Annotated in this window: 78 protein-coding genes and 1 other RNA gene; 61 read left to right on the top strand and 18 right to left on the bottom strand. The window is 57.2% G+C overall.

Annotation, left to right across the window (positions count from 1 at the left end; all coding sequences use genetic code 11):
• The first annotated feature begins 353 nt into the window (after positions 1–353).
• The 14 genes from MARLIPOL_RS14630 (at position 354) to MARLIPOL_RS14565 (ending at position 14,047) form a co-directional block, all read left to right on the top strand.
• Positions 354–1,823: an MFS transporter gene (locus MARLIPOL_RS14630; protein WP_012139012.1), complete on the top strand. Its 1,470-nt coding sequence runs from the start codon at positions 354–356 to the stop codon at positions 1,821–1,823.
• Positions 1,820–3,529, top strand: a complete 1,710-nt coding sequence (locus tag MARLIPOL_RS14625) for a bifunctional protein-serine/threonine kinase/phosphatase (protein WP_012139011.1) — start codon at positions 1,820–1,822, stop codon at positions 3,527–3,529. The genes MARLIPOL_RS14630 and MARLIPOL_RS14625 overlap by 4 nt, the downstream gene beginning before the upstream one ends.
• An 80-nt stretch (positions 3,530–3,609) precedes the next feature.
• Positions 3,610–5,160 carry a 2-isopropylmalate synthase gene (locus MARLIPOL_RS14620; RefSeq protein WP_012139009.1) on the top strand — a complete coding sequence of 517 codons (1,551 nt, stop codon included), beginning with the start codon at positions 3,610–3,612 and terminating at the stop codon, positions 5,158–5,160.
• Between the two features lie 27 nt (positions 5,161–5,187).
• A complete protein-coding gene (locus MARLIPOL_RS14615) occupies positions 5,188–6,003 on the top strand; it encodes a hypothetical protein (protein WP_012139008.1) in 816 nt (271 codons plus the stop codon).
• Complete coding sequence (rimI, locus tag MARLIPOL_RS14610) at positions 6,000–6,485, top strand: ribosomal protein S18-alanine N-acetyltransferase (RefSeq protein ID WP_012139007.1); 486 nt, start codon at positions 6,000–6,002, stop codon at positions 6,483–6,485. The genes MARLIPOL_RS14615 and rimI overlap by 4 nt, the downstream gene beginning before the upstream one ends.
• A 103-nt stretch (positions 6,486–6,588) precedes the next feature.
• Positions 6,589–8,169: a peptide chain release factor 3 gene (gene prfC, locus MARLIPOL_RS14605; RefSeq protein ID WP_012139006.1), complete on the top strand. Its 1,581-nt coding sequence runs from the start codon at positions 6,589–6,591 to the stop codon at positions 8,167–8,169.
• A 15-nt stretch (positions 8,170–8,184) separates the two neighbouring features.
• Positions 8,185–8,973: a TatD family hydrolase gene (locus MARLIPOL_RS14600; RefSeq protein ID WP_012139005.1), complete on the top strand. Its 789-nt coding sequence runs from the start codon at positions 8,185–8,187 to the stop codon at positions 8,971–8,973.
• Positions 8,974–9,172: 199 nt separating this feature from the next.
• Entirely contained in the window at positions 9,173–9,601 is a 429-nt protein-coding gene (gene rplM, locus MARLIPOL_RS14595; protein ID WP_012139003.1) for a 50S ribosomal protein L13, read from the top strand.
• A 12-nt stretch (positions 9,602–9,613) separates the two neighbouring features.
• Entirely contained in the window at positions 9,614–10,006 is a 393-nt protein-coding gene (rpsI, locus tag MARLIPOL_RS14590) for a 30S ribosomal protein S9 (RefSeq protein ID WP_012139002.1), read from the top strand.
• 242 nt (positions 10,007–10,248) lie between these two features.
• Positions 10,249–10,842 carry a ubiquinol-cytochrome c reductase iron-sulfur subunit gene (petA, locus tag MARLIPOL_RS14585; RefSeq protein WP_012139000.1) on the top strand — a complete coding sequence of 198 codons (594 nt, stop codon included), beginning with the start codon at positions 10,249–10,251 and terminating at the stop codon, positions 10,840–10,842.
• On the top strand, positions 10,842–12,074 hold the full coding sequence (locus MARLIPOL_RS14580) for a cytochrome b (RefSeq protein WP_012138998.1): 1,233 nt from the start codon (positions 10,842–10,844) through the stop codon (positions 12,072–12,074). Before petA ends, MARLIPOL_RS14580 begins: the two co-directional genes overlap by 1 nt.
• Positions 12,074–12,832, top strand: coding sequence for a cytochrome c1 (locus MARLIPOL_RS14575; RefSeq protein ID WP_012138997.1), 759 nt, complete (start codon positions 12,074–12,076; stop codon positions 12,830–12,832). The genes MARLIPOL_RS14580 and MARLIPOL_RS14575 overlap by 1 nt, the downstream gene beginning before the upstream one ends.
• 108 nt (positions 12,833–12,940) lie before the next feature.
• Positions 12,941–13,570: a glutathione S-transferase N-terminal domain-containing protein gene (locus MARLIPOL_RS14570; protein ID WP_012138995.1), complete on the top strand. Its 630-nt coding sequence runs from the start codon at positions 12,941–12,943 to the stop codon at positions 13,568–13,570.
• A gap of 63 nt (positions 13,571–13,633) precedes the next feature.
• The gene (locus MARLIPOL_RS14565; RefSeq protein ID WP_186008493.1) at positions 13,634–14,047 is read left to right on the top strand and encodes a ClpXP protease specificity-enhancing factor; all 414 of its coding nucleotides are present in this window, start codon (positions 13,634–13,636) and stop codon (positions 14,045–14,047) included.
• Between the two features lie 44 nt (positions 14,048–14,091).
• On the opposite strand, the gene MARLIPOL_RS14560 is transcribed toward MARLIPOL_RS14565, so the two are convergent.
• From MARLIPOL_RS14560 to MARLIPOL_RS14550, 3 genes are read right to left on the bottom strand one after another with little or no spacing between them, the layout of a single operon-like run.
• Complete coding sequence (locus tag MARLIPOL_RS14560; protein ID WP_012138993.1) at positions 14,092–14,682, bottom strand: SIS domain-containing protein; 591 nt, start codon at positions 14,680–14,682, stop codon at positions 14,092–14,094.
• 2 nt (positions 14,683–14,684) lie between these two features.
• Positions 14,685–15,056: a YraN family protein gene (locus tag MARLIPOL_RS14555; RefSeq protein ID WP_012138992.1), complete on the bottom strand. Its 372-nt coding sequence runs from the start codon at positions 15,054–15,056 to the stop codon at positions 14,685–14,687.
• Positions 15,057–15,084: 28 nt separating this feature from the next.
• Positions 15,085–16,983: a penicillin-binding protein activator gene (locus MARLIPOL_RS14550; protein ID WP_012138991.1), complete on the bottom strand. Its 1,899-nt coding sequence runs from the start codon at positions 16,981–16,983 to the stop codon at positions 15,085–15,087.
• A gap of 117 nt (positions 16,984–17,100) precedes the next feature.
• Between MARLIPOL_RS14550 and rsmI the strand changes: the two genes are divergently transcribed.
• From rsmI to lpxC, 18 genes are all read left to right on the top strand, one after another.
• The gene (gene rsmI, locus MARLIPOL_RS14545) at positions 17,101–17,973 is read left to right on the top strand and encodes a 16S rRNA (cytidine(1402)-2'-O)-methyltransferase (RefSeq protein ID WP_012138990.1); all 873 of its coding nucleotides are present in this window, start codon (positions 17,101–17,103) and stop codon (positions 17,971–17,973) included.
• A gap of 63 nt (positions 17,974–18,036) precedes the next feature.
• Positions 18,037–18,387: RNase P RNA component class A (gene rnpB / locus MARLIPOL_RS14635), an RNA gene on the top strand.
• A gap of 307 nt (positions 18,388–18,694) precedes the next feature.
• Positions 18,695–19,147: a division/cell wall cluster transcriptional repressor MraZ gene (mraZ, locus tag MARLIPOL_RS14540; protein ID WP_012138989.1), complete on the top strand. Its 453-nt coding sequence runs from the start codon at positions 18,695–18,697 to the stop codon at positions 19,145–19,147.
• Positions 19,144–20,130, top strand: coding sequence for a 16S rRNA (cytosine(1402)-N(4))-methyltransferase RsmH (gene rsmH, locus MARLIPOL_RS14535; RefSeq protein WP_012138988.1), 987 nt, complete (start codon positions 19,144–19,146; stop codon positions 20,128–20,130). Before mraZ ends, rsmH begins: the two co-directional genes overlap by 4 nt.
• Positions 20,131–20,132: 2 nt before the next feature.
• On the top strand, positions 20,133–20,537 hold the full coding sequence (ftsL, locus tag MARLIPOL_RS14530) for a cell division protein FtsL (RefSeq protein ID WP_012138987.1): 405 nt from the start codon (positions 20,133–20,135) through the stop codon (positions 20,535–20,537).
• A gap of 32 nt (positions 20,538–20,569) precedes the next feature.
• The gene (locus tag MARLIPOL_RS14525) at positions 20,570–22,309 is read left to right on the top strand and encodes a peptidoglycan D,D-transpeptidase FtsI family protein (RefSeq protein ID WP_012138986.1); all 1,740 of its coding nucleotides are present in this window, start codon (positions 20,570–20,572) and stop codon (positions 22,307–22,309) included.
• A 4-nt stretch (positions 22,310–22,313) separates the two neighbouring features.
• A complete protein-coding gene (locus tag MARLIPOL_RS14520) occupies positions 22,314–23,798 on the top strand; it encodes a UDP-N-acetylmuramoyl-L-alanyl-D-glutamate--2,6-diaminopimelate ligase (protein WP_012138985.1) in 1,485 nt (494 codons plus the stop codon).
• Positions 23,795–25,186 (top strand): UDP-N-acetylmuramoyl-tripeptide--D-alanyl-D-alanine ligase, encoded by a 1,392-nt coding sequence (locus MARLIPOL_RS14515; protein WP_012138984.1) that lies wholly within the window; start codon positions 23,795–23,797, stop codon positions 25,184–25,186. The genes MARLIPOL_RS14520 and MARLIPOL_RS14515 overlap by 4 nt, the downstream gene beginning before the upstream one ends.
• Complete coding sequence (gene mraY, locus MARLIPOL_RS14510; RefSeq protein ID WP_012138983.1) at positions 25,171–26,256, top strand: phospho-N-acetylmuramoyl-pentapeptide-transferase; 1,086 nt, start codon at positions 25,171–25,173, stop codon at positions 26,254–26,256. Before MARLIPOL_RS14515 ends, mraY begins: the two co-directional genes overlap by 16 nt.
• 15 nt (positions 26,257–26,271) lie before the next feature.
• Positions 26,272–27,612 (top strand): UDP-N-acetylmuramoyl-L-alanine--D-glutamate ligase, encoded by a 1,341-nt coding sequence (gene murD, locus MARLIPOL_RS14505; RefSeq protein WP_012138982.1) that lies wholly within the window; start codon positions 26,272–26,274, stop codon positions 27,610–27,612.
• Positions 27,612–28,811 carry a putative lipid II flippase FtsW gene (gene ftsW / locus MARLIPOL_RS14500; RefSeq protein ID WP_012138981.1) on the top strand — a complete coding sequence of 400 codons (1,200 nt, stop codon included), beginning with the start codon at positions 27,612–27,614 and terminating at the stop codon, positions 28,809–28,811. Before murD ends, ftsW begins: the two co-directional genes overlap by 1 nt.
• A complete protein-coding gene (gene murG, locus MARLIPOL_RS14495; protein WP_012138980.1) occupies positions 28,804–29,889 on the top strand; it encodes an undecaprenyldiphospho-muramoylpentapeptide beta-N-acetylglucosaminyltransferase in 1,086 nt (361 codons plus the stop codon). Before ftsW ends, murG begins: the two co-directional genes overlap by 8 nt.
• Positions 29,882–31,327 (top strand): UDP-N-acetylmuramate--L-alanine ligase, encoded by a 1,446-nt coding sequence (gene murC / locus MARLIPOL_RS14490; protein ID WP_012138979.1) that lies wholly within the window; start codon positions 29,882–29,884, stop codon positions 31,325–31,327. The genes murG and murC overlap by 8 nt, the downstream gene beginning before the upstream one ends.
• 10 nt (positions 31,328–31,337) lie before the next feature.
• Entirely contained in the window at positions 31,338–32,294 is a 957-nt protein-coding gene (locus MARLIPOL_RS14485) for a D-alanine--D-alanine ligase (protein ID WP_051123157.1), read from the top strand.
• Positions 32,287–33,129 carry a cell division protein FtsQ/DivIB gene (locus tag MARLIPOL_RS14480; RefSeq protein WP_036191724.1) on the top strand — a complete coding sequence of 281 codons (843 nt, stop codon included), beginning with the start codon at positions 32,287–32,289 and terminating at the stop codon, positions 33,127–33,129. Before MARLIPOL_RS14485 ends, MARLIPOL_RS14480 begins: the two co-directional genes overlap by 8 nt.
• A gap of 36 nt (positions 33,130–33,165) precedes the next feature.
• The gene (ftsA, locus tag MARLIPOL_RS14475; RefSeq protein WP_012138976.1) at positions 33,166–34,401 is read left to right on the top strand and encodes a cell division protein FtsA; all 1,236 of its coding nucleotides are present in this window, start codon (positions 33,166–33,168) and stop codon (positions 34,399–34,401) included.
• Between the two features lie 102 nt (positions 34,402–34,503).
• Positions 34,504–35,661 (top strand): cell division protein FtsZ, encoded by a 1,158-nt coding sequence (gene ftsZ / locus MARLIPOL_RS14470; protein WP_012138975.1) that lies wholly within the window; start codon positions 34,504–34,506, stop codon positions 35,659–35,661.
• A gap of 196 nt (positions 35,662–35,857) precedes the next feature.
• The gene (gene lpxC / locus MARLIPOL_RS14465; RefSeq protein WP_012138974.1) at positions 35,858–36,775 is read left to right on the top strand and encodes a UDP-3-O-acyl-N-acetylglucosamine deacetylase; all 918 of its coding nucleotides are present in this window, start codon (positions 35,858–35,860) and stop codon (positions 36,773–36,775) included.
• An 11-nt stretch (positions 36,776–36,786) separates the two neighbouring features.
• Here lpxC and MARLIPOL_RS14460 read toward each other — a convergent pair whose 3' ends face one another.
• The gene (locus MARLIPOL_RS14460) at positions 36,787–37,233 is read right to left on the bottom strand and encodes a DciA family protein (RefSeq protein ID WP_012138973.1); all 447 of its coding nucleotides are present in this window, start codon (positions 37,231–37,233) and stop codon (positions 36,787–36,789) included.
• A gap of 212 nt (positions 37,234–37,445) precedes the next feature.
• Here MARLIPOL_RS14460 and MARLIPOL_RS14455 point away from each other — a divergent pair, with 212 nt between their 5' ends.
• From MARLIPOL_RS14455 to ribA, 6 genes are all read left to right on the top strand, one after another.
• A complete protein-coding gene (locus MARLIPOL_RS14455) occupies positions 37,446–38,402 on the top strand; it encodes a M23 family metallopeptidase (protein ID WP_012138972.1) in 957 nt (318 codons plus the stop codon).
• A gap of 195 nt (positions 38,403–38,597) precedes the next feature.
• A complete protein-coding gene (secA, locus tag MARLIPOL_RS14450) occupies positions 38,598–41,336 on the top strand; it encodes a preprotein translocase subunit SecA (RefSeq protein ID WP_012138971.1) in 2,739 nt (912 codons plus the stop codon).
• A gap of 107 nt (positions 41,337–41,443) precedes the next feature.
• Positions 41,444–42,661, top strand: a complete 1,218-nt coding sequence (argJ, locus tag MARLIPOL_RS14445; RefSeq protein WP_012138970.1) for a bifunctional glutamate N-acetyltransferase/amino-acid acetyltransferase ArgJ — start codon at positions 41,444–41,446, stop codon at positions 42,659–42,661.
• 3 nt (positions 42,662–42,664) lie between these two features.
• Positions 42,665–43,621, top strand: coding sequence for a Nudix family hydrolase (locus MARLIPOL_RS14440; RefSeq protein WP_012138969.1), 957 nt, complete (start codon positions 42,665–42,667; stop codon positions 43,619–43,621).
• A gap of 99 nt (positions 43,622–43,720) precedes the next feature.
• Complete coding sequence (gene moaC / locus MARLIPOL_RS14435) at positions 43,721–44,209, top strand: cyclic pyranopterin monophosphate synthase MoaC (protein ID WP_012138967.1); 489 nt, start codon at positions 43,721–43,723, stop codon at positions 44,207–44,209.
• Positions 44,210–44,318: 109 nt separating this feature from the next.
• Entirely contained in the window at positions 44,319–44,936 is a 618-nt protein-coding gene (ribA, locus tag MARLIPOL_RS14430) for a GTP cyclohydrolase II (RefSeq protein WP_012138966.1), read from the top strand.
• A 56-nt stretch (positions 44,937–44,992) separates the two neighbouring features.
• On the opposite strand, the gene dxs is transcribed toward ribA, so the two are convergent.
• From dxs to MARLIPOL_RS14410, 4 genes are all read right to left on the bottom strand, one after another.
• Positions 44,993–46,924 (bottom strand): 1-deoxy-D-xylulose-5-phosphate synthase, encoded by a 1,932-nt coding sequence (gene dxs / locus MARLIPOL_RS14425; RefSeq protein WP_012138965.1) that lies wholly within the window; start codon positions 46,922–46,924, stop codon positions 44,993–44,995.
• A 110-nt stretch (positions 46,925–47,034) separates the two neighbouring features.
• Positions 47,035–47,934, bottom strand: a complete 900-nt coding sequence (locus tag MARLIPOL_RS14420; protein WP_012138964.1) for a polyprenyl synthetase family protein — start codon at positions 47,932–47,934, stop codon at positions 47,035–47,037.
• Positions 47,934–48,188, bottom strand: coding sequence for an exodeoxyribonuclease VII small subunit (locus tag MARLIPOL_RS14415; protein ID WP_012138963.1), 255 nt, complete (start codon positions 48,186–48,188; stop codon positions 47,934–47,936). The genes MARLIPOL_RS14420 and MARLIPOL_RS14415 overlap by 1 nt, the downstream gene beginning before the upstream one ends.
• A gap of 55 nt (positions 48,189–48,243) precedes the next feature.
• Entirely contained in the window at positions 48,244–49,020 is a 777-nt protein-coding gene (locus tag MARLIPOL_RS14410; RefSeq protein ID WP_012138962.1) for an NRDE family protein, read from the bottom strand.
• An 85-nt stretch (positions 49,021–49,105) separates the two neighbouring features.
• On the opposite strand from MARLIPOL_RS14410, the gene MARLIPOL_RS14405 reads away from it, so the two are divergent.
• From MARLIPOL_RS14405 to MARLIPOL_RS14390, 4 genes are all read left to right on the top strand, one after another.
• Positions 49,106–49,903, top strand: a complete 798-nt coding sequence (locus tag MARLIPOL_RS14405; protein ID WP_012138961.1) for a sulfite exporter TauE/SafE family protein — start codon at positions 49,106–49,108, stop codon at positions 49,901–49,903.
• Between the two features lie 10 nt (positions 49,904–49,913).
• Positions 49,914–50,702, top strand: a complete 789-nt coding sequence (lgt, locus tag MARLIPOL_RS14400) for a prolipoprotein diacylglyceryl transferase (protein WP_012138960.1) — start codon at positions 49,914–49,916, stop codon at positions 50,700–50,702.
• Positions 50,699–51,538 (top strand): thymidylate synthase, encoded by an 840-nt coding sequence (locus tag MARLIPOL_RS14395; RefSeq protein ID WP_012138959.1) that lies wholly within the window; start codon positions 50,699–50,701, stop codon positions 51,536–51,538. The genes lgt and MARLIPOL_RS14395 overlap by 4 nt, the downstream gene beginning before the upstream one ends.
• A 428-nt stretch (positions 51,539–51,966) precedes the next feature.
• Positions 51,967–52,482: a dihydrofolate reductase gene (locus tag MARLIPOL_RS14390; RefSeq protein ID WP_012138958.1), complete on the top strand. Its 516-nt coding sequence runs from the start codon at positions 51,967–51,969 to the stop codon at positions 52,480–52,482.
• Here the strand turns inward: MARLIPOL_RS14390 and MARLIPOL_RS14385 are convergent.
• Positions 52,461–53,999, bottom strand: a complete 1,539-nt coding sequence (locus MARLIPOL_RS14385) for a DEAD/DEAH box helicase (protein ID WP_012138957.1) — start codon at positions 53,997–53,999, stop codon at positions 52,461–52,463. The genes MARLIPOL_RS14390 and MARLIPOL_RS14385 overlap by 22 nt on opposite strands.
• A 195-nt stretch (positions 54,000–54,194) precedes the next feature.
• On the opposite strand from MARLIPOL_RS14385, the gene MARLIPOL_RS14380 reads away from it, so the two are divergent.
• Positions 54,195–54,983, top strand: coding sequence for an acyl-CoA thioesterase (locus MARLIPOL_RS14380; RefSeq protein WP_012138956.1), 789 nt, complete (start codon positions 54,195–54,197; stop codon positions 54,981–54,983).
• 26 nt (positions 54,984–55,009) lie between these two features.
• On the opposite strand, the gene MARLIPOL_RS14375 is transcribed toward MARLIPOL_RS14380, so the two are convergent.
• From MARLIPOL_RS14375 to MARLIPOL_RS14365, 3 genes are all read right to left on the bottom strand, one after another.
• Positions 55,010–55,909, bottom strand: coding sequence for a haloalkane dehalogenase (locus MARLIPOL_RS14375; RefSeq protein ID WP_012138955.1), 900 nt, complete (start codon positions 55,907–55,909; stop codon positions 55,010–55,012).
• Between the two features lie 124 nt (positions 55,910–56,033).
• Positions 56,034–56,282, bottom strand: coding sequence for a hypothetical protein (locus tag MARLIPOL_RS18445; protein ID WP_082446191.1), 249 nt, complete (start codon positions 56,280–56,282; stop codon positions 56,034–56,036).
• A gap of 123 nt (positions 56,283–56,405) precedes the next feature.
• Entirely contained in the window at positions 56,406–56,750 is a 345-nt protein-coding gene (locus tag MARLIPOL_RS14365) for a hypothetical protein (protein WP_012138953.1), read from the bottom strand.
• Between the two features lie 123 nt (positions 56,751–56,873).
• Between MARLIPOL_RS14365 and MARLIPOL_RS14360 the strand changes: the two genes are divergently transcribed.
• Together MARLIPOL_RS14360 and MARLIPOL_RS14355 are read left to right on the top strand one after the other, a co-directional pair.
• A complete protein-coding gene (locus MARLIPOL_RS14360; protein WP_012138952.1) occupies positions 56,874–57,950 on the top strand; it encodes an AI-2E family transporter in 1,077 nt (358 codons plus the stop codon).
• A 143-nt stretch (positions 57,951–58,093) separates the two neighbouring features.
• Positions 58,094–58,504 carry a peptidoglycan-binding domain-containing protein gene (locus MARLIPOL_RS14355; RefSeq protein WP_012138951.1) on the top strand — a complete coding sequence of 137 codons (411 nt, stop codon included), beginning with the start codon at positions 58,094–58,096 and terminating at the stop codon, positions 58,502–58,504.
• Between the two features lie 70 nt (positions 58,505–58,574).
• Here the strand turns inward: MARLIPOL_RS14355 and ilvD are convergent, their stop codons facing one another.
• Positions 58,575–60,410, bottom strand: coding sequence for a dihydroxy-acid dehydratase (gene ilvD, locus MARLIPOL_RS14350; protein WP_012138950.1), 1,836 nt, complete (start codon positions 60,408–60,410; stop codon positions 58,575–58,577).
• Positions 60,411–60,584: 174 nt separating this feature from the next.
• On the opposite strand from ilvD, the gene MARLIPOL_RS14345 reads away from it, so the two are divergent.
• Together MARLIPOL_RS14345 and MARLIPOL_RS14340 are read left to right on the top strand one after the other, a co-directional pair.
• Positions 60,585–61,841, top strand: coding sequence for an HDOD domain-containing protein (locus tag MARLIPOL_RS14345; RefSeq protein ID WP_012138949.1), 1,257 nt, complete (start codon positions 60,585–60,587; stop codon positions 61,839–61,841).
• Between the two features lie 49 nt (positions 61,842–61,890).
• The gene (locus tag MARLIPOL_RS14340; protein WP_012138948.1) at positions 61,891–62,469 is read left to right on the top strand and encodes an LON peptidase substrate-binding domain-containing protein; all 579 of its coding nucleotides are present in this window, start codon (positions 61,891–61,893) and stop codon (positions 62,467–62,469) included.
• 27 nt (positions 62,470–62,496) lie between these two features.
• Here the strand turns inward: MARLIPOL_RS14340 and MARLIPOL_RS14335 are convergent, their stop codons facing one another.
• From MARLIPOL_RS14335 to MARLIPOL_RS14325, 3 genes are read right to left on the bottom strand one after another with little or no spacing between them, the layout of a single operon-like run.
• The gene (locus MARLIPOL_RS14335) at positions 62,497–63,951 is read right to left on the bottom strand and encodes a bifunctional DedA family/phosphatase PAP2 family protein (protein WP_012138947.1); all 1,455 of its coding nucleotides are present in this window, start codon (positions 63,949–63,951) and stop codon (positions 62,497–62,499) included.
• Complete coding sequence (locus tag MARLIPOL_RS14330) at positions 63,948–64,946, bottom strand: GGDEF domain-containing protein (RefSeq protein ID WP_012138946.1); 999 nt, start codon at positions 64,944–64,946, stop codon at positions 63,948–63,950. The genes MARLIPOL_RS14335 and MARLIPOL_RS14330 overlap by 4 nt, the downstream gene beginning before the upstream one ends.
• Positions 64,943–66,001, bottom strand: coding sequence for a GGDEF domain-containing protein (locus MARLIPOL_RS14325; RefSeq protein WP_323807378.1), 1,059 nt, complete (start codon positions 65,999–66,001; stop codon positions 64,943–64,945). Before MARLIPOL_RS14325 ends, MARLIPOL_RS14330 begins: the two co-directional genes overlap by 4 nt.
• A gap of 150 nt (positions 66,002–66,151) precedes the next feature.
• Here MARLIPOL_RS14325 and MARLIPOL_RS14320 point away from each other — a divergent pair, with 150 nt between their 5' ends.
• From MARLIPOL_RS14320 to lipB, 11 genes are all read left to right on the top strand, one after another.
• Positions 66,152–67,408: a glutamate-5-semialdehyde dehydrogenase gene (locus tag MARLIPOL_RS14320; RefSeq protein ID WP_012138944.1), complete on the top strand. Its 1,257-nt coding sequence runs from the start codon at positions 66,152–66,154 to the stop codon at positions 67,406–67,408.
• 6 nt (positions 67,409–67,414) lie between these two features.
• Positions 67,415–68,065, top strand: coding sequence for a nicotinate-nucleotide adenylyltransferase (gene nadD / locus MARLIPOL_RS14315; RefSeq protein ID WP_012138943.1), 651 nt, complete (start codon positions 67,415–67,417; stop codon positions 68,063–68,065).
• Positions 68,066–68,134: 69 nt separating this feature from the next.
• Positions 68,135–68,485: a ribosome silencing factor gene (gene rsfS / locus MARLIPOL_RS14310; RefSeq protein ID WP_012138942.1), complete on the top strand. Its 351-nt coding sequence runs from the start codon at positions 68,135–68,137 to the stop codon at positions 68,483–68,485.
• A gap of 2 nt (positions 68,486–68,487) precedes the next feature.
• A complete protein-coding gene (gene rlmH / locus MARLIPOL_RS14305) occupies positions 68,488–68,958 on the top strand; it encodes a 23S rRNA (pseudouridine(1915)-N(3))-methyltransferase RlmH (RefSeq protein ID WP_012138941.1) in 471 nt (156 codons plus the stop codon).
• 8 nt (positions 68,959–68,966) lie between these two features.
• Positions 68,967–70,868, top strand: coding sequence for a penicillin-binding protein 2 (mrdA, locus tag MARLIPOL_RS14300; protein WP_036191717.1), 1,902 nt, complete (start codon positions 68,967–68,969; stop codon positions 70,866–70,868).
• Positions 70,858–71,994, top strand: a complete 1,137-nt coding sequence (gene rodA / locus MARLIPOL_RS14295) for a rod shape-determining protein RodA (protein WP_012138939.1) — start codon at positions 70,858–70,860, stop codon at positions 71,992–71,994. Before mrdA ends, rodA begins: the two co-directional genes overlap by 11 nt.
• Positions 71,995–72,129: 135 nt before the next feature.
• Complete coding sequence (mltB, locus tag MARLIPOL_RS14290; protein WP_012138938.1) at positions 72,130–73,137, top strand: lytic murein transglycosylase B; 1,008 nt, start codon at positions 72,130–72,132, stop codon at positions 73,135–73,137.
• Complete coding sequence (locus MARLIPOL_RS14285) at positions 73,134–74,027, top strand: septal ring lytic transglycosylase RlpA family protein (RefSeq protein ID WP_407638093.1); 894 nt, start codon at positions 73,134–73,136, stop codon at positions 74,025–74,027. Before mltB ends, MARLIPOL_RS14285 begins: the two co-directional genes overlap by 4 nt.
• 38 nt (positions 74,028–74,065) lie before the next feature.
• Positions 74,066–75,229 carry a D-alanyl-D-alanine carboxypeptidase family protein gene (locus MARLIPOL_RS14280; protein WP_012138936.1) on the top strand — a complete coding sequence of 388 codons (1,164 nt, stop codon included), beginning with the start codon at positions 74,066–74,068 and terminating at the stop codon, positions 75,227–75,229.
• Between the two features lie 34 nt (positions 75,230–75,263).
• A complete protein-coding gene (locus tag MARLIPOL_RS14275; protein WP_012138935.1) occupies positions 75,264–75,533 on the top strand; it encodes an HP0495 family protein in 270 nt (89 codons plus the stop codon).
• A gap of 4 nt (positions 75,534–75,537) precedes the next feature.
• The gene (gene lipB / locus MARLIPOL_RS14270; protein WP_012138934.1) at positions 75,538–76,176 is read left to right on the top strand and encodes a lipoyl(octanoyl) transferase LipB; all 639 of its coding nucleotides are present in this window, start codon (positions 75,538–75,540) and stop codon (positions 76,174–76,176) included.
• Between the two features lie 15 nt (positions 76,177–76,191).
• Here the strand turns inward: lipB and MARLIPOL_RS14265 are convergent, their stop codons facing one another.
• Entirely contained in the window at positions 76,192–77,283 is a 1,092-nt protein-coding gene (locus tag MARLIPOL_RS14265; RefSeq protein ID WP_012138933.1) for a GGDEF domain-containing protein, read from the bottom strand.
• A 262-nt stretch (positions 77,284–77,545) separates the two neighbouring features.
• On the opposite strand from MARLIPOL_RS14265, the gene MARLIPOL_RS14260 reads away from it, so the two are divergent.
• On the top strand, positions 77,546–79,000 hold the full coding sequence (locus tag MARLIPOL_RS14260) for an ABC1 kinase family protein (RefSeq protein WP_012138932.1): 1,455 nt from the start codon (positions 77,546–77,548) through the stop codon (positions 78,998–79,000).
• Here MARLIPOL_RS14260 and MARLIPOL_RS14255 read toward each other — a convergent pair.
• Complete coding sequence (locus MARLIPOL_RS14255; RefSeq protein WP_012138931.1) at positions 78,931–79,383, bottom strand: YqaA family protein; 453 nt, start codon at positions 79,381–79,383, stop codon at positions 78,931–78,933. The two genes, MARLIPOL_RS14260 and MARLIPOL_RS14255, sit on opposite strands and share 70 nt — an antisense overlap.
• A 46-nt stretch (positions 79,384–79,429) precedes the next feature.
• On the opposite strand from MARLIPOL_RS14255, the gene MARLIPOL_RS14250 reads away from it, so the two are divergent.
• On the top strand, positions 79,430–81,556 hold the full coding sequence (locus MARLIPOL_RS14250; protein WP_012138930.1) for a methyl-accepting chemotaxis protein: 2,127 nt from the start codon (positions 79,430–79,432) through the stop codon (positions 81,554–81,556).
• Positions 81,557–81,727: 171 nt separating this feature from the next.
• The coding region (locus MARLIPOL_RS14245; protein ID WP_012138929.1) for a GrxA family glutaredoxin at positions 81,728–81,964 on the top strand (237 nt) is incomplete at its 3' end.

Below are 81,964 nucleotides of genomic sequence, written 5' to 3'. Positions count from 1 at the left end.
ACCCCAGCATCTTTGATGTTGGGGTTTTTTATTGCCTGAAGGAAAGCGGGTGTCCTTGCCACAAAGCAGTGCGTCGGGTTCTCCTATCGCCTCTCAATAGTGCGATGCCATCAGTGTTGGGTTTGGTCATATCCTCTAACATATTGATATATAAAATTAAGTATCCGTTGGAACATATCTTGCTATTGCTCCGGTGAACCATTCCCCATCAGGCAATCGGCAACGGCGCCGTCGCTAGAAGTCCCCAGGTGTCGGCCAGGTCTGTTCCTGTTTCAGGTAAGTTTGCTCCGTTGATATCTGTGGGATTCGCTCAACCCGGTGGGATCATTTGCCAGGTTTTGACAGGATCAGCCATGACGGACACCGCTTTTCGCTTCCTTTCCTATGCCGGAAAAACCAAAGTGCTCCACCTGAGTTGGGTGGCCTTTTTTATCAGCTTCCTGGTGTGGTTTAACCACGCACCGCTGATGTCTGCTATCCGTGAGCAGTTCGGTCTCACTGCCGCGGAGGTCAACACGCTGTTGTTGCTGAACGTTGCGTTGACCATTCCCGCCCGAATTCTGATTGGTATGTTGGTGGATGGACTTGGTCCTCGCCGGGTGTACAGTCTGGTGCTGGTCATTTCAGGGGTCTTGTGTATAGCTTTTGCCTTGTCGACCACCTTTGAACAACTGGCTTTAAGTCGGTTCCTGCTTGGCTTTGTGGGTGCCGGCTTCGTCGTAGGTATCCGCTTGATCAGTGAGTGGTTCCCGGCCCGGGAGCTGGGGTTGGCTGAGGGTATCTATGGAGGTTGGGGCAATTTTGGTGCGGCCTTTGCCGGTCTCTCCTTGCCTGCGCTGGCACTCTGGTACGGTGGAGACGATGGTTGGCGTTGGGCTGTTGGTACCACCGGTGTGATTGCCATTCTCTACGCGGCGGTGTTCTACCATCAGGTCAGGGACACGCCCAAAGGCTCTACCTATTTCAAGCCCAAGCGCGGCGGCGCCATGGAAGTGACCAGCCGGGGAGATTTTGTCCTCTACCTGGTAATGAATCTCCCATTGTTCCTGGCTTTGGCGTTGATCGTCTGGCAACTGGGCCCGTACAAGCTCGGATTGTTGGGCGCAGCAACTACGTACGTGCTGTACGGCGTTATTCTCCTGATGCTGACGGTTCAGGTTGTGCGTATATGGCAGATCAACGGTCATGTTTTCCAGCGTGCGGTGCCAGCTTTTGACCGTTATCCTTTCAAACAAGTGGCGCTGCTGAACCTTGTTTATATGGCCAGCTTTGGTTCCGAGCTTGCCGTGGTTTCGATGCTGCCGCTGTATTTCCTGGACACGTTTGATATCTCACCATTGCTGGCTGGCATGCTCGGCGGGAGCTTTGCATTGATGAATCTGTTTGGCCGTCCTGGTGGCGGGTATCTCGCAGACCGGTTTGGTCGCAAATTCATCACGCTGGTGATGTTGGCGGGTATTGCCCTGGGCTATATGCTGATGGCTCAGATTGACAGTCATTGGCCGCTACCTCTGGCTGTCGCTCTGGTCGTGTTCTGCTCGGTGTTTGTGCAGGGCGGTTGTGGCGCGGTATATGCCTCTGTTCCACTGGTCAAGCGTCGGTTAACCGGACAAGTGGCCGGTATGGCTGGTGCTTATGGCAACGTCGGCGGGGTGGTCTTTCTGGTGGTGTTGGCGATGGTGACGCCCAAGATGTTTTTCCTGGTGCTGGGCGGCATCGCCGTGGTGATCCTGGCGTTGGTGATGATCTTTATGGACGAGCCCAGCCCGCAGACCAGTGAAGTCATGCCGGACGGTTCCGTGCGGATGATTGATGTAACATGACCCCCCAACTGCACCTGACAATTGGTCAACACAGCTCAGCAGGGCGCAAGGAGACCAATGAGGACAGCCTGGGTATCTGCTACCCGGAGGGCGAGGCGCTTGCCCTCAAGGGTGCTGTAGCCGTGATAGCCGACGGTGTCAGTGCGTCCGAGTCGGGGCGGGAAGCCGCGGAGGCGTGTGTGAAGGGCGTGTTGCATGACTATTACAGCACGCCCGATTCATGGTCAGTGGAAACATCGGTCGGGCGTGTGCTGGGTTCCCTGAATCGCTGGCTGCATGGCAAGGGGCATCGCAGTCACGGTGATGCCACCGGTATGGTGTGTACCTGCAGCCTGGTAGTGATCAAGAATAATCGTGCCTACGTTTTCCATGTGGGAGACAGTCGTGTCTACCTGTTCCGTGATGGGCGGCTGGATTGCCTGACTCGTGATCATCATGTTCTGCTGGGGTCCGATAAATCCGCATTGTCGCGTGCCATGGGCGTTGAGCTTAACGTCGAAATAGATATGAGTCGGGTCAGTTTGCAGCCGGGAGACCGTCTGGTCTTGACCACAGATGGTGTCCATGGCTATTTGAGTGACGGAGCCATGGTTGAAAAGGTCTGCGACACCGATCCTGAAGAGGCCGCCAGGGCGTTGGTGGATGCGGCCATGGAGCGGGGCAGTCCGGACAACCTGAGTGCCCAGGTGCTGGTAGTGGATAAACTGCCAGAGGAAGACATAGAGGCTCATTACGAGCGTCTCGTTGCCTTGCCGTTCCCGCCACCACTGGAGCCGGGGCAGCACCTTGATGGTTATCGAATCGTACGGGAGATTCATGCCAGCCGCCGAACCCAGGTTTACCTTGCAGAATCGCTGGAAGGTGGGGAACTGGTGGCCATGAAAACCCCGTCTCCAAACTATGTGGACGATGCAGCCTACATTGACCGCTTTCTCACAGAATCCTGGGTGGCCAAGCGGATTCAGAGTCCCCATGTCGTTCGTTTTCTGGACCCGCCTAAAAGTCGTCAGTGTCTGTACTGCGTTACCGAGTTTATCGATGGGCAGACGTTGCGAGAGTGGATGAATGATAATCCAATGCCAGAACCGTCCGTGGTGCGGGGCATCGTCAGACAGATCGTGGCAGGGTTGCGCACTCTGCATCGTCTGGAGATGGTTCATCAGGATCTGAAGCCGGAGAACCTGGTGATCGATCGTCAGGGCACCCTCAAGATCATCGATCTGGGTGCGGTTCGTATTCGTGGTATAGAGCAGATTGACGTGCCCTGGGGGCACGATGTACAGCTGGGAACCGAGAGTTACGCTGCGCCTGAGTGCCTGGAGGGGGAGCTCGCCACTGCGGCCTCTGATCGCTATTCCCTGGGCGTCATCGCCTATGAGTTGTTGACCGGGCGCCTGCCCTACGATAAACCTCCAAAACCTTCCAATCGTCGTAAGCTCGTGTATCGCAGTGCCAGGGAGGCCAACCCCGATTTGCCAGTTTGGCTGGATGCTTGCCTGCAGAAAGCAGTGGCGTTAAAACCGGAGGCCCGGTATCCAGCGTTGTCGGAATTTTTGCGGGATCTGGAATTCCCCAATCCGGCTCTCGCTCCGTCCTCCAGGGCTCCCCTGGTGGAGCGGGTTTCAACCCGGGACTGGCGTTTCATTGCGAGTCTATCGCTTCTGCTTAACCTGATCTTGCTGTCATCGCTGCTGGTCAAGGGGTAGTCCCCTTCAGCGAGTTTTCGGCAATCAGTGATATACTCTCCACACACAACATTGAGCCGTTGCCTGCTGATGGAGAGCCTATGTCCGCGCAAGATCACCTGGTCATTTTTGATACTACCCTGAGAGATGGCGAGCAAAGCCCTGGTGCCACCATGACCAAGGCTGAAAAACTTCGTATCGCCAAAGCCCTGGAGAAACTGCGTGTTGATGTGATCGAAGCGGGGTTCCCGATTGCCAGCCAGGGTGACTTTGAAGCGGTCAAGTCTATTGCCGAGACCATCAGGGGCTCCACCATTTGCGGTCTGGCGCGCGCAACGGATGGCGATATTGATCGCGCGGCTGAAGCTATTCAGCCGGCGGAAAGTGGTCGTATTCACACTTTCATAGCCACCTCTCCGATTCACATGCAGCATAAGCTGCAGATGCAGCCGGATGAGGTTATAGAACAGGCTGTTCGGGCGGTAAAAAGGGCGCGCGGTCACGTTGACGATGTTGAATTCTCCTGTGAGGATGCCGGTCGGTCGGAACTGGATTTCCTGTGCCGGATTATTGAGGCGGCCATTGATGCCGGAGCCCGCACCATCAACATCCCCGACACCGTTGGCTACGCCATCCCGGAGCAATTCGGGGAAACCATCCATCAGTTGTTGAACCGCATTCCCAACGCAGATAAAGCCGTTTTTTCCGTGCATTGTCATAACGATCTCGGCCTGGCGGTGGCCAACTCGCTGGCTGCGGTTTGTCAGGGCGCGCGTCAGGTGGAATGTACAATTAACGGTCTCGGTGAGCGGGCGGGGAATGCCTCTCTGGAGGAAATTGTCATGGCGGTGCGTACACGCCAGGATCTGTTCTCCATTGATACCCGCATTGACACCCAGCACATTGTTCCTGCATCCCGCCTGGTATCCACCATTACCGGCTTCCCGGTTCAGCCCAACAAGGCCATTGTTGGCGCCAATGCCTTTGCCCATGAGTCCGGCATTCACCAGGATGGCGTACTCAAGCACCGGGAAACCTATGAAATCATGCGGGCCCAGGACGTAGGTTGGCACACCAACAGTCTGGTTCTGGGCAAACATTCAGGGCGTAATGCGTTTCGTACCCGCCTGTTGGAGTTGGGCATCCAGTTTGAGACAGAAACCGAACTGAATGAGGCCTTCACCCGGTTCAAGGCACTGGCGGATCTGAAACATGAGATCTTCGATGAGGATCTGCAGGCTATTGCCAGCGACACCCGGCAGAAAGAAGAAGAGGGCCGGTTCGGGTTGGTGTGTATGCAGGTCTGTTCGGAAACCGGTGTCGTCCCCAAGGCTAGCCTGACGCTATTGATGGATGGTCGGGAACACAGCGTAGAAGCTGAGGGCGGTGGGCCGGTGGATGCCACCTTCAAGGCCATCGAGTCGCTGGTGGATTCTGGCTGTAATTTGCAGTTGTATTCCGTCAACAATATTACCAGTGGTACCGATGCCCAGGGCGAAGTGACCGTTCGCCTGGAGCGGGGCGGACGGATTGTGAATGGCGTGGGAGCGGATACCGATATCATCATTGCGTCGGCCAAGGCCTATATCGAGGCCCTTAATCTGATAACACGAGGTGGTATACGTCAGCATCCGCAGGTTGCGGATGTTTGATGTGGCAGTCATAACCGGGGCGGTTGAATGAGAGTTTCGGAAGCAGAGAGACAGTTCTATCTCGGGATGGCGGGCATTCACGTCTGGTATGCCCGGGAACCGCTCCCGGGGGCGGCCCCGAGTCCGGAATTTGACTTCCCCGCGGAGCCTGAGAGGTCAGCATTTTCTGAGCCATTGGCGCGCAGTATTTCAGCGGGGGCTAAAGCGCCCGGTAGCCGCAAGCCCATTGGGCCGGAGTCGGCGCAGGGGGGAGAGCGCCTTGCGCATTTACAGGCGATGATGGCTGGTGAAACCGCTTCCGGGACCGTTGCTGCGACAGAGGAAAAACCTGAGAGTGAGGCTGCCTCAGCGTCAATCGATCGTGGGGATGATGCGCCGGAAGCTCTGGTGCCGGAGTCGGTTGCGAAGACTGCTTTGAAGGTAACCCTTGGAGTGTGGGAAGTCGGGAATGTGCTGTTACTCGGAGAGCTGTCAGAAGATGCCAGCGACCGTCTGCAGGATTCCCTGGCCAACAATATACTCAAAGCCCTGGGCTATGACGAGCCAGTGACAGTGGAGTGTTTGAGATGGCCAGTCTTTGCCAATCCGCTGGTGCCGGGTAACAGCTTTACGGATTTTACCCGGGTACTGAAGTCCCTGGTGGGCGAGCGCGATCGCCGTCGAATAATCCTGCTCGGAGTATTGGGGGACAAACTACCGGAGGATCGCGATGTCTGGCTCGGGAGTACGTTGGGAGAGCCAGACGTCGACTTTCCGCACACTCTGGCAGAGTTGGCTGCCGTTCCCTCGTACAAACGCGCGCTTTGGGAGCAGCTCAAGCCGCTGATCAGGGGCAAGGCGTGAACCGTCTGCAGTATGATCAGGTGCGTCAGAATGATCGAGTTATCCGGCCCATGGTGTCCGGTGATTTGCCAGCGGTGATGGACATCGAATTTCAGGGGTATTCGCATCCCTGGAACGAGACCGTTTTCCGTGACTGTTTTCGAGAAAATTATCGGCTGTGGGCCTACGATTGCGGGGGCGTTCTCGGTGGGTACGCGATTGTTGCCTATCTGTACGACGAAGCCCATCTCCTGAACCTGTGCGTTGCCCCGGCCGTCCGCAGGGAAGGAGCCGGGCGCCAACTGCTGCGACATCTGCTGGCGCACGCGGCTCATGAGGGTATGGAGCAGGGAATTCTTGAGGTTCGGGCATCCAATCAGGCGGCCATTGATCTCTACCAGTCGGAGGGCTTCCGGGTTATCGGTCAGCGGCCCGGCTATTACCCTGCGCCCGAGGGGCGGGAAGACGCCATCGTGATGACGTTTGACCTTTCCAGCGCCTAGGGGGTGTCCACGACTTACGAGCTGCTACATTGTTCGCGTCTTGATCTGATTCCCCCTATAATGGCGGCCTTTTCAGCGTATTTGATTCAGGTTGCTCTCCATTATGTCCACCCTTTCACAAGAAGTTTCCAAGCGTCGTACATTTGCAATCATCTCGCACCCGGACGCTGGTAAAACCACCATTACGGAAAAGGTTCTGTTGTTCGGGCAGGCCCTCCAGAAAGCCGGTACGGTTAAAGGTAAGAAATCCGGGCAGCATGCCAAGTCGGATTGGATGGAGATGGAAAAAGAGCGGGGGATTTCTGTGACCACCTCCGTTATGCAGTTTCCCTACCATGACCGTCTGGTAAACCTGCTGGACACCCCGGGCCACGAAGACTTCTCCGAGGATACCTATCGGACATTGACCGCGGTCGACTCCTGCCTGATGGTGATCGATAGTGCCAAGGGGGTTGAGGAGCGAACCATCAAGCTGATGGAAGTCACCCGCCTGCGGGATACTCCGATTCTGACGTTCATGAACAAGCTGGACCGGGATACCAGGGATCCGGTGGAGCTGATGGACGAGGTTGAGGATGTTCTCAAGATCGCCTGCTCCCCGGTGACCTGGCCCATCGGCATGGGCAAGAATTTCAAGGGGGTGTACCACCTGCTGCGGGACGAAGTGATCCTGTATCAGTCGGGTCAGGGCCATACCATTCAGGAACGTCGCGTGATTCCCGGTCTCGATAATCCAGAGCTGGACGATGCCCTGGGTGCCTACGCTTCCGACCTTCGTGATGAGATCGAGCTCGTAAAAGGGGCTTCCCATGAGTTTGATCTCGAAGCGTTTCTCAAGGGTGAGCTGACCCCGGTCTTTTTCGGGACCGCCCTGGGCAACTTCGGCGTCGATCACATGCTGGATGGGTTGGTGGAATGGGCGCCGGCGCCTCAGCCACGGGAAACAGACCTGCGACCGGTTGAACCCGCTGAGGATATGTTCTCCGGCTTTGTCTTCAAGATTCAGGCGAATATGGACCCTCAGCACCGTGACCGGGTGGCTTTTCTGAGAATCGTGTCAGGGCGTTACAGTCAGGGCATGAAAGCCCGCCATGTCCGGATTGGCAAAGAGGTGCGTTTTTCCGATGCGCTGACGTTTATGGCCGGAGATCGCGCGCACGCGGAGGAGGCCTTTGCCGGTGATATCATCGGGCTCCACAATCACGGCACGATCCAGCTTGGGGACACGTTCACCTCCGGTGAGGCTATGAAGTTCACCGGCATTCCGAACTTTGCCCCGGAGCTGTTTCGCCGCATTCGCCTGAAGGATCCCCTGAAATCCAAGCAATTGCAGAAAGGGTTGATTCAGCTGTCCGAGGAAGGGGCGGTGCAGGTGTTCCGGCCTCTGAGGAATAATGATCTGATCGTCGGTGCGGTCGGTGTTCTGCAGTTTGACGTAGTGGTCAGCCGCCTCAAGAGTGAATACAAAGTGGAAGCGCTGTACGAACCAATCAATGTGGCAACCGCGCGCTGGGTGACCTGCAGCGATGAGCGCAAACTGGATGAGTTCCAGCGCAAAAACAACGATTACCTGGCACTGGATGGAAGCGACCAGCTGGCCTATATCGCACCAACCATGGTGAATCTGCAGTTGGCTCAGGAGCGTTATCCCGACGTCCAGTTCCACAAAACCCGGGAACATTAATCAAAGGCGGGCGCTATGGAGCTGGTCGATGCCCATTGTCACTTCGATTTTCCGGAATTTGACGGCCGGAGGGAAGAGGTGCTTGCCCGGGCTCGCCGTCATGGTGTGTCCCGCCTGGTGATACCCGGTGTCACACGGAGACATTGGCAGCGGGTTGTTAACATCGCGACCAGTCAGTCGGGGCTATTCTATTGTCTTGGTATTCACCCGTGGTTTGTCCAGGAGCACGAGCAAGACGATCTCGGGATTCTGGAAAGCCGGCTTGCCCGCGAAGACAATCGTTGCGTCGGGCTTGGGGAGTGTGGGCTGGATCGTCTGAGGGGCGAACTTTCTCAGCAGTTTCCCTGGTTTGAGGCTCAGGTGGATCTGGCGGCCCGTTTGAGTTGTCCGCTGGTGATTCACTCGGTGCGGACGCACGATGAGGTGCACAGTGTGCTCAAAGCCCGGGGCTTTCTTGGTAAAGCGCTGGTGCATGGATTTTCCGGGAGTTATCAGCAGGCCCGGAAACTTGTGGATCTGGGGTGTTTCATCGGGATTGGCGGCGTCATTACTCATGCGCGCGCGAAAAAGACCCGGGATACTGTGTCGCGCCTGCCGCTGGAGTCGTTGGTGCTCGAAACGGATGCTCCGGATATGCCCCCCGAGGGCGTGGCAAAAGGAATGAATTCACCGGAGCATCTGCCGGCGATATTCAGCGCGCTCGCCAGTCTGCGCCAGGAACCGCCCGAGCAGCTGTATGAGCAGTTGCTTGGAAATGTTTCCGAGTTGTACGGCTGGGTGCAGGCGTCAGGCGTAAGGGAATAACGAAATAAGGCGCTTCGGGGTTGGCTTTATGGCACAGTTTGGATATACTTCGCGCCCTGGCTTTTCAAGGCGATGTCGTCATCTCAGCCCCGAATGATGTCACTGCCAATTAATAACAGGTACAGAACCTCCTCCGGATGCCAAGCATTTACCGGCGGCGGTTTTTAACGTTTCTTATATAGCGTTCAAGGCGGAATCAATGAAGACTCTGAGTGCGAAACCAGAAACAGTAACACGTGACTGGTACGTTGTAGACGCAGCCGGCAAGACGCTGGGTCGTCTGTCAACCGAAATCGCCCGTCGTCTGCGGGGCAAGCATAAGCCTGAGTATACCCCTCATGTAGACACTGGCGATTACATCGTTGTTATCAACGCGAGCCAGGTCCGGGTTACCGGGAAAAAAGCATCTGCGAAGATGTACTACAGCCACACTGGCTTTCCGGGTGGAATCAAGTCCATCAACTTCGAGAAGCTGGTCGACAAGGCTCCTGAGCAAATCATTCAGAAGTCTGTCAAAGGCATGCTTCCGAGTGGCCCGCTCGGCCGTGCCATGTTCAAGAAGCTGAAAATCTATGCCGGCGCTGAGCATCCTCACGCAGCCCAGCAGCCCAAAGAACTCGACATTTAACGGAAGGCGGATATGTCTGTAGCACAAAATTACGGTACTGGTCGCCGCAAGACATCCACGGCTCGGGTTTTTATCAAGCCTGGAAGCGGTAACATCTCTATAAATGGTCGCTCCATCGAAGATTTCTTCGGTCGTGAGACCCTGCGCATGATCGTTCGTCAGCCGCTGGTTGTTGCTGAGTCTACCGATCGTTTCGACATCAACATCACTGTTAAAGGTGGTGGTATCAGTGGTCAGGCGGGCGCAATTCGCCACGGTCTGACTCGTGCCCTGATGGATTACGATGAGACTCTGCGCCCGGCGCTGCGTCAAGCGGGTTACGTTACCCGTGATGCGCGTGAAGTTGAGCGTAAGAAAGTGGGTCTGCGTAAGGCGCGTAAGCGTCCTCAGTTCTCCAAGCGTTAATTTCGCTGGAGCGCGGCTCAGAAAAACCCGGCCTTCGGTCGGGTTTTTTATTGTCCGAAGAAAGGCGATCCATTTGATCTGGAGCAGGGTTGGGCGGCCAGTGGGCGGCTTTCTGACTTGTAAGGTACGGGTAATTTCATTACCATTTGTGCGCTTATAATTTTGGGTTGTGAAGTCCTTTTTGAAGTGTGGTGACGCCGAATTGCGGCGCTCTGCACCTCGCCTGATGGGAGAAAACCATAATGAGTAATGGCGACGTGAGCCAAGGCCGGCGCCGATTTCTGATCGGTGCTACGTCGGTGGTAGGTGGAGTCGGCGTCGTCGGTGCGGCCGTTCCTTTCGTGGCGTCCTGGAATCCCAGTGCCAAAGCGGAAGCGGCGGGTGCGCCGGTAACCGTCAATGTCAGCAAGATTGAACCAGGGCAGCAAATAACTGCGGAATGGCGTGGTAAACCGGTCTGGATTGTCCGCCGTACCGAGCAAATGTTGGAAAATATTGAGAAGTTGAATGACGAGGTAAAGGATCCCCAGTCCGAAGCGCCTCAGCAACCTCAGTATATTGAAGGCATCTACCGGTCGATCAAGCCAGAGTTTGCTGTGATTGTCGGGCTTTGTACCCATTTGGGGTGTGTGCCTTCTTATCGTCCGGAAGTGGCTCCTGCGGATCTTGGGGAAGACTGGTTGGGTGGTTTTTTCTGCCCCTGCCACGGTTCCCACTACGATCTGGCTGGTCGGGTATATCAAGCGCAGCCTGCTCCCCTGAACCTCGAGGTTCCGCCTTATCGTTTTGACGATGACGCGACCCTCACGATTGGTCTTGATCCGGAGGCAGCGTAATGCAGAAGCTAATTCAGTGGGTAGACGAGCGTCTGCCGGTCGTTGATGCCTGGAACAATCATCTGGCGAAGTATTACGCGCCGAAAAACTTCAACGTGTGGTATTTCTTCGGTTCGCTGGCGATGCTGGTACTGGTTAACCAGCTGGTGACCGGTATCTGGCTGACCATGAGCTACAATCCCTCGGCGGAAGGTGCATTTTCCTCCGTTGAGTACATCATGCGCGATGTTGAGTGGGGCTGGTTGCTCCGATATCTGCACTCCACCGGTGCTTCCGCGTTCTTTGTTGTGGTTTATCTCCATATGTTCCGTGGCCTGATGTACGGGTCATACCAGAAGCCCCGTGAGCTGATCTGGCTCTTCGGTATGCTGATCTACCTGGTGCTGATGGCAGAAGCCTTCATGGGATACCTGCTGCCTTGGGGGCAGATGTCCTACTGGGGTGCACAGGTTATCGTGAACCTGTTCGGTGCGATTCCGGTGATTGGTGAAGACCTCTCTCTCTGGATTCGCGGTGACTACCTGATTTCCGGTATTACCCTGAATCGTTTCTTTGCGTTGCATGTGGTTGCGTTGCCAATCGTATTGCTGGGGCTGGTTGTCCTGCACATCCTGGCGCTGCACGAAGTCGGGTCCAACAACCCGGATGGCATTGATATCAAGAAGAACAAGGATGAAAACGGTATCCCAAAAGACGGTATCCCGTTCCATCCCTACTATTCCGTTCACGACCTCGTGGGTGTTGCTGTCTTCTTCTTTATTTTCTTTATCGTGGTGTTCTTCTTCCCGGAAATGGGTGGTTTGTTCATCGAGAAGCCGAACTTTGAACCGGCAAACGCGCTGAAGACGCCTGCGCACATTGCGCCCGTCTGGTACTTCACGCCGTTCTACGCCATGCTGCGCGCGGTCACCGTTGACCTCTTCGGCCTGCCTGCGAAGTTCTGGGGTGTGGTTGTAATGGGTGGTGCGATTGCAATCCTGTTCGTGCTTCCTTGGCTGGATCGTAGCCCGGTCCGCTCCATGCGGTACAAGGGCTGGTTGAGCCGTATTGCGCTGGCTATCTTTGCCATCAGCTTTGTAATCCTGGGGTATCTGGGGCTTGTGCCGGCAACGGCAGGTCGAACAGCTCTCGCTCAGGTCCTGACGACGCTGTACTTCCTCTACTTCATTCTTATGCCGTTCTATACGCGTATGGAGAAGACCAAGCCAGTACCAGAGAGGGTGACAGGATAATGAAACAGCTGATTTTGGGTTTTTTTATCGCAGTTCTGCCGGCCCTCGGGTTGGCAGCAGGGGGCGCTTCCATACATCTGGATACTATGGAGCCCGATCACGCCAACAAAGAGTCGCTACAGCGTGGTGCAGCATTGTTTACCAACTACTGCATGGGTTGTCACTCGGCTGAGTATGCTCGCTATAAGCGTGTCTCTGATGATCTGGGTATTCCTGCTGAGCTTTATGAGGAGAACCTTATCTTCACCGGCGCCAAGATTGGTGAGCTGATGAAAATCTCCATGAAGAAGGACCTGTCCGAGGGATGGTTCGGTGCACCGCCACCCGATCTCACGCTGGAATCCCGTCTGCGTGGCGAGAGCTGGATATACTCCTATCTCCGTGGTTTTTACAAGGACGACAGCCGTCCGTTGGGTGTGAACAATGTTGTTTTTGACAACGTTGGTATGCCCCATGTTCTGGTGGATCTGCAGGGGTTGTGCGCGGTTGAGCCGAAAATCGGTCAGAATGCCAGCGTTGACCCTCTCAGTGGTAACGTCAACAATGCGGATGTCTGTCCCGAATATGCGATTGAAGGCAGCATGCCTGCCGCGGAGTTCGATCGGGCGATGTATGACCTGACGAATTTCCTGTCCTATATGGGCGACCCGGTAAAACTGGAGCGTGAGCGTCTGGGGGTCTTCGTACTGATCTTCGTCGCGATCTTCTTTGTTTTCGCCTACCTGCTCAATCGGGAGTACTGGAAGGACGTACACTGAGATTTCAGGTATAATATCCGACCCTGAGTTCCAGCGGGCAATTGCCGGCCCGCTGGATTTTTGCGTTTTTCAGGATCATTTCGGTTTGTTTACTCGTGAGGTAGTTCTATGGGCGTTGTGACCAAGCGGTCATCAATGACGTTTTTCTCGGACCCGGCCAGCCATTACAGTCATCGTGTACGTATTGTTCTGGCAGAGAAGGGTGTAACGGTTGATGTTGTTGATGTTGACCCGGATAACCCCCCGGCGGAGTTGGCCGACCTTAATCCGTACAATGCCCTGCCTACTTTGGTGGATCGTGACCTTGTGCTCTATGAGCCCAACATCATGATGGAGTATCTGGACGAGCGGTTCCCGCATCCGCCATTGTTGCCGGTGTATCCGGTTGCACGGGCTAACAGCCGCCTGATGATCCACAGAATCCAGAAAGACTGGTGTGGACTGGTTGATCAGATCCTGGCCCAGCCCGGAGCCAAAGCATCTGACGCGGCGCGCAAGGAGTTGCGGGAGAGTCTGCTGGCGACAGCGCCGCTGTTCGGTGAAATGCCTTTCTTCCTGTCTGAAGAGTTTACGATTGTGGACTGCTGTATTGCTCCAATCCTGTGGCGTCTTCCCGCTTTGGGCATTGAGCTTGACGACAAGCAGGCCAAACCGTTACAGAAGTACATGGACAGCATTTTCAGTCGTGAGGGATTCAAGGCGAGTCTTTCTGACCTGGAAGAAGACATTCGTAGCTAATACAGCAATGCAGGGCCTGAAGAGCGGGTCAGGAGAAAGGCAGTGCCTGATAGCAAAGTTACCATGACATCCAGTCGCCCCTATCTTGTCAGGGCGTTCAATGAATGGATTCTGGACAATGACTGTACGCCTTACATCGTGGTTGATGCTGGCGTACAGGGAGTTCAGGTGCCGACCGAGCACGTTGCCAATGGTCAGATTGTCCTGAATATCAGCCCGGGCGCTGTGCGCGGACTGGTGATTGGTAACGGAGCGCTCGAGTTCAGCGCCCGGTTTGGTGGCGTTCCAATGCAGGTGTTTATACCGCTGCAGGCGGTCATGGCAGTCTATGCCAAAGAAAATGGTGAGGGCATGGTGTTTGGTAGTGAGCCAGGCTCTCCCGACCCTGATGACGATGGCACCAGTGATTCCCCGGGGAGTGGTCAGAGCTCGGGAGAGCGTCCGTCAGGACGCCCGACACTCAAGGTTGTCAAATAATCGTGTTCAGAGTCTAAAAAGCCAGCGTCCAGCTGGCTTTTTTATTATCCGCCGAAGAGCGTACTGTCGATCAGCCCGCACAAGGCATTGATAATGACCAGTAGCAAGGGGGTCGCTGCGGTAGCGGACAGGTTATCCAGCGCTATTTCATGGTCTTCCGGGTGGAGTAGAGAGGTTATGTCGGACTTTTCTTTGGCACTCAGCACCACGACACGCATCTCCCGGTCATGGGCGGCCTGAATGGCCTGGATCAGGTTGGCTTTGTGCCCGTCATCGACAATAATGAAGAGTAGGTCGTCTGCTTTGCCAATGGCGCGAACTTGCCTGGAAAATGTATCGTTAAATCGGTTATCGCGACAGATCGCTGAATAGGTGGTGGCGTCGGCGCCGAGGTTGATAGCCGGCAGCGCTGGTCGATCATGCTCAAAGCGGTTCAGCAGGGCTGTGCAAAAGTACTGGGCAAGTATATTGGCATTGCCGTTGGCGCACGTAATAATCTTGCCGTCGCAGAGTAGCGTATGCACAAACGCTCCCACCGCGCTTTCGATGGCGGGGGCCGTTGTGCTGGCGGCCTGGGCCGTGTGCTCCATATGCGCAGCAAACCATTGATTGATTTGTTGTTCAGTATCGGTCATGTTCAAGCCTGAATTGCATTCCTGATCCATTGTATCCGGTATTTTTTAACATCGCCCGGTGCGATGGCAATGACATCAATACGGCTGGGAATGTTCCAGAGTCCGTTTCTGTGCAGGTAGAAGGAGGCCGCTCTGACAAGTCTGCGTTGTTTGGTCGGAGTGACAGATTCCGCTCCGCCGGCCAAGCTGCCGGCTCCCCGGTAACGCACTTCGAAGAAGACCAGCACCTCGCCATCGCGACCAATCAGGTCAATTTCACCGCCACGACTGAAGACGTTTCTCTCGACAATGGTAACGCCGCGACTTTGCAGGTAACGTGCGGCCACGGCTTCGGTGTGGTCGCCAATGGCCTTGTTGCCGGGTTTGCCTTCCATGGCATTCCTCCGCCTATTGATTCTCTGGTTATTGTTCTTCGGTCTGAGCCTCTTCCGATTCCGGAGTCAGTAGCTGTGCCGTGCCGTTTGTAAAGCGAGCCCACATTTGCTGTCGATGAATGCTGCCTCCGGGTGCCATGGTCAGCACGCCGGTTTGGCCCTCAATAGAGGCGCCCTCAACCTGGCGTAGTAGTGGCAAGCGTTTGCTCAGGTTCCAGGCATCCGAGCCCATCGCAAACAGCCGGCCCAGCTGGCCCCGCATGTCCGGTAGTGCCTGAGTGGCGGTATCGCGGAACTCGTTCTGGTCATCGAGAACCCAGGGGATATCGGTGAAGGTCACATCGTTGAGGTCCCGGTCTCTGGAGGGAGCCGGATTGCCTTCATACACCATGGACGGAGAGTATACCGGGAGGTCACCACCAAAATAGAATGCAAACAAGGGCTTGAATTGCCGGGCTATGGTTGGTTCTGCAACCATCACGACGGCATCGGCATCCTGCCTGCGTCGGGGTTCAAACTCGACATTGACGCCAGCAGTGCGCTCAACATCAATGGCGCGTTCACGGGAGGCGGTAATACCCAGCAACTCAGCGACGATGGTGCGAAAGTTGTCTTCGCGGAAATAGCGTTCGATGTCGAGGGCGGTACTGCCATTTTCCGCCATGCGTTCAAGCAAGGCGGCCTCAAGGCGATCGCCCCACTCACCCTGGGGAATCAGTGCCAGTGCCTGGTCGTTATTTTCCTGCCTCAGCCGATCGGCAATCTGGCGCGCTTCGTCCTCGGCAGACAGGCCAAACTGATACAGTCCGGAAGGTGCTGCACTGCCCTGGGGCAGGTAGTTCAGGCCGAGTACGGGAACGGGCATGGTGCTCAGTTCGGCCAGACTCTGCAGTGATTCCTTCTCGAGGGGGCCGACAATGAGATCCTGATCCCCGCCGGACAGCTCCTGGTAAAGGTCCCGGAAGTTCTGCCCGGCCGTGTTCACCACGCGGATACTGGTCTTGCTCCGGTCCGCTGACTGATCATCGTAGTAGGCTGCGAAGAAGCCGTCCCTGATGGCTTTGCCGGCGCTTGCCAGTGGTCCTTCAAGTGGAAGGGCCAGGGTGATTTGCTCCGGGCGGCTCTCCGCAAGACTGGCGATCAATTGCAGTTCTGAAGGCGGCGTAATGGCAGCAGGATGTCCAGGCCAGTTGTTCTGCCATTGCCGGACTGCGCGGCCCTGGGCATCCAGGTTCATGCCGGGTTCCCGCAGGATACCGGTCAGTTCAATCCACCCTTGCGCTTCGTACCCCAAAATCTGACCGCTTTCTTCCGACAATTGTGTATCGGAAGTCGCCTTTAACGCCTGCCAGATACGGTCGTGTATCTGTTGCGCGTTCTGACGGGTGTCGGACTGTGCAAGAAGGATGAGGGTGGCAGCTGCGGACAGGTGGTCGTCAGCCAGTTGCAGGGTCTCTGCCTGAAGGGTGGCTGCATGGGCCATCAGGCCGCGGTCGTAATTGAGAAACTGGTCCGGTTTCAGCTGGCCGGAGAGTTGTCTGGCCCAGTCGCTGTCTTCCAGTGCCGTGGCGCTACCCATGGAGAGCAGCAGGTATTGGTCTTTCAGTTCGCCGGATGGATCGGCCATTGGCTTGCTTTGGAGTATATTTCGGGCGGACTCATGGTCGTTCTGGCTCTGGAACCCGTCTGCGGAGCGCAACAGATACCTTTGAGCCTCGTTTCGGTCGCTGAGCTTGCTCGCCGCTTCGATGGCCTGGCCTGCGGTCTCAGGCTGGGTCTCCAGGTTGACGCTGGCACATCCGGTGGCCAGCATTGTCAGCATTAGAACGGTGGTAAAAGTTCTCAGGGTCAGACAGTGTTTGGTCATGGCAGGCTCACGATACTCCGGGTAATTGCGCTTGTGACGCCGGGTAAACGACGGCATCATGCCGGGAACCTGAATTTGTCGGGCTCCCTGTATCATTCTCAAGCTGGCAAGTTTAACAGCTCCCGGGCCATTTCACATGACGTTGGTGTCATGGTCCCAAGGTAAAGAGAGGCATATGTGAAATCAGACCTCAATTCTCCGGAAAGGTCGGGCACCCTTTATATTGTTGCCACCCCCATAGGTAACCTGGAGGACCTGTCCCCGCGGGCATCCGCGACACTGGCCAGTGTCGCGCTGATTGCGGCGGAGGATACCCGCCACAGTGGGCGGCTGTTGCAGTTTCTAGGGATTCAGAAACCTATGCTGGCGCTCCATGACCACAACGAGCGTAACCGCGCTGCTCAGGTGTTGGGTCGCCTCGAAGCCGGAGAGGATGTTGCGCTGGTGTCCGATGCGGGTACGCCTTTAATTTCTGATCCCGGCTATGTCCTGGTTCGCGAGGCGCGGGAGCGAGGGATCAGGGTAAGCCCCATCCCCGGGCCTTGTGCCTTGGTAGCTGCATTGAGTGCGGCTGGTTTGCCCACGGATCGTTTTCTGTTTGCGGGGTTTCTGCCCGCCAAGCGGGGTGCCCGTCGCTCCGAGCTGGAAGCACTGGTGACGGAGGTTGCCACCCTGGTGTTCTATGAATCGCCCCATCGGATTCTGGAAACCGTTGCCCAGATCAGTGAGGTCATGGGGAGCGACCGTGAAGTGGTTTTGGGGCGGGAGCTCACGAAAGCGTTCGAAACCTTCTATGCGGGGCCAGCGGGCGCCGTCAGCAATGCCATTGAGGCGGACCCCAACGGAGCTCGCGGTGAGTTTGTAGTGATGATCCATGGCGCGAGCCGCAATCCGGAACAGGGTGATGAAGAGGCGGTGGATACCGACAGGCTTCTGAGGTTGTTGGTGGCCGAGTTGCCGGTCAAGAAGGTGGCCAAAATTGTTGCCGAGTTGACTGGACGTCCGAAAAACGAGTTATATCAGCGTGCACTGGATGCAAAGTCCGCATAGCAATATCGGGGCGATGGAAGGGTTTCGCTTGCACGCTCTTGATCGCAGGAGTATTGTCGTGCCCGAGCTCGCCAGACAGTCGCCGCCAGTACGCCTGGGGGAGGAAAGTCCGGGCTCCGCAGGGCAAGGTGCCAGGTAACGCCTGGGCGGCGCGAGCCGACGGAAAGTGCAACAGAAAGTATACCGCCTAAGCGCCTTCGGGTGCCGGTAAGGGTGAAACGGTGCGGTAAGAGCGCACCGCGTGACTGGCAACAGTTCACGGCGATGGTAAACCCCACCTGGAGCAAGACCAAATAGGAATCCAATGGCGTGGCCCGCGCTGGATTCGGGTAGGTTGCTTGAGGCCTGTGGTGACGCAGGCCCTAGATGAATGACTGTCCACGACAGAACCCGGCTTATCGGCGAGCTCGATTTCTTTTTCCCCTGACCATCTGATGCTTATCCTTCTCAGACTGCGTCCTTTATAGCCAAAAAATCTTAAACCTCATTTTTCATCTGCAGTTCTTTTTGCAGGTGACTGATTTTTCTGTCTTTCTTTTTCGTAATTTGCCCCTCTTGGCGAGTCTTCGCCTGTAACCTCTTGTCATAAAAGGAACTTTTGCAGGTGCGACGCCGTTAGCGGCGCTTGCATTGTGTATTGCGTGTTTCTATAGTGTGCACAAGTGGGAAAAAGTGGTTTTTAGTGGTTTTTTTTGGTTTCTGAACCCCAGAGTCGGTGCAAATGAGCAACTTTCTTGGCAGTCATGCCATCAATATGGATGCGAAGGGTCGCCTTGCGATCCCCGCCAGGGTGCGCGAAGAGCTTGCGCAAGCCTGTGGTGGCCGCATTGTATTGACTGCCAATGCTGACGAGGAGCGCTGCCTGTTGGTGTATCCGGAACCAGAGTGGGAGATTCTCCGGCCCAAGGTTGAAGCACTTCCCAACATGAACAAAGCCGCTCGCCGGTTGCAGCGCCTGATTCTCGGTAACGCTGCGCCGATGGAACTGGATGGTGCCGGGCGAATCCTGGTGCCGCCCACGTTGCGCAGCTATGCGCACCTGGAGAAAAAGCTGATGCTGATCGGGCAGGGTAAAAAACTTGAGCTCTGGAGTGAGGAGCGCTGGTTCGCCTGGCTGGATGAATCTTCGGATGACGATGAAATGCCGCCAGAGATGGAGGCCCTTTCCCTATGACCTCCGAACGCAAGCGGGGGACTGCGGGCCAGAAGTACTCGCATCGCTCCGTGCTCCTGGATTCGGCGGTCGATTACCTGGTTAATGACCCCGATGGTTTATATGTCGATGGCACCTTTGGTCGAGGTGGCCACAGCCGGCTTGTACTCGGGAAGCTGGGAGAGAACGGCCGCTTGCTGGGAATCGACAAGGACCCGGAGGCGATTCGCGTAGCCCGGGAGCTGGCTTCCGAGGACGCTCGATTCTGCTGTTATCACGGCTCTTTCGCGGAGCTTGACGCAGCGATCGGGGAACAAGGCTGGGAGGCGGTCAACGGCGTTTTGCTGGATCTTGGTGTGTCATCGCCGCAACTGGATGATGCCGCCCGGGGCTTCAGCTTTATGCGCGACGGTCCACTGGACATGCGCATGAATCCCGAACAGGAGCCCAGTGCAGCGCAATGGTTGGCGGAAGCGGACGAGCGTGAGATTGCGGATGTGATCTACCAGTACGGCGAAGAGCGCTTTTCCCGGCGCATCGCTCGCCGGGTGGTGGAGCGTCGTCAGGAGGCGCCGCTGCAAACTACTCGGGAGTTGGCTGAATTGGTCAGCCAGGCTGTTCCGAAGAAGGAAAAAAACAAGCACCCCGCCACGCGGACATTCCAGGCGATCCGGATTTTCATCAACCGGGAATTGGAAGATCTGGAGGTAGGGCTGGCTTCGGCGGTAGAGCGGCTCGCGCCAGGCGGGCGCCTGGTGGTGATCAGTTTCCACTCGCTGGAAGATCGGTTGGTCAAACGGTTTATGCGCGATCTGGCGCGTGGGCCCAGGTTGCCAAAAGGTGTGCCGGTGACCGCTGCCCAGGAAGCGTCGGAGTTTCGTTTAATTGGTAAGGCCAGTAAAGCTAATACAGAAGAAGTAAGCGATAACGTTCGGGCACGAAGTGCAGTTATGCGGGTGCTTGAGCGTGTTCACAACAAACAGGGTTTGCAAGGGAGCGCGTGACTATGGGCGCCGTGGCAATTGAGCCGGCGGTTAAAACCGCCGGGTTGAATAAGCAGAAGGTCAAGGACGGATTGGCGAGTGCCGTTCGTGTGTCGCAGCAGGTGTTTGAGTCGCTGCAGCAGAAACAGGTGTTGATATCCGTTGCATTGGTCGGGCTTTTGGTTGTGTCGTCCATTGGCGTGGTAGTGAGCGCTCACAAGAATCGGGAGTTGTTCAATACCTTGTCGCAGCTTCAGGGTGAACGGGACCAGTACCAGCGCGAATGGAGCCAGCTGTTGCTGGAGCAAAGTGCGCTGAGTGCGCACAGTCGGGTTGAAAGTCTTGCCGCACAGCGCTTCGGCATGGTTGTGCCTGGCAAAGAGGATATTGTGCTGGTGCCACTGATGGCGCCGGTAGCAGGCCTTTGAATACTGACAACAACTAACTCAGGGTGACTGTTTTGTCCGATCAGGGAAAGAACTCAACGTGGAGTCAGCGACTGGCTGCCGGGCTGAAAGCCTGGCGCTACGGCTCCGTGCTGGGTGTTTTCCTGTTGGTGGTTGGGGTGATTGGCTGGCGTCTGGTCGACCTGCACATTGTTGATAATGAATTCCTGCGGAAGCAGGGGGATGTGCGCACCATTCGCGTGGAGTCCATAGACGCCCACCGGGGTGTCATTACTGACCGTCACGGGGAATCCCTGGCCGTCAGTACACCGGTGCAGACGGTGTGGGCCAACCCTTCGGAACTCGATCCGGAAGAGCCCAAATTGTCACATCTGGCGCGTTTGCTCGATATCAGTGAGGCGCGACTGAGGCAGCGGCTGGTGACCTACGAGGGTCGTGAGTTCATGTACCTGCGTCGCAAGATTCAGCCGGGACTGGCTGAGCGCGCATTGGCTTTAGAGATCCCGGGTATCTACAGCCGCCAGGAGTACCGTCGGTATTATCCGGCAGGCGAGGTCACCTCCCATGTGGTCGGGTTTGCGAACATTGATGAAAATGGCCAGGAAGGGATTGAGCTGGCTTATAACCAGTGGCTCAGTGGTGAAAAAGGCCGTAAGCGGGTGCTCAAGGACAATCGCGGTCGGGTGATCAAAGATCTGACGTTGATCCGCGATGCCCGGCCTGGTCGCGATCTGGCGTTGAGTATCGACCTGCGGCTGCAATATCTGGCATACCGTGAGCTCAAGGCGGTCGTGGAGGCTCACAGCGCCCGGGGTGGAACCCTGGTTATGCTGGATGTCGATACTGGTGAAGTATTGGCGATGGTGAATCAAGGGTCATACAACCCCAACGATCGTAGTCAGCTAAGCGCGGACAAGCTGAGAAACAGGGCCATTACGGACTTGTTTGAGCCGGGATCGACCATGAAGCCGGTCGCCATGGCAGCGGCCCTGGAGTCGGGAAAATACAATCTCAACAGCACCATTGATACAGCGCCGGGTTACCGGCGCTTTGGTCGTTTTACCATCCGTGACAGTCACAACTACGGCGTCCTTGGGGTCACCGGTATCATTGCCAAGTCCAGCAATGTGGGGATGAGCAAGATTGCGACAGAGTTGGGCGGTGACGTCATCCGCAACCTGTACTCCCGCCTCGGTATCGGGCAGCCCACAGGAATTGGCTTCCCCGGTGAGGCGGTGGGCGTATTGCCGGCGCCACCCAAATGGCGACCCGTTGAAGAAGCGACACTGTCTTATGGCTACGGCATGAGTGTGAATGCACTGCAACTGGCCCAGGCGTACATGGTGCTGGCCAATGGCGGTATTCGCTATCCATTGAGTTTGATGAAGCGGGATGAGCGACCGGTCGGGGAACGTGTGCTTTCCGAGAAGGTCTCATTTCAAGTACGGGAAATGCTGCGCGAGGTGGTCGAGAACGGTACCGGTAAACGTGCGCAGCCTGGATTCTATTCTGCCGGCGGCAAGACCGGCACCGTACATCTGGTGGGTAAGGGCGGTTACGAAGACAGTCAATACAAGGCCATTTTTGCCGGAATGGCGCCCATTGATCATCCGAGAATCGTAACAGTGGTGGCGGTGGATGCACCTCAATCCGGCGAATACTACGGCGGCGAAGTTGCGGCGCCGGTATTTGCCAGAGTCATGAGTGATGCATTGCGGCTGCTGAATGTGAAACCGGAACTGGAAGTCGGTGAAGTGCCAGCAGGGCCGAAAACACCCGAGGAGCGGGGGTAGGGTTATGTGTATCACATCACTCAGCACATTGTTACAGGGTATAGCGCCGGTGCCGTCCGTTTTTGACGTGACGATACACGGTTTGCAGACGGACAGCCGGCAGGTGACGTCGGGGGATGCGTTCATCGCTCTGGCGGGCAGTCGAACGACCGCGGACCACTATGTGGATCAGGCGGTGGCCGCCGGTGCCACCGTCATTATTCTTGAGGCCGATGAGCCCGGGGAATGTCGGGAACACCGCGGCGCACTCATTGTGCCGGTTGTTGGGCTGCGAAGTAAGCTGGGAAAGATCGCTGATCGATTTTTCGAGCATCCCTCTCAGCGCTTGCGACTGATCGGAGTAACTGGAACCAATGGTAAAACGTCGGTCAGTCACTATATCGCACAGCTGTTGCAGCAGACCGGCACCCCGTGCGGGTTGTTGGGTACCCTGGGCTATGGCATGCCAGGCGCGCTGCAGGTGGCTTCCCACACGACGCCGGATGTGGTTCAGGTCAATCGAGTTCTGTCACGGATATTGAAACAGGGTGGGCGCGCAGCGGCGATGGAGGTGTCATCTCATGCGCTGGATCAGGGCAGGATTGACCGCCTCACGATGACGGGAGCGGTGTTTACCAACCTGACCCGGGACCACCTCGATTACCACGGCTCAATGGAATCCTATGGAGCGGCCAAGGCGAGGCTTTTTGAACGCGAGGAACTGCACTACGCGGTTGTGAATTTCGATGATCCGTTCGGACGTCAGCTGTATGACCAACTCGAGGGCAAATGCGACCGGGTACGCTATAGCCTCCACGAGGCCCAGACTGAGCTGTGGCTGACCGGGTTCGAACCGACCCTTCACGGCTTTACCGCATCCGTGGATGGCGAGTGGGGCGCGTTCGACGTCAATGTACCGTTGATGGGGAGCTTCAATGCCAGCAACGTACTGGCATCCATGGCCGCTGTATTGAGCCTGGGCGTACCGGTTGAGCGCGTACAGAGAGCTGTCGAGACTTTACAGCCGCCGCCTGGCCGCCTGGAACCGTTTTCTGGTGCCAATGGCGTAAGGGTCGTGGTGGATTATGCTCACACTCCGGATGCACTGGCGAATGCATTGGCGGCGCTGAAGCCCCATGTCACGGGGCGCCTGTTTTGTGTGTTCGGTTGCGGTGGTGATCGTGATAGTGGCAAGCGCCCGGAAATGGCCGTGGAGGCCGAAAAAGCGGCTGATGTCGTTGTTGTGACTGACGACAACCCCCGGGGCGAGCATCCGGACGCGATCGCCAGGGAAATCTGCAGTGGATTTGAGAACCCGGATCAGGTCGCGGTGATTCACGACCGTGCCGAGGCGATTGCCCGCACCATACGGCAGGCGGGCGAAGGCGACATAGTGCTGATCGCTGGCAAGGGCCATGAGACCTATCAGGAAACGGCAGGCCAGCGCGTGCACTTCAGTGATGCAGAGCAGGTTCAGCACATCCTGCAACTCAATGGAGGTGTGGCATGATGCGCGCCTTCTCGCTGGCTGACGCTGTCGCATGGACCGGGGGGCAGTGTCGCTTTGGAGATGCAGTCCAGCGAACTTTCTCGGGTGTGTCTACCGATACCCGCAAGATCGGTCGCGGGGATCTGTTTGTGGCATTGCGGGGCGACAACTTTGACGGACACCAGTTCCTGGCGAAGGCCAGGGAGTCGGGAGCCGTTGGAGCCATTGTGGATACCGAAGACACGTCGGTGGACCTTCCCCAGATGGTTGTCAGCGACACTGTTGATGCGCTGGCACAACTCGCTGCTGGCAACAGGAATGAGAGCCAGGCCCGTTTCGTGGCTATTACCGGCAGCAGTGGTAAAACCACGGTCCGGGAGATGGTCGCGTCCATTCTGACGCAGATGGGCTCCACGCTTTCGACGGAAGGCAACTTGAACAATCACATTGGTGTTCCACTGACCCTGTTCCGGCTGGAAAAGGGGCACCGCTTTGCCGCCATTGAGCTGGGGGCCAGCGGTCTGGGAGAAATCGCCCATACCGTCGCCATTACCCGGCCGGACGTGGCCATCCTGACCAATGCAGGCCAGGCGCACCTGGAGGGGTTTGGCAGTTACGAGAACATCGTCCAGGCCAAAGGCGAGATTATTGATGGCGTTGGCGCCAACGGGCTGGTTGTCCTTAATGGTGACGACCCTGCTTTTGGCATCTGGCGGCAGCGGGCTGGCGGGCGGAAGGTGACTGCAGTCAGCGGTAAGGCCGGCGGTCCGGCAGATTATTATCCCTCGGCAGTCAGCGTTGATATCCATGGACAAAGTTTCATCGCACACGGACCCGATGACTGGCAGTGTAGCGTCCAGCTGGCGTTGAGCGGTGAACACAACATCACTAACGCGCTTCTGGCTATTGCGGCTACCCGTGAGCTCGGTGCAACGCATGAGGCCATCCAGCAAGGCTTGCAGGCCCTGGCCGCCGTTAAAGGTCGTTTGCAGATGATTGAGTTGTCTGCGGAGCTGGTGCTGATTGATGACAGCTACAACGCCAACCCGTCGTCCATGAAGGCCGCCATTGGTGTGCTCGCAGCAAGGCCCGGGATTCGGGCGGCAGTGCTTGGCGCTATGGCAGAACTCGGGCCCGATAGCCGGGCGTTGCATCGTGAAGTGGGCGTTTGTGCCCGTGAGCAGGGAGTAGAGCGCCTGTTGGTCGTTGGGCCGGGGTGTGAAGGTTATATAGAAGGTTTTGGGCAGTCCGCCGAGGTGTGTGCTTCCCACGAAGACGCCGTGGACCGTCTGTTAGCCGGCCCGCAGTTTCCGATGACCATTCTGGTCAAGGGTTCTCGCAGTTCCGCCATGGATCGCGTGGTGGAGGGAATGAAAGAAAAGGTGAATAACTCATGCTGCTCTGGCTGACAGAGATTCTATCGCAACATTTTACAGCCCTGACGGTGTTTCAGTACCTGACATTGCGTGGGATTCTGGGCACGTTGACCGCTCTGGCAATCTCATTGCTTATTGGTCCGGTGATGATTCGCAAGCTGAGTCAGTACCAGATTGGTCAATCGGTACGTGATGATGGTCCGCAGACGCACTTGAGCAAGGCCGGGACGCCAACAATGGGGGGCGCGCTGATCCTGGTTGCCATTGGTGTCAGTACGTTGCTGTGGGCGGATCTCGGCAATCGCTATGTATGGGTGACAATTCTGGTGACCCTGCTGTTTGGCGCGATTGGTTGGGTGGATGACTACCGCAAAGTTGTTGAGCGTAATCCGCGGGGGCTTCCGGCTCGCTGGAAATACTTCTGGCAATCCCTGATCGGCGCGGCAGCTGCGATGGTGCTGTTCTTCAGTTCTTCACTGCCGCAGGAAACGTCGCTGTATTTGCCATTCTTCAAGAATGTATCGCTGACTCTTGGACCGGTGATTTTCATTTTACTGACGTATTTCGTGATCGTGGGGAGCAGCAATGCGGTCAATCTGACCGATGGGTTGGATGGGCTGGCGATTATGCCAACCGTGATGGTGGCGGGTGCGCTCGGTTTGTTTGCCTACCTGTCTGGTCACGCCCAGTTTGCCGATTACCTGCTCATCCCCCATCTGCCGGGAACCGGCGAGTTGATTGTGTTCTGTGGTGCCCTGGTTGGCGCCGGCCTCGGCTTTCTCTGGTTCAACACCTATCCGGCTCAAGTATTCATGGGGGATGTGGGCGCGCTGGCACTGGGCGCAGCCTTGGGCGTTGTGGCTGTGATCGTCCGCCAGGAGATTGTCCTGTTTATCATGGGTGGCGTGTTCGTCATGGAAACCATCTCGGTCATCCTGCAAGTGGCGTCATACCGGTTAACCGGGCGGAGAATTTTCCGCATGGCACCGTTGCACCACCATTTCGAATTGAAGGGCTGGCCTGAACCGCGAGTCATCGTGCGGTTCTGGGTGGTTACCGTGGTTCTGGTTCTGATTGGCCTTGCCAGTCTGAAATTGCGATAGGGGAATGGCGTCTCTATGAGTGTCATCGTGTCAGATCGTCGCACATTGGTCGTGGGGCTCGGTAAGACCGGGCTTTCCTGCGTGCGCTATCTGTGCGCCCAGGGGCGGGAGATCGCCGTGGCTGACAGCCGGGAAAACCCGCCAGGGCTGGATGAGCTCAAATCCGGCTGGCCGGATGTTCCGGTACATACCGGGCCGTTTGACAGCGAGCTTTTTGCCACCTTTAACGAGCTTATCGTCAGCCCGGGCGTCAGCGTTGAAATACCCGCCATTCGCGCTGCAGTAGCCAAAGGTGCGCAGGTACGCGGGGATATCGACCTGTTCGCGCAAGCGGCAGATGCCCCCATCGTTGCGATTACGGGATCCAACGGTAAAACCACAGTGACCACGCTGGTGGGTGATATGGCGCGTGCTGCAGGTCGCAGGGTCGAAGTGGGCGGCAACATTGGCACGCCGGCTCTCGATCTTCTGGGGCGAGACGCCGATTTATATGTCCTGGAGCTTTCCAGCTTCCAACTGGAAACCACGGAAGAGCTCAACGCCCTGGCGGCTACGGTGCTCAATGTCAGCGACGATCATATGGACCGGTATCCGTCCAAGATGGAGTATTTCCAGGCCAAACAACGGATTTTCCGTGGTTGCAAGAACGCCATTGTGAATCTGGATGATGCGCTGAGTACACCCATGGCGCGGGATAACCTCCGGTTCCTGTGTTTTGGCTTTCACCGCGTGAATCCGGACACCTTCAGCACCCGCGAAGACGACCAGGGCACCTGGATTACTTTCGGATTTGACAATCTGTTGCTGGCGGAAGATCTCAAACTTCTTGGCCGCCACAACATCAGTAACGTCATGGCGGCGCTGGCACTGGGTCAGGCGGCAGGGTTGCCGATGGAGACGATGCTGTCGGTTGTCAGGGAGTTCCGGGGCCTGCCGCATCGCTGCGAATTCATACGCCGGGTCAACGATGTGGATTATATCAATGACTCCAAGGGCACCAACGTTGGCGCAACCGTCGCCGCCATTGAGAGCCTGGTCCCGGCCAGCGGCAAGATTGTTCTGATTGCGGGCGGCGATAGCAAGGGCGCTGATTTCTCGCCACTTGAAGCTCCGGTTACCCTGCATTGCCGCGCAGTTGTACTGATCGGCCGGGATGCCAACCGCATTGCGGACAACATTGGTACGGCCGCCCCGGTCTCTAACGCACAAACGATGGCGGAGGCGGTCGCTCAGGCGGCAAGCCTGGCGCAGCCCGGTGACCGGGTATTGTTATCCCCTGCCTGCGCGAGTTTTGACATGTTCCGTGATTACAGTGACCGCGGTGACCAGTTCCGGCAACAGGTGGAGGGGTTGTGATGCAAGCCAGGCTCACTCTCCCGAATCAGCAGCAACTGCTCAGCGAATTGCGGCCATTGCCGTTGCTGATCATCAGCTCGGTATCCCTGCTGGTCATGGGGGTGGTCATGATTTCCTCTGCTTCCATGGACATGGCCGCGGAAACGGTGGGTAACAGTTACCACTATGTTATCCGGCAGCTGATATTTGCCGGGATCGGATGTTTTCTGGCCCTTGTCGCTGTGAACGTACCGGTCTCCTGGTGGGAGCGAAGCGGTTGGCTGCTGCTCGGTGTCGGTTTGCTGGTGTTGATACTGGTATTGACTCCGCTGGGGCGAACCGTTAACGGCTCTACTCGCTGGATCCCATTCGGGTTGTTCAATGTCCAGGTATCGGAAGTCGCCAAGTTATGTCTGATTGCGTACCTGGCGGGGTATGTGGTTCGTCGCCGTGAGGAGCTGCTCAACACCTGGCCGGGATTTCTCAAGCCACTGGTCGTGCTTGGTTTTGCTTCCATGTTGCTGGTGATTCAGCCGGATTTCGGTGCAACCGTGGTGCTGGTGACGGCGGCTGCGGGAATGATATTCCTGAGTGGTGTCAAGCTGACCCGGTTTATGCCGCTCATAGGGATTCTGGTGGGACTGGGCGTGATACTGGTCACAACGCAGCCATACCGTCTCAAGCGAGTTGTCAGCTACCTCGATCCCTGGAAGGACCAGTTCGACAGTGGCTATCAGCTCACCCAGTCCCTGATTGCCTTTGGGCGCGGTGAGTGGGCGGGTGTCGGATTGGGCAACTCCATACAGAAGCTGTTCTATCTGCCCGAGGCACACACTGACTTTATTTTCGCCATTATTGCCGAGGAGTTCGGGCTGCTGGGCTCGTTGATCGTGCTGGCGATGTTTGCGGTACTGGTAATAACCGGCTTTGTGATCGCCCGTCGCGCTGAGTTGGCCAACATGCCGTTTGCTGCCTGCTTTTCGTATGGCATCACATTACTCATCGGTTTACAGGCAGGGATCAATATGTCCGTTAGCACCGGCTTGCTCCCGACCAAGGGGCTGACTCTGCCACTGGTCAGTTACGGCGGATCAAGCCTGATGATCACCTGCATTTCCCTCGGTATTCTGGCGCGCGTGGAAATGGAGCGCCTCGACCGGGCACGGTTGGAGCAGGAGAAAACCGGGAAAAAGGTCAGAGGAGGCGCTGTGTATGAGTGACAAGCGTCGTTTTCTGATGATGGCTGGCGGCACTGGCGGGCATGTGTTCCCTGCGCTGGCGACCGCCCGTGCCCTGCAGGAGAAAGGGCACGAGGTGTTCTGGCTTGGTTCTGCCGGCGGCATGGAAGAGCGCCTGATCGGAGAGACGGATATTCTGCTCTCCCTCATCCATATCTCTGGATTGCGGGGTAAAGGCAAGTTGGCCTTGTTGCTGGCACCGTTCCGCCTGATGCGGGGGCTTGGTGAGGCCTTTTCTGTGGTCCGCAAAATCCGGCCCGATTGTGTGGTGGGCATGGGAGGCTTCGTGACCGGTCCGGGCGGTGTTGCCGCCTGGCTGAATCGGATCCCGTTGGTGGTACATGAACAGAATGCCGTGGCAGGTATGACCAACCGGATTCTTGTGCGTTTTGCGGAAACGGTTCTGGAGGCTTTCCCGGGCAGTTTCGGCGCCAGGGTGGTGACTCGTTGTACCGGAAATCCGGTGCGTCAGGACCTGGCCGAACTGGCGGTACCGGAAGAGCGCATGGCGGACCGGGAAGGGCCGCTGCGTCTGCTGGTCGTCGGCGGCAGCCTTGGGGCTCAGGTTTTCAATCAACAGGTTCCTGAAGCGCTGGCGAAACTCGCGGAAGGCGATCGGCCAGTGGTGCGCCATCAGTGTGGCGAAAAAAATGTGGAAGCCGCTCGTAATGCCTACGAGCATCAGGGTATAGAGGCATCCGTGGAGCCGTTTATCAGGGACATGGCGGAAGCCTACAGCTGGGCGGACCTTGTGGTGTGTCGCTCCGGAGCCCTGACGGTATCCGAGCTTTGCGTGGCGGGACTGGGAGCGATCCTCGTGCCATTCCCCCATGCCGTGGATGATCACCAGACCATGAACGGCCAGCAGATGGTAAACGCCCAGGCTGCGGTTCTGGTACCGCAATCGAAACTGAACCCCGAATCGCTGGCAGAGACACTGCGGGACATGGTCAGAGACCGGTCCCGGGTATTGAACATGGCGAAGGCAGCGAGATCGCTGGCTCGCCCGGATGCAACGGAGAGAGTCGTGAATTATTGTCTGGAGGCCGCCAATGGCTGATGCAACCAATCCGCCGCTGGTCTATCAGGTGCCGGAAATGCGCCGTATTCGCCATATTCACTTTGTGGGTATTGGTGGTGCCGGCATGAGTGGTATTGCCGAAGTTCTCAAGAACCAGGGATACGACGTCTCCGGCTCCGACATTCGTGAAGGTGCGGTAACGGATCGCCTGAAGGCCATGGGAGTAGAAGTACACATCGGCCACCGGGAAGAGAACAGTGCCAAGGCCGATGTGGTGGTGGTATCCACCGCCGTTTCCGGCGATAACCCGGAGGTAGCGTCGGCTCGTAACCGACGGGTACCCATCGTTCCCCGGGCCGAGATGTTGGCGGAAATCATGCGCTATCGCCACGGCATAGCCGTAGCCGGCACCCACGGTAAGACCACAACGACCAGTCTGATCGCATCAGTACTGGGTGAGGCCGGGCTTGATCCCACGTTTGTGATCGGCGGAAAGCTGAACAGTGCCGGCACCAACGCGCAATTGGGCGGATCCAGGTACCTGGTGGCGGAGGCGGATGAAAGCGATGCTTCATTCCTTCACCTGACTCCGGTCATTTCCGTGGTGACCAATATTGAAGCCGATCATATGGATACCTATGGCGGTGATGTTGAGCGGCTGAAGCAGACGTTTGTGGACTTTCTCCACAACCTGCCTTTCTACGGCGTGGCGGTGATGTGCGTGGATGACGGCTACGTGCGTGAAGTAATTCCACGTATTTCCCGCGCGATTATCACCTATGGCATTGATAACCCCGATGCGGATTATCGAGCAGAACAGATCAGCTCCGACGGTCTACGCACCCATTTCCTGGTCCGTCGACCGGGTGGCCGCAAGGACTTGCAGGTAGAGCTCAAGATGCCGGGGCGTCACAACGTACTCAACGCGTTGGCGGCGATTGCCGTGGCCACCGATGAAGGTGTCGACGACGATGCCATTTGCCGGGGGCTGGCCGGGTTTGCCGGCGTAGGTCGTCGCTTCCAGGTCTACGGAGACTACCAGACCCCCAACGGCACCATCACCCTGGTGGACGATTACGGTCATCACCCGACCGAAGTGGAAGCGGTCATCCGCGCGGCACACGATGCTTGGCCGGATCGAAGGCTGGTCATGTTGTATCAGCCCCATCGCTTTACCCGTACGCGGGATCTGTATGAAGACTTCGTGCGGGTGCTTTCGGAAGTGGACGGACTGTTGCTGATGGACGTGTACTCGGCTGGCGAGCCAGCCATACCGGGTGCCGATGGGCGGGCTCTGTGCCGAAGCATTCGTCAGCGCGGGAATGTAGAGCCGGTGTTTGTCGAAGACAACAACGAAATTGAACGATTGCTGGCCAATACGCTGCGTGATGGGGATCTGCTGATTACCCAGGGTGCAGGGGATATTGGTGGCGTTGCTGCGCGCCTGGCGGCGGCGGGAGTGATTGCCAGTGAGTGATGCAAAGCGCATGGATACACAGGGTTATCAGGCGCCACCGGAGACGGTCCGGGCGCTCGGTCGAGTGGCTGTGTTCATGGGTGGTGATTCGGCGGAGCGTGAGGTTTCCCTGAAAAGCGGTCACGCGGTATTGGCCGCGTTGCAGTCGGCAGGCGTGGATGCCTATGGCGTGGATGTTCAGGGCTGTCTGTTGCGCACTGTGGACAACCCGGAATTCGACCGGGTGTTCATTGCGCTTCACGGACGTGGAGGCGAGGACGGGACACTCCAGGCGATCCTGTCCCAAGCCGGAATTCCGTACACCGGCAGTGAAATGCTGGCGTCTGCGCTTGCCATGGACAAGCTGCGAACCAAGTACGTGTTTGAAGGCTGTGGTCTGCCCACGCCCCGATTCCGGGCTATGGGCGCGGTGAATGAGGCAGATGACATACTCCGTGACCTGTCACTACCGCTGAGCGTCAAGCCTTCCCGTGAAGGATCGAGTATAGGTATTCGCAAGGTGACCAGTCGCGAAGAACTCGTTGAGGCCTACCAGGAAGCCAGTGCCCTGGATTCGCTGGTGTTGGTGGAGGAGTGGATCGAGGGTCCGGAATTTACCGTTAGCCTGCTGCAGGACCAGGCGTTGCCGGCCATCGGACTGAGTACCGATCACGTGTTCTACGACTACGAGGCGAAATATCTGGCGGATGATACCAATTACCGCATTCCCTGTGGTCTGGATCCGGACACGGAACTGGAGTTGCAGCACCTGGCACTGGACGCATTCCGGGTCATTGGCTGCCGTACCTGGGGCCGGGTGGACATCATGCAGGATCGTGACGGCGGTTTCTGGTTGCTGGAAGTGAATACCGTTCCGGGGATGACGGACCACAGCCTGGTGCCAATGGCAGCCAGGGCGGCGGGTATCAGCTTCGAAGAACTGGTGGTACGGATTCTCAAGGACACACTGGAGGATGGCCATGCTTGACAACCTTCTGATCCGGACTCGGGCGATACCGCCCGACCCCCCTCGTCGGCGCGGGGCAACGACCCTGGGGCCAGAGCGGCAACGGTTCGGATTGTTGAAGGCTGTACTGGCGGCTGTGCCCTGGCTGCAAGTTGGTATGGGAGCGGCCATTGTTCTGCTGGCGGCAATGGTGCCGTGGGGTACCAGTCAGGTGTTGAGTGCGATGGATCGTCAGATTCTGGCCATTGATGTGACCGGGACTCTGGTGGGCGAAAACCGCACCGACCTTGAGCGCAAGGCGGGTGACTGGATCGGAAAGAGTTTTTTTGCAACCGATCTGTCTGAGATCAAGAACGAACTGGAGCGGCGTCCCTGGGTAGAGTCGGCGGCGGTTCGTCGACTCTGGCCGGATCGACTCGAGATTGAAATTCGTGAGAAGAAACCGCTGGCTTACTGGAACAGCAATCGCCTGGTAAGTCGCACTGGAGAGCTTTTCTCTCCGGATAACCCGGAAGTGGCCGGCCGTCTGCCAAGGCTGGCGGGGCCCGATGAGCGGGTGAGAGATGTGATAAGCATGGCGCGGACCATGAGCGACACCCTGGCTGGGCATGGGCTTGGCTTTGCCGGCCTGACCCTGGAACAGCGGGGAGCCTGGACACTGAGCCTGGCAAACGGCATCGAGGTCGTTCTGGGTCGTGATCAGGTGGAGGAGCGCTTTGCGCGCTTTCTCACGGTGTATGAAAGCCGGCTGATATCCCGTGCGGACGAGGTCAGTCAGGTGGATGCCCGTTACACCAATGGTGTGGCGGTTAAGTGGAAGTCGGACAAGTTAACCGGCTCCGGATCAAAATCATAGCAACGTCAAATACAGACCTACGGTTTGGTGGAACACATGTCATCGGTTGAAACGGAAAACATGATTGTCGGCCTCGATATCGGAACCTCAAAGGTGGTTGCGATTGTCGGCAAGCGCAAGATGGACGGGACCATTGAGGTAGTGGGCATTGGCTCGCATCCGTCACGGGGGCTGAAACGTGGTGTGGTGGTCAATATCGAAACCACTGTGCAGGCCATCCAGCGCGCAGTGGAAGAGGCCGAACTCATGGCAGGGTGTCGGATTCATTCGGTGTATGCCGGCATCGCCGGCAGCCACATCAAGAGTCTGAACTCCCACGGCATTGTCGCCATCCGTGACCGGGAGGTCACTCAGGCGGACATCGACCGGGTGATTGACGCCGCTCAGGCCGTTGCCATTCCGGCGGACCAGAAGATCCTGCACATCCTGCCGCAGGAATTTGTCATCGACAGCCAGGAAGGTATCAAGGAGCCCATGGGCATGTCCGGCGTGCGCCTGGAAGCCAAGGTTCACCTGGTGACCTGTGCGGTGAATGCTGCCCAGAACATCGAAAAATGTGTGAAACGCTGCGGCCTGGAGGTGGATGACATCATCCTTGAGCAGCTGGCTTCGAGCCACGCGATCCTGACCGAAGACGAAAAGGAACTGGGTGTGTGTGTCGTCGATATCGGTGGCGGAACCACCGACATCGCCGTTTTTACAGGCGGTGCGATTCGTCATACGGCAGTGATTCCCATAGCTGGTGATCAGGTTACCAATGACATTGCCATGGCTCTGCGCACGCCGACGCAGAATGCCGAAGAAATCAAGATCAAGTATGCCTGCGCGCTGACCCAGCTGGCCGGTGCGGATGAAACCATCAAGGTGCCCAGCGTGGGAGACCGCGCACCGCGGGATCTGTCACGCCAGGCGCTGGCCGAGGTGGTTGAGCCCCGTTACGAGGAACTGTTTACCCTCGTGCAGTCGGAGTTGCGTCGGTCCGGATTTGAGGACCTGATCCCCGCAGGCATCGTAATTACAGGCGGTTCCTCCACCATGGAAGGGGTGGTGGAGCTGGCTGAAGAAATCTTCCACATGCCGGTTCGCCTGGCCTGTCCGCAGGCAGTCTCCGGCATGACGGAGGTGGTCAACAATCCGATCTACGCCACCGGCGTGGGGTTGTTGATCCATGGTTTCCGCCAGATGGATCTGGGGCGGACACCGGTGCTCAAGGGTGAAGACACACCCTCGCTGTTTGAGCGCATGAAGGCCTGGTTTACCGGTCAGTTCTGACGGGCCGGGCTGGTAGCAAGGCAAGTAACGAAGGTATCTCGAAAACACAATCTCGAACAAACAGCCTGGAAAAGGCTGAAAACAGCACGAAGGAGTAGGGGAATGTTTGAACTCGTCGATAATGTCCAGCAAAACGCTGTCATTAAAGTAGTGGGTGTAGGTGGAGGCGGCGGTAACGCTGTACGCCACATGCTTAACAGTGACATTGAAGGTGTGGAGTTTATCTGCGCCAATACTGATGCACAGGCCCTGACCGACATGGATGCCCGCCAGATCATCCAGCTTGGCGGCAACATCACCAAAGGTCTGGGCGCCGGAGCCAACCCTGAAGTGGGTCGTCAGTCGGCCCTGGAAGACCGTGACCGGGTGGCGGAAGCCATCAAGGGTGCCGATATGGTCTTTATCACTGCCGGCATGGGCGGTGGTACCGGCACTGGTGCAGCGCCGGTCGTTGCAGAGGTTGCCCGCGAGCTGGGTATCCTGACCGTGGCCGTAGTCACCAAGCCATTCCAGTTTGAGGGTGGCAAGCGCATGAGTGTCGCTGAATCCGGCCTGAAAGAGCTGGAGGAGAGCGTTGACTCCCTGATCACCATTCCCAACGAGAAATTGCTGGCGGTCATGGGCAAGAAAACCAGCCTGCTGGATGCGTTCGCAGCAGCCAACGACGTGTTGTTGGGTGCGGTTCAGGGTATTGCCGACCTGATTACCCGTAACGGCATGATCAACGTCGACTTTGCCGACGTGAAAACTGTGATGTCCGAGATGGGCATGGCGATGATGGGCACTGCCCGTGCCACCGGTGAGAACCGTGCCCGTGAAGCGGCCGAAGCCGCGGTACGCAGCCCGCTTCTGGAAGATATCAACCTGCAGGGCGCCAAGGGCATCCTGGTCAATATCACCGCCGGCATGGACCTCAACCTGGGCGAATTCTCCGAGGTTGGCGATATTGTGCGCGAATTCGCATCGGATTCTGCCACTGTTGTTGTGGGCACCGTGATCGATCCGGAAATGACCGACGAACTGAAGGTTACCGTGGTCGCAACAGGCCTCGGTGGTGACCGCGAGAAGCCGACCAAGGTAGTGGACAACACTCGTACCCTGGACGGAACCACAGATTACAATCAGCTTGATCGGCCCGCAGTGCTACGTCGCCGTGCGGTTGCTCATGGTAATGTAGCCATCGACCAGAGCAAGGAAAGCGAAGAACAGGGTGTCGACTATCTCGATATTCCCGCATTCCTTCGCCGTCAGGCTGACTGATAATCTGTTGCAACTAACGGGTGGATACGCAATTCGTTGCGCCGCCTGACGCGCTCTGTGTGCCAGTTCAGCCGAGACGCTGGATGACAATTCGGTAATGCCGGGTTGGTTAAATGGTATTCAGTCTTGTTTTCTGGTATCTTCCGGGCAGAAATTTGCCCAGAATACCGTAAAATTGTGACGGAAATATGTACCGATGATCAGACAACGGACACTTAAAAACACCATCCGTGCCACCGGTGTTGGCTTGCATTCGGGTGAGAAAGTTTATCTGACCCTGAAGCCGGCTCCTGTGGATTCAGGGATCATTTTCCGCCGGACTGACCTCGACCCGATGGTTGAGATCCGGGCTTGTGCGGAGAATGTGGGTGAGACCATGCTGTCCACGACGCTGGTGAAAAACGGTGTCCGTGTGGCAACAATAGAGCACCTGCTGTCGGCCATGGCTGGTCTCGGAATTGATAACTGCTTTGTGGAGCTCAGTGCTGCCGAGGTACCCATTATGGACGGCTCTGCTGGTCCTTTTGTGTTCCTGTTGCAGTCTGCCGGCATTGCCGAGCAGGAAGCCGCCAAGCGTTTTATCCGCATTAAGCGCGAAGTGACCATTGAGGAAGGCGACAAGAAAGCAACCTTCCTGCCGTTTGAAGGCTTCAAGGTCAGCTTCGGGATCGATTTTGATCACCCTGTTTTCAAGGGGCGCGCCCAGACGGCTACTGTTGACTTCTCCAGCACATCCTTTGTGAAGGAAGTCAGTCGCGCTCGCACTTTCGGTTTCATGCGTGATATCGAAAAGCTGCGTGCGATGAATCTGGCGCTGGGTGGCAGTGTGGATAATGCCATCGTGGTTGATGACTACAAGATTCTTAACGAGGATGGTCTCCGTTATGATGACGAGTTCGTCAAGCACAAGGTGCTGGACGCCATCGGCGACCTTTACCTGCTGGGCAACAGCCTGATTGGTGAGTTCCGTGGCATCAAGTCCGGACACGACCTGAATAACAAGCTGCTGCGCAAGCTCAGGGCGGAAGAGGATGCGTGGGAAGTGGTGACCTTCGACGACGAGGCCACTGCCCCGATTTCGTATATGAAACCTGTGCTGGCGGCCCAGGTTTAAAGCTGGATGCTTTAATCCCGGACGTGGCTTGCGAGTTTTTCGAGAACCTCGCGTAATTGTTTGTCCTTCGTGTGCCCGGCTTCTTCTTTAAGAAGTCGGGCATTTTCTTTGCTGAGGGGCATTTTTTCCACTTTGGGTTCTTCGCGGAAGCGTGGCGGCGCGACCTTCACCTTCAGTTTCCATACGAAACGGAATAACTCTTCCTTTCGGAGGTTCTCCATAATTTCGTGTTGGCGGAAACGGATTTGACTCGCCGTCCCGGCGGTTTCAGCTGACAGCACGAGCTCGCCCTCCTGGCAACTGACGAATCGTGTGCCGGTCGCCAGGTGCATGGGCAGCGTTCCCAATACTACAGCTTCTGCCTGCTGATGAAGTTCGGCCTTGTTCATCAATTCGCGAAGTACGGGGGCTCTGCGGAAGCTATCCGGGGTGATCTTGGTGTCCGATTTCTTTTTCATGGCCGCAGTTTTTCTCGACGACTCCGGTTACGATTGGTTACACTTCGGCACGGTTTGGAAGCAGTGCCTGTATTACACTCTTTTTACATTGTCTTATGTGTATATGTCCACGGGCGGCTGCGAGTATTTCAACGCGTAGTTGTTGCTAAGGATAGCAGGCCCGGCCAGAACGTCTGAGGCGCAACACTACAGGATCAGGTTGCGGCTCTTCTATGAAACCAGAAGACGATATGAATATAATTTTCGTTGGCAAGCACCACGGCAAATCAAGAGTGGTCGCAATAAATGCCCCGGTCGCAGCCGGTCTGGTGTTGGTTGTTCTTGCTTTGTTGGTATTGGCAGGCTGGTCCGGTTACCGGGTTGCTGTCAGTCAGGCGGAAGCAGCAAAACCTTCACCTTCGGAGTTGGTGGTCGAATGGAAAGCCAAGCTCAAACACCAGAAAACCGAGCTTGCCCAGATAGAGCACAATGTTCAGCGGCAGATTGATGCGCTGACTTTGAGGTTGGGTGAAATGCAGGGCCGTCTGCTACGGCTGGATGCTTTGGGTCAGCGATTCGTTGAGTCCGGCCTGGTGGCCAGCGATGAGTTTAATTTTGATCAGCCGGCCGCGGTGGGTGGTCCGGAAGGTGACGGGCTTTCCGGTGATTCCTATACCGCACCGGAGCTCACGAGCATGATTGATCAGTTGTCGCGGCTCATTGATGATCGGGAACAACAGCTTCGTTTGCTGGATCAGCTGGCTTCCCGCAAGAAGCTTGAAGATGAACTGTTTGTTGAAGGTCGACCGATTACCTGGGGCTGGCTGTCTTCTCGCTACGGGTACCGTTCGGATCCCTTCACGGGTAAGCGCACCTGGCATTCCGGGGTTGACCTGGCCGGCAAGGACGGTAGCGATATTATTGCGGTCGCAGGCGGTGTCGTGACCTACGCCGACAAGCGTTATGGCTATGGCAACCTGGTGGAGGTTGATCATGGCGATGGCCTGGTTACCCGTTATGCTCACGCAAAGTCCGTCAAGGTTGATGTTGGTGATGTTGTGCAGAAGGGGCAGGTCGTCGCGTTAATGGGCAGCACAGGCCGTTCAACCGGTCCTCATGTGCACTTTGAAGTTATCCGTAACGGTAAAGCCGAAAACCCGGAAACCTACATCCAGCGCGCCAGTCGCTGATTCTTCACGACGGGGCCTGTCTTGTGGCCCCGTGTCTTTCGCTTTCAGATCCACTTCCGTAATATCAGGGCGCTACCCCCGGGCAGGGGAGTAATTCGGCCGCAATTCATGCCGGTGTGAGCCCTGCCTTTTGTACTGTCGGCAAATAAGGTTAGAATGCCGGCTTCCTCCGATTAATCAAAGAAGCATTGGTCTATGTTCACAAAGCTTGCAACGAAGATGTTCGGCAGTAAAAACGCCAGAGAAGTGAAGAGAATGCGCAAGGAAGTTATGCGTGTTAACGAACTTGAAGAGCAGTTTGGCCGTTTGTCCGATACCGAGTTGCAAGGCAAGACCGCTGAATTCCGTCGCCGTCTTGATGAAGGGGAAAAGCTTGACGCTCTCCTGCCAGAGGCTTTTGCTACCGTCCGCGAGGCCAGTCGCCGAGTCATGGGTATGCGCCATTACGACGTCCAGTTGATTGGTGGTATTACCCTGCACGAAGGTCACATAGCGGAAATGAAAACCGGTGAGGGTAAAACCCTGGTAGCTACCGCGTCCGTATATCTGAACGCGCTCCCGGGCAAGGGGGTTCATGTGGTCACGGTGAACGATTACCTGGCCCGTCGTGATGCGGAGTGGATGGGCAAGCTGTATCGCTTCCTTGGTCTTCAGGTGGGGGTCGTCGTTGCCGGCCAGGCGCCGGAAGAAAAGCGCACGGCCTACCAGGCGGACATCACCTACGGCACCAATAATGAATTCGGTTTTGACTACCTGCGCGACAACATGGCGTTCAGCACCGAGGATAAGGTTCAGCGTGGCCTTCACTATGCGATAGTCGATGAAGTGGACTCTATCCTGATCGACGAGGCGCGCACTCCGCTGATCATCTCAGGTGCCGCAGAGGACAGTTCCAGGCTTTATCAGGCAATCAACACTCTGATCCCGAACCTGGAAAAAGGTGAGGAGAGTGAAGAGGGGGAGCCCACCGGTGACTTTACGATTGATGAAAAGTCCCGTCAGGTTGAACTCACCGAAGTCGGCCATGAAAAAGTAGAAGAACTGTTACTCGAACGTGGCCTGCTGAAGGACGGGGAGAGCCTCTATTCCGCCGCCAATCTGAGTCTTCTGCATCACGTGCATTCCGCTCTGCGTGCCCATCACCTGTTCCAGAAAGATGTCGACTACATCGTCCAGGGTGATCAGGTGGTTATCGTTGATGAACACACCGGCCGTACCATGCCGGGCCGTCGCTGGAGCGAAGGCCTGCATCAGGCGATTGAAGCCAAGGAAGGGGTGCGCATTCAGGCCGAGAGTCAGACCCTGGCCTCGACCACATTCCAGAACTATTTCCGGTTGTATGAGAAACTTGCCGGCATGACCGGTACCGCCGATACCGAAGCGTTCGAATTTCGCCAGATTTATGGCCTGGACGTGGTGGTCATCCCGCCCAACAAACCGATTCAGCGTATTGATTACAACGACCTGATCTACCTGACACAGGAAGAGAAGTTCCACGCGATCATAGATGAAATCAAGGACGTGACGTCGGAAGGTCGGCCCATTCTGGTAGGCACCGCTTCGATCGAAGCCTCCGAGTTGCTGTCAATGCTGCTCAAGAAGGCACGAATTGAGCACAAGATTCTCAACGCCAAGCAACATGAGAGTGAAGCCCAGATTATTGCCCAGGCCGGTCGCCCGGGTGCGGTAACCATCGCCACTAACATGGCGGGTCGAGGTACGGACATCGTTCTGGGTGGTAATTGGGAGTTTGAGGTCGCGGGTATGGAGAGCCCGACCGAGGAAGAAGTTGCCCGCATCAAGGCGGAATGGACCGAGCGCCACAACCAGGTGCTGGATGCTGGCGGTTTGCATATTGTCGGTACCGAGCGCCACGAATCCCGTCGAATTGATAATCAGCTTCGCGGCCGTGCCGGCCGTCAGGGCGATCCCGGCTCCTCCCGCTTCTTCCTGTCCCTGGAAGATAACCTGATGCGCATCTTTGCTCCGGATCGGGTCAAGAGCCTGATGCAGGCCATGGGGATGAAAAAGGGCGAGGCCATCGAGCACAGGATGGTGACTAACGCTATCGAGAAGTCCCAGCGCAAGGTAGAAGGCCGCAACTTTGATATGCGGAAAACCCTGCTGGAGTATGATGACGTTGCCAATGACCAGCGTACCGTCATTTATGAACAGCGTAACGAAGTTATGTCTTCGGAAGACATTTCCGAGATGATTAACACCATCCGTGAAGACGTCGTGGATTCATTGGTCAGCGAATACATTCCGCCGCAAAGCATGCCGGAGCAGTGGGATGTGCCGGGTCTTGAATCTCAGTTACAGTCGGAAATGGCCATCGACCTGCCAATTCAGAAGTGGCTGGACGAAGACAGCAAGCTCTATGAAGAGAGTCTGCGCCAGAGGATTCTGGATGCCATCGTGGGTGAATACCAGGCCAAGGAAGAGGTAGCCGGCGCCGAGTCCATGCGCAAGTTCGAGAAGCAGGTCTTCCTGCAGGTGCTGGATACACTCTGGAAAGAGCACCTGTCCAACATGGATCACCTGCGCCGTGGTATCCATCTGCGCGGTTATGCCCAGAAAAATCCAAAGCAGGAATACAAGCGTGAGGCCTTCAACCTGTTTGAGACCATGCTTGAGACCATGAAACGGGATGTTACCCGGGTATTGTGCCACGTGCGTGTCCAGAGCCGTGAGGAGATGGAAGAGGTCGAGCGTCGTCGCAAGCAGGAGTTGGAGCAGGAGCTGGCCCGGGCCAAGTTGCAGCACGATGAGACCAGCGCCACTGCGCAGAAACAGAACGAAGAAAGCCGGGAGGGCAACCCGCAGGGAACACCGGAAACCTTCGTCCGACAGGAGCGAAAGGTGGGGCGAAACGAGCCCTGTCCCTGCGGGTCCGGTAAGAAGTACAAACAGTGTTGCGGTAAGGTCAGCTAATACCTGGCAACAACACAGTGAACCAGATGACCCGCACCTGACGCTGTCAGGCTGCGGGTTTTTTGTTAAACAGTTATGGATTTCTGATCAGTTTAAGGAGAGGCAGCATGGCGGTAGGTCCCGGTACCTTGCCCGAATTTTTCCCGATCCCCGGTGTCAGGCTTGGCATTGGCAGCGCAGGCATCAAGAAGCCGGGACGCAAGGACCTGGTGGTCTTTGAGCTGGCCCCGGAGAGTCGTGTGGCCGGCATATTTACCCAGAACCAGTTCTGCGCCGCTCCGGTCAACGTGAGCCGCCAGCATCTTGCCCAGCGTGCGCCACGATACCTGCTGATCAATACCGGAAATGCCAACGCCGGTACTGGTGAGCAAGGCATGAAAGACGCACTGAGCTGTTGTCAGGCTTTGGCGAGCGCTGCGGGGGTTGATGCCACAGAGGTGCTGCCATTCTCGACTGGTGTCATCGGAGAGCCGTTGCCGGTGGACAAGATCGTCTCCGCGTTGCCTGCTGTCGTAGCCGACACCGATATGGGGCGCTGGGCGGAGGCGGCATCCGGCATCATGACCACCGACACGCGTCCCAAGGGGGCTTCCTGTCAGGTAAATCTGGACGGTCACACGGTATCGATCTCCGGCATCAGTAAGGGGGCCGGGATGATTCGCCCTAATATGGCCACCATGCTGGGCTTTATTGCCACCGATGCCAATATTGCACCGGATGTGCTGACGGCCCTGGCTTCGGAATTGGGGGAGGAGTCCTTCAACCGCATCACCATTGATGGTGATACCTCCACGAACGACGCCTGTATGCTGATTGCCAGCGGCCAATACAGCGGTCCGGAAATCACATCGGACAGCCCGTTGCTGCCGACGTTGCGTGCGGCGTTGAAGCAGGTATACCTGGATCTGGCCCACGCCATTGTGCGTGACGGTGAAGGTGCCACCAAGTTCGTTACCATCGAGGTAAGTCAGGCGGCCAGTCAGCAAGAGGCTCTGGATGTCGCTTACACTGTCGCTCACTCGCCGCTGGTCAAGACCGCGCTGTTTGCCTCCGATCCCAACTGGGGACGCATTCTTGCAGCGGTTGGTCGCGCCGGAGTAGCGGGACTGGATCTCAATGCTCTGGAAATCTACCTCGGGGACGTCTGTCTTGTTCGCAACGGGGGGCGCGCCGACGATTATTCCGAAGAGCGCGGACAAGCCGTGATGGATCGTGAAGAAATCACCATTGCCATCGATCTCAAGCGGGGCGCGGTCATGGAGCGGGTCTGGACCTGCGATTTTTCTCACGATTACGTCACCATTAACGCAGAATACCGTACCTGAATCATGGCCCTTACCGAGATTCATGTCGCTGTCGCGGTGATTTGCCGCGAGAACCGGGTATTGATCGCGCGTCGACCGGATCATGTCCATCAAGGAGGGCTGCTGGAGTTTCCTGGTGGCAAGGTTGAGCCCGGCGAAACCGTACAGCAGGCCCTGGTTCGGGAGATTCAGGAAGAAACCGGTCTTCAGGTCCCTGTGACCTCGCTGAAGCCGGTTATCGGTATTCGTCATGACTATGGTGACAAGCGGGTCTTTCTTGACGTCTGGCGCACCGACGCGGCCATGGGCGACGCAGAAGGACGGGAGGGCCAGCCTGTAAAATGGCTGGCGGTTGGCGAGCTCAGGGATGACGAGTTTCCGGCCGCTAACCGACCAATTATCCGCGCTCTCAAGCTGCCGTCATGGCTGGCGATTACCGGGGAATACCGGGCGCCCGCGGATATACTGGATCAGTGTCAGGAGGGCATCCGGATGACCCGGCCGGAGCTTGTAATCCTGCGCGCTCCAAAGCTCAACGCTGATGAATACCAGTCGTTGGCCCGTGACCTCGTGATGCAGGGGCGTGACCAGGGCGTAGAGGTCATGCTTCACGGGGCCGTCGACCAGTTGGTCAGGGTGCCTGACGCTGCGGGTGTGCACCTGCCGTGGCGTGAGGCGAGGGCGTTCCAACATCGCCCTGTTCTGGAAACCAAATGGCTGGGAGTGTCGTGCCATAATCAGGCTGAAATCATCCATGCTGAGGCCCTTGGTGCGGATTATATTACTCTCGGGCCCGTGTTGCCGACGCCTTCCCACCCAGGTGCCCCTGCGATGGGTTGGGAGTCTTTTCGTCGACTGGTAGCCGTAGCCACCGTGCCGGTTTACGCCCTTGGCGGACTCACAGCTGAAGATAGTGGCGCCGCGATGAGCCGGGGCGCTCAGGGTGTGGCCGGTATCAGTCTCTGGTGGCCCCGGCTCTGATGATAGTCAGGTCGCCGGGATATCGGCTTCTGTTACCATAGAGTCTCAGGTATTCATTCCAATCGTCGCAACGCCGGATAACCGGCCGCAGGAGAGAGTGTGAGCAAGCTGACCCACCTGGATGAGAAAGGCGAAGCCCGGATGGTGGATGTGTCCGCCAAAGATGTGACCGAGCGGGAAGCGCGAGCCGAAGCGCAAATACGGATGTCTCCCAGGACGCTCGATATGATTGTGGATGGGCAGCATCCCAAGGGCGATGTGTTGGCCGTGGCCCGCATTGCGGGCATTATGGCCGCTAAAAAGACCCATGACCTGATCCCGCTTTGTCATTCGCTGAATCTCTCATCGGTGAAAGTGGAGCTGACACCCGGTGAAGACGGGGCATCCGTACATATCGCAACGTTCTGCAAACTCGCGGGTCAGACGGGAGTCGAGATGGAAGCACTGACGGCCGCCAGTGTTGCCGCTTTGACGCTCTATGATATGTGTAAGGCTGTTGATCGCGGCATGGTTATTGATCAGGTCCGCCTGCTGGAGAAGAAGGGCGGCCGCAGCGGTCACTGGTCTGCATCGCCCACCACATTGTAGGGCTGTCTCAACCTGTCCGACGGGTGCGGCGGTATTGCAGAGACTACGCCAAGAGGGCAGCCACGTGATAGAATGCGCGGCTTGATTGATTGAACCACGAGGAAAGACTGTGGCTGTTCGTTACATCCAGACCTGCCGATTGCCTACACCGTTCGGGGTCTTCGACATGCACGGCTTCGAAGAGCCGGACACGGGAAAGGAGCACGTGGCCCTTACATTGGGTGATCTGAACAGCAGCGAGCCGATGCTGGCCCGTACCCATTCCGAGTGCCTGACTGGCGATGCGCTCTATAGCATGCGCTGTGACTGTGGGTATCAACTGGAAGAGGCATTGCGCAGCATTGCCCGCGAGGGCCGGGGCATCCTGATGTACCTGCGTCAGGAAGGTCGGGGCATTGGTCTGTTGAACAAGATTCGTGCCTATCACCTTCAGGACCAGGGCGCTGATACGGTAGAGGCTAATGAGAAGTTAGGCTTTGCGGCAGACTTGCGCGATTACAGCATGTGCAAGGATATGCTGGAGCACCTGGGCATCGCGAGCCTCAGGCTGATGACCAATAACCCGCGTAAAGTGGACGCTCTGATGTCCTATGGAATCAATATTACTGAGCGCGTCCCGCTTCACGTCGGTCGAAACCCCCACAACGAGCATTACCTGGATACCAAGCAAAGCAAGCTGGGACACTGGCTTGAGACCCACCAGGACGATGATCCGCAAGAATCATGACCGGCTTTGCCCAACCGGAGCGCCTGCTTATGGCAGGGCGCCGGTCAGGTCTTTGATTATCTGACCGCTTTGAGGGTCTGGTGACGTAGCCGTTCCAGGCGTCTTTCAATTGAGCGGCGAATACCGTCAGCATCCAGTCCGCAATCGCTGAGCAGTTCCCCGTGTTTACCGTGATCGATAAAGGTGTCGGGTAAGCCTAGTTGCAGTACGGGCAGGCTGACGTCACGTGTGTTGAGAAACTCAGTGACGGCACTGCCTGCCCCACCGGCGATGGTGTTTTCTTCCAGGGTAACCAGCAGGTCGTGGCGTTCTGCCAGTGACAGGATCAGCTCTTCATCCAGTGGTTTCACGAATCGCATATCCGCTACGGTTACCCCCAGGGCCTCTGCGACGTCCAGAGCCGGTGTCAGCAAGGTGCCAAAGTTGAGAATGGCGACGCCACTTCCTTCCATCACCAGGCGCCCTTTGCCAATCGGCAAGGGCGTGAGCGCCTTGACGATTTCCGCTCCGGGCCCGGTTCCCCTGGGATAGCGCACGGCAGCCGGGCCTTCGAACATCAGTCCAGTGTGGAGCAACTGACGGGTTTCATTCTCATCGGAAGGCGTCATGACTACCATATTTGGAATGCAGCGCAGGTAGCTGATATCGAAAGCGCCTGCGTGGGTCGGGCCGTCTTCGCCAACCAGGCCGGCCCTATCAATGGCAAACAGTACATCCAGGTTCTGGATGGCGACATCGTGAATCAGCTGATCATAAGCCCGTTGCAGGAATGTCGAATAAATAGCTACGACCGGTTTGGCGCCGTCGCAGGCCAGCCCCGCGGCCAGAGTCACGGAGTGCTGTTCGGCAATGGCTACATCGTGGTATCGGTCAGGAAAGCGCTCGGAGAACGCCAGCAGGTCCGATCCCTCGCACATCGCTGGAGTAATGCCGACGACCCGCTCATCCTGCTCCGCTGCATCGCACAGCCATTGACCAAAAACATTAGCGTATTTGGGCTTGGAAGGTTTGGGTTTCACCGGTTCTGGCTTGCTGGCGGGTACTGGCTCAATCTTGTTGATGGCGTGGTAACCGATAGGGTCCGCCTCGGCCGGGGCAAAGCCCTTGCCCTTGGTGGTGACAACGTGAAGGAACTGCGGGCCGTCGAGCTCGCGAATGTTCTCCAGGGTTTCCACCAGCAGCGGCAGATCATGCCCATCAATCGGGCCGATGTAGTTGAAACCCAGTTCCTCGAACAGGGTGCCCGGAGCGATCATGCCCTTGAAGTGCTCTTCGGTCTTCTTCGCCAGCGCCATCAGATTGGGAGCGCCTTGAAGTACCTTTTTGCTGCTGTCGCGCACCTGGTTATAGGTTCGGCTGGCCAGTAGTTTGGCAAAGTAATTGGATAGCCCGCCAACGTTGCGGGAAATGGACATGTCGTTATCATTCAACACGACCAGCATGTCGGCATGCAGGTGACCGGCGTGGTTCAGTGCCTCGAAAGCCATGCCTGCAGTCATCGCACCGTCGCCGATCACCGCGATGCTCTTGCGTCCGGTGTTCTGCATGCGGGCGGCCATGGCCATGCCCAGAGCTGCGCTGATGGACGTGCTGGAATGCCCTACACCAAACGTATCGTATTCACTTTCAGCGCGCTTGGGAAAGCCCGCGAGCCCACCTTTGCGGCGAATGGTGCCCATCTGTTCGCGGCGACCGGTCAGGATTTTATGGGGGTAGGCCTGGTGACCCACATCCCAGACCAAGCGGTCCTTCGGGGTGTTAAAGACGAAGTGCAGGGCGATGGTCAGTTCGAGTACCCCCAACCCTGCGCCGAAATGGCCGCCGGTCTGTCCAACAGACCATAGCAGGAACGCGCGCAACTCGCGGGCCAGTTGCGTCAGCTGCTCTTCCGGCAGTTCGCGTAACTGGTCCGGAGTTTCAATCCTGTCCAGTAGCGGCGTATTGGGCCGCTGCGGCGGGATTTCCTTGAAAATATATGTGTCCTGCATCTGTTAGGGTCTTTCTCGATCTGTTTGGCGAATCATTTGTTGTCGGATTACGCTGGTGGCTAATCCGACCTACGGGGTAATGATAGTGTGCGCTTCCAGTCCCGGATCAATCAATGACTTCGGGCGACCACGTAATCCGCCATGGCTCTCAGCGGGTCAGCTTCCGGGCCGAAATCCGCCAGATGGTCGAGTGCGGTCTTCAGCAACTGCGACAGGAACTCCCTGGCGCCGTTATTGCCAAGCAGGGCCGGGAACGTGGGTTTGCCCCTCGCGAGGTCGGAGCCCTGGGGTTTTCCGATAACGGACGTGTCACCCTCAATGTCCAGCAGGTCATCCTGGACCTGGAATGCCAGCCCGAGAGCCCGTGCGTAGTCTGATAGCGCCGTAAAATGCTGGTCCGATAATGATTCTGCGGTCAAGGCACCGATGCGAACGCTGGCTTCGATCAATGCGCCAGTCTTGTGGCGATGCATGTTTTCCAGTTCGCCAATGCTCAGTTTTTTGCCCACGGACGCCAGGTCAATGGCCTGGCCGCCGACCATGCCTCGATGGCCACTGGCCGCAGCCAGTTCGCGAACCATGGCCAGCCGCGTGGCATCGGTCAGGTCGGGGGCTTCTGTCAACCAACCAAAGGCCAGCGTCTGAAGAGCATCACCGGCAAGGATGGCGGTGGCCTCGTCGAAGGCGATGTGAGCCGTCGGGCGCCCCCTGCGTAATTCATCGTTGTCCATGGCGGGAAGGTCATCGTGGATCAACGAGTAGGCGTGGATCAACTCCAGGGTGCACGCCGGGACCAGCGCCCGCTCTGAATCCTGGCCTACGGCACGAGCGGCCGCCAGGCAGAGAGCCGGTCGGATGCGCTTGCCGCCACCCAGTACGCTGTAGCGCATGGCCTCCTGCAGGCGATCGGAGGCCTGGCCTCCGGCTTCTATGCGTTTGTCCAGAGCGGCATCGACTCGGGCCCGTGCAGTTTCGAGAAAACTTTCCGCAATCAGGGGCTGTGCGGTCATCAGGCGGACTCATCCGGTGTGAAGGGGCGGGTTTCCAGGGCGCCATCGTTGCTCTGTACCAGCTGTTCAACACGCTGTTCCGCCGTTTTCAGGGCTTGTTGGCACTCGCGGGTCAACTTGACCCCCCGCTCAAAGGCGGTCAGTGACTGTTCCAGGGACAGTTCGCCCTGTTCGAGGTCTCGAACCAGCTTTTCCAGCTCATCAAGGGATTTTTCAAAGTCGGCGATGGATGATGCGCCTTGTTCACCGGCCATGGTAGGCCCTCCGGTTGCTTCGCGGGTTTTGGCGGATTATATCAAAGGTTGCGTCCTATCGCTGCCAGCAGAACTCCCGACGTTCGCCAGTTTGGCCCATGGGGCGCCAGCCCTGTTCGGTTACCCGGATTTCCCCGGCACGGCTAACGGACACGATCGTGGTGGCGCGGGTCCCGTAATCACTGCCGACGATAAAGGGCGACGACAGGAAGCGCTCGGTTTCCAGCCCGACGCCGGTGTCGGGCAGATCCCTGTCCGGCGCGGGTGTGGTGTCCTGCAGTAATTTGATCAAGGCATTATGAAGTGGCTCAGATGACCCTGCCGGCGTGTCTGCCAGCGTACGGGACATGGCGTGGCGAAGCTTCAGAAGTTTCGGCCAGGGAGTCTGGAGCAGGTGGTTGCTGAGTCCATATGTGCCCCGATGAACCTTGCGTCCGGGGTGGGCGTCGCGGTTACTGAAATACCAACCCGATTGCCCGTCCAGGTGAATCAGGTTGAAGCCGGAGTACTCGTCCTGATGTTGCGACAATCGCTGTTCGAGTTCGGCGCCGGAGAGGCCAAGTGCGTGTAATGGCAGCTCCCCGCGGCTGATTCTCCCGGGTTCGGCACTGCCTTCACGAACGTTGGTTACCGCAGCAACCTGGCCGTCCCGGTTGACTGCCAGCCAGGTTCCGCCGGACATCAGGTCGCGGCCAGCCAGAACCGGAGGCTGATCTCCCTCCTGCCACCAATCCATGGCTGCCGTGGGCCTGCGGAAAAATTCATCGCGATTGGCGGCAACCACAAGAGGGTAATCGGGATTCTGTCCCAGGGAAAAGGCAATCAGGCACATGGTGGTATCGATGCTCTCATAATGAACTCGGCGACGTCGGTGTGTATCATACCAGCCTTGTTTTCTGACTGCGTGTGGCTGTGCTATGACCCTGTTAAGCGTATTCGCCCTCTACCTTGCACTCGGCGCCTTTGCCGGGACGCTGGCCGGGCTGTTCGGAATAGGTGGCGGGCTGGTTATTGTGCCCGTGCTTATCTTCAGCTTTGGACTACAGGGTATCAGCACTGAGATCGCCGCACACATGGCCGTCGGCACATCGCTGGCAACCATCGTGTTCACGTCGCTGAGTTCCATACGCTCTCACCACCTGCACGGCGCCGTGCGCTGGGATATATTCAAACCGATGACTGCAGGTATTGTGGTCGGCGCTCTGGTGGGCGCCTGGACTGCCTCCCTGCTAAGCGGGCCGGCGCTGGAACTGATCATCGGTATCTTTGTCATTCTGGTGGCTGTGAAGATGATTCTTGAGGTGAATCCGAAGCCGGGGCGTGTCGTGCCAGGCTCCGCTGGGCTTGGAGCCGCCGGCGGTGGTATCGGGTGGGCCTCCGCAATATTCGGCATTGGTGGTGGCACCCTGACGGTGCCTTACCTGAGCTGGTGTAACGTGAACATGCAGCAGGCTGTCGGTACGTCCGCAGCCTGTGGCCTGCCGATCGCCATGGCCGGAGCCCTGGGCAATATCTGGACCGGGTGGGGGAGCGCTGAGTTGCCGGAGCTGAGCTTTGGCTTCATCTACCTGCCGGCATTGTTCGGTATTATTCTCACCAGCGTATTATTTGCCCGGGTCGGCGCAAATCTCGCACACCGTTTGAATGCCCGGCTATTGAAACGCATATTTGCCATCGTGCTGATCCTGGTCGGCATCCGCTTTCTTCTGAGCTGAGAGGTTTTTGATGCTGCAGCATCCGCAGTTTGATCCCGTGGCCATTTCCCTGGGGCCCCTGAAAATTCACTGGTACGGACTGACGTACCTGGTTGGCTTTATTGCTGGCTGGTGGCTGGGCCGGATCCGCGCCCGCAAACCCTGGTCGCCCCTGAATGAAGAGCAGGTGGGCGACCTGCTGTTCTATATCGCTCTCGGGGTCATTCTCGGTGGCCGCTTCGGTTACGTGGTGTTCTACAACTTTGATACCTTCATCGCCGACCCTCTCTGGCTGCTACGGGTCTGGGAAGGCGGTATGTCTTTTCATGGTGGCCTGCTGGGCGTCATGTTTGCCATGTGGTGGTACGGCCGTAAGGTGGGGAGCGGTTTCTGGAAAATGGCGGACTTTGTGGCACCGCTGGTCCCCATCGGCCTTGGTGCCGGTCGCATGGGTAACTTCATTAATGGTGAGCTCTGGGGTAAGCCCACGGACGTCCCTTGGGGCATGGTGTTTCCCCAGGCGCCGGACGCGCTGGCACGTCATCCGTCCCAGCTGTACCAGTTTGCCCTGGAGGGGGTGGTGTTCTTCATCATCCTCTGGTGGTTTTCCTCCAAGCCCCGCCCACGCATGGCGGTATCCGGCCTGTTCCTGGCTTGCTATGGCGTGTTCCGCTTCCTGGTGGAATTCGTGCGCCAGCCCGACGCCCAGATCGGCTACCTTGCCTTTGACTGGCTCACCATGGGGCAGGTGCTGTCGTTCCCGATGATCGTGGCCGGTGCCGGCCTGATGTTGATTGCTTATCGCAGAGGTACTGAATGAAAGCCTATCTCGACCTGATGAAAGACGTGGTGGACAACGGTCTGGACCGTGGCGACCGCACCGGTGTTGGTACCCGCTCCGTCTTTGGCCGCCAGATCCGTTTCGACCTGGAACAAGGCTTCCCGCTGGTCACCACCAAGAAAGTCCACTTACGCAGCATCATCCAGGAACTGCTGTGGTTCCTGCAGGGTTCCACCGATAACAACTGGCTGAAAGAGCGCAATGTTTCTATCTGGAACGAATGGGCCCTGGAAAACGGCGACCTGGGTCCGATCTATGGCAAGCAGTGGCGCAGCTGGCACTGCCCGGACGGCAGCACCGTTGACCAGATCAGCGATCTAATCGACCAGATCCGCAACAAACCCAACTCCCGCCGGCTGATCGTCTCCGCCTGGAACCCGGCAGAGCTCCCGGACGAATCCATCGGTCCCCAGGACAACGTCCGCCAGGGCCGCATGGCGCTGGCGCCGTGCCATTGCCTGTTCCAGTTCTACGTCGCCGACGGCAAGCTCTCCTGCCAGCTATACCAGCGCAGCGCCGACCTGTTCCTGGGCGTGCCGTTCAACATCGCGTCATACGCGCTGCTGACCCACATGATCGCCCAGCAATGTGATCTGGGGGTGGGGGAGTTCGTTCACACCTTTGGTGATTGCCATCTGTACCAGAATCACCTGACTGACGACATCGTGTTCGAGCAACTGAAGCGGGAACCGCGGGCTCTGCCTAAACTGGTTATTAAGCGGAAGCCTGAGTCGATCTTCGAGTACGAGCTGGAAGACTTCTCGTTTGAGGGGTATGAGCCGCATCCTGTTATTAAGGCTCCCATTGCTATTTGACCTCGTCTTGGGTCCAGTCCGATTAGTGTGGGGGCGGCAGGGTAGCGGGTGGGGCTTTCCGAAAAACGCCTCAAGGCATCCATGCGCGGCTTCGGCTCCGCCATCCATGGCTCCGCAGATTTTCGGAAAGCCCCACCCGCTACCCTGCGATCAAACGACAGAGCTAGAAGATCGGGAAAATTCAGCCAGGGTTGGGACATTTACTCAATTCTCAGTTGAAATAATTACACTAGTTTATTGGGGATCGGGTCAGCTAACTGTGTAGTCGAGTCGCGAGAGGGCGGGAAGGGGTGTTCAAAAATCTGCGGAGCCATGGATGGCGGAGCCGAAGCCGCACAGGGACGTCTTGAGGCGCTTTTTGAACACCCCTTCCCGCCCTCTCGCAGCCCCCAAGTCAAAAAAGCAACTCCCAGCCAAGAGATCAAAACATGAGAAAAGCCCTGATAGTCGCCATGTCCCGGAACCGGGTCATCGGCCGGAACAACAAGCTGCCGTGGTACCTGCCGGGCGATCTGCGTTACTTCAAGCAGGCCACCATGGGGAAACCGATCATCATGGGGCGGAAAACCTGGGATTCCATTGGGCGGCCATTGCCCGGGCGGATGAATGTGGTTATTTCCAGGAACCCGGAATGGGAAGCACCCGCCGGAACGGTAGCGGCAAAATCATTGGAAGAAGCACTGGTCAAGACCGAAGCTCAGGCTGAAATCGAGGGTGGGGACGAAGTGATGATTATCGGGGGCGGGCAGATCTACGCTGAAGCCCTGCCGATGGTGGATCGAATCTACATCACCCAGGTGCACGCAGAGGTTGAGGGAGATGCATTCTTTCCCGAAGTGAACTGGGATGAGTGGGAAGAAATCGGACGGGAGGATTTCTCCGCGTCCGATAACAACCCTTACGACTACAGTTTCGTCGTATATCAGCGCTTGGCTTCAGCCTGACGGGCAGGGCGCTTGCCAGCGGGCTTGCCGCCCTTGCCAGGAGGTTTACCCTTCGGGCCTGGGCCGCCACGGCCTTTCGGTCCCTTCTTGAAGCCCGGCTTGAACCCGGGCTTGCCACCTTTGCGGCCATCGCCCGGACGACCACCACCCTTGCGATCCCGGCGTGGAGGAGCTGCTGAAACTACTGGTAAGGCTTCCGGCTGTTCCAGAGGCATGGAGCCCGGCTGGGATGCTTCCATCCAGCAGGCCAGGGCGCCTGCCACCATCGCCATATCCATATCATTGCGCTCGGCAATTTCATCCAGCAGCGCCATGGACTTGGCCAGCTTGCGGTCCTCGGCAAAGCCTAGCAATTGCGCTTCGAACTGCTGCTCACGCATCTTCTTCAGATCCGTGGGCGAAGGCAGCTCATAAGCTTCCATGGGCGAGTTGGTGGCGCGCTCGAGGGTGCGCAGCCAGCTGCGTTCCCTCGGGGTAACCAGCAGGATCGCCTTGCCTTCACGCCCAGCGCGGCCCGTACGGCCAACCCGGTGAATATAGGCTTCGGTGTCGTAAGGTACATCGTAGTTGATAACGTGGGTGATCCGTGGAACGTCAAGTCCCCGGGCCGCCACATCCGTGGCCACGATGATGTCTTTCTTGCCGCGCTTCAGATCTTCGACTGTCTGCTCGCGCTGGCGCTGGTTAAGATCGCCGTTCAGGGGAGCTACAGCATGCCCGCGGGCAGACAGTTTCTCGGCCAGCAGTGTGGTTTCCGCCTTGGTGCGCACGAAAATGATCGAGGCGTCAAACGGCTCCACTTCAAGGATGCGGGTCAGGGCGTCCAGTTTTCGTTCGGCGTAGACCGGCAGCACGAACTGGGAAATCCGCTCAACGGTGCGGGTTTCGCTCTCGATTTTGACTTCGGTCGCGTTGCGCAGATAGGTCTGAGCGACTTTTTTGATCTGCGGCGGCATGGTGGCCGAGAACAGCGCACGCTGACAGTTCTCCGGTGTCTTGGCGAGAATGGCCTCAACATCGTCGATAAAGCCCATGCGAAGCATTTCATCGGCTTCGTCCAGCACCAGGGCTTTCAGGCTGTCCAGCTTCAGGGTGCCACGACGCAGGTGATCCAGCAGACGACCCGGGGTGCCAACGATAACCTGGGCACCGCGCTTGAGGGCTTTCAGCTGTGGATAGAAGTCCTGGCCACCGTAAATCGGCAGTACGTGAAAGCGGCTGAATTTGCTGGCGTAAGTGGTAAAGGCTTCCGCTACCTGAATCGCCAGCTCCCGTGTGGGGGCCAGTACCAGGATCTGGGGCTCGCTCACGGAAGCGTCAATCCGACTCAGCAGGGGCAGTGCAAACGCTGCAGTCTTACCGGTACCGGTCTGGGCAACACCCAGAAGATGGTTGCCGGCAAGCAGGGCAGGAATGGCCTGGGCCTGTATGGGAGACGGGGTTTCATAACCGACGGCGGTTACAGCGTCGAGAACGGCTGAATCCAGACCAAGTTCGGCAAAAGACAATTCTGACATTAATGTACTCGGAATTCGGAGGGTAGAGCATTGCGGGGCAATGCATGATGTGATCGCATTATAGCCCGTTTATGACTGCTTTAATACGCAAAATACCGTACGAGTCGTAGGTAGTTGCCGGTGAGGCCCATTGCGCTGCCGGATTTTATTGGGCAATCTCTCTTTTTTAAGATAGCAAGCTAACAGGAACGACAGATGAATTTTGATGATGTGCTGGCGGCCGGCAGGGCCGGAGGGGAGTTGGTGTTCACGCCGGACTGGGCTCAGGGGCGCGCAACATTCGGCGGCATTATCGCGGCGCTGGTGTTCGACAAAATGGAAAAAGTCGTGGCGCCAGGGCGCGCCATGCGGTCCATGCAAGTGTCGTTTGTCGGGCCGGTTACTCCGGGGGTGCCCGTTGAGATCGATGCGGACATTCTGCGGGAGGGCAAAGCTGTCAGTCAGGTTCAGGGTAGAATCCTGCAGGAGGGTGAGACGAAGCTGGTGTGTCTGGCCAGCTTTGGTGGGGACCGGGAATCGTCAGTGGCCGTTAGTCCGCTGCCGGCACCTGAATCAACGCCGGTAAGCGCGTGCCAGGGTTTGCCCTATATCAAGGGTATGACACCGGAGTTCACCCAGCATATCGAAATGCGCTGGGCTTTCGGTTCTTTCCCGTTCAGTGGCAAGGGCGGTCGTGAGATGGGGGGCTGGATGCAGTTCCGGGAGCAGCCGGAGGAAATCTCCGATGCCCATATTGTTGCCCTGGTGGATGCCTGGCCGCCTGCGCTCCTGCCTCATTTGAGCGAGCGTGTGCCTGCCAGTTCTCTGAGTTGGGCTCTGGATATCATGCACCCGCGTCCCGCGATGGCACCGGGAGATTGGTTGCTATACAAGGCGACGATTGATCAGGCTGGTGCGGGGTACGGACATACCCAGGCCGGCATCTGGACCAGCAAGGGCGAGTTGGTGGCGCTGAGTCGCCAGACGGTCACCGTGTTTGGCTGATACGCCCGCAGGTATGGGCGGCTCCCTCAGGCCGCTCGTACCGATTTCAAAGCATCGTTGATGATGCGGGCAAAATCCTCCGGGGAGTCTTCCTGCAGGAAATGACCGCCGCGCAGGGTAATATGGGGCTGACCATAGGCGCCGGGGATGCGTCGTTGCATATATCGGTCGCCGCCCCGGGTAATCGGGTCGCCACTGCTGAAACAGGTAATGAATGGCTTTCGCCACTTCTCCAGCACTTTCCAGGCCGCTCTGTTGGGCTCGCTGGCCGGATCATCGGGAGAGATCGGGACCAGTTTTGGAAATGCTCTGGCCCCGGCTTTGTACTCGGGGCTGGGGAACGGCGCCTCGTATGCCGCCAGTTCGGCCCGACTGAGAGCGCGTTCCGTACCCAGCTGCACAATGCGTCCTACCGGGAACCACGGGCTGTGAGTGGCAAAGGCTTTCCACATCGTGAAGACCGGGGGGATGCGGGTTTCTCCCGTAGGTAACATGCCGTTGCCTACGATAATGCGTTGAAACAAGTGGGGCTTTTCCGCTGCCAGACGCAGTCCCAGCAGGGAGCCCCAGTTTTGGCACACCAGGGTGATATTGGTCAGCTCGAGAGATTCCAGCCAATGGGTGAGCCAATTGATATGGCGCTGATAACTGTAGTCGGTCACGCTGGCGGGTTTGTCAGACTTGCCGAAGCCGATCAGGTCCGGTGCCAGCACCCTATGCCCCGCGGATGCGACGAGCGGAATCATATGGCGATACAGATACGACCACGATGGCTCCCCATGGAGCATAACCACGGGTGAGGCGGCTACCGGTCCTTCATCAACGAAATGCATTCTCAGGCCCGGTTCCACGTCCAGGTAGTGAGGTGCAAAAGGGTAATCCGGAAGGCTCTGGAAACGTGCCTCATCGGTTCTCAGAATACGCATGCCATCGACTGTCCTGACTGAGTGGTTGCGTGGCTGTAATGGTCGCAGCCTTAACTTCAATCAGGATAAAGCAGATGGAAAATTTGTGTGTTTGGTTTCGGTAACAGTGCGTTGCCGGATTGAATCAGGACGCAAGGCCGAACAGCGTTTCCGGATTATCGAACGCCGTCAGAGCGTCGTCACAGCAGTTAACTGCTCCGCAATCGTCGGCGGAACAAAGTCCGATGGTCTGGCAGTGAAAATCCTGGAAGCGTTCATTGTCATTGCGAAAAATGCGGGCGCGGGGCAATGTGGAATGACAATGCCCACAAAGTAATGTCGGAACGGCGCTTCCTTCAGCCGCTACGGCGCGGTAATGCTCTTGTTTACTCATTATAGACCTCCTCAGTATGTCTAACATAAGAGCCCAATGTGACATTTCAAATACAGGGGCGCTTTGTGTCAGTGATGAGAAGTACGTATACAAACTCCTTAATGTTCACTTTTTGCGGTGATTTCAGTTGTTTGTATCCGGAATGGGGCGACGGTTGGAGCGTTTGTCGTCCCAGTTCAGCTCTTTCGGGTTGTACCAGCCAATTCGATTCAGAACCTTGTCCCGGGTAGCCGGGGATAAGGTCGGCCACAATTCCTGAAACTCGTCCAGGCCCTGTTCCCGCTGTTTTTGCTGCTTGCTTTGCAGGCGGCGAATAATGCGCGGGAGTTGCAGGGCCTCGCCCAGTTGGCCGGGCACCCAGACTTCTTGCCCCATCACCTTTCGGCGATGGGTTCTGGCCGCCAGCACCTTGTTCAGGGCGGTGGCGGCATCAAGCGCGGTTTCGACAGTGAACTCTTCGTGATCCAAGGGGCGACCTGTTTTATTACTGATCAATAACCGATCACTATACCCTGAAAAAGCCTGCAGTGGCCACGGGCCGTGTTAGGCTATGGCCCAGCTATCGGGAACAGTGTGGGAGATCCTCAATCGATGTACGAAAAACTGGAAACACGGACTTTTCTGGCCATGCTGGTGGGCGTTTCCCTGGCATTTATTCTGTTGATGAAGCCGTTCTTCGGCCCCATTTTCTGGTCAGTGGCTATCGCGCTTATTTTCTATCCGGTACGGGAGGCGCTGTCGCGTCGACTGGGAGATCGTCCAAATATCGTTGCCCTGCTCACGCTCACTATTTGTATGGTGATCGTGGTAATACCGGTCATTATCCTGGTGACCTCCCTGATTGCAGAAGGTCTGGGGCTGTACCAGAAGATCCAGAGTGGTGAGATTCAACCGGGGGAATACATTGACAGGGTTAACCAGTCATTCCCGGCGATAGAAGCATTCCTCGCCCAGTTCGATATTGATTTCAAGGGGCTCAGGGATCGTGCTGTGAATGCCTTTCTGGGGGGGAGTCAGTTCCTGGCGAAGCAGGCCCTGGGGCTAGGCCAGAATACGTTCCAGTTTTTTCTGGGGCTGGCGTTGATGGTGTATCTCGCTTTTTTTCTGATACGGGATGGGAACAAACTGGTGGATTTACTGATTCGGGCATTACCCCTGGGAGATGAGCGTGAGCGTCTGCTGTTTGCCAAATTTGCCGAGGTCACCCGGGCTACCGTAAAAGGAAACCTGCTGATCGCTATTATTCAGGGTGCACTTGGCGGGCTGATCTTCTGGATACTGGGTATTACCGGGGCTTTGTTATGGGGCGTGGTCATGGCCATCGTTTCGCTCATTCCGGCAATTGGCGCCTCCCTTGTCTGGGTGCCTGTTGCCATCTATCTGGCTGCTGCAGGGGACGTCGTTTCCGCTATCGTGCTGACGGCCTTTGGCGCTATCGTGATCGGTCTTGCCGATAATGTCCTACGGCCGATCCTGGTTGGCCGTGATACCAAACTTCCGGACTATATCGTCTTGCTTTCAACGCTTGGGGGTATCGTCATGTTTGGCATTAACGGATTTGTGATGGGGCCTTTGGTTGCTGCCCTGTTCATGGCGTTCTGGGGCATTTTCATTCGTGAGTTTGGTGAAGTGCCGGTTGAGGCAGTGGATCCGGAATCCGATCAGTAACGCGAAACTGTGACCTGTATGGAATCGGGCGGGTTGGGAGATATGTTAGGCTGCCGGCGACATACCCCATTCATGGGGATAGGCTCCATCCAACAATAAGAGTCGATATCGTGATGATATCAGGTGATTCTCAGGAGAATTCCATGCCCGCAACAACACCGAATCGTCGTCCGGTGATCGCAGCCATAATTACCGCCGTATTGGCCATAAGTGCTGTGCCCGCGGCGTTTGCCAACAATACTGTAGCCCTCAAAAACGCGCTCTATGGCGCGGGTTATGACGTGGATAACGTCAGTAAAACGATGGACAGTGATACCCGTTCCGCGCTTCGTGCCTTCCAGCAGGATCAGGGGCTGAAAGCCACTGGTGAGCTGAATGAGGCCACCAAGTCGGCACTGGGTATGGTGCCGATGGAAGTGGCGGTTAATCAGGCGTCCGGTGACAATAATTCTTCCGCGAAGGGCGGTGAGACCGCTTCCGTGAAAGCAGGGGCCGAGCCGGAAAAGGACGACGCTGTTGAGGAGGATGAGGACGGCGGCTGGTCGCTGTTCTGATATCGGTGCTGTACCAAAAAAGCCCGCCAGGCTTGTGACCTGAGCGGGCTTTTTTTTGCCTGGACCGGACTTAATCGAGCTTGTCGAGATCCCGAACGGCGCCCTTGTCGGCACTGGTGGCCAGCAGGGCATAGGCTTTCAATGCGGCGGAGACCTTGCGATCCCGGGGGAGTTCAGGTTTCCAGCCCTTGTCGTCGCGCTCCGTGCGCCGACGGTCCAGTTCCCTCTGGTCGATTTCCACGTTGATGCTCCGGTTGGGGATGTCAATGCGGATCAGGTCGCCGTTCTCAATCAGGCCGATGGCGCCGCCCGCCGCCGCTTCGGGTGAAGCGTGTCCTATGGACAGTCCAGAGGTGCCGCCGGAGAAACGACCGTCGGTCAGCAGGGCGCACTCCTTGCCCAGGCCTTTCGATTTCAGGTAGCTGGTGGGATAAAGCATTTCCTGCATGCCAGGTCCGCCGCGCGGCCCTTCGTAGCGGATAATGACAACTTCACCGGGTCTGACCTCGTCGCTGAGAATGCCGGCCACGGCGGAATCCTGGCTTTCGAAAACCCTGGCCTTGCCTTCAAATACATAGATGCTTTCATCCACACCGGCGGTTTTGACCACACAGCCATCCAGAGCAATGTTGCCGTACAGAACCGCTAGACCACCTTCGGACGAGTATGCGTGTTCGACAGCGCGGATGCAGCCGCTTTCCCGGTCACCGTCCAGGGAAGGCCAGCGCGTAGCCTGGCTGAAGGCGGTCTGGGTGGGAATACCAGCAGGGCCGGCCTTGTAGAATTCCACCACTTCCGCTGGCGGCTTACGCATGATGTCCCAGGTTTCCAGGGCTTCGTGCATGGTTTTGCTGTGAACTGTTGGCAGGTCGGTGTTGATCAGCCCACCACGCTCCAGCTCACCGAGGATGCCCATGATCCCGCCGGCACGGTGGACGTCTTCCATGTGGTATTTGGGGGAGTTGGGCGCGACCTTGCAAAGCTGTGGTACCCGGCGGGAGAGCTGGTCGATCTCATTCAGTGTGAATGGAACGCCACCTTCCTGAGCCGCGGCCAGCAGGTGCAGGATGGTATTGGTGGAGCCGCCCATGGCGATATCCATGACCATGGCGTTTTCAAAGGCGGCCATGGAGGCAATGCTCAACGGCAGGACGCTGGCGTCGTCTTCTTCGTAATAGCGTCGGGCATTCTCTACAATCTGGCGACCGGCCTTGAGGAACAGCTGTTCGCGGTCGGCGTGGGTGGCCAGCATCGACCCGTTGCCCGGTAGTGCCAGGCCGATGGCTTCGGTCAGGCAGTTCATTGAGTTGGCAGTGAACATGCCGGAGCAGGATCCGCAGGTGGGGCAGGCACTGCGCTCATATTCGGCGACTTTTTCATCATCCGCAGTGGGGTCCGCAGCGATGACCATGGCATCCACCAGATCCAGTTTGTGCTCGGACAGCTTGGTTTTGCCGGCCTCCATGGGGCCGCCGGACACAAAGATGGTGGGAATGTTCAGGCGCATGGCGGCCATGAACATGCCCGGAGTGATCTTATCGCAGTTGGAGATGCACACCAGGGCGTCGGCGCAGTGAGCGTTGACCATGTATTCTACCGAATCGGCGATGATTTCCCGGGATGGCAGGGAATAGAGCATGCCGTCGTGGCCCATGGCGATGCCGTCGTCCACGGCGATGGTGTTGAATTCCTTGGCAACGCCTCCCGCAGCCTCGATTTCCCGACAGACCAGTTGGCCCAGATCCTTCAGATGGACATGTCCTGGCACGAACTGGGTAAAGGAGTTGGCAACGGCAATGATCGGTTTTCCGAAATCTTCGTTTTTCATACCGGTGGCGCGCCAGAGCGCACGGGCACCGGCCATGTTACGGCCTGCGGTGGATGTCCGCGAACGATACTGAGGCATGGGGTTCTGGTCTCTCTTTTGTTGCCTTTGACAGGGGTTGGGAGAACAGAGGATACCAGATTCGACTCTGATCGCATGGTTGTTTTACGGGACCGTGTTTACAATGAGTAACAATAGGGCCGAACCAGTCGTCTCTGAGGACAGAGCGATTGTGTAAAAGGAGAGAGTGTGTCTATGGCCGAACAGGAAAGCCTGTCGTTGCGTCGTCTCAAACAGTTTCAGCCTCTTAACCGGTTGACTGATGACCAGTTGGTACTGCTGGCAAGCCGGGCGGAGCGCCGGGTCCACGGCGCCGGGCAACGGGTGGTTGAACGGGGTGTACGCGATGGCATGGATCTGTTTCTGGTTGCGGGTACGGTAGAGTTGGCGTCGGCGGATGGCCGCACATCTACGATAGAAGCAGACAGTGAGAAGGCACAGAACCCGATTGCCCGTCTGCAACCACGAATCTACGATGTGACCGCGGTTCAACCTTGTGAATTTCTCGCCGTGGAGCAGGATGTCCTCAACCAGATGTTGCGTTCCGCCCCGGTCCAGCAGGTGGAGATGGAGTCCGGTACGGATTTTGGTAGTGGCGAAAGCGAGGAACATCGCCTGCTGATGGAATTCTACCTTGAGTTGCGTTCCAACCAGATGAGCCTGCCGAGCGTGCCGGATGTTGCCTGGAAGGTGCGGCGGCTTGTCGAGCGTGAGGACTCCAGTGCCGAACAGGTAGCTCTGGCGGTGTCCGCCGATCCTGCCATGGCGGCGAAGCTCGTGCGGGCCAGTAACAGCCCTCTGTATCGTGGATTCAGGGACGTCCGCAATGTGCGGGAGGCAGTGGTTCGATTGGGTATGCGGACGACCCGTCAACTGGTCACTGTCTTCGCCATGCGGGAAGTGTTCAATACCCGCCAGGCCTCCCTGCAGAAGGAAATGGATCGGCTGTGGCGGCATTCCAGGGAAGTGGCCGCCCTGTGTTGGGTATTGGCCGATAGCGCAACCCGGCTGAATCCGGAGGAAGCGATGCTTGCGGGATTGTTGCACGATATCGGTGTGGTGCCGGTCCTGGTTCAGGCGGAGCATCACGTCAACCTGTTTGCGGATCAGGCCAATCTGAACCATGCCATCACCGAGCTTCGGGGTGACGTTGGTACCGCAGTTCTGGAGAACTGGTCGTTCCCCGCAGCCTTTGTAGAGGCCGTGCGCCACGCCGAGGACTGGGGGTATGAAGATCGCAATCCGGAACCGCAATTGGTGGATGTGGTGATTGTAGCCCAGTTGCACTCGATGATTGGTTCCAGTCAGAATGCAGAGCTTCCGTCATTTGATGAAGTGCCAGCCTACCGCCGATTGGGCGAACTGGAACTGAACGCATCCCGGAGCCTGCAACTTTTGACAGAGGCTCGAGCCAGGGTGGATGAGGTTCACCAGCTTTTGGCAATTCACTGAGGTTGTGTGATGGTTGTTTCGGATTCAACTGACAGGTGACCGCCTTCCGATGAACGTGCCCCTCTTTCCACTGAACTCCATTGTCCTGCCCGGGGGGCGCATCCCCTTGCAGTTGTTCGAGCCACGCTACATCGACATGCTGACCCGTTGCCTGAAGGAAGATCGGGGCTTTGTGGTGGTAATGCTTCGTGAGGGGCTGGAGACCGCCAAAGAGGCGGCATTTTATGATATCGGTACCTATGTGCGGATCATCGATTTTCAGCAGCTGGATAACGGCTTGCTGGGTATTACCGTTGAAGGTGAGGGCAAGGTTTCTGTAGTTCGGAGCTGGCAGGAGTCCGATGGACTGAACCTGGGCGATGTGGAGCGCCTGATGGACGAAGCCAGCTGTGAGGTGCCGGAACGCTACCTGGAATTGCCTGCGGTGTTGAAGGCCTTGTTCCGCCATCCTGTTATCCGAGATCTGGATATGGAGGTCGACTACAGCGATGCCCGGGATGTGGGTTGGAGACTGACCGAACTGTTGCCCCTGGACAGCCGGGAAAAGCAGCAGTTGGTGGAGCTTCAGGATCCTATCGAAAGGCTGAGCCGGCTGCACGCCCTGCTTGAGGCGCTGGAGGAAGGGTGAGCAGTATCCCTGGTGTCGGAAGTCCGGTCAGGGGCTGGTAGGTGTGTAGAGTGTCAGTGCGTAGGACCATTGGTTCCAGATATAGGCTGCCGTAAAGGCTCCCCAGGCGATGATCGCCGCTAACAGTGACAGATCCGGAGACAGCGGCACCCGGTCGTAGCGACTATAGCTGGCGCGAATGTAGCCGGTAACCGCCAATCCCAGCAATAATCCCCCGATCACATCCGTGAACCAGTGTACCCCAAAGTATAAACGACTTATCGCGACCAGCACGATGGGCAGGCTGAACACCAGATAGGTGCGCCAGCGTGTCCGGTGCCGGGTTTCCCTTGCCACAAAATTGGCTATCAGCATGCAAAATACCGTGATACCCGCAGTGTGCCCGCTTGGAAAAGCACCAGATGCAGGTGGGATAAGCACCAGGTCCGGTCTCGAAATGGCGGTGAATGACTTGAACAGGTATACGAGCAGGCTGGTGAGGGCTACTGCAGCAACAGTATGCAGTGCCGCGCCGTAATAGCCCCGAAACGCAAGAGCAAGTGACAGACACGCTCCGGCGATAATGAGGATCAGGGGTTTTCCCGCCAGAGTGAACAGTAGCAGGGCCGGATCAAATAGCGGTTGTCGCAATTGTGAGAACCATGTCGCCGCCGCGTTGTCGAGTGGCTGGAGCAGGGTAGTGCCCGTCACAAGCTGGCTCCATATCAGGAACAGTGCTGTTGTAGTGATGGCGAGAGTCAGTGAGGGCAAGGGAAATTCTCCGGCCTGTGCCGGGCGTTCACTCGAATACAGGCGCCAGAACCGGTGAGTGGCGTCGTACTGTTCCATTTTTCTGGCCAGCCATTGATAGAGTCGGCTGCTGTAACCCAGGCCCAGTTGAAAGCGGAAAACAGTCAGGTAGATGACGAACAGTGTGCCCATGCTGATCGCGACAACCGGGTAAAAATGTGCGGGCGGTCGAATGTCGCTGGCCAGTGCGCTTCCCACCAGGTAACCGGGAATCACGTACGCGGGGGCCCAGCCCACCGCTGAGGTGACATTGAACAGGAGAAACCGGCGCCAGGGCATCATCAGAGCGCCAGCAACCAGCGGAATCACTGGTCGTATCGGTCCCACGAAGCGCCCGATCACCACGCTGACACCGCCGTACCGGTGGAAAAAGTATTCGCCCTTGTAGATCGCTTTAGGGTACCGGCTCAGGGGCCAGATCCGGTCCAGCTTGCCCTGGCAGAGTCGTCCCAGTGCGAAACTTATGCCGTCACCGAGAATGGCGCCCAATGCCGCCCAGAGCAGTACCTCTGCCAGGGGCATGGCAATTTGGCCAGCCAGGGCGGAGATAGCGAATATAATAGCCACGCCGGGGATCAGGATGCCTGCAATGGCCAGGGATTCGGCAAACGCGGTTGCGAAAACCGCAATGGCAAGCCACTCGGAGTGGTTGGTCAGCCAGGCGGAGAGGGAGACAAGCCAGTCACTGCTCATGACCCGGTGGCGTCTCCCGGTAGGAACCAGGTGGAATCTGCCCCGTGTTTACGAGCCTCCTCCAGAGCAAGATGGGCGCGTTTGCGAAGCGCATCCGTGCGTGTATCACCAGAGCCACGAGTGGTACAGCCCAGACTCACAGTCGCTTTCCCGACCACGGCCCAGTTGTGCTCGGCGATGGTCCTGCGAATGCGCTCGGCAATGACCCGTACGCCTTCTTCAGGGGTAAAGGGCAGGATCAGGAAAAACTCGGATTCCTTCAGGGTATAGAGGGTGTCCCCTGCGCGAATGACCCCGAAGAGGTGTTGGGTGATCTCCCGAAACAGCGTCTGTATGCCATTCTTGCCATGTAGATCTTCCGCCTCATCGGCGTAATCAATCGCCAGCGTAATCACCGACAGCGAGTGACCTGTAGCAATGGCGCGGCTGATTTCCTTTTGCAACGTCTCATCCAGGAAGCGCGCGTTATGGGCACCGGTCACGGGATCGGTTATTGCCAGATCCTCTGCCGATTGCGCCATATGATTGTAGTGCCAGATATAAAGAGCACCGATTGCGATCAGCGCCATGGCGCCTGTCAGTATGGTCAGGGTTTCCTGAAGCGGCTGGCGAAACAGCAGGAAGACCGCTAATGCCAGGAACAGGAACAACGACAGAATGAGCCCCTGGCGTAGCGGCAAGATAAGGAGGTTGAGCAGGATAAGGGGCATGCTCCAGTGACTGATGCCTGCGGTGTTCATCGTGTACATGGCGACGATCAGCCCGATGTTCAGAGCGGTCAGTATCATCATGTGTCCTGGCGCCGATAGCTGGCGGCGGCGACACACAAAGGTATAGGCTGCGCCGGCCAGGGTCAGCAGGGTCATGCCGGTGGCCAGATAGAACAGGCCATAGAACCCATAGCGCAGGTTCTGGAGGGCAAGGCTGGCAATAAACAGAGCCGCCAGACAATAACCGGCCAGATGGGTGTAGGTTCTCAGGCGTGTTTCAGTCATGTCATAGGGCCCTCGGCATCGGCTTCCCTCGCAGGTGGTGAAGAATGCGACCAGGCGCTGTAGGATTGGGTGCGGTTGCCCCCCTGTTGCTGTGCCCTGCGCAAGGCATTCGCAGCAGACTGCTGGAGGCTGTCTGCGTCGTCCCCGATATTGAGCCCGGCGATACCCGCGCTGACCGTTAATTCCAGTCCGTGGGAAGCCAGCAAACCCCGAAGACCCTTGCGAATGGTTTCTGCGCGGCTGGCGGCGTCAGAGGTGGATATGCCGGGCAGGATGATCAGGAATTGCAGGTCAGCGACCCGATAATAGGTGTCGAAGTCCCGCAATTGTGAATGCAGGTAGCGGCCGATTCGGGGCAGGATGGAGCGAATGTCCGCGTCAGGATCGGTATCGCTTAAATGGGTGTCCAGGCCCAGCATGATAATGGACATGTCCGTGCCTTCCCGTTCACTGCGCTGGATTTCCTTGTGCAGGTCGGCGGACAGGTATTCCCGGCTGGCGGCCTGGGTGAGCTCGTCTGTGCGACGCAACGGGGCCAGTTGACGGGACTTGTATTCGCGCAGGAGCACCAGAACCGCCGACAGCATGATGGTCAGCAGGAAGGCGCTGATCATCTGGTGACGTTCTGCCAGCCCGGTCGACCAGTACGTTGATGCCATTGCCAGAAAAGCGCAAGCCAGGGTTGTTACAATGGCCCAGGCGATCGGTAGCAGGGCGAATGCCAGCAATGGTGCCGTGTATAGCCAGTGCACCAGGCTCCATGGGCCAGACCACAGACTACCGATCAAAAGGATCAGAAATGCGCCCAGAATCAGACGGTTGATTGTCGGCCAGGGGGCCCGGGACCGTTGGGGATGAAAGCCCCTCCCGGTAAAGATCAGAGCCGCAGCTACAAGGGCAGTAACGGTCGTGAGGTGAGCGCCGTAAATGGTGGAGAGTAAGGCGATGGCAACCAGTACAATAAAGCCAGCTCTCGACAGGCGACTCAACAGGAATTTTTCGGCCATCTGGGCCATAGTATCCATCCTCTCCCGGACATCCGTTTGTGTCAGCATAACGCAGGTTGCGTCCATCGTCTGTCATTCAATGCCGAACAGGGCGTTCGGCAGCGGTATAATAATCGTTTGGGATGCGTACTTGAATCGGGAAAGGTAAAGTTACCGTCTTATTTTTTGAAATCAGCTATTAAAACCAAAGGTAATCGAATGGATATTGCAGCTTACATGGCTGAAGTGGGACAGCAGGCGCGTTCCGCAGCCACGGCGGTGGCACGTTCGACCACGGCAGTACGGAATCAGGCCCTGTTGGCAACTGCAGAGGCTCTGGATGCTTCCCGTAGCGAACTGGTTGAAGCCAATGCACGGGACCTGGCCCAAGGGCGTGATAGTGGGCTGGACGCAGCGATGCTGGATCGCCTGGAGCTGACCCCGCATCGGATCGACACCATGATTGAGGGGCTCCGGCAGGTTGCTTCGTTACCGGACCCGATTGGCGCAATTACCGATATGACCTACCGCCCTTCGGGTATCCAGGTTGGTAAAATGCGGGTGCCGTTGGGGGTGATCGGTATAATCTACGAATCCCGGCCCAACGTGACTGTGGAAGCTGCGAGCCTGTGTCTGAAATCGGGAAACGCCACTATTCTCCGTGGTGGTTCCGAATCAATCCATTCCAACCAGGCCATTGCACTTTGTCTGGCCAAGGGGCTGGCTGCAGCCGGTTTGCCTGAAACATCTGTTCAGGTCATCAAAACCACCGACCGGGCGGCGGTGGGTGAACTGATCACCATGCCTGCCTATGTGGATGTCATTGTGCCCCGGGGCGGCAAGGGGCTGATCGAGCGGATCAGTCGTGATGCCCGGGTCCCGGTGATCAAACACCTGGACGGTGTCTGCCATGTCTACATTGACAGCCACGCAGATCCTGAAAAGGCTCTGAAGGTGGCGGTGAATGCAAAAACCCATCGCTATGGTACCTGCAACACCATGGAAACCTTACTGGTGGATGCCGAGATCGCCGACGATATTCTGCCGTTGTTGGCGGATGCCTTTGTCGAGAAGAGTGTGGAGCTTCGTGGTTGCGAGCGCACCAGAGCCGTTCTGCCCTCCGTAAAAGCGGCGACTGAAGCCGACTGGGAGGAAGAGTACCTTGCCCCGATCCTCGCGATCAGGGTGGTAGACGGTCTGGACAGCGCCATTGCCCACATCAATCGGTACAGTTCGCAGCATACCGACAGCATCATCACGGAAAACTACACCCGGGCGCGTCGTTTCATCACCGAGGTGGATTCAAGTTCGGTCATGGTCAACGCCTCGACCCGCTTTGCCGACGGCTTTGAATATGGTCTGGGCGCCGAGATTGGTATTTCCACCGACAAGATTCATGCACGTGGACCAGTGGGGCTGGAGGGACTGACGTCGCAGAAGTATGTGGTGTTCGGCGACGGCCACGTTCGGAACTGATTGCCTATGCATGTTATCTACGGCGGTACGTTTGATCCGGTACACCATGGGCATCTCAGGCTCGCCATCGAGCTGAAAGAGCGTCTGGGTGTGTCGGAAGTTGCGCTGGTGCCCTGTCATATCCCGCCGCATCGGGGGTCAACCGATGCCAGCGCCGCGCAGCGCCTTAAGCTGCTCCAGCTAGCGGTTGCTGACGAGGCAGGACTGGTTGTGGATGCTCGGGAGCTGACCCGAAAGGGAGCCTCCTATACCGCGGATACATTGCGACAGTTGCGTGAGCAGTTGGGGGCGCAGGAACCCCTGGTTATGGTGGTGGGAACGGACGCCTTCGCGGGTTTTGACCGTTGGCGTGAGTGGGAGCGGATTCCACAACTGGCCCATGTGGTGGTTGTGAGGCGCCCCGGACCGGGGCTGGATCCGCAAGGCGTGCCGGCAAAGTTGCTTCAGGACCATGGGATCTCAGATGCGGATCAGCTCCACAGCGCTCCTGGGGGATACTTTCTTGAGCTGGATCCGCCACTTCTGGACATTTCCGCCACGGGAATTCGTGACCGTATCCTGTCCGGAAGATCGCCCCGCTATCTCATGCCGGATCCGGTTTGGCGGGAAATTCGTAGTTTGGGGCTCTATGGCGCCTGCCCTGACGGGAACATTTAGTGCTACAATCGCAACTGAACAACATTTTTGGATGGCCGCCTTCGCCGCCATCCGTCCAGCAGGGTGATTATGCAGGCAGAGCAACTGAAAGATCTGGTGATAAGTGCACTTGAGGACGTAAAGGCACAGGACGTGAGTGTGATCGATGTCAGGGACCGTACCAGCGTGACTGATTACATGGTGCTGGCTTCGGGGACATCCAACCGTCATTTGAAATCGCTGGCGGACTCCGTAATCGTGGAAGCCAAAGAGCAGGGGGTTCGTGCCAGTAACGTGGAAGGGAGTCATGTCAGTGACTGGATCCTCGTTGATCTGGGGGATGTTGTTGTTCACGTGATGATGCCGGCAACCCGCGAATTCTATGATCTTGAGCGCCTGTGGCGCGATGCTCCGGATCTGGGTGTTGCGGGTAGCGAATAACCATGCGATTACGTCTGATCTGTGTGGGGCAGAAGATGCCCGACTGGGTCAGCCAGGGATATACTGATTACGCCCGCCGAATGCCGCCGGAACTGCCCCTGGAATTGGTAGAGATTCCAATGGCTCATCGGGGCAAGAATCCGGACATTGCCCGGCTGATGCAAAAAGAAAGCGATTCGATTCTGTCAGCGACAGGTCCGAGGGATCGTGTGGTCGCCCTGGAAGTAGGCGGGTGCCCCTGGTCGACGGAGAAGCTTGCCAGTCAACTGGAGAACTGGCAGCAGGACGGTCGCGATGTCAGCTTTCTGGTCGGAGGACCGGACGGTCTTGCGGATACATGCCGACAGCGGGCCGACCAACTCTGGTCGCTTTCCCCCCTGACACTCCCTCATCCGCTGGTGAGGATACTGTTGGCCGAGCAGCTGTATCGTGCCTGGTCAATTACCCGTAATCATCCGTACCATCGGGCTTAGGACGCATCATGCCCTGGGGAGAATTCAAAGACGTGGCCGCCGAGCGTCGCCTTTTCCAAAGGCGGACGATGGTCATGGTATGCGTCGTGTTGGTCATGTTGGGGCTTTTGGTCGCCAGGATGTATCAGCTGCAAGTCGTTGAGCATGACATATACACCACGCTCTCCGACAAGAACCGGGTACAGGTTCAGTCGGTTGCCCCGCCCCGGGGCCTTGTCTACGACCGCAATGATGAATTGCTGGCGGAAAACCGGCCAGTGTTCGGTGTTACCCTCGTCCCTGAACGAGTCGATGGTATGGAGGAGACGCTGGCGCAACTTGAGGCCCTTCTTGATATACCCGAAGAAGACATGGAGCGCTTCCAGCGTCGCCTGCGGGAACCTCGTCGGCCGTTCCAGCCAATTCCTCTCCGCTATGACCTGAATGAAGAAGAAATCGCCAGCCTTGCGGTTCATCGCCATGAGTTGCCCGGCGTCGAGGTGTCGGCGGAACTTGTTCGTTATTACCCACACAGCGAGCTGACGGCCCATGCCCTGGGATTCGTTGGCCGAATCAACCGGGAAGAGCTGCAGCGTATTGATCCGGTGAACTATGCGGGTACGAACTATATTGGCAAGTCCGGTATTGAGCGTTTCTATGAGGATCTGTTGCACGGCCAGGTGGGATACCAGCACGTGGAAACAAACGCCCGTGGGAGAACCCTGAGAGTGCTGGAGCGACAGAACCCGGTTCCCGGGGAAGACATCCAGTTGCACCTTGATCTGAGGTTGCAGCGCCTGGCCCATGAACTGCTTGACGGCCGGCGTGGCGCTATTGTCGCGATTGAACCGGATACCGGGGGCTTGCTGGCACTCGCCAGTGTGCCCGGTTTTGATGCCAATCAGTTTGTAACGGGCATCAGCGTTGCCGACTATCGGGCCCTGAGTACCGATATAGACAAGCCCCTGTTCAACCGGGCGCTCCGTGGACAATATCCCCCGGGGTCTACCATGAAGCCGATGCTGGCTGTGGCTGCGCTGGACAGCGGGGCGACGACGAGAGACAAAACCATCTGGGATCCCGGGTATTTCCAGTTGAACACCGGTGGACGACGTTACCGCGACTGGAAACGTGGCGGTCACGGCTGGGTGGACCTTACCGATGCCGTGGCCCAGTCCTGTGACATCTATTTCTATGAAATTGCGGTGGAAATGGGTGTAGACACCATGTACGACTACCTGTCCAAGTTCGGTTTTGGCGAAGACGCTGCGCTGGATGTCTCCGGTGCATTGAGCGGCTTGTTGCCTTCCCGTGACTGGAAGAGGGCGGTACGAAGCGAACCCTGGTATCCGGGAGATTCCGTCAATCTGGGGATCGGGCAGGGCTTTATGCTGGCGACCCCGTTGCAACTGGCGACGGCAACGTCTCTGATTGCCAACCGTGGTCACTGGGTCGAGCCGAGACTGCTCAAAAGTATCAAGGGGGATCGTTCCACTGAAGAATTCCTTCCCCCGGGAGGTCATTCTCCCCTGGAGCTGAAGAATCCGGACGACTGGGAATTTGTGGTCGATGCCATGGCCGAAGTCATGCATGGAACCAAAGGTACGGCTCGAGGAGCGGCCCGTGGGGCGTCCTACCGTATGGCTGGAAAAACTGGTACGGCGCAAGTGTTCAGTCTCGCGGAAGATGAAGAGTACGAAGAAGAAGACGTCCGTGAGCGGTTGCGGGACCACGCTCTGTTCGTGGGCTTCGCTCCGGTTGATGATCCACAGATTGCTGTTGCCATCATTGTCGAGAACGGTGGCGGTGGCAGCAGCACTGCAGCACCGGTGGCAAGGGCGATGTTTGACGCGTGGTTGCAGGACTTTCCGGGCGAGGAGAAAGCACTGGTGAGCGGGACCGGGTCCGGGGGGGCGATTGATGCTGAGTAAAAGCCTGAGCACATCCGACCATCCTCTTTCCAGGCCTCGTAGCCTGTGGTCTGTATTCCATATTGATCCGATCCTGCTGGCTTTGCTTCTGCTGTTAATTGGCGGTGGCCTGGTGGTTCTTTTTAGTGGTGCGGACCGTAACATCGAAGTGGTCAAGGCGCAGGGAATACGCATGGGGGTGGCTTTGGTGGTCATGCTGGTGTTTGCCCAGCTGGATCCCGCCGTTTTCCGGCGTTGGGCCCCCTGGCTCTATCTGGCCGGAGTGGCGGGCCTGGCCGCAGTGTTGCTGGTCGGGGTTGGTGCCAAGGGCGCTCAGCGCTGGCTCGCCATCCCGGGACTGCCGCGGTTCCAGCCGTCGGAGCTGATGAAGCTGGTGATGCCGATGATGACAGCCTGGTATCTGTCCCGTCATTTTCTGCCTCCGACATTGTCCCGTATCGCTGTTGCGTTGGTGATTGTGCTCGCTCCGATGGCGATGATTATCCTTCAGCCTGATTTGGGGACCTCCCTTCTGGTAGGCGCAGCAGGTATTTTCGTTGTTTTCTTTGCAGGTATGAGTTGGCGCCTGATTGCCGCATTTGCCGCCCTGGTCTCGGTGTCAGCGCCACTGATGTGGTTCTTTGTCATGCGGGATTACCAGAAGCAACGGGTGCTGACGCTACTGGACCCGCAAAGCGATCCCCTTGGCGCTGGCTGGAACATTATCCAGTCGAAAACCGCTATTGGCTCGGGTGGCCTGGAGGGCAAAGGTTGGCTCCAGGGCACTCAGTCCCATCTTGAATTCCTGCCGGAAAGCCACACGGATTTTATTGTGGCGGTCCTGGCTGAGGAGTTCGGTTTCATTGGCATGCTGGTTCTGATGGCGGTCTACCTGCTCATCATTCTTCGGTGTCTCTATATTGCCGCCACTGCTCAGGATTCCTTCAGTCGGTTGCTTGCCGGAGCGCTGACGATGACGTTCTTTATCTATATCTTCGTGAACGTGGGGATGGTCAGCGGACTATTGCCGGTGGTTGGGGTACCGCTGCCGCTTATCAGCTACGGGGGCACATCGAGTGTCACCTTGATGGCAGCCTTTGGCGTGCTGATGTCCATTCATACCCATCGGCGGATGATCAGCGCCTGACCATGGACAGCGGGTAATGGTTGACCGCTTATGCTCCATGATAATGTAGCACCGGTTTTGAGTGAGCCGGCGAAGAATCAAAGTCCGGCGTTGCGGAATCTCATTACCACCCGGTCATCAATTAACAGGTAAGTAATGACAGCTGTCTGTTTTTCAGGTTTTACTCGCATTGCACCTTTCCTATTCGTGGTACTTGCCTCTGTCACCCAGGCTCAGGGTTACGATGCCACTCCGGAAGGTCAGGCGCTGATCAAGGAAATGGTTACCAAGTACGGATATGATCAGGGCAAGGTGGAAGTCTTGCTGTCGCAGGCGACTCGCATCGACAGGATACTGGAGTCCATCAGCCGCCCAGCCGAGAAAACCCTGACCTGGCACGAGTATCGAAAGATCTTTATCAAGCCTGAACGGGTTGAGCGCGGCGTGGCGTTTCTCAAAGAATACGATGAGGCATTTGCCCGAGCGGAGTCAGAATTTGGTGTTCCTGCCACCGTTATTGCCGCAATCATAGGCGTGGAAACCTGGTACGGTAACTACACCGGCAATTATCGTGTGATGGATGCCTTGGCAACCCTGGCCTTTGACTACCCACCCCGCAGCCGTTTCTTTCGCAGTGAGCTGGTCCAGTATCTGCTGATGACCCGTGAGCAGGGCTTTGATCCACTGCATATCAAAGGGTCCTATGCCGGGGCTATGGGCTACGGCCAGTTTATCGCCAGCAGTTACCGGAACTTTGCAATCGACTTCGACGATGACGGTGTCGCTGATATTCTGAGTAATCCCGTGGACGCCATTGGCAGTGTCGCCAACTATTTCAGTGCCCATCACTGGCGTGAGGGCGAGCCGGTGGCTGAGCGCCTGGAAGATCACCTGCCGATGGATAGCCCCCTGTTGACGCGGGAGCTCAAGCCGAAGCTGACAGTCGCTGATTATCGCGCGGCCGGGTTGGGGCCGATGTTGGCGCGAGGGGACGATGCGCTGGCCCGGGCAATCATGCTGCAAGGCAGTGACGGTCCGGAATTATGGCTGACTTACCATAACTTTTACGTGATAACCCGTTACAATCATAGCCATCTATACGCCATGGCGGTTTTTCAGCTGGCTGATGAGTTGAACAAACACAGGAATCCTGACCGGTGGTGACCCAATCTCCATTCTCGTTGTTGGTAATAATCGTTACAGCTTTCGTTATATCCGGCTGTGCCTCTTCGCCGACACCTGAGAAGGATCATTCTTCCCGGTATACGATTTCACAGGATCGCGCTCCCGACGGTGATTTTGATGTGTCGGGGCTAGGGAATGCACAGCCGCGATATGAAGCGCCCCGGTCTGCCGGAAACAAGTCCCCTTATACTGTCTGGGGCAAGCAATACTCGGTGATGGCCAGCAATGATGGCTATGTTGAGCGGGGCACCGCAAGCTGGTACGGCGAAAAATTCCATGGTCATAAAACCTCCAATGGCGAGGTTTTTGATATGTATGAAATGTCGGCGGCCCACAAGAGCCTGAGAATTCCGGGTTATGCCCGGGTGACCAACCTCGACAACGGCCGTTCAGTGATTGTCCGGGTGAATGATCGGGGGCCCTTTCACGGTGACCGGCTGATTGACCTGTCCTACGCAGCGGCCAAGAAGCTGGGATATCAGGGTAAGGGGACCGCCCGGGTAGAAGTTGCTGCCATAACGGTGAAGCAAGATGGCACCATGACCCTGGCTGGTCAGCCGTTTTCTGGCGATGGGGAACCGGTACCAGTTGAAAAGGTGGCGGATCTGGCTGAGGAAAAAGGCGGGGCCACATCGCTGTTTGTGCAATTGGGCTCGTTCAGTAGCCGCAATCCGGCGGAAGTGTTGTTGGACAAGGCCAGGGACGTGATTGAGAACCCAATGCGGGTAAGGGCGGTGGACACGGCATCCGGACGTTTCCATCGGGTGCAGGTTGGCCCCTTCAGCAATCCGGATGAAGCTCGAAAAGCCCAGGCGAGGCTTGAAAGCCGGGGATTTGGCCAGACTATACTGCTGACCGATTCCCATTAAAAAAGAATCAACACACATAACGACGAATGAATGGACCCATGGCGACTAATCCTGTTTTCCGCGCTTTAACAGTTCTACTGCTTCTGGTTTTGATCCCCCTGGGATCGGCCAATGCCCAGACGGTACTGATTCCTTCGCCTCCGCAAGTGGCGGCGAGTTCCTATATCCTGATGGACCCCCTCAGTGGCCGGGTGCTCATGGATGAGAACAGCAATGAACGGCTGCCACCGGCTAGCCTGACAAAGATGATGACGGCGTATATTGTTGAGCGAGAGCTGGATGAGGGTCGTCTTTCCATGTCAGACATGGTGCCGATCAGTGTCAATGCCTGGCGCACCGAAGGCTCTCGTACCTTTGTTCAGGAAGGAACGGAAGTCTCCGTTGAAGATCTGCTCAAAGGCGTCATTATCCAGTCGGGAAATGATGCATCGGTTGCGCTGGCGGAGTTCGTTGCCGGCAGTGAAGGGGCTTTCGTCGATATCATGAATCAGCAGGCTCAGCTGCTCGGCATGAACGATACCCACTTCGAGAATGCTACCGGCCTGCCGTCGCCAGACCATTTCTCCACCGCTCACGACCTGGCGCGACTGGCGATGGCGATCATCAACGATTACCCCGAGAACTACCCGTTGTATGCTGAGAAACACTTCACTTACAACAATATCCGCCAACCTAATCGCAATAGCCTGCTTTGGCGTGATGACAGCGTCGATGGCCTTAAAACCGGCCACACTGAAGAGGCCGGATACTGCCTGGTGGCTTCAGCCAAGCGCAATGGCACCCGGCTGATTGCTGTGGTTATGGGGACGGACAGTACCGGAGCCCGGGCCCAGGAAGTCCAGAAGATGCTGAACTATGGTTTCCGGTACTATGAAAGCGAGAAATTGTTTGGCGCTGGTCAGGAACTGATCAAGGCCCGGATCTGGGGCGGTCGTGATGATGAGCTGTCTGTTGGGGTCACAGAAGAGGTCAATGTCACCATTCCCCGCGGTTCCCGCGACTCACTGGAATCAACCGTGGACCTTGATTCTGTCATTAAAGCACCCATCAAGGTGGGGGATGAGCTTGGCCGTGTGCAGGTCAAACTGGGCGATGACGTGATCGTGGACCAGCCGGTCCTGGCGCTCAGCGATGTGCCCGAGGGCGGTCTGTTCAAGCGCCTGTGGGATGCCATCAAGCTCTTTTTTGTTCAGTTATTCTAGAGAAGACCAATGACGTCTTCGGGAGTAAGCCGGCATGAGTGAGCCGAAAGCACCTAAAATTGAATTTCCCTGTGACTATGTCATCAAAGTGATTGGTAACGCGGCGCCGGACTTTACCGAATTCGTGGTCGAGGTCGTGGAGCAGCATGCGCCGGGTATCACCGAGGCCGATATTTCTGTCAATGAGAGCAGCGGTGGTCGTTTTTCCTCGGTGCAGTTAAAGATCGTTGCGACAGGCGAGCCCCAGCTCAAGGCATTGTTTGAAGAGCTGAAGGCCAGTGGCCGGGTGCATATGGTGCTTTGAGCCTATGCCGCCGCTGATTGTACGTTCATTGGGAGAGCAGCCGTACCTGGAAACCTGGGAGGCGATGAAAGCTTTCACTGCGGATCGTGATGACACCGTCGCGGATGAGCTGTGGTGTCTGGAACACCCACGGGTCTATACCCAGGGGCAGGCGGGCAAGGCTGAACATATCCTGGCGCCGGGGGATATTCCTGTGATCCTGGTGGACCGGGGTGGGCAAGTGACCTACCACGGTCCTGGCCAGGTGGTGATTTATCTGTTGATCAATCTGCCGCGGGCCAAGCTGGGTGTGCGCACATTGGTGGATCAGATTGAGCAGGCCATTGTGAGGGTGTTGGCGCACTCTGGCATTTCGGCAGCCCCGAGGCCGGATGCTCCCGGGGTTTATGTAGGGGAAGCCAAAATAGCCTCACTGGGGTTGCGCGTCCGCCGTGGCTGTTCATTTCATGGTCTGGCACTGAACGTGAACATGGATATGGAGCCGTTTCGCCGCATCAATCCCTGTGGCTATGCGGGTATGGCTATGTGCCAGGTCAGTGATTTTGTTCCCGGCGCCACCGTAGCGGACTTTTCCACCGGGCTGGCCGAAGAGCTGGTCATCGGGCTTGGCCATGACCAGGTTGAGTATCGTTCTGGTTGGTAGCGCGGCACCGCCAGTCTAGTCAGTGAACGTGCCTTCGAAATCGCAGACGGTATTGCGCCCCAGGGTTTTGGCCCGATAGAGGCCTTCATCGGCCCTTTGCAGCAGCCGGTCCACGGACTCGGCGTTGCGGATGGTCGCCGCACCGACACTGATGGTTGCTGCGACATCCTGGCCGTCTGCATTCACGGATTTGCGGCTGACCGCCTCGCGTATCCGGTTGGCCGTCTTGACCGCTTCTTCGGTATTGGTTTCCGGCAGTAATACCAGATACTCCTCTCCGCCCCAGCGTGCCAGGGTATCGACTTTTCGGCATTGCTCCCTCAGGGTCGAAGCGACCAGCTTGATCATCTCATCGCCAATGTGATGGCCATGCTTATCGTTGACGCTCTTGAACAGGTCGATGTCCATCAGCAGGACCGAAAACGTCCGAGAGTTGCGCAGGTAACGCTGATACTCGTTTTCAAGCTGCGCTAGCACTTCACGGCGATTGGCGAGACCGGTAAGCGTGTCGTGTTTGGCGGCATACTCGAATTCCTGGGCCAGTTTCAGAAGCCCCAGTTTGCTGCGCCGTCGGCTCTGGTCCAGGACATAACAGGTGGATATTTCAAAAGCGAATACGACGAGCATGGTGAGGCGGAAACTGGCCGTGTACGGTGTATCAAACAGTTGGTCTCCAATCGGGCTGAAAAGCATGGCCACTCCAACGAGACCACCGCTACAGGCAATAACCCCGACCCGGGACTGGCTGATATAGAACACAACCGGGGGGTAAGCAAACAGCCAGATGATGGCAGAACCGTCCTCCACGGCCTGTATCGCCAGATAGGTAAACAGTGCAGTGATAACCGTAATAAAGCCCCTGCGCTGCAGAGTACTGTTGTGACTGATCAGGTAAGCAACTCCATTGATGGCCAGCAGGCCCGCGAAAACCACCAGAAAAACCGGGGCGGTGGGATCTCCGCGCAGAGAGGAGCGATACGCAAAAAAAACAATCAAAGGAACGGCAGCGAGCGTCAACCATCCGATCAGGGTGGGGACAGGAATTTCTCCCTTCACCCGGTATTGGGACAGATCGGTATCTGCCTTGTATTCGGCGACTTGGGTCATTTTAAGGTCTTGTTGTTCTGATGTTATTGTTGAGTCTGTATTGCTGAGTCTGCAGTTCAATACTAGACGGGTTCCGCGCGTTAGAGTGTTTAGAAACGTAAAGAGTTGCAATAGATTCATTGCTATACGCCAAGGAGTGAAGTTGCATTGGCCCGGAGGCCGACAAATGATTGGCGACTCAGTGAGGGTTGATGCGACTCCTGTACGTATAATGGCGAAAGTAGCCCCAGGGCTTAAATGTACTGAACCGGACGGATAATTCATGGTGTCCAAAAAGCGAGGAACCTCCGTTTCACGTATCAAAACCGGAAGCTTCGAACGCCGTTTGACGCTGACCAGGGCCGGGCTGTTTGCAGGCACGCGGATGGCATCCCATATGGCGACGAACTGGTTCAGTAGCCGGGAAAAGCGGGATCAGCGACACCGCGCCATGCTGTCCAGCCAGGCTGAGTTTCTGGTGGATGAGTTGGGCAAACTCAAGGGGAGTGTGGTCAAGATCGGTCAGGTTATGGCCCTTTATGGGGAGCACTTCCTGCCGGAGGAAGTGACCGAAGCATTGCATACCCTTGAAGACCAGACCACCTCTCTCGAATGGACCGCCATTGAGCGGGTGTTGAAGGACGAGTTGGGGACTCAGAGGCTGGCCGAGCTGGATGTTGATCCCGAACCGATCGGAGCTGCGTCACTGGGGCAGGTGCATCGGGCACGTCGAAAAAGCGACGGACTTGAACTGGTTCTGAAGGTTCAGTACCCGGGTGTAGCGGATGCAGTAGACAGTGATCTGAATGCGGTGGCCCATCTTCTGAAAATTGCACGTCTGGTGTCTTTCGGGCCGGAGTTTAACGACTGGTTGGAAGAGGTGCGGGAGATGATGCACCGGGAAGTGGACTACCGGCTGGAAGCCCGTACTACCGAAAAGTTCCGCAAGATGCTGGTGGCCGATCCCAGGTTTGTGGTGCCCAGAGTGTTGCAGGAGTTCTCCACCGCTCATGTGATTGCCTCCACCTACGAGCATGGCCATTCGGTCAGTTCTGTGGCTGTGCGGGAACTGCCCCTGGAACGGCGTTCGGAACTGGGACTGGCGGCCCTGGAATTGTTCTTCCGGGAGCTGTTCGTCTGGGGCGAAATCCAGACCGATCCGAACTTTGGCAACTACCGTATCCGCATTGCCGGAGAGCAGGGCTCCGACCGGGACTATGATCAGATCGTGTTGCTCGATTTTGGCGCCGTACAGGCCTACTCGCCCGCTTTCCTCGATCCGGTTATTCAGATGATTCGTGCGTCCTATGAAGGGGATTTGCCAGCGGTCATCGAGGGTGGCATGGAGTTGCGCTTCATGAGCCGTGACTGGCCGGATGAGGTGCTCGACAAGTTTGGGGCAGTTTGCATGTCAGTGCTGGAACCGCTTGTCCGGGACCGGAGCCAGTGGCCGGATTACGCCGTCAATGCCAAGGGCGAGTACCGCTGGAAACAGAGCGATTTGCCCTCAAGGGTGGCCCGCCAGGCGGCAAGGTCGGCTATCAGCCGTTATTTCAGGGTGCCCCCAAAAGAGTTTGTGTTCCTCAACCGGAAACTGATTGGGGTATACACCTTTATCGCGGTACTCAACGCTGAGTTTAATGGTGAAGATCTGCTTCGTGCCTACCTTTACGGTGATGGCACCGATTCCGAGGGCACCCCGGCGGTATTGAGGACCAACCAGAGTACAAAGCCGTAACGTACGCCCTTGCCAATGGCAACCAGAACTACAAAGTTCAGCCAGGGCACGCGCATCACGCCTCCGATGAGTGTGAGCGCGTCGCCCCCCAGGGGCATCCAGCCTAATAACAACGACCACTGACCGTATCGGTTAAACCTGTTTCGTGCTTTCTCCAGTTGCTCCTCGGTCACCGGAAACCAGCGTTTTTCCTTAAAGCGATCCACCTGCCGGCCGATAACCCCATTAACAACAGAGCCCAGTGTGTTTCCCGCTGTTGCCCAGAACCAGAGCCACCACAGGGAATAGTCCTGGGTGACCATCGCGCCCAGCATGACTTCGGAATACGCCGGAAGCAGGGTGGCTGCGGCAAAGGCTGTCAGGAACAGGGTCAGGTATGCCAAGTTGTTACCTCGCTATAAACACCGAAATCGAACAGGTTCCATCGCAATGAAAGAGCTTTCGCTACGTTTTAAACTCTATGCCCTGGTCATTACGCTGCTGCTGGTGATGGGCGGCAGTATCGTGGTGACTGCCCAGTTGTCGCTGGGTGATATGGAAGAGCGGATCACCACGACAACCCGGGATACTGTGCAGGGTATTGTGATGGAACGGCTCAGTGCAACCGCCGGCAAGTATGGCGAACTGGTCAGCGGTCAGTTCGCGACGGCCTATCGCACTCCGGAAGTGGTTCGCAACGTGATTATTCGCAACACCCAGGCTGACAGCTCCGGCAGGATCAGCCGAATTGCGTTGCAGGAGACCATTGGCAGAGTGCTGGAGGAGCAAAAGAGCCTCAGCTCGGTGTATGCACAGTTTGAGCCGGACGCCTACGACGGGCAGGATCGCTACTTCACCGGTGGAGTGGAGGAGCACAGTAGCGATGAGGGGACCCTGGAAATCTATTTTTACCGTTCACCGGAAGGAGAGGTGGTTTTCAGTCGTACCGAGGACCCGGCCGTCAAATACCTGGATAGCCGCAATGAGTTCGGTATTCGAGAAGCCGAATGGTATCTGTGCTCACGGGACAGCAAACAGCCATGCATCATGGAGCCCTACGAATACGAGATCGCAGAAGGCTATTCCGAGTTGATGACCAGCCTTGTGGTTCCCATTCTTGATGATGGCAAGTTTGCCGGGGTGGTGGGTGTTGATATCAATCTCTCGACGCTGCAGCAAACCATCGGGAACGTCAGCAACGAGCTGTACGATGGCAAATCCCGGGTCACGTTATTGAGTGACAAGGGGCTGATTGCCGCATCCAGCCATTACGATAATCACCTGGGACGGCCATTGAACGAAGCTTTACCTGAGCTGGCAAGTGAATTTGTGGATCTGCACCAGGGCAATCAGAGCTACGATGATGGCGAGACCCTTGCCGTGTCTTATCCGGTGGAGATTGATTTGCCGGGAACGCAATGGTCACTGCTGATTGAGTTGCCGCGGGATATCGCTTTGGCTGACGTGTCTGAGATTACGGCACTGTTGTCTGATGAAGTCGGTACCACGGCAGCGCGTCAGGCCATGGTAGGCATTGCGGTATCGGTTATTGCCATTCTGATCCTGGTGGTGCTCGTTCGCTCGGTGACCCGGCCCCTGAACGAAATCCGTGACCGCATGAAGAATCTCGCCAGTGCTGACGGGGACCTTACCAGTGAGCTGTCCATTGATACCCATGCGGAACTGATTGAACTGGCAGGTGGGTTCAATGCGTTTCTTGCTCGCTTGAGGGACATGATCAACGATCTCAAACACGTGAACGGCAAGGTGCGCCAGCAGGCAACGGATGTTGGCGACATCGCGCGGGAGACGGATGAGCAGACTGAACGTCAGCATCAGGACATCGACAGCGTTGTCACTGCCATGAACGAAATGTCGGCGGCCGCCGGTGAGGTGGCAGGGTTTGCCGGAGAAGCGGCCGAGAACGCCCGGCAGGCTCAGGATGGCGTCAGGTTTACTCAGGATACGCTCACCGCTGCGGTCAACGGTGTGAGTGCTTTGTCGGCGGATATGGGCGAAGCCAGTACCGCCATCACGCAGGTGGCAACACGCAGTGATGACATTAACCGGATTCTGGAAGTGATTCGCGGCGTTGCCGAGCAGACCAACCTGTTGGCGCTGAATGCGGCGATAGAGGCCGCCCGTGCAGGTGAGCAAGGGCGTGGCTTCGCGGTGGTGGCCGATGAGGTACGCACTCTGGCGTCCCGTACCCGCGAATCGACAGACGAAATCAGTGAGATGATCGACGGCCTGCAGAGCGACGTGCACGGTGCGGTGTCGGTGATTCGTTCCGGTGTGGACCGTGCAACCACGGCAGTGGATGGTACCCGTGAGGCGGACCATTCCCTGGCGGCGGTGGTCGAGCGTATCGGGACCATTGTGGAGCACGTGACTCAGGTGGCAACGGCGGCTGAGGAACAGAGTTCTGTCAGTGAAGAGATCAACCGGAATCTGACGAAAATCGGGGACGCGGCCAGCGACCTGCGGCTTCTCGCCCAGCGGGTTCGCGGCAGCGGTGAGGCGCTGGATGATCAGGTAGAGGTGCTGGATGCTGAGCTGGGGCGCCTGAAAACCTGAGGGTTCCTTCGGAATTTGTGTGTGGATTCAGGCACTAACCCTGTGTATCGGTTAGTGCTATGACGGCCATTCAAAGCATCAATTTTATTTTCTATGGTGACATGACATCATGTCGCCAATATTTGTTGAAGGCGTGACCCCCGCCTGGTTTTTTTGTTTAAGGAGCAAAATATGGAGCATGTGACCATTTACGGCCGCTCGTCCTGCGGTTTCTGTGTTCGTGCAAAGCGGTTGTGTGAGGCGAAGGGCATCCCTTTCACCTATATAGACATGGTCGAGCAAGGCATGTCCAAGGCGGACATTGCCGACAAGATTGGCAGGCCAGTGCACACGGTGCCCCAGATCCTGGCGGGTGAGCACTACATCGGTGGTTCTGACGAGTTTGTCCGTTACCTGAGCGCGCAGGAA

The sequence above is a fragment of the Marinobacter lipolyticus SM19 genome, assembly GCF_000397065.2.
Taxonomy (GTDB): Bacteria; Pseudomonadota; Gammaproteobacteria; order Pseudomonadales; family Oleiphilaceae; genus Marinobacter; species Marinobacter lipolyticus.
Note: the sequence above shows the minus strand (reverse complement) of the source record. Positions and strands in the feature narration are given on the sequence as shown.

Excerpts from the sequence above, each read along its gene's own strand:
- MARLIPOL_RS14600 (WP_012139005.1), top strand. The coding sequence starts at position 8,185 with ATGGAGCTGGTCGATGCCCATTGTCACTTCGATTTTCCGGAATTTGAC.
- MARLIPOL_RS14260 (WP_012138932.1), top strand. The coding sequence starts at position 77,546 with ATGGTGTCCAAAAAGCGAGGAACCTCCGTTTCACGTATCAAAACCGGA.
- MARLIPOL_RS14415 (WP_012138963.1), bottom strand. The coding sequence starts at position 48,188 with ATGGCCGGTGAACAAGGCGCATCATCCATCGCCGACTTTGAAAAATCC.
- MARLIPOL_RS14280 (WP_012138936.1), top strand. The coding sequence starts at position 74,066 with ATGGCGACTAATCCTGTTTTCCGCGCTTTAACAGTTCTACTGCTTCTG.
- rpsI (WP_012139002.1), top strand. The coding sequence starts at position 9,614 with ATGTCTGTAGCACAAAATTACGGTACTGGTCGCCGCAAGACATCCACG.
- MARLIPOL_RS14330 (WP_012138946.1), bottom strand. The coding sequence starts at position 64,946 with ATGACTGAAACACGCCTGAGAACCTACACCCATCTGGCCGGTTATTGT.
- ilvD (WP_012138950.1), bottom strand. The coding sequence starts at position 60,410 with ATGCCTCAGTATCGTTCGCGGACATCCACCGCAGGCCGTAACATGGCC.
- MARLIPOL_RS14420 (WP_012138964.1), bottom strand. The coding sequence starts at position 47,934 with ATGACCGCACAGCCCCTGATTGCGGAAAGTTTTCTCGAAACTGCACGG.
- MARLIPOL_RS14325 (WP_323807378.1), bottom strand. The coding sequence starts at position 66,001 with ATGCTGACACAAACGGATGTCCGGGAGAGGATGGATACTATGGCCCAG.
- ftsL (WP_012138987.1), top strand. The coding sequence starts at position 20,133 with ATGGGCGCCGTGGCAATTGAGCCGGCGGTTAAAACCGCCGGGTTGAAT.
- MARLIPOL_RS14440 (WP_012138969.1), top strand. The coding sequence starts at position 42,665 with ATGGCCCTTACCGAGATTCATGTCGCTGTCGCGGTGATTTGCCGCGAG.
- MARLIPOL_RS14550 (WP_012138991.1), bottom strand. The coding sequence starts at position 16,983 with ATGATGCCGTCGTTTACCCGGCGTCACAAGCGCAATTACCCGGAGTAT.
- prfC (WP_012139006.1), top strand. The coding sequence starts at position 6,589 with ATGTCCACCCTTTCACAAGAAGTTTCCAAGCGTCGTACATTTGCAATC.
- MARLIPOL_RS14615 (WP_012139008.1), top strand. The coding sequence starts at position 5,188 with ATGAGAGTTTCGGAAGCAGAGAGACAGTTCTATCTCGGGATGGCGGGC.
- MARLIPOL_RS14385 (WP_012138957.1), bottom strand. The coding sequence starts at position 53,999 with ATGTCAGAATTGTCTTTTGCCGAACTTGGTCTGGATTCAGCCGTTCTC.
- argJ (WP_012138970.1), top strand. The coding sequence starts at position 41,444 with ATGGCGGTAGGTCCCGGTACCTTGCCCGAATTTTTCCCGATCCCCGGT.
- MARLIPOL_RS14250 (WP_012138930.1), top strand. The coding sequence starts at position 79,430 with ATGAAAGAGCTTTCGCTACGTTTTAAACTCTATGCCCTGGTCATTACG.
- mraY (WP_012138983.1), top strand. The coding sequence starts at position 25,171 with ATGCTGCTCTGGCTGACAGAGATTCTATCGCAACATTTTACAGCCCTG.
- MARLIPOL_RS14455 (WP_012138972.1), top strand. The coding sequence starts at position 37,446 with ATGAAACCAGAAGACGATATGAATATAATTTTCGTTGGCAAGCACCAC.
- dxs (WP_012138965.1), bottom strand. The coding sequence starts at position 46,924 with ATGCAGGACACATATATTTTCAAGGAAATCCCGCCGCAGCGGCCCAAT.
- mltB (WP_012138938.1), top strand. The coding sequence starts at position 72,130 with ATGACAGCTGTCTGTTTTTCAGGTTTTACTCGCATTGCACCTTTCCTA.
- MARLIPOL_RS14630 (WP_012139012.1), top strand. The coding sequence starts at position 354 with ATGACGGACACCGCTTTTCGCTTCCTTTCCTATGCCGGAAAAACCAAA.
- MARLIPOL_RS14375 (WP_012138955.1), bottom strand. The coding sequence starts at position 55,909 with ATGCGTATTCTGAGAACCGATGAGGCACGTTTCCAGAGCCTTCCGGAT.
- rplM (WP_012139003.1), top strand. The coding sequence starts at position 9,173 with ATGAAGACTCTGAGTGCGAAACCAGAAACAGTAACACGTGACTGGTAC.
- MARLIPOL_RS14275 (WP_012138935.1), top strand. The coding sequence starts at position 75,264 with ATGAGTGAGCCGAAAGCACCTAAAATTGAATTTCCCTGTGACTATGTC.
- MARLIPOL_RS14355 (WP_012138951.1), top strand. The coding sequence starts at position 58,094 with ATGCCCGCAACAACACCGAATCGTCGTCCGGTGATCGCAGCCATAATT.
- petA (WP_012139000.1), top strand. The coding sequence starts at position 10,249 with ATGAGTAATGGCGACGTGAGCCAAGGCCGGCGCCGATTTCTGATCGGT.
- MARLIPOL_RS14620 (WP_012139009.1), top strand. The coding sequence starts at position 3,610 with ATGTCCGCGCAAGATCACCTGGTCATTTTTGATACTACCCTGAGAGAT.
- MARLIPOL_RS14580 (WP_012138998.1), top strand. The coding sequence starts at position 10,842 with ATGCAGAAGCTAATTCAGTGGGTAGACGAGCGTCTGCCGGTCGTTGAT.
- murC (WP_012138979.1), top strand. The coding sequence starts at position 29,882 with ATGGCTGATGCAACCAATCCGCCGCTGGTCTATCAGGTGCCGGAAATG.
- MARLIPOL_RS14480 (WP_036191724.1), top strand. The coding sequence starts at position 32,287 with ATGCTTGACAACCTTCTGATCCGGACTCGGGCGATACCGCCCGACCCC.
- MARLIPOL_RS14410 (WP_012138962.1), bottom strand. The coding sequence starts at position 49,020 with ATGTGCCTGATTGCCTTTTCCCTGGGACAGAATCCCGATTACCCTCTT.
- secA (WP_012138971.1), top strand. The coding sequence starts at position 38,598 with ATGTTCACAAAGCTTGCAACGAAGATGTTCGGCAGTAAAAACGCCAGA.
- MARLIPOL_RS14560 (WP_012138993.1), bottom strand. The coding sequence starts at position 14,682 with ATGACCGATACTGAACAACAAATCAATCAATGGTTTGCTGCGCATATG.
- mrdA (WP_036191717.1), top strand. The coding sequence starts at position 68,967 with ATGCCCTGGGGAGAATTCAAAGACGTGGCCGCCGAGCGTCGCCTTTTC.
- murG (WP_012138980.1), top strand. The coding sequence starts at position 28,804 with ATGAGTGACAAGCGTCGTTTTCTGATGATGGCTGGCGGCACTGGCGGG.
- ftsW (WP_012138981.1), top strand. The coding sequence starts at position 27,612 with ATGCAAGCCAGGCTCACTCTCCCGAATCAGCAGCAACTGCTCAGCGAA.
- MARLIPOL_RS14360 (WP_012138952.1), top strand. The coding sequence starts at position 56,874 with ATGTACGAAAAACTGGAAACACGGACTTTTCTGGCCATGCTGGTGGGC.
- MARLIPOL_RS14390 (WP_012138958.1), top strand. The coding sequence starts at position 51,967 with ATGAGAAAAGCCCTGATAGTCGCCATGTCCCGGAACCGGGTCATCGGC.
- MARLIPOL_RS18445 (WP_082446191.1), bottom strand. The coding sequence starts at position 56,282 with ATGAGTAAACAAGAGCATTACCGCGCCGTAGCGGCTGAAGGAAGCGCC.
- MARLIPOL_RS14345 (WP_012138949.1), top strand. The coding sequence starts at position 60,585 with ATGGCCGAACAGGAAAGCCTGTCGTTGCGTCGTCTCAAACAGTTTCAG.
- MARLIPOL_RS14555 (WP_012138992.1), bottom strand. The coding sequence starts at position 15,056 with ATGGAAGGCAAACCCGGCAACAAGGCCATTGGCGACCACACCGAAGCC.
- ftsA (WP_012138976.1), top strand. The coding sequence starts at position 33,166 with ATGTCATCGGTTGAAACGGAAAACATGATTGTCGGCCTCGATATCGGA.
- lpxC (WP_012138974.1), top strand. The coding sequence starts at position 35,858 with ATGATCAGACAACGGACACTTAAAAACACCATCCGTGCCACCGGTGTT.
- MARLIPOL_RS14395 (WP_012138959.1), top strand. The coding sequence starts at position 50,699 with ATGAAAGCCTATCTCGACCTGATGAAAGACGTGGTGGACAACGGTCTG.
- MARLIPOL_RS14405 (WP_012138961.1), top strand. The coding sequence starts at position 49,106 with ATGACCCTGTTAAGCGTATTCGCCCTCTACCTTGCACTCGGCGCCTTT.
- rsfS (WP_012138942.1), top strand. The coding sequence starts at position 68,135 with ATGCAGGCAGAGCAACTGAAAGATCTGGTGATAAGTGCACTTGAGGAC.
- MARLIPOL_RS14340 (WP_012138948.1), top strand. The coding sequence starts at position 61,891 with ATGAACGTGCCCCTCTTTCCACTGAACTCCATTGTCCTGCCCGGGGGG.
- MARLIPOL_RS14570 (WP_012138995.1), top strand. The coding sequence starts at position 12,941 with ATGGGCGTTGTGACCAAGCGGTCATCAATGACGTTTTTCTCGGACCCG.
- MARLIPOL_RS14520 (WP_012138985.1), top strand. The coding sequence starts at position 22,314 with ATGTGTATCACATCACTCAGCACATTGTTACAGGGTATAGCGCCGGTG.
- rlmH (WP_012138941.1), top strand. The coding sequence starts at position 68,488 with ATGCGATTACGTCTGATCTGTGTGGGGCAGAAGATGCCCGACTGGGTC.
- MARLIPOL_RS14265 (WP_012138933.1), bottom strand. The coding sequence starts at position 77,283 with ATGACCCAAGTCGCCGAATACAAGGCAGATACCGATCTGTCCCAATAC.
- MARLIPOL_RS14320 (WP_012138944.1), top strand. The coding sequence starts at position 66,152 with ATGGATATTGCAGCTTACATGGCTGAAGTGGGACAGCAGGCGCGTTCC.
- rsmH (WP_012138988.1), top strand. The coding sequence starts at position 19,144 with ATGACCTCCGAACGCAAGCGGGGGACTGCGGGCCAGAAGTACTCGCAT.
- MARLIPOL_RS14515 (WP_012138984.1), top strand. The coding sequence starts at position 23,795 with ATGATGCGCGCCTTCTCGCTGGCTGACGCTGTCGCATGGACCGGGGGG.
- MARLIPOL_RS14575 (WP_012138997.1), top strand. The coding sequence starts at position 12,074 with ATGAAACAGCTGATTTTGGGTTTTTTTATCGCAGTTCTGCCGGCCCTC.
- ftsZ (WP_012138975.1), top strand. The coding sequence starts at position 34,504 with ATGTTTGAACTCGTCGATAATGTCCAGCAAAACGCTGTCATTAAAGTA.
- MARLIPOL_RS14625 (WP_012139011.1), top strand. The coding sequence starts at position 1,820 with ATGACCCCCCAACTGCACCTGACAATTGGTCAACACAGCTCAGCAGGG.
- mraZ (WP_012138989.1), top strand. The coding sequence starts at position 18,695 with ATGAGCAACTTTCTTGGCAGTCATGCCATCAATATGGATGCGAAGGGT.
- lgt (WP_012138960.1), top strand. The coding sequence starts at position 49,914 with ATGCTGCAGCATCCGCAGTTTGATCCCGTGGCCATTTCCCTGGGGCCC.
- MARLIPOL_RS14565 (WP_186008493.1), top strand. The coding sequence starts at position 13,634 with ATGACATCCAGTCGCCCCTATCTTGTCAGGGCGTTCAATGAATGGATT.
- rodA (WP_012138939.1), top strand. The coding sequence starts at position 70,858 with ATGCTGAGTAAAAGCCTGAGCACATCCGACCATCCTCTTTCCAGGCCT.
- MARLIPOL_RS14485 (WP_051123157.1), top strand. The coding sequence starts at position 31,338 with ATGGATACACAGGGTTATCAGGCGCCACCGGAGACGGTCCGGGCGCTC.
- MARLIPOL_RS14460 (WP_012138973.1), bottom strand. The coding sequence starts at position 37,233 with ATGAAAAAGAAATCGGACACCAAGATCACCCCGGATAGCTTCCGCAGA.
- MARLIPOL_RS14335 (WP_012138947.1), bottom strand. The coding sequence starts at position 63,951 with ATGAGCAGTGACTGGCTTGTCTCCCTCTCCGCCTGGCTGACCAACCAC.
- MARLIPOL_RS14380 (WP_012138956.1), top strand. The coding sequence starts at position 54,195 with ATGAATTTTGATGATGTGCTGGCGGCCGGCAGGGCCGGAGGGGAGTTG.
- nadD (WP_012138943.1), top strand. The coding sequence starts at position 67,415 with ATGCATGTTATCTACGGCGGTACGTTTGATCCGGTACACCATGGGCAT.
- murD (WP_012138982.1), top strand. The coding sequence starts at position 26,272 with ATGAGTGTCATCGTGTCAGATCGTCGCACATTGGTCGTGGGGCTCGGT.
- lipB (WP_012138934.1), top strand. The coding sequence starts at position 75,538 with ATGCCGCCGCTGATTGTACGTTCATTGGGAGAGCAGCCGTACCTGGAA.